Source organism: Actinomadura monticuli (genome assembly GCF_041463655.1).
In the GTDB taxonomy this organism is placed as follows: Bacteria; Actinomycetota; Actinomycetes; order Streptosporangiales; family Streptosporangiaceae; genus Spirillospora; species Spirillospora monticuli.
On sequence record NZ_JAXCEI010000007.1, the window covers coordinates 278,394 to 390,397 of the forward strand.

A 112,004-nucleotide genomic window follows, 5' to 3' on the forward strand; every position below is an offset into this window, starting at 1 on the left:
GGCCGTCCCGGCTGCCGCAAAGTGAGCGCGGGACGCCGCCGATCGGTGCCGGAGAAGAAATGCCGGACGGCCGTCCGCACATAGAGCGACGGGTCCGCGCGGATCCCCGCGGCGCGCCGACGCTCCACCTCCCGGACGACCTCGGCGTCCAGCCCGACGCCCGCGCAGAACGTGAAGTACCGCTCCGCGCCGTCCGGCAGGGACGCCGTCCCGAGGCCGACCGTCCGGTGCCGGCCCGCCCGCATCGCCTCCAGCACCGCCGTCGTCGCGCCGATCGGGTCGTCCGGCAGGCCGAGGGCGCGGGCGAAGACGTTCGCGCTCCCGCACGGCAGCACCGCCAGCGCCGGGACGTCGGGGGACGGGCCGTCCGCGAGCAGACCGTTGACGGCCTCGTTCACCGTGCCGTCGCCGCCGAGGGCGATCACGGCGTCGTAGCCGTCGCAGGCGGCCTGCCGGGCCAGTTCGGTCGCGTGGCCGCGGTGGCCGGTCTCGGCGAGCACGAGGTCGATGTCGCCGGTGAAGGCCCGCATGAGGATGTCGCGGGCCCGCCGGGAGGTGGAGGTCGCCTTGGGGTTGGCGATGAGCATGGCGCGCACGTGCGCCAGGGTATGGGACGGACGGGTAAAGAGGACGAGTAGGGTTCGAGGTGTGACCAAGCGTCCCACCACCGTGCAGGCCGCCGCTGCCCTGGAGGGCGTCGAGGGCCTCACCGCCGTCGCATTCGGCGTCTACACCGGAGTGGAGACGGCCGTCGGCGCCGCCGTCGACCCCGCCAGCGCGATCGGGGTCACCGTCCTCGCCCTCGGCGGCGGCATCGGCATGCTCGCCTGCGCCCGGGGCCTGCTGCGCGCCGACCAGTGGAGCCGCGCCCCCACGGTGCTCACCCAGCTGTTCGCGCTGCCGGTCGCCTGGTCGCTGTGGCAGAGCGACCAGCCGGCCCTCGCGGCCCCGCTGGGCGTGGTCGCCGTCCTCGCGCTGATCTTCGTGCTCAGCCCGCCGAGCACCGCCTGGCTGATCGAGGACCACGACGACGCCGGCGACGAGACCCGCGATGACCGCGGCGAAAAGCCGGGGAAGGCGCCGCGGCGGGACGCCGATCCCGTGTCGGCCGCGCCGCCAGAGCCGCGCTCCCTGGGGCGGCGCCTCATGGACCGCCTCAAGGAACAGCCCACGAAGAACTGACCCGCACCACCCCTCTGACCGGCACGACGGCCTGACCCACAGGACGGCCTGACCGGCACGAGACGGCCTGGCCCGCACATGGCGAGGGGCCCCGGGAAACGAATCCCGGGGCCCCTCGCCATATGCGCGATATGCGCGCGATCGCTATTCGTCGGCGGTCAGGCCCTCGCGGAGCTGCGCCAGCGTGCGGGCGAGCAGCCGGGACACGTGCATCTGGGAGATGCCGAGCTCGGCCGCGATCTGCGACTGCGTCATGTTCCCGAAGAACCGCAGCAGCAGGATCTTCTTCTCGCGCGCGGGGAGCTTCTCCAGCAGCGGCTTGAGGGACTCGCGGTACTCCACGCCCTCCAGCGACTCGTCCACCATGCCGAGCGAGTCGGCCACCGCGGGGGCGTCCTCGTCGCCGGAGTCGGGGGCGTCCAGGGACACGGTGGAGTAGGCGTTCGCCGACTCCAGGCCCTCCAGCACCTCCTCCTCGCTCATCTGCAGGTGCGCGGCCAGCTCGCTGACCGTGGGCGCGCGGCCCTCGCGCTGGGCGAGGTCGCTGATCGCCTTGGTCAGCGACAGCTTCAGCTCCTGCAGCCGGCGCGGCACGCGCACGGCCCAGCCCTTGTCGCGGAAGTGCCGCTTGATCTCGCCGACGATCGTGGGCGTGGCGTAGGTGGAGAACTCCACGCCGCGTTCCAGGTCGAACCGGTCGATCGACTTGATCAGGCCGATGGTGGCGACCTGGATCAGGTCGTCCAGCCACTCGCCGCGGTTGCGGAAACGGCGCGCGAGGTACTCGACCAGCGGCAGGTGCAGCTCCACGAGCTGGTCGCGGATGCGCTGGCGCTCCGGGTCGCCCTCGGGAAGCCCGGCGAGGCGCTCGAACAGCGCGCGCGCCCGCGCCCGGTCGGGCACGCCGGACTCCGACCGCTCGCTGGTCGCGGCGACCGTCGCGGTCTCCTCCGTCGTCGTCTTCTCCGTCACGGGGCCCCCGCCGCACCGCGCCGCTTCTGCAGCGTCACGGTGACCCGGTCGTCGGAGCCCACCTCGGCGTCGACCTCGCCCGCCAGGGACGACAGGACCGTCCAGGCGAAGGTGTCGCGGCTGGGCTCCTCGCCGTCCACGGTGAGAACCGACACGGAGATGCGCATGGCGTCCCCGGTCAGCTCGAACTCGCACGTCAGGTCGGTCCCGGGCAGGGCCTGGGCGAGCAGCATCGCGCACGCCTCGTCGACGGCGATGCGCAGGTCCTCTATTTCGTCCAGCGTGAAGTCCAGCCGGGCCGCGAGTCCCGCGGTGGCGGTCCGCAGCACGGACAGGTAGGCGCTCGCGGCCGGCAGCTTCACCGTCACCACGTCGCGGACGGACAACTTCGTACTGGCCGGCATTGCAGCGGTTTCCTCGGTCACGTCACTCCCTCGCAGGATGGTCCCGCTGCTTCGAAACTACCGCCTGCGAGCCCCTGCCGGAGACTTCGGCGCGCGTGGCTTTCTTACGAAGGCAGGGCCGACCTGAGCGGACGCGTTCGAAACCTCGCACGCGGGAGGCGTGAGTCACGGTGGACGCCCAGCCGCCCCACCGGCGCCGCTCGAATAACCTTCCATCTGTGATTCGTTACGCGACCCCCGACGACGTCCCGGCCGTCCTGCGGCTGATCCGCGAGCTGGCGCACTACGAGCGCGCCCTCCACGAGGTGAAGGCCACCGAGGAGCAGCTCCACGCCGGCCTCTTCGGCGACGACCCCAAGGTCTTCGCCCACGTCGCCGAGCACGACGGCGAGGTCGTCGGGTTCTCCCTGTGGTTCCTCACGTTCTCCACCTGGAACGGCACCCACGGGATCTACCTGGAGGACCTGTTCGTCGATCCGGGCGTCCGCGGCCACGGCTACGGGAAGGCCCTGCTCACCGAACTGGCCCGCATCGCCGACGAGCGGGGCTACGGCCGCGTCGAGTGGGCCGTCCTCAACTGGAACGAGCCCGCGATCGGCTTCTACGAATCCCTCGGCGCCCGCCCCCAGGACGAGTGGACGGTCTACCGCCTGACCGGCGACACCCTCACCAAGGCCGCCCGCTCCTGACGGTGAGCGCCGAAGCCCTTGCACGATGCTCCCCCGCGCATGCGGGGATGGTCCGATCGCCGAGAGCGACAGGATCTCGCGGGATGCGCTCCTCCCGCGCACGCGGGTTGATCCGGACATGGCAGAGGCCCGGCCAGCCGCAGGCCGGGCCTCGATGTCCGCCGGGTCAGCCCTGCTTGGTCTCCCAGAAGATCTTGTCGATCTCCGAGATCTTGCCCAGCAGGTCCTCGGCGGCCTTGACGTCCATGCTCCCCTTGGTGCCGGCGGCGCCGGCGAGCTTGGTGGCCTCGTTGAACAGCTGGTGCAGCTGCGGGTACTTCTCGAAGTGCGGCGGCTTGAAGTAGTCGGTCCACAGCACCCAGAGGTGCTCCTTGACCAGCTGCGAGCGCTGCTCCTTGATCAGGATCGCCCGGGCGCGGAACTCCGGGTCCTCGTTGGCGGCGTACTTCTCGCAGATCGCCTTGACCGACTCGGCTTCGATCCGGGCCTGCGCCGGGTCGTAGACGCCGCACGGCAGGTCGCAGTGCGCGGACACCGTGGTCTTCGGGCGCAGAAGCTTGAGCAACACCTGCGAATCCCTTCCCTCGTTGCGGATCATGCTCAGGTCACCGACATTACCCTTGTGTCCCCGGACGCGTCCGGCCAGGGCGCTCGGTATTTCGGCCTAAGACCCGGACCTCGCACGGCCCGGAACCCTTCCAGCGAGTTCATGACCGCCGCCCGCCGAAGTATGCGGACGCACGAGGAGGAGCATGCGGATCCGGACGGCGGCGCTCTACGGCCTCTGCGGCCTCGGGGGCGCGGCGGTGCTCGCGCTGGCGGGCGCCCGGCGGCTGCGGACGGTGGAGGTCACCGGCGACTCGATGCTCCCGGGCCTGCGCCCGGGGGACTGGCTCCTCGTCCGCGCCGGCGCCCGTCCCGCGCCAGGCGCCCTCGTCGTCGCCGAGCACCCGGAGCGCCCCGGCCTCCTCATCGTCAAGCGCGCCGCGCGCCGCGCCGGGGACGGCTGGTGGCTGGAGAGCGACAACCAGCGCGCCCCCGGCCGCCGCGACAGCTGGGACTTCGGCGCCGTGCCGGACGCCCTCCTGGTCGGACGCGTCCTGGCCCGCTACCGGCCCCTCCCGCCGCGGCGAACCGGCCGAAAGTACGACCGCCGCCGGCATTGATCGTGCTTTGGGCCGGTGCCCCGGGGCGCCGCCGTTCCCGACGATGCTGGCATGCCACATGAAGATCCGGTCCCGGTGCTGCACGCCGAGGGACTGACGAAGAGATACGGGCGCCGGGAGGCGCTGAGCGGAGTCGACTTGCGCGTCCCCGCCGGCCGCGTCGTGGGCCTGGTGGGGCCGAACGGCGCCGGCAAGTCGACGCTGCTGAACCTGGCCTGCGGGCTGCTGCAGCCGACCTCGGGCTCGCTGCGCGTCCTCGGCTCCAGGCCGGCGGCGAGCGCCGCGCACCTGGCCCGGGTCGGGTTCGTCGCGCAGAACACCCCGGTGTACCCGTCGTTCAGCGTCGCCGACCACCTGCGCCTGGGCGCGCGCCTCAACCCGTCCTGGGACCGGGGGATGGCCGAGCGGCGCATCGCGCAGGTCGGGCTGAACCCGGCCCAGAAGGCGGGACGGCTGTCCGGCGGCCAGCGCGCGCAGCTGGCGCTGACGATCGCCGCCGCCAAGCGTCCCGAACTGCTGATCTTCGACGAGCCGGCCGCCGCGCTGGACCCCCTGGCCCGCCAGGGGTTCCTGGCGAACCTGATGGAGTTCGTCGCGGAGCTCGGCGCCGCCGCCGTGCTGTCGTCGCACCTGCTCGGGGACATCGAGCAGGTCTGCGACCACCTCATCGTGCTGTGCGACGCGCGGGTCCAGGTCGCGGGCGACGTCCGGGAGCTGCTGGCCGTCCACCACCGCCTCACCGTCCCGCACGGCGATCTCGGCCGGCTGCCCGCGGGCATCGAGGTCGTCCGGGCCGAACGCGGCGGCGCGATCGTGCGGACCGGCCTCGCGGCCTCGCAGATCCCGTTCCGGGCCGAGCCCGTCACGCTCGAAGAGCTGGTGCTCGCGTACATGTCGCGGGCGAACGCGCCCGGCGCCCCGGTCGGCGCCGCGGCCGGGGAGGGCGCACGATGATCTGGCTGAACTGGCGGCAGTTCCGCGTCCAGGCGATCGCCGCCGCCGTCGGGCTCGCGCTGTTCGCCGGCTACCTGCTGTACCTGGGCATGGACATCCGGGACGCCCACGACGCCTACCGGTCCCGGTGCGCGGGCACCACCGGCTGCGCGCAGGCCGCGGCCGAGTTCCAGGGGACCTACCGGAACACGCTGCTGTTCCTGGCCGCCGGGCTCGGGCTGGTCCCCGTCGTCATCGGCGTGTTCTGGGGCGCGCCGCTGATCGCCCGGGAACTGGAGCTCGGCACCCACCGGCTGGTGTGGAACCAGAGCGTGACCCGCCGCCGCTGGCTGCTCGCCAGGACGGCGTTCGCCGGCCTGGCCGCGATGGTCGTGGCGGGCCTGGCCGCCCTGGCGCTCACCTGGGCGGCGTCCCCGTACGACCGGGTCGCGTCCGACCGGTTCGGCACCATCGAGTTCGGCGCCCGCAACATCGTCCCGATCGGCTACGCCTTCCTCGCCTTCACCCTCGGCACCGTCATCGGCCTGTTCCTGAGGCGGACGCTGCCCGCGATGGCCGTCACCGGCGCCGTCTTCCTCGTCGTCCAGTTCGCGGTGCCGAACCTGGTGCGGCCGCACCTCATGCCGTCCGAGAGGGCGACCCTGCCGATGACCGCGCAGGCCATCAACCAGGCCAGGAACCTGGGCAGCATCACCGGCGCCCCCGTCATCGGCGGCCTGCAAGTACCCGGCGCCCCCGACGCGTGGATCAGCGACACCAGCCCGCTGCGCACCGCCGACGGGCGGACGCTCGACGGGAAGGCGTTCAACGCGTGCCTGAACAGCCCGCCGAAGACCGGCGCCGACGGCACGTTCGGCGACACCGCGGTGTGCCTGTCCGCGCTCGACCTGCACGTCGACCTGGAGTACCAGCCCAGCGACCGCTACTGGCCGTTCCAGCTGGCGGAGACGGGGCTCTACCTGGCGGCCGGCGCGCTCCTCACCCTCATCGCCCTACGGCGCGTCAGGCGCGCCTGAACCAACCGCGAGGTCACTCATGCCGCTTGCGAACGATCAGGCGAACGATGCCGGCCGGTCCCCGGCGAGACCGGACGTGCTGGTCAACACAGGTCTGGGCGCGGTGTTCGCCCTGGGCGTCGCCCTCACCGCGTACCTGCTCGTCATCAGCTGGGGCGGCGCCTACTGGGCCTGCACCACCGCCGTCTCCGCGGTGACGTGCGGGCTGGCGCTGCTGCGCGGGCGGCGAAGGCCGTGGCCCGCGCTCGCCGGGCTGGCCACGGCGGCCGGCGCCGTCGGGGCGTCCCTGGCGGCGGACCTGCCGCAGGAGCCGTCGCCCATGACGGCGCTGGCCCTCGCCGTGCTCGTCGGTTCCTCGCTCAGGCGGCTGCCGGCGCCGTCGGCGGTGGCCGTCGCCGTGGGCGGCGTCGCGGTGACCGCGTTCGGCTGGGCCGCCGGGCGACCCGGCCCGATGGCCCTGGCCACGATGCTGATGGCCGGCGGGTACGTCGCGGGCGCGCTGCTCCGCGCGGCCGACCTCGCTCGGCGGTCCGGCCCCGCGGGACCGCCGCCGGCCGGCGGGGCGCGGTGGTGATGCGCGTCGGTAATGTGGCCGGCGTGACCGTTCCGGGGAGATGGGTCCGGGGCGTCTCGGCGGCCGGGCTCGCCGCCGTGCTCCTCGCCGCGATCATCGTGCAGGCCGCCGCGATCGCGCAGAGCTGGGGAAGCCGGCACTGGGTGCCGGGCAGCGTCTTCGCGGCGGCGGTGTGCGTCCCGGCGCTGCTCGGGCTGCGCCGCCCGCTCCGGCCGGCGGTCGCGGGGCTCGGCCTCGCGGCGGCGGCCGTCGCGGTCACCGGCCTGGCCGGCGCCGACCTCCCCGCCGAACCCAGCCCGGCCATGATGCTGGGGCTGGCGGTGCTGACCGGATCGGCGCTGCGGACCCTCGCACCGGTGCCGGCCGCCGCCGTCGCGTGCGCCGGGCCGGTGCTGATCGTCGCCGGCCAGCTCGCCGCGGGGCCGCCGGCCGCCGGCCTCGCGGCGGTGACGGCGCTGGACGGCCTGATCTGGCTCGCCGCCGCCGGCGCCGGATCGGCGCTGCGCGTGCTGGACGTCCAGGCGCGCACCGCCGCCGAGCGGGTCCGCCGGGCGGAGCGGCTGGAGCTGGCCCGGGAGCTGCACGACGTCGTGGCCCACCACATCACGGGCATGGTGCTCCAGGCGCAGGGCGCCCAACTGGTCGCGCGGCGGGACCCGGAACGGGTCGGCGAGTACCTCGGCGACCTGGAGGCCGCCGGTACCGAGGCCCTCGCCTCGATGCGGCGGGTCGTCGGGCTGCTCCGCGACGGCGACGGCGACGCCGACGCCCCGGCGCCGACGTCCCCCGGGCCGGAGCGGCTCGGCGCGCTGGTGGAGCGGTTCCGGCGGCAGGGCCCGGAGGTGCGCCTGACCATGCCGGACGGGAGCGGGGACGCCGACTGGCCGCCGGAGGTGACCACCACCGTGTACCGCGTCGCGCAGGAGGCGCTGACGAACGTGCTGCGGCACGCGCCCAGGGCCCGGACCGTCACGGTCACCGTCGAGAGGGGCGCGCGGAGCGTCACCGTCGAGGTCGCCGACGACGCCCCGGCGCCCCCGGCCAGGCATCCTCAGCGCGGCGGGTTCGGCCTGGTCGGCATGCGCGAACGCGTCGAGGCCCTCGGCGGCTCGCTGCGCGCCGGGCCGCGTCCCGGCGCCGGCTGGTCCGTGCGGGCGACCCTGCCCGTCCCCGCCGGGGAGCCCCGATGACCATCTCGGTGCTGCTCGCCGACGACCAGGCCATGGTGCGCCGCGGGCTGCGGCTGATCCTGGAGGACCAGCCCGACATCAGTGTCGTCGGGGAGGCCGCCGACGGGGCGGAGGCGGTCGCGCTGGCGCGCCGGCTGCGCCCGGACGTGTGCCTCGTGGACATCAGGATGCCCCGCCTGGACGGCATCGAGGTGACCCGCGCGCTGGCCGGACCGCGGGTGCCCGACCCGCTGCGGGTCGTCGTGGTCACCACCTTCGACCTGGACGAGTACGTGTACGGGGCGCTGCGGGCCGGCGCGGCGGGCTTCGTCCTCAAGGACGCCGGGCCCGCGCTGCTCGTCGAGGCGGTCCGCGCCGCCCGCAACGGGGAGGCGCTGGTCTCGCCCTCCGTCACCGTCCGGCTGCTGCGGCACCTGGCGGCGGCCTCGGCGCCGCCCCGCCCGACCCGGCCGCCGCCGCTCTCGGAGCGGGAACTCGACGTCGTCCGGGCCCTCGCGCGCGGCCGCACCAACCGGGAGATCGCCGCGGAGCTCTTCATCTCGCTCAGCACCGTCAAGAGCCACCTGTCCGGCATTCAGGCCAAGCTGGGGGTGCGCAACCGCGTCGGCATCGTCACCTGGGCGTGGGAGAACCGGGTCGTCGACACGTCCTAGGCACTACGCGTCGCCGTCGGGGGCGGGGACGGTGACGCGGGGGCTGCTCGGATGGCAGGCGGCGGTCACGCTCGGGCGCCCCGCGCAGCGGTCGGAGCAGTAGCGGCGGGAGCGGTTCGCGGTCGTGTCGAAGAACACGCGCTCGCAGCCGTCCGCGCGGCAGGTGCCGAGCCGGGCGAGGCCCTCGGCGGCGATCCACGCGGCGAGCCCCATCGCCGCCCGCGCCGCGTACCGGTCCGTGACCGAGCCGGCCTCGTTGAAGTGCAGATGCCACTCCTGGCCGTCGTGCCGGGCGATCTTCGGATGGACCGGATGATGGATGAGCATCGTGTTGAGGCGGTCGGCGGCGTCCTCGTCGTCGCCGCGCGCGGCGGCGGCGAAGACGGCGCGCAGCTGCGCGCGCAGTTCGCGCATGGCCTGCAGATCGCGGTGCGCGACCCGCCCCCCGAAATGCGGCCGGTGCACCAGCAGGGCCCGCAGCCCTTCGAGATCACGCAGGTCGTCCTCCCCGGGACGCCGCGTGTTCACGAGATCGATCGCCAAGTCCGCGTACGAGGCGAGATTCACTGTCGCTCCTGACGGGTTCGACCTGAACGGACGAAATTTGCCAGGATCTATTTCCCCCGTTACGAGAATTACACCGGTTCGGGGGAGAGGAAGCGCGCGGAAAACCCGGAATTCGGTCCGCCGTTGGACCGATCGGACGGCCCGCGCCCGATGGGCGGGCCGTCCGGGACGAGCGGTCAGATGCGGTTGACGCCCTCGCGGCGCGCCTGGTCGGCGACCGCGGCGGTGACGGCCGGGGCGACCCGGTCGTCGAACGGGTTCGGGATGATGTAGTCGGCGGTCAGGTCGCCGCCGACGATGTCGGCCAGCGCGTTCGCCGCCGCCAGCTTCATGCCCTCGGTGATCGAGTGCGCCCGGACGTCCAGCGCGCCGCGGAAGATGCCCGGGAACGCCAGCACGTTGTTGATCTGGTTCGGGTAGTCGCTGCGGCCGGTCGCGACGACCTTGGCGTGCCGCCGCGCGACGTCCGGGTGGACCTCGGGGGTCGGGTTGGACAGCGCGAACACGATCGCGTTCTCCGACATCGTGGCGACGCACGACTCGTGCACGGTGCTGCCGGACAGGCCGATGAACACGTCGGCGCCGCGCAGCGCCTCCTCGGTGGAGCCCTTCAGGTGCGACCGGTTGGTGATCGCGGCGATGCGCTCCTTGACCGGGTTCAGGCCGTCGCGGCCCTCGTGGATGAGGCCCTTGCTGTCCGACAGCGCGATGTCGCCGATGCCGCCCTCGATCAGCATCTTGGAGACGGCGATGCCGGACGCGCCGGCGCCCGCGACGACCGCGCGCAGCTCCGACAGCGGCTTGCCGACGAAGCGGGCCGCGTTCTTCAGCGCGGCGAGCGCGACGATCGCGGTGCCGTGCTGGTCGTCGTGGAAGACGGGGATGTCGAGCGCGGCGCGCAGCCGGTCCTCGATCTCGAAGCAGCGGGGGGCGCTGATGTCCTCCAGGTTGATGCCGCCGAAGCTCGGTGCGATCCGGATCACGGTGTCGACGATCTCGTCCACGCCCGTGCAGCTCAGCGCGATCGGCACGGAGTCGACGTCGGCGAACTCCTTGAAGAGGAGGGACTTGCCCTCCATGACCGGCATGGACGCGGCGGGACCGATGTCACCGAGGCCGAGCACGGCGGTGCCGTCGGTGACGACGGCGACGACCTTGGACGTCCAGGTGTAGTCGTAGGCGAGTTCGGGGTTGTCGGCGATCGCGGTGCACACGCGGGCGACGCCCGGCGTGTAGGCCAGCGAAAGATCGTCCTTGTTGCGGACCGGAATGGTCGACCGCATCTCCAGCTTTCCGCCGCGGTGCAGCGGAAACGCCGGATCGTCCTCCAGTGAGGGCGGTTCGGTGGGAATGGGCTCAGCAGCCACAGCGACCCCTGTCAGTGAAAGTTGGCTTTCTTGCGATGCCGCCGCGGTGGTGTCGGCGTGGTGGCCGGTCACCTGGTGGTCATCTCGCGACGTACGGGGGTCACCCGTTGTCCGATTGTGCCACACGGCCCCGGACCGCCCCGGGGGCCGGGGTGGGTGTTGACCGTCACGTGACGCCCGCCACAGACGGGGGCCCGGTAGCCGACCTGGGGCTACCTCGTTGCGTGATTGTTTCGCACCCTTTATCCAGATCAGGGAGGTTGTACGCCAAACTATGCACCTGACCTTCGGATCTCCACGATCCGACGCAACCATCTGGAGGGGGACCATGACCACCGGTTCTCTGCGCCGCCGCCTTGTCGCGGCGAGCGCTCTCGTGCTGACCGGCGCCCTCGCCCTGTCCGCATGCGGCGACAGCGACGACTCTGGCGACTCGGGCGGCGGCGCCTCGAACACGAGCGTGGACAGCAAGCTCGCGGCCATGGTCCCGGACGCGATCAAGAGCGACGGCAAGATCTCGATCGGCACGGACGCGTCCTATCCGCCCAACGAGACCGTCGACCCGGCCACGCAGAAGATCGTCGGCTGGGACGTCGACCTGTTCAACGCGGTCGCGGCCAAGCTCGGCCTGAAGACCGAGTACCACAACGCCGGCTTCGACACGATCATCCCGGGCGTCCAGTCCGGCAAGTACGAGGCCGGCGTCTCGTCCTTCACCGACACGAAGGAGCGCGAGCAGGCCGTCGACTTCGTCACCTACTACTCGGCGGGCACGGCCTGGGCCACGCTCAAGGGCAACCCCAAGGGCGTCAACCCCGACGACGCCTGCGGCAAGAGCATCGGCGTCCAGCAGGGGACCGTCCAGGTCGACGACCTCACGGCGCGCAGCAAGAAGTGCACCGACGCGGGCAAGCCGGCGATCAAGCAGGTCGTCCGCAAGCAGCAGACCGAGGTCAACAACGACCTGGTCGCCGGCAAGGTCGACGCGATGGCGGCCGACTCGCCGATCGTCGGCGGCGCGGCCAAGAAGACCGGCAAGCTGGAGATCATCGGGCAGGTCTACGACACCGCGCCCTACGGCTACACCTTCGGCAAGAACTCCGGCCAGTTCAAGGAGGCGGTGCTGGGCGCGCTGCAGGCGCTCATCGCCGACGGCACCTACAAGAAGATCCTCACCGAGAACGGTGTGGAGAGCGGGGCGATCTCCGACCCCGCGATCAACGCGGCGCAGAGCTGATCGAATGACGGTCGACACCGACGTCGAGAAGGGACGGCCCGAAGCGATCCGGGCCGTCCCGGTCCGTCATCCCGGCCGCTGGGCCGCCGCGGCGGTCGTGCTCGTGCTGATCGCCATGTTCGTCCACTTCCTGTTCACCAGCGACGCACTCGACTGGGCGGAGCAGCGGAAGTTCATCTTCTCGATCGCGGTGCTCAAGGGCGTCCGCAACACGATCCTGCTCACCCTCGCCGCGATGATCGGCGGGGTGCTGCTCGGCACCGTCCTCGCGCTGATGCGGCTGTCGCCCAACCCGCTGCTGCGCGGCTCGTCCTGGTTCTACCTGTGGTTCTTCCGCGGGACGCCGCTGTACACGCAGCTGCTCGTCTGGGGCGCGATCGGCTCGCTGTTCCCGACCGTCGGGATCGGCATCCCGTTCGGGCCGGAGTTCCACACCTGGCAGACGCAGTCGCTGGTCACCGCAATGATCGCCGCGGGGCTCGGGCTCATCCTCAACGAGGCCGCCTACATGGCGGAGATCATCCGGGCCGGGATCCTGTCGGTGGACGAGGGGCAGCAGGAGGCCGCGAGCGCGCTCGGCATGTCCCGGATGCAGACCATGGGCCGGATCGTGCTGCCGCAGGCGATGCGGGTCATCATCCCGCCGACCGGCAACGAGGCGCTCTCCATGATGAAGAACACCTCGCTGGTCGCGGCCATCCCGTTCTCCGAGCTGACGTTCACCGCGCAGACCATCTACGCCAACACCTACAAGATCATCCCCATGCTGGTGATGGCGTGCCTGTGGTACCTGCTGCTGTCCTCGCTGATGATGGTGGGCCAGCACTACCTGGAGCGCCACTTCAGCCGCGGGGTCGGCAGGGGGACCACCTCGCGCGAGCCCCGGATTCGCTTCCGGGGCGGGGGCGGTGGCCAGTGAGCGGAGGTGAGGACATCGTGAGCGACTCCCTCTCCAAGGAGCCCGCGCAGCCGCCCGCGCCCGAGAGCGGCGGCCTGATGGTCAAGGCCGAGAGCGTGCACAAGTCCTTCGGCCGCCTGGAGGTGCTGAAGGGCATCGACCTGGAGGTGCGGCAGGGCGAGGTGATGTGCGTCGTCGGGCCGTCCGGATCGGGCAAGTCGACGTTCCTGCGCTGCATCAACCACCTGGAGAAGATCAACGCGGGACGGCTGTGGGTGAACGGCCACCTGGTCGGCTACCGGCAGCAGGGCGGCAAGCTCTACGAGCTGCGCGACCGGGAGGTGGCCGCGCAGCGCCGCGAGATCGGCATGGTGTTCCAGCGGTTCAACCTCTTCCCCCACAAGACGGCGCTCGACAACGTCATGGGCGCGCCGATGTGGGTGAAGAAGCTCCCGAAGGAGCAGGTCAGGGAGCAGGCCCTCGAACTGCTCGACCGCGTCGGGCTGGCCGAGAAGGCGCAGAGCTACCCGGCTCAGCTGTCCGGCGGGCAGCAGCAGCGGGTGGCGATCGCGCGGGCGCTCGCCATGGAGCCGGCGCTGATGCTGTTCGACGAGCCGACGTCCGCGCTCGACCCGGAACTCGTCGGCGAGGTCCTGGAGACCATGAAGCGGCTCGCCCTCGACGGCATGACCATGGTCGTGGTCACCCACGAGATGGGCTTCGCCCGCGAGGTCGGCGACTCCCTGGTCTTCATGGACGGCGGAGTCGTCGTCGAGGAGGGCACCCCCCGCGAGGTCCTCGCGAACCCGCAGCACCAGCGCACCCGGGACTTCCTCTCCAAGGTCCTGTAGCGGTCGCGGCGAGGCTCGGCGGCCCGCGGAGAACGACACCGCTTCGCGGTCCGCCCGCCTCCCGTGAGGAGCAGCACTCGCATGCGCATGCGCGCAGTGCCGGGGAGCGGCCCGACCGGCCGGAAAGGGCGGGGCCCGCCGGTGGCGCCGGGGCCCGGCAGGGCTAGTGTCGGTCCATGTTCGCTGTCACGGCCACGCAGATCGACGCAGACAATCCGCTGAACGGGCTGACGCTGGGCGAGCGGCCCGATCCCGAGGCACCGGACGGCTGGACGACCGTCACGGTGAAGGCCGCCGCGCTCAACCACCACGACCTGTGGTCGCTGAAGGGCGTCGGCCTGTCCGCGGACAGACTCCCGATGATCCTCGGCTGCGACGCCGCCGGGGTCGACGAGGACGGCAACGAGGTCATCGTCCACTCCGTCATCGGCGACCCGGACCGGGGCGGCGGCGACGAGACGCTCGACCCGAAGCGGTCGCTGCTGTCGGAGGTCCACCAGGGGACGCTCGCGGAGAGGGTCGCGGTGCCGCGCCGCAACCTCGTCCCGAAGCCCGCCGAGCTGTCCTTCGAGGAGGCGGCCTGCCTGCCGACGGCATGGCTCACCGCCTACCGGATGCTGTTCGACAAGGCGGAGCTGCAGCCCGGGTCGTCGGTGCTGGTGCAGGGCGCAGGCGGCGGCGTCGCGACCGCGGCGATCGCGCTCGCGTCGGCCGCCGGGTACCGGGTCTACGCGACCAGCCGGAGCGAGGCCAAGCGCAAGCGGGCCGAGGAGCTCGGCGCGGACGCCGTGTTCGAGACGGGCGCACGGCTGCCCGAGCGGGTCGACGCCGTCATCGAGACCGTCGGGCAGGCGACCTGGTCGCACTCGCTGAAGTCGCTGCGGCCCGGCGGGCGGATCGTGGTGTCCGGCGCCACCAGCGGCCAGGTGCCGCCGGCGGAGCTGAACCGGGTGTTCTTCCTGCAGCTGTCGGTCGTCGGCAGCACCATGGGGACGCGGGCGCAGCTGGAGCGGCTCGCCCGGTTCCTGGTCAAGACGGACACGAAGCCGCTGATCGACCGGACGCTGCCGCTGGGCCGGGCCCGCGAGGGGTTCGCGGCGATGGACGGGGGCGACCTCTTCGGGAAGATCGTCTTCACGCCGTGAGGCGGGGGAGCCGTGACCGGGCCGGCCCGGTCACGGCTTCTTGCGGAAGACCTCGTTCTTCAGGCGTTCGCGGGTCTCGTCCAGGAGGGCCTGCGCGGCGGCGAGGTCGTCGTCGTCCAGGCGGGCCTTGTGGGCCGACTTGCGGACGTCCTCGACGAACTTGCGCAGCAGGCGCTCCAGCTTGAGGCGGGCGACGTCGTCGCGGGTGCCGATCGCCGTCTTCCAGGCGTCGTCCCAGTTCTGCCGCCACTCCTCCTTCCACGCCTGCTTCTGCTCGCGCCAGTACTCCTTCTGGCGCTTCCACTCGTCCTTCTGCCGCTCGGTGGTCTCCTTCCACGCGTCCTTGGACGTGGCCTTGCCCTGGTCGCGCATCGTCCGGGCGGCCTGCGTCAGCTCCTCGCGCAGCGACCGGACGGTCTGCCGGACGTCCTCCTGTACGCCGCGCGCGAACTCCTGCGCCGAGGCGGAGAGCTCCTCCTCAAGGTCGGCGAGCTCGTCCATGCGGCGCTCCAGCTCCTCGCGGCCCTTGTCGGTCAGCGAGTACACCTTCTTGCCCTTGATCACCTCATGCGTGACCAGGCCCTCGGACTCCAGCCGGGCGAGCCGCGGGTAGATCGTGCCGGGGGACGGCGAGTAGACCCCGAGGAACCGGTCCTGCAGCAGCCGGATCACCTCGTAGCCGTGCCGCGGGCTCTCCTCCAGCAGCTTCAGCAGGTACAGCCGCAGCCGCCCGTGACCGAAAACGGGGCTCACGTCTCACTTCTCCATTCGGGGGCCGGTGGTGATCTCCGAGGCGTCGTCGCGGCCGAGGAGGGTGATCGCGCCGGAGACGGTATTGACCGTCAGTCGGCCGCCGCCGTCGCCGAGCTTGCCGGTGACGCTCTGCGCGAGGGTGCGCTCCTGCCGGCCGAGCTCGGGGAACGACGTCTCGATGCGCCCGGCCGCCGAGGTCAGCGAGACCTGCGCGCCGGCGGACTCCGGGACGCGCAGCGCCACCTCGCCGGACACCGTGTTGACGTCGATCCCGCTGTCGGCGCCGAGGTCGAGGTCGGCGGCGATGCGGCCGCTGACCGAGCGTGCCCCCAGCCGGTCGATGGACGCGCCGGCGAGGGACAGGTCGCCGGACACGGACGTGAACGAGACCGTCCCGTCCAGGCCCTGCGCCTCGATCGCGCCGGAGACGGTGTTGGCGTCGATCGCGCCCGCCACCCCGTCCAGCGTCACATCGCCGGACGCGCTCTTGATGGACGTGCGGGTCGTCATGCCGGTCACCACCGCGTCCGCGGAGACGAGGTTCAGCGACACCGGGCAGTCGTGCGGGACGGTCACCGTGATCGCCGCGCGGACCTTGTGGGTGCGCAGCCAGCTCAGCACGCCCTCCCACAGCTTGTCGTGGGTCACGGTCAGCATGCCGGCCTCGTGCGTGACGACCAGCGGCGGGCCCTCGACGTCGCCGACCATGATGGACGGGCGCTCGTCGGAGGCGAGCACCGACACGCTGCCCGCGATGAGCGTGACCCGCAGTGCGACGACGCCGTCGAAGTCCAGGGTGGTCGGTTCCTCGATCGTCCAGCGTGACATCGCGATGCCCTTCGTCCGGCTCTTCCGACAGTAAACACGATATGTCGCGTCCTGCGAAAGTCAAGACATGTCGCGTCTGCGGCTCATGTCACCGCTCAGTCGTCCTCGTCGTCCAGCCGGGCGAGCCAGGTGGCGAGGCGGTCGACGGGCGTCTCGAACTCGGGGTTCAGGTCGACGAACTCGCGCAGCCGCTCGGCCAGCCACGTCAGGCTGACCTCCTCCGCGCCCCGCCGGTCCGTCAGCTCCTCGATGCCCCGGTCGGTGAAGTACATGAGCAGGTGTCTACTTTCTCGATCTCGCCGTCGGGACGCCGAGGGCCCCGGCGCGTCGCACCGGAGCCCTCGGGTCTCGTGGATCCTTCCGCCCGGCCTACTTCCGCTCGCCGAACAGTCTCGCGAGCAGGGCCTCCTGCTCCGCCTGGTGCAGCTTCGCCGAACCCACCGCGGGCGACGACGACGCCGGGCGCGACACCCGGGACAGCCTCAGGCCCTCGATGTGGTGCGGCAGCTTCAGCGCCATGAACGGCCAGGCGCCCATGTTGGCGGGCTCGTCCTGCACGAACACGACCTCGGCCCCGGCCGGGTACTTGGCCAGCTCGGCCTTGATCTCGTCCACCGGCGGCGGGTACAGCCGCTCGACCCGGACGATCGCGGTGTCGTTCGCGCCCGCCGCCTGCCGGGCCTTCAGCACGTCGTAGTAGATCTTGCCGGTGGTGAGCAGCACCCGCCGCACGCCCGCCGGGTCGACCGCCGGGTCGCTCTCCGGGATGACCGGCTGGAAGGCGCCGCCCGTGACCTCCTGGACCGGCGACGTGGCCGCCTTCAGCCGCAGCAGCGACTTCGGCGTGAACACGACCAGCGGCTTGTGCCGGCCCGACAGCACCTGCCAGCGCAGCAGGTGGAAGTAGTTCGCCGGGGTCGTCGGGTAGACGACGGTCATGTTGTCCTGCGCGCACAGCTGCAGGTACCGCTCGATCCGCGCGGACGAGTGGTCGGGCCCCTGGCCCTCGTAGCCGTGCGGCAGCAGCAGCACGACGCCCGAGTGCTGGCCCCACTTCTGCTCGCCGGACGAGATGTACTCGTCCACCACCGACTGGGCGCCGTTGGCGAAGTCGCCGAACTGGGCCTCCCAGCAGACCAGCGCGTCGGGCCGCGTCATCGAGTAGCCGTACTCGAAGCCCATCGCCGCGTACTCGCTGAGCAGCGAGTCGTGCACGTAGAACTTCGACACGCCCTGCCCGAACTGCTTCAGCGGCGTGTACTCCTCGCCCGTCCGGCGGTCGACGAGCACCGCGTGCCGCTGGCCGAACGTACCGCGCCGGGTGTCCTGGCCGACGAGCCGCACCGGGTGGCCGTCGATCAGCAGCGAGCCCATCGCCAGCAGCTCGCCGGTCGCCCAGTCGATCGCGTCGTCCTCGATCATCTGGGCGCGGCGCTGCAGGATCGGCTGGAGCCGCGGGTGCGGGGTGAACCCCTCCGGCAGGCTGACCTGGGTCTCGATGATCCGCTTGACGGTCTCCTGCGGGATCGCCGACCCGGCCTTGCCGTGGTCGATCGGGATGCGCTCCTCGACGTCCGGCTTCACGACCGAGCCCGGCTCCAGGGGCTTCTTCACGGCCTCGCGGGTCTCGGTGAAGGCCCGCTCCAGCTGCTCCTGGTAGTCGCGGAGCGCCTGCTCGGCCTCCTCGACCGTGATGTCGCCGCGGCCGATCAGCGCCTCGGTGTACAGCTTGCGCACCGACCGCTTGGCGTCGATCAGGTCGTACATCAGCGGCTGGGTGAACGACGGGTTCTCGCCCTCGTTGTGGCCCCGGCGCCGGTAGCAGACCATGTCGACGACGACGTCCTTCTTGAACGTCTGCCGGTACTCGAACGCCAGCCGCGCCACCCGGGCGCACGCCTCCGGGTCGTCGCCGTTCACGTGGAAGATCGGCGCCTGGATCATCCGGGCCACGTCGGTCGCGTACACGCTGGACCGCGAGTACTCGGGGGCCGTCGTGAAGCCGACCTGGTTGTTGATGATGACGTGCACGGTGCCGCCGGTGCGGTAGCCGCGCAGCTGCGACAGGTTCAGCGTCTCGGCGACCACGCCCTGCCCGGCGAACGCGGCGTCGCCGTGGATCAGGATCGGCAGCACGGTGAAGCCGGCCTCGCCGACGTCCAGGACGTCCTGCTTGGCGCGGACGACGCCCTCCAGCACCGGGTCGACCGTCTCCAGGTGGGACGGGTTCGCGACCAGCTCGGTGTGGATCTTGGAGCCGTCGCTCGCGACGAAGTCGCCGGAGGCGCCCAGGTGGTACTTCACGTCGCCGGAGCCCTGCGCGCTGCGCGGGTCGAGGTTGCCCTCGAACTCGCCGAAGATCTGCCCGTAGGACTTGCCGACGATGTTGGCGAGGACGTTCAGCCGGCCGCGGTGCGCCATGCCGATGACGACCTCGTCCAGGCTCTCCTTCGCCGCGGCCGAGATCACCGAGTCGAGCAGCGGGATGACGGACTCGCCGCCCTCCAGCGAGAACCGCTTCTGCCCGACGAACTTCGTCTGCAGGAACGTCTCGAACGCCTCGGCGCTGTTGAGGCGGCGCAGCACGTGCAGCTGCTCCTCGCGCGACGGCTTGTCGTGCGGGACCTCGACGCGCTCCTGGATCCAGGCGCGCTCCTCCGGGTCCTGGATGTGCATGTACTCGATGCCGACCGTGCGGCAGTACGCCATCCGGAGCACGCCGAGGATGTCGCGCAGCTTCATCGTCGGCTTGCCGCCGAACCCGCCGGTCGCGAACTCGCGCTCCAGGTCCCACAGGGTGAGGCCGTGCTTGAGGATGTCGAGGTCGGGGTGGCGGCGCTGCTTGTACTCGAGGGGGTCGGTGTCGGCCATCAGGTGGCCGCGGACCCGGTAGGCGTGGATCAGCTCGTGGACGCGGGCGACCTTGGCGACGTCGTCGTCGTGGGTGGCGGAGATGTCCTTGACCCAGCGCACCGGCTCGTACGGGATGCGCAGCGCCTCGAAGATCTCGTCGTAGAAGCCGTCCTCGCCGAGCAGCAGCTGGTGGATGCGGCGCAGGAAGTCGCCGGACTGCGCGCCCTGGATGATCCGGTGGTCGTAGGTGGAGGTCAGCGTCATGACCTTGCTGATCCCCATGCGCGACAGCGTGTCGCTGGACGCGCCCGCGAACTCCGCCGGGTACTCCATCGAGCCCACGCCGATGATCGTGCCCTGGCCGGGCATCAGCCGCGGCACCGAGTGGACCGTCCCGATCGTGCCCGGGTTGGTCAGGCTGATCGTGGTGCCCTGGAAGTCCTCCAGGGTGAGCTTGCCGCCGCGGGCCTTGCGGACGATCTCCTCGTAGGCGGCCCAGAACTGGCGGAAGTCCAGCGTCTCGGCGGCCTTGATGCTCGGCACGACGAGCTGCCGGGAGCCGTCGCTCTTCTGCAGGTCGATCGCCAGCCCGAAGTTCACGTGCTCGGGGCGGATCAGCACCGGCTTGCCGTCGACCTCGGTGAACGCGGCGTTCATCTCCGGCATCGCGGCGAGCGCCCGGACGATCGCGTACCCGATCAGGTGCGTGAACGAGACCTTGCCGCCGCGCCCGCGCTTCAGGTGGTTGTTGATGACGATGCGGTTGTCGACCAGCAGCTTCGCCGGGACGGCCCGCACGCTCGTCGCCGTCGGCACGGCGAGGCTGGCCTCCATGTTGGTGGCCGTCCGGGCGGCGACGCCGCGCAGCCGGACCTCCTCGGCGCCCGCCGGCACCGGCGGCGGAGCCGGCTTCTCCGCCGCCTTCGGGGCCTGCTTCGCCGCGGGCCGCGGGGGGGCCTGCGGCGGCGCCACCGGCCGCTGCGCTGTCGGCGGAGCGGCCGCGGTGCCGTTCGCGGCCGGGGCCGCGCTCTCGGTGGCCGCCTGGGGGGACGCGGGGGTCACGGCCGACGGCCGGCTGTCCGGCTGGTAGTCCGCGAAGAAGTTCCACCAGGCTTCGTCAACGGAGTTCGGGTCTTCGAGGTACTTCTGGTACAGCTCGTCGACCAGCCACTCGTTGGCGCCGAAATCTGTGATCTTTGGGTCGGCACTAGTTTGCGACGACTCTGTCGACACGGCGGAGATCGCCCTCTTCCGCAGCTCGCAGGTGAGTTCTGAGACGCACCCCAGGCTACTGTAGTGAAGGCGCGACCGCGTGCCTCAGTGCGTGTGAGGGGCGACCGTGGGGCCCTCGCTGGCCTGGATGAGGACGAAGCCCTGGCCCTGGTACGCCAGCTGCATCGCCTCGCCGCTGCCGCGGCCGATGAGGGCGGACGCCTTGAAGGTGCGGTTGACGCCGACCTGGAGGCTGGTGCTCCACGCCACGGCGGACTGGCCGTCCGCGAACGTGGGGGCGCGGCCGCAGTCGAGCATGACGGGCGTGCCGTGCGTGGTGAGCGCGACCCAGCCGGTGCCCTGGAGCGTGGTGTTGAACAGGCCGCCCGCGGCGATGCCCGCGCCCTGCACGCGCTGGATGTCGGACTGCAGGTGCGAGTCGTAGGCGAGGATGTTCTTGCCGTTGACGGTGATGCCCTCGTTCTCCAGGTAGAAGAGGTGGATGTCGTCGGCGTCGTTGGCGACGAACAGCAGCCCCTGGCCCTTGACGCGCATCAGCGGGACGCCCTCGCCGGTCAGGGCCTTCTTCATGAACTTGCCGAGGCCGCCCGCGCCCTCGTAGTCGAACTCCATCTGGCCCTGGAACGCGACCATGGAGCCCTGCCGGGCCAGGACGTCCCCGTTCAGATGGACCCGGAGCATCTTGGAGTTCTGGAGGGCGAAGTGGCCGGGAAGCTGCTGGCCCTGGTCGAGGTTGCCGAAGAACTGGCTGCGCATGGTCGGGTCATGCCTTTCGTGCGGAATGGTGGAGATCCGCCAGCATAACGAGGGGACGGGGGTCAGCGGTCGCGACCGTGCGGAGCGGTCCAGTCCATGAGGGGGCCCTTCGGGACGATGCCCGTCGGGTTGATGTGCGGGTGCGTCATGTAGTAGTGCCGCTTGATGTGGTCGAAGTTCGTCGTCTCGCCGAAGGCCGGGATCGAGTACAGGTCGCGGGCGTAGGCCCACAGGTTCTCGTAGTCGACCAGGCGCCGCAGGTTGCACTTGAAGTGCCCGTGGTAGGCCGCGTCGAAGCGGGCCAGGGTGGGGTACAGGCGGACGTCGGCCTCGGTGACGTCATCGCCGAGCAGGTAGCGGCGGGCGGCGAGGCGCTCCTCCAGCCGGTCGAGGGTGTCGAACAGGGCGTCGAACGCCTGCTCGTAGGCGTCCTGGGAGGTGGCGAACCCGCACTTGTAGACGCCGTTGTTGACGGTCCTGTAGACGAGGTCGTTCAGCTCGTCGATCTCGGGGCGGAGCGCCTCGGGGTACAGGTCGGGCGCGCCCGGCCGGTGGTGGGCGGTGAACTCCGTCTCGAACATCGTGGTGATGTTCGGGAAGTCGTTGGTGACCAGGCGTCCGGTCTCGGTGTCCCAGATGGAGGGGACGGTGTAGCGGCCCTGGAAGGACGGGTCGGTGGCGAGGTACAGCTCGGAGAGGAACTCGGCGCCGGTGACGGGGTCGCGCTCGGGGAACCGCCAGCCGCGCTCGTCGCGGATCGGGTCGACGACCGCGACGCCGATCGCGTCCTCCAGGCCGAGGAGGCGCCGGACGATCAGGGTGCGGTGCGCCCACGGGCACGCGTAGGAGACGAACAGCCGGTACCGGCCGGCCTCGGCGGGGTAGCCGGACGAGCCGTCCGCGGTGATCCGGTCGGTGAACCGGTTGGCCTGCCGCACGAACCGGCCGCCCTCGACCTCCTGAAGAATGCCCACCCGTGCCTCCCGACGCCGCCCGATGCCCTCGCCTCGTCCCGATCATCGTCCGAACGGCCGATCCGGGCAAGGGAGCCTCGCGGCTACCATAACCGTCGGTAGCAGGTGTCAAACGGCCGCGACGCGGTCCCGGCGGGTGCGAGCCGGCCGGTACGAGATGGCGGGGGTCCATGCTCGAGCACTTCAACGCCCTGGTGGACGGCCTGCCGCCCGCGATGATCTATCTGATCATCGCGGCGCTGGTGTTCGCCGAGGCCGCCCTGTTCGTCGGGTTCGTGTTCCCCGGCGAGACCGCCATCGTCGTCGGCGGCGTCCTGGCCAGCCAGGACGTCCTGTCACTGCCGCTGCTGCTCGTCATCGCGGTGGTCGCGGCGGTCGCGGGCGACTCCGTCGGCTACGAGATCGGCCGCAGGTACGGGCCGCGGCTGCTGGACGTCGGGGTGATGCGCAAACACCGGGCGAAGGTCGCCGGCGCGCAGGACCTGATCCGCCGCCGGGGCGCGTTCGCGGTGTTCATCGGGCGGTTCACCGCGCTGCTGCGGGCGCTCATGCCGGCGCTCGCGGGCAGCTCCCGGCTGCCGTATCCGAAGTTCCTGCTGTTCAACGTCATCGGCGGCGTGACCTGGGTGGTGACGTTCACGCTCGGCGGGTACTTCGCGGGCACGGCGTTCGAGCACGCGGCGAAGCTCGCGGGCCGGGGCCTCGCGATCGGGCTGGCGGTGGCGGCCGTCGCGGGGCTCGCGGTGTGGAGCGTCCGCAGGCGCCGCCAGGAGGCCCGGGAGGAGGCCGCCGCCGAGGCCGCCGAGGACGCCGCCGAGGGGACCGCCGTGGGGGAGGGCGTGCCGGCGCCCGCGCGGCCGCTGCCCTAGCTGTACCTGGCCCGCGGAGGCGCTCGAACCGTCAGATGTGCATGCGGCCGCTGATCATCGGCAGGTCGAGGTAGGTCCGGATGCCGGGCTCGGCGGCGCACACGGCCGGGACGGAGTTCAGCGCGTGCCCGGACGCCGCGGAGATCACGTCGGAGACCCAGTCCTGGTCGATCGTGAGCGTCAGCGACGGGCGGCCGTCCACCCGCAGCGAGTAGCCGGGGCGGCCCCACTCGTCCGGCATGCGGGCGGCGTCGGCCTTGTGCACCACCTCGACGGTGATGACGGGACGCCCGGCGGCGAGGCCGCTGAACGTCCAGCGGGCGGCGGCGACGGTGCCGCGCGGGATCGGCCCGGCCGCGGTGGCGAGGTCGGTGCCGGCGAGCCGGTAGTCGACGTCCACGTCGATCTCGTCGAGGTCGACGCCGAGGCCCGCCGCGACGAGGTGCAGGCTCTCGGCGAACATCGACCGCATCGCGGCCCGGTTCGGCCGCAGCGCGCCCTGGTAGGCCTCCTCGGTCTTGCCGAAGCCGAGCATGTCGTGGACCATCCGCCAGGACGGGTGCCGGGCGAAGTCGGAGCACTCGCGGGCGTAGACGTGGGTGATGCGCCGGGACAGCCGCGACAGCACGAGCGGCATGACGTCGGCCATGAAGCCGGCGCTGACGCCGCTGCCGTGCACGGACGTCCCGCCCCGCTTGCACGCCTGCTCCAGCTCGCCGACGAACTGCGGGCCGTGCGCCCGCGGGTAGACGAGCCCGCTGAGGGAGATCAGGTTCTTGCCGGACGCCAGCAGCGCGCAGATCGTGTCGAGCTCGCTGAACCGGTCGTGCGCGGGGCTCGGGGCGTAGACGACGCAGTCGGCGTCCAGGGCGAGGATGTCGCCGATGTCGCGGGTCGCGGCGATCCCGACGGGGGCCCGGCCGGCCAGGGCGCCGGCGTCGGCGCCCTCCTTGGCGGGGCTGTGCACCCAGACGCCGGCGAGCTCCATGTCGTCGCGGTCGAGCACGCCCCTGATCGCGCTGCGTCCGAGCGCGCCGGTCGCCCACTGCACGACGCGGTACGGGCGGCGGCCGGTGGACGGCGCGTCGGCGGGGATCATCGAATCGGGACCTCCGTGCTCGCGGCTTCGTCGGAGACTACGCGGCAGCTCCGGTGAATTGCGGCATTCCACGCAACTTCCCCCGGACCCATCGTACGCCGGGAGGACCCCGGTGGAGCGCGGCCGAGCGAGATTCGGTTTAGTGGTACCACTTGGTAACCCCCGGATGATTTCCTGGGGGCGGGCCCCACGATGTGAGGAGAAACGAATGTCGGAACTGCGCTACGACGACCGGGTCGCGGTCGTGACCGGGGCCGGCCACGGCCTCGGCCGCCAGCACGCCCTGGAGCTCGCCGCGCGCGGCGCCAAGGTCGTCGTCAACGACCTCGGCGGCGACCGGTCCGGTGTCGGCGCCTCCGCCGGCCCCGCCCAGGAGGTCGTGGACGAGATCAAGAAGAACGGCGGCGAGGCCGTCGCGAACCCCGACAACGTCGCGACGCCCGAGGGCGCGCAGGCGATCATCCAGACCGCGCTGGACGCGTTCGGCAAGGTCGACATCGTCGTCAACAACGCGGGCATCCTGCGCGACAAGTCGTTCAAGAACATGTCCGTGGAGGAGTTCGACGCGGTCATCGCCGTGCACCTGCGCGGCTCGTTCCTGGTCTCCAACGCCGCCTGGTCGCACCTGCGCGAGCAGGGCTACGGCCGGATCGTGAACACCTCGTCGCCGGCGGGCCTGTTCGGCAACTTCGGCCAGGCCAACTACTCCACCGCGAAGATGGGCCTGGTCGGGTTCACCAAGACCCTCGCGCAGGAGGGCGCCAAGTACAACATCAAGGCCAACGCGATCGCCCCGGTCGCGTGGACCCGGATGACCGAGGACCTGCTGCCCGCCGACTTCGCCGACAAGCTCGGCGTCGACCAGGTGACCCCGCTCGTCGCCTGGCTCGTGCACGAGTCCAACGAGGACTCCGGCGAGGTCTACACCGTCGGCGGCGGCCGCATCGCGAAGATCTTCGTGGCGGAGGGCCCCGGCTACGGGCAGAACAGCACGCTCTCGGTCGAGGACGTCCGCGACAACTGGGCCGCGATCAGTGCGAACGAGCCGCTGACCGTGTTCCGGAACGTGGGCGAGCAGATGGGCCCCCTCATCCAGCAGCTCACCTCCTGAGCCATTGGGCGGGATCAAGCTCGACCGGCGGGACGGGGTGCTCACCATCACCCTGTCCCGCCCGGAGCGACTCAACGCCGTCGACGGCGCCCTGACCGAGGAGATGCTCGACGTCCTGAACGAGCTGGCGCGCGACCCGGACACCCAGGTGGTCGTGCTCACCGGCGAGGGGCGCGGATTCTGCTCCGGCATGGACATCCAGGGCGGCGACCCGGGCGGCGAGTCCGCGGAGGGCCGCGTCCAGCGGCTCTACCGGGGCATCGCCCGCGGCGCCGAGGTCACCGCGCGGCTGCGGGAGATCCCGCAGCCGGTGATCGCGGCGCTGCGCGGCCCGGTCGCGGGCATGGGGGTGTCCTGGGCGCTGGCCTGCGACCTGCGGGTCGCCGACCCGACCACCCGGTTCGTGGTGCCGTTCACCAACCTCGGCCTGTCGGCCGGCGACTGCGGGCTCTCCTGGCTGCTGCCGCGCCTGGTCGGCCCGGCGAAGGCCGCGGAGCTGTCCTACCGGGCGCAGCGGCTGGACGTGACCCGCGCCGACGAGCTCGGCCTGATCACCGAGATCACCGCCGAGGGCGCCGACCTGGCGGGGGCGCAGGCCCTCGCCGACGAACTGCTCACCAAGTCCCCGTACGGCCTGCGCCGCACGAAGGAACTGCTCAACGCGTCCCTGGACGCCCCCGGCCTCCGCCGCCAGCTCATGGCGGAGACGGCCGTCCAGACGCTCGCCTTCTTCAGCGAGGACCTCGCCGAGGGAATGACGGCGACCCTGCAGAAGCGCAAACCAGATTTCAAGAACCGCTGACTAAGCCCGAACCCCGGCCACAGGAACACGGGTCGGGCGGCCGGAGGGCGCCCCGCGCCCGCAGGCCGCCCGACCCGCCGAGCCGGGCGACCACAGCGACACGACACCAACCCGCACGGTCACACCTCACCCGCACAGTGGCGTGAGGATCGGCCGGCTCGTGACGGGGGTTCCAGGGGGTCGCCCCCCTGGCCTAGTCGGCCAGGGCGGTGGAGAGGGCCTCCACGAAGCGGAGGGCCGCGAGCCTGGCGAGGGCCGGGTGGGCGCCCAGCGGCGCGGAGTGGGCGGCGCCCACGGACGCGGCGGCGCGCGCGGCCACCGCCGCCTCGGGCTCGGGGCCGATCAGGTGCGGGGCGAGGGCGATGGACGTGGCGCCGGCCATGCGCAGCTGGTCCGCGGCGGCCTTGACGGACGCCTCGTCGTTCAGCGAGGCGGTGAAGACCGGGGCGGCGAGCCGGGAGGCGAGGAGCACGCCGGTGACCTCGGCCTGCCGGACGGCGGTCGCGTCGCCCGGCGTCGCGACGATGACGCCGGACGCGGCCGTCACCATCGTCATCAGCCGGATCCGGTCGGCGCGGGCGAGGCCGGCGTCGGCGAGCCGGTCGTGCAGCGCCTCGGCGATGAGCGGGTGCGGGCCGAGCGGCTCGGCGGCGACGGCGCGCACCGGCGCGGCGGCCACGGCGGCGTGGACGGCCCGGTCGAGCGCCGGGTCGGGGCCGGTGGACAGCGGCACCACGATGGCCGCGAGCTCGTCCTGCTCCGGCCGGAGCGCGGCGAGGACGGCGGGCAGGCTCGCCTCGTCGCCGTCCAGGTGCCCGACGTAGGCGGGCTGGCCGGTGTGCTCGATCTCGACGAGCCGGGCGAGCTCGGCGCCGGCCTCGGTGCCGGGCTGCCGGGCGTGCCCGGGCACGGCCAGGACCAGCGTGGGGGATCCGGGGGGCAGCAGGAAGGACTCGTCGCCGCGGTGCCGGCCGCCGCGGGGGGTGCGGCGCCGTCGCGACGGCAGTGCCTCGGATGCCTGGCTTTCGGGACTCACGGCGGGAATCGTAACGCCCTCCGGCCCGGGAGCCGTCCTCCCGGCCCGGCCGGCCGCGTTCCGCGGCCCGGCGGGCGCGACCTCGTTCCGGCCTCCGTCGTTGCCTGTATGGATCGCGGGTCTCCTTCCCGTGCCGGCGCGACGCGAGCGGTGGTGAAGAAGCAGAGTATGGCGCAATCCTCCGGAGCAACAGGGGGAAATGAAGTAAATTGTCCGGATTTGCCGCTATCTACTTGTGTGAGATACGGCAAGATCACCCAGACCGCTGGCATCACCGCAGGTGACGCGGAATGGTGCCAATGAGAGCGAAAGGCGCCAAAGGGGTTGCGGTCCCGTCGAGGGCCGCCTTTATGATCCAGGGACCCTACGAGGAGTCCGCGCCGGAACGGTCGAGGTCACATGAAAACCCCCCGTACGCGTTCGATCCGCTCGAAGGTGACCGCGCTGCTGCTCGTGCCGCTGCTCTCGCTCGTGGCACTGTGGGGGTACGCCGCGAGCGTCACCGGGCGGGACGCGCTGGCCCAGCGCAGATACCACACGCTGGACCGGACGTTCGCGCCGAGCGGCCAGGGCGTCCTGGTGGAGCTCGGCAAGGAACGCCAGGCGTCCGCGATGTTCCTCAGCACCCCGCGCTCCACCCCCGGCGGGTCGCCCGCCGCCCTCGTCGGCCAGCGCGCCCGCGTCGACCGGGCCGTCGAGCACTTCCGCCGCGAGGCGACCTCGGACGCCGCGCGCGGCGCCACCACCGAGGAGATGAAGAGCCGCATCACCGACGTCCTGCGCGCGCTCGGCGGGCTCGGCGGGCTCCGCGCGGCGGTCGACGGCCGGCTCGTCGACCGGCTGACCGCGATCGACAACTACGGCACGATGGTCGACGACATGCACCGGCTGTACGACGGCCTGGTCGTCATCGACGACTCCGACCTCTACAACTGGACGCTGTCCACCCGGCACGCCGGCCGCGCGATGGAGCTGCTCCAGCGGGAGAACGCGCTGGTCTCCTCCGCCCTGGTCACCCAGGGCCGGATGACGCCCGCCGAGCACCGGAGGTTCGTCGAGATGGTCGGCGAGCAGCGCTGGCAGTGGATCAAGCAGCGCTCGCTGCTCGACCCCGCCGTCTACCGGACCGGGACCGCGCAGGTCTTCGCGTCCCCCGGCTACCAGAGCTTCAAGGGCATCGAGGACCGGATCGCCGACGCCGACCCGCGCGAGCCGCTGCCCGTCAGCGCCCAGGACTGGCGCCGCAGCGCCGAGCCGCTGGTGCTCGCGGTCAACCGGATGGTGCTGGGCAACTCCAAGCGCGCCGGCGAGCACGCCGACCGGCTCGGCCGCGACGCCTACGTCCGGCTCGGCGCCGTCGGGGGCCTCGGCCTGCTGGCGGTCGCCGCCTCGGTGCTGCTGTCGCTGCGGTTCGCGCGCGGGTTCGTCCGCGAGCTGGTCGGGCTGCGCGGCTCCGCCGAGGAGCTGGCCGACCGGCGGCTGCCCGGCGTCGTCGCGCGGCTGAGCCGCAACGAGACCGTGGACGTCGCCGCGGAGGCGCCGCCGCCGACCGCGGGCAGGACCACCGAGATCGCCCGGCTCGCCGGCTCGTTCGCCAAGGTGCAGCGGACCGCCGTCGACGCCGCCGTCGGCCAGGCCGAGCTGCGCGCCGGCGTCAGCCGCATCTTCCTCAACATCGCCCGCCGCAACCAGTCGCTCCTGCACCGCCAGCTCACCATGCTGGACGGGCTGGAGAGCCGCGCCGAGGCCGACGACCTCGAGGACCTCTTCCGCATCGACCACCTCACCACCCGCATGCGGCGGCACGCGGAGAGCCTGATCATCCTGTCCGGCGCCACCCCGGGCCGCGGCTGGCGGCAGCCGGTGCGGTTCGCCGACGTGCTGCGCGCCGCCGTCTCGGAGATCGAGGACTACACCCGCGTGACCGTCCTCACCGACTCCGAGGACGGCCTGGTCGGCGCGGCCGTCACCGACGTCATCCACCTGCTCGCCGAGCTGATCGAGAACGCCGCGACGTTCTCCCCGCCCAACACCGAGGTGCGGGTCAAGGCCGAGCGGGTCGGCACCGGCTTCGCCGTCGAGATCGAGGACCGCGGCCTCGGCGTCAAGCCGGAGCTGCTCGCCGAGGCCAACCGGCGGCTCGCCGAGCCGCCCGACTACGACCTCGTCGACACCGACCAGCTCGGCCTGTTCGTCGTCGCGCGGCTGGCCGCCCGGCACGACATCTCCGTGACGCTGCAGCGGTCCCCGTACGGCGGCGTGACCGCGATCGTGCTGGTGCCGCACGAGCTGGTCGTCACGCAGGAGCAGATGGCCGCGGGCATGCTGCCCCCCGCGGGCGAGCCGGGCGGGGGCGAGGCCCCCGGAGCGTCCGGGCCCGCCCCGCTCGACGCCGCCTCCCCGCTGGACACCGTCACCGACGTCGAGCGGGCCGAGGTGCTGGTGCCCGCGCCGCGCGCGGAGGCCGTCGTCCCGCTGCGCGGCGCTTTGGTCCGGGACACCGAGCCGCGGGACGCCGAGGCCGCGCCGATGGAGGCGCCGATGGAGGCGCCGATGGAGGTGCCGCCCGTGCTGCCCGAGCTGACGGGCCCGTGGGGCGCCCCCGGAGCCCCGGAGCCCGCCGCCCCGCCGCGTCCCGCCCCGAACCCGTGGTCGGACGACGCCGTCCCGCAGGTGGCGGCCCCGGCGGACGGCGCCGCCGGCGACGAGGAAGACGGCGGGGAGGACGGCGCCGCCCAGGACGGCGCCGCCGACGACGATGACTGGCAGCCCGCGGGAACGCACGCGGGACTGCCGCGCCGGGTCCGGCAGAAGAACCTGGCGCCGCAGCTGCGCAAGCGGCCCCCGCCCCAGGCGCGGGCCGGCGCGGGCGTCTCCGGGGGCGTGGCACGCTCTCCCGAGGAGGCGCGCTCGCTGATGGCATCGATACAGCAGGGATGGCGGCGCGGCCGCGCGACGGATGTGGGGGAAGAGGAGACCCGATGATGCACAACACCGTGACGGGTGAGCTGAACTGGCTGCTCAACGACTTCGCCGAGCGAGTGACGACGGTGCGGCAGGCGGTGATCCTCTCCCGGGACGGCCTGGCCGTGGCCGCCTCCAACGAGCTGGCCCGCGAGGACGCCGAGCACCTGTCCGCACTGGCCTCCGGCGTGCAGAGCCTCGCGCGCGGCGCCGGCCGGCACTTCGCCGGCGGCAACGTGCGGCAGACCATCATCGAGATGGACGCGCTGCTGCTGTTCGTGACGGCCGCGGGCGACGGCACCTGCCTCGCCGTCCTCGCGGAGGCCGAGGCCGACGCCGGCCTCGTCGCCTACGAGATGGCGGTGCTGGTCAAGCGGGTCGGCCAGCACCTGCAGGCGAGCCCGAGGTTCGGCGCGCAGGCGGCCGGACAGGAGTTCGGAGGCGCCGGGGGGACCGCGCCGCGGGGCTTTTGACCGATGTCCCCGTCGGCAGAGCGGTGGCTGGACCGGGACGCCGGTCCGGTCGTGCGCCCGTACGCGATGACGCGGGGCCGGACCCGTCCGGACGGCGCCGGCTTCGAGCTCATCGCGGTCGTCGCCGCCACCGGCGTCCCGGCCGGCGACCGGCTGCGCTACAGCCCCGACCACGCGCGGGTGCTGCGCCGCTGCGCCTCGCCCGTCCCGGTCGTCGACCTGGCGGCCGACCTCGGGCTGCCCATCGGCGTCGTCCGGGTACTGCTCGGCGACCTGCGGGACGAGGGGCTCGTGGCGGTGGTCGCCGAGGCGCGGCCCGCGCCCGGCCGCCGCCCGCCGAGCGGCGTGCTGAGGGAGGTGCTCAATGGCCTCCGCGCACTATGACGGGCCCTCTCACGGGCCCTATGACGGGCCGAACCACCACCTGGCCGGGACGGCGCTCCGCCCGCTGGTCACCACCAAGATCCTCATCGCCGGCGGGTTCGGCGCCGGGAAGACCACGATGGTCGGCTCGATCAGCGAGATCCGGCCGCTGCACACCGAGGAGCCGCTGACCGACCGCGGCGCCGGGGTGGACGACGTGAGCGGCGTGGGCGGCAAGACCACCACGACGGTCGCGATGGACTTCGGCCGCATCACGCTGTCGGACCAGCTGCTGCTCTACCTGTTCGGCACGCCCGGCCAGGAGCGGTTCTGGTTCATGTGGGACGAGCTCGCGGCCGGCGCGATCGGCGCCGTCGTGATCGCCGACACGCGGCGGCTGAAGGGCAGCTTCCCCGCCATCGACTACTTCGAGCGCCGCGGCGTCCCGTTCGTCGTCGCGGTGAACTGCTTCGACGGGGAGCGGACGCACCGTCCGGAGGACATCGCGATCGCGCTCGACCTCGACCCCGGCGTCCCGGTGCTGCTCTGCGACGTCCGCCGCCGGGAGTCGTCCAAGGAGGTGCTCGTCGCGCTGATGGAGCACGTCCTGACCTGGCCTGACGCGGAGGACGCGGCGGACGGTGATCGGATGCACGATCATCGTGAAGCCGCGACGTAGTAGGCTCCCGCACACCCCCGTACTCCACGCATCGGGAGGTTTCCCCGCATGTCCCACCCCCCAATGCCGTTCGACGCAGTGCAGGAGGACGAGCGAGTGAGGGTCCGCCAGCCGTGATGGCCCGCGGTTTCTCCTCCATCCGGGCGAGGATCACCCTGCTGGTCCTCGTGCCGCTGCTCGCGCTCGCCGCACTGTGGACGTTCCTGACCGGAATCACCTACGGCGACGCGCACCAGCTGCTGCAGAGCCGCGCGTTCCAGGAGAAGACGGTGCTGCCCACGCAGCGGCTCATCGACGCGCTGCAGAAGGAGCGGCGGCTGTCGATGGCGGAGCTCGGCGGCGCCCGCACCGATCCAGGCGTGATGCGGACCCAGCGGCAGGCGACCGACCAGGCGGCCGACGACGTCCGCGCGGGCGCCCGCGACGGCGGGCTGCGGGGCGCGATCCAGCCCGTGGTCGTCCGGCGGCTGGACGCGCTCGTGGGCAAGCTCGGCACGCTGAAGTCCCTCCGCCGCGGCGTGGACGAGCGGACCGGCGGCCGCGCCCACGTGCTGGGCGAGTACAGCGAGCTGATCGACGGCGGCTACGCCGTCTACTCCGCGACCACGCCGGCGGACGGGCCGCTCACCGCCCGGGCCCGCACGCTCACCTCCTTCGGCCTGGCCCGCGAGTACATGGCCCGCGAGGACGCGCTGCTGACCGGGGCGCTCGCCGCGGGCCGCATCACCGCCGCCGAGCGCTCGGAGTTCGCCAAGCTCGTCGGGGCGCACCACACGATGCACCAGGTCAACGCCCGCGACCTGTCCGCGGACGACCACGCCCGCTACGAGCGGCTCATGTCGTCCCCGGCCTTCATGCACATGATGAAGCTGGAGGACCAGGTCATCGCGGGCGCCGAGCCGCCGGCGCGCCGCACCCGCACGACCGGGGCCGCCACCCCCGCGACCGGCGCCCCGGCCACGGGCACGGGCGGGACGGCCGCGACGCCGTCGAACGGCCACGGCGTCCAGCCGGCCACCCCGCAGGCAGGGCAGCCGCAGACGCGCGCCGGGCGGAGCGCGCCCGTCATCGAGCCCACCGTGTGGCGGTCCGTGGCCGACACCGTGAACGGGCAGCTGTACGAGCTGGAGAACCGGATCCTCGACGGCGTCGTCGCCCGCGGCCAGCACATCGCGGTCCGCGCGTTCACCCGGCTCGGCCTCGCCGGCGGCCTCGGGCTCCTCGCGATCGTGCTGTCGTCCGTCATCGCGGTCCGGGTGTCGCGGCGGCTGGTGCGCGAGTGCCGCACGCTCGCCGGCGGCGTCGTCGACTTCACCGTGAAGCGGCTGCCGAAGCTCGCCGAGAACATCATCGCCGGGCGCCCCGCCGAACCCGAGCCGGCGCCGGGGCTGGACTACCGCATCACCGAGATCCGGCAGATCGCCGAGTCGTTCGACCGCGCCCGCGAGGCCGTGCTGGCCTCCGCCGAGGGCGAGGTCGCGGCGCGGCGCGGCATCAGCGAGGTGTTCGTCAACCTCGCGCGCCGCAACCAGGCGCTGCTGCACCGCCAGCTCAGCCTGCTCGACACCATGGAGCGCCGCACCGAGGACCCGTCCGAGCTGTCGGACCTGTTCCGCCTCGACCACCTCGCGACCCGCATGCGGCGGCACGCCGAGGGCCTGGTCATCCTGGCCGGCAAGACCGCCGGGCGCGGGTGGCGCCGTCCCGTCCCGCTGGTGGACGTGGTGCGCGGCGCCGTCGCCGAGGTGGAGGACTACCCGCGCGTCCGGGTGCAGCCGCTGCCGCGCATCGCGCTGCTCGGCTCCGCCGTCGCCGACGTCATCCACCTGCTCGCCGAGGTGGTGGAGAACGCCACCACGTTCTCGCCGCCGCAGTCGCCGGTGCGGGTCAGCGGGCAGCCGGTCGCCAGCGGGTTCGCGATCGAGGTCGAGGACCGCGGTCTCGGCATGACCGAGGAGGCGCTGCGCGCCGCCAACGAGCGGCTCGCGAACCCGCCCGAGTTCGACCCGTCCGACAGCGCCCAGCTCGGCCTGTTCGTCGTGGCGCGGCTGGCGCAGCGGCACGACATCACGGTCACGCTCCGCCCGTCCCCGTACGGCGGGACGACCGCGATCGCGCTGATCCCCGGCTCGCTCATCGTGGAGACCGCCGACCCGGACACGGCGGTGCGCCGTCCCACCGGGCCGATGCGGGCGCTGCCGGACCAGGCGGCGGCGCTGTCGGCGTCCGCGCGCCCGGCGGTCGAGTCCGGGGGCGTGGTGCGGCTGGTGGCCGAGCCCATGGCGCCGGAACCGCCGCGCCCGGCCGCTCCGCCGGCGCCGCAGCCGCCGCCTCCGCAGCCGGAGCCGGAGCCCGCGCCCGCCGAGGCGCCGCTGAAGGACGGCGAGCTGCCCAAGCGCAGGCGGCAGACACACCTGGCGCCCCAGCTCAAGGAGCGGGTGGACGCGCACCTGGCCGCCCAGGGCCAGGCGCCGCCCGCACCGCAGGCACGGCCCGCACCACCGGCGCCGCAGGGTCCGCCGCCCGCTCCGGAGCCGGCCGGCATGCCGCTGGCCGCGCCCGTCCCCATGGACGAGGCGCCGCCGCCCGGCGAGCCCGCCGGGACCGGTCCGGCGGACGCGCCGCCGGACGACGGCGAGGCCCGCTCGGCCGAGGCGATGCGATCGATGCTGTCGGCCATGCAGGCCGGCTGGCAGCGCGGCAGGAGGGACGCCGCCGACGCGGAGACACCAGGCTCGGCGCAGGCGGCGCGGAACCCAGGCGACCAGGAGGACGACACCCCATGACACATGCCCAGCACTCCGGCGCGGAGGTTCCGGGCGGAGCCGGCGGTGACCTGAACTGGCTGCTGGACAGCCTCGTCCAGCGGGTCGCCCCGGTGCGGAACGCGGTGGTCCTGTCCAGCGACGGGTTGAAGATCGCCGCGTCCGCCGGCCTCGCCCGGGAGGAGTCCGACCACCTGGCCGCGGTCGCCGCCAGCTTCCAGAGCCTCGCGCGCGGGGCGGGGGAGTCGTTCGGCGGCGGCCCCGTCCGGCAGACCATCGTCGAGATGGAGTCGTCGTTCCTGTTCGTCACGGCCGCCGGGCGGGGCGCGTGCCTGGCCGTGCTCGCCGCCGCCGACGCCGACCTCGGGATCATCGCCTACGAGATGGCGATGCTGGTCACCCGGGTCGGGCAGCACCTGTCCGCAGATCCGCGGGTCGCCGCGGCCGAACCCGGCGGGCGGTGAGATGGGCGGCACGGCCTGGTACGACGACGCCGCGGGGCCCGTGGTCCGCCCGTACGCGGTCACCGGGGGCCGCACGCACTACGCCGGGGACGATTTCGACCTCGTCGCGCTGATCGCCGCCGCGGACCCGCCGGAGGCGGCGGACGACGCGCTTCCGGTCGCGCCATGGGCTCCCGAGCCCGAACATGACATGATCCTGGAGCTTTGCCGCACCCCGTTGTCGGTCGCCGAGATAGCGTCGGATCTGGAACTCCCCCTCGGGGTGGTCCGTGTCCTGCTCGGTGATCTGCTCGACCACTCGCTGATTCAGGTCCGGCGTCCCGCGCCGGTGGCGCAGTTTCCCAGCGAGCGCGTACTCAAGGAAGTGATCGATGGAATCCGTGCGCTCTGACGCGGCAGCCCAGCCGGGCGAGTCCGCGCTGACGGTGAAGATCCTCGTGGCCGGCGGTTTCGGCGTCGGCAAGACCACCCTGGTGAGCGCGGTCAGCGAGATCCGTCCGCTGCGGACCGAGGAGGCACTGACCGAGAAAAGCATCGGGGTCGACGACACCAGCGCCGTCGTGAACAAGACGACGACGACCGTCGCGATGGACTTCGGCCGCATCACGCTGCCGAACGGCCTCGTCCTGTTCGTCTTCGGCACCCCCGGCCAGGACCGCTTCTGGTTCATGTGGGACGAGCTGGCCAAAGGCGCGCTCGGCGCGGTCGTCCTGGTCGACACCCGCCGCCTCGCCGACTGCTTCGCCTCGGTCGACTACTTCGAGCGGCGCGGCGTCCCGTTCATCATCGGCGTCAACCAGTTCGACGGCGCCGGGTACCACTCGCACGACCAGGTCCGCGACGCCCTCGACCTCCCCCCGGACGTGCCCGTCATCTCCTGTGACGTGCGCGACCGCGAGGACGCCAAGAGGGTGCTCATCACCCTGGTCGAGCACATCATGCGGACCATGAGCGGGCGCCAGGCCGTCAGCTACTAGCGCGACCGCAACGGCCCGTACCCGCCGCGCTCTTCCGCGCGGCGGGTACGGGCCGTTGCGCATCCGCAACTTTGTCCTCTGAGTGAGGAAAGTTTGAATGATCTAGGGAAAAGCTCTTCTCAAGGCGGCGAAAGCGGGTTACGGTCTCGGGCATGAGACCGGGGTCACACGGCCCCGGGACGATTCCGAGAGGCCCGAAAGACCCGAGAGGACGGCGTGATGCGCATGTCGGCTCGTCCGCAGAACGTGCATCAGGCACGCCTGCTGCGGCTGCTGCGTGACGAGGGGCCGCGCTCGCGCGCCGAGCTGGGCGACGTCGTCCGGCTGTCCCGGTCGAAGCTGGCGGTGGAGCTGGACCGGCTCGTGGAGCTCGGGCTCGTCGAGGGCGCGGGCCTGGCGGCGTCGCGCGGCGGCCGGCGGTCCGGGATCGTGCGGCTGTCGCCGAGCCTGCGGTTCGTCGCCTTCGACATCGGCGCCACCTCGATCGACGTCGCGGTGACCGACGGCGCGCTGGAGGTCCTCGGCCACGTCAGCGAGCGGTGCGACGTGCGGCAGGGCGCGACCGTCGTCCTGGACCGCGCGCTCGACCTGCTCGGGAAGCTGCGGGACGAGGGGCTCGTCCAGCAGGTGCACGGCACCGGCATCGGGGTCCCGGGGCCGGTCAGCTTCCGGGACGGCATGCCGGTCGTCCCGCCGATCATGCCCGGCTGGGACCGGTTCCCCGTGCGGGACGCGATCGGGCAGGAGCTGGGCTGCCCGGTGCTGGTCGACAACGACGTGAACCTGATGGCGCTCGGCGAACTGCACGCGGGCCTCGCCCGGTCGGTCGACGACTTCCTGCTCGTGAAGATCGGCACCGGCATCGGCTGCGGCATCGTGGTCGACGGCGCCATCTACCGGGGCGTGTCCGGCAGCGCGGGCGACATCGGGCACATCCGGGTCGACGACGACGGGCCGATCTGCGCCTGCGGCAACGCGGGCTGCCTGGAGGCGTACTTCGGCGGGGCGGCGCTCGCCCGGGACGCGGAGGCCGCGGCGCGGTCGGGCAAGTCCGCGCAGCTCGCGGCGCTGCTGGAGACCCACGGGGAGCTGTCGGCCGAGCACGTCGGCGAGGCGGCGGCCGCGGGCGACCCGGTGGCCGTGCAGATCATCCGGGAGGGCGGCCGGCACGTCGGGCAGGTCCTCGCCGGCCTCGTCAGCTTCTTCAACCCCGGCCTGGTGATCATCGCGGGCGGCGTCGCGGGGCTCGGGCACACGCTGCTCGCCGAGATCCGCGGCGTCGTCTACCGCCGGTCCGCGCCGCTCGCGACCGGCAACCTCCCGATCGTGCTGTCCGAGCTCGCCGGCGCCGCCGGCGTGGTCGGCGGCGCCCGGCTCATCAGCGACCACGTCTTCTCCGCGTCCTGAGGAGGCCCCGATGGAACCCCTGCTGCTGATGCGCGGCATCGTCAAGCAGTTCCCCGGCGTCCGCGCGCTGGACGGCGTCGACCTCGACGTCCGCCCCGGCGAGGTGCACTGCCTGCTCGGGCAGAACGGCGCCGGCAAGTCGACGCTCATCAAGGTGCTCGCCGGCGCGCACCAGCCGGACCGGGGCGAGATCATCGTCGCCGGGGAGCCGGTCCGGCTCGCCGGGCCGACCGCCGCGATGCGCGCCGGGATCGCGACCATCTACCAGGAGCTCGACCTGGTCGACGGCCTGTCGGTCGCCGAGAACATCTTCCTCGGCCACGAGCGGGCGCGGTTCGGCTTCACCCGCCGCGGCGACGCCGAGCGCGCGGCCCGCGAGCTGCTCGCCCGGCTCGGGCACGGCGAGATCCCGGCGCGCCGCGAGGTCGGGCGGCTGCCCGCGGCGGGCAAGCAGGTCGTCAGCATGGCCCGCGCCCTCTCGCACGACGCCCGGCTGATCGTGATGGACGAGCCGTCCGCCGCGCTCGCGCACGACGAGGTCGCCAACCTGTTCCGCATCATCCGCGAGCTCACCGCCGCCGGCGTCGCGGTCGTCTACATCTCGCACCGGCTGGAGGAGATCCGCGAGATCGGCGACCGCGTGACCGTCCTCAAGGACGGCCGGGCCGTCGCGGTCGGGCTCCCCGCGAAGACCACCTCCACCGACCGGATCGTGTCCCTGATGACCGGACGCGACGTGGAGTACGTGTTCCCCGAGCGGCCGGAGCCGGGCGGCGACCGGGCCGACGTGCTCAGCGTGGAGAGGCTCACGCTGCCCGGCGCGTTCGAGGACGTGTCGCTCACCGTCCGCGCCGGCGAGATCGTCGGGCTGGCCGGGCTCGTCGGGTCGGGCCGCTCGGAGATCCTGGAGACGATCTACGGGGCGCGGCGGCCGTCGCGGGGACGGGTCCTCGTCGACGGCCGCCCGGTCCGCCCCGGCGACACGGGCGCGGCGGTGCGGCGCGGCATGGGGATGGCGCCGGAGGAGCGCAAGAGCCAGGCGCTGCTGATGAACGAGACGGTCGCCGGGAACGTCAGCGTCGCCGGGCTGTCCCGGTACGCGTCGTTCGGCTGGCTGAACCGCCGCCGCGAGCTCGCGGACGTGCGCCGCCAGATCGAGGCGCTCGACATCAGGCCGCCCGACCCGAGGCGCCCCGTCGTCACGCTGTCGGGCGGCAATCAGCAAAAGGTCGTCCTCGCCCGGTGGCTGCTCGACTCCTCCGGCCTGCGGCTGCTGATCCTGGACGAGCCGACCCGCGGCGTGGACGTCGGCGCCCGCGCCGAGCTGTACGCGGTGATCCGCGAGCTGGCCGCCCGCGGCATCGGGGTCCTGCTGGTCTCCAGCGAGGTCCCCGAAGTGCTCGGGCTCGCCGACCGCGTCCTCGTCGTCCGGGAGGGGCGCGTCGTGCACACCGGCGACGCCCGCGACCTCGACGAGTCCGCCGTCCTCAACATGATCATGGAAGGGAGCGCACTGTGACCGACACGCGTCCCTCGGCGGGGGTGCCCGGCCCGCTCGCCAAGAAGGCGGGCGGGGGCGGGCCGTGGCGGCCGTTCGCGCGGGGCGGCGGCGCCGGGGCCCGGGAGGTCCACCATCTCGGGCTGGTCGCGGCGCTGGTGCTGCTCGCGGTCGTCGGCCTGGTGACGGAGCCGGACAACTTCGCGACGTCCGGGAACGTCGTCGGCATCCTGGCGCTGGCCGCCACCATCGGCGTGATCACGGTCGGCCAGACCTTCGTGATCATCGGCGGCGGGATCGACCTGTCCGTCGGGTCGGTGATGGCCCTCGCCTCGGTGTGGGCGACCACGGTCGCGACGCAGTCCTACGGGCCGGCGGTGATGGCGCTGTGCGCGATCCTCGTCGGGACGGGCTCGGGGGTCGTGACCGGGCTGCTGATCTCCTACGGGCGCATGGTCCCGTTCATCGCGACGCTCGCGATGCTCGTCGCCGCGCGTGGCCTCGCGCAGCGGATGTCGGACCGCAAGACCCAGCTCGTCCGGCCCGAGAACGACGCCATCGAGGCGCTGTCCACCACGAAGCTGCTCGGGCTGCCGCTCGTCGTCTACATCTTCGCGGCGGTCGCGGTCGCCGGGTGGCTGCTGCTCAACCGCACCGTGTTCGGCCGCCGGACGTTCGCGGTCGGCGGCAACCCGGAGGCGGCGCGGCTCGCCGGCATCGACATCCGGCGGCACACCCTGCTGCTGTACGCGCTGTCCGGGTTCTGCTGCGGCATCGCCGCGCTCATCATCATGGCCCGCACCACCACCGGCTCCAGCACCCACGGCGACCTGTACGAGCTCGACGCGATCGCCGCCGTGATCATCGGCGGGACGCTGCTCACCGGCGGTCGCGGCACCGTCGTCGGGTCGATCCTCGGCGTGCTGATCTTCACCGTCATCACCAACCTGTTCATCCTGAACGGCCTGCAGACCAGCGACCAGCTCATCGCCAAGGGCGCGATCATCGGGATCGCCGTGCTGCTGCAGCGGCGCGGGCTCCGCTCGCCCACCTGACCCCGCCTCACCCCACGTCCAGCGCCGCGCGCCCCCGGGGAGGCGCGCGGCGGGGGACGGCCCATCCCTTCATCAGGAGCACGTCATGCGTGATCAGAGCCCCCGTCAGGACACCCGTCACACCCCTCACACCCCTCCCACCCGCAGAGGCGTCCTGTTCGGCGGCGCCGTCGTCGCGGCGGGCACCCTCGCCGCCGCCTGCACCAGCAACAGCGAGGGCGACGACGCCGCGCCGGCCGCGCAGGCCGGGTCGCTCGCCGGCGACAACGACAAGCCGGGCAAGCAGGTCACCATCGGGTTCTCCGCGCCGGCCGCCGACCACGGCTGGATCGCGGCGATCGCCAAGAACGCCGAGGCGCAGGCGAAGAAGTACAAGGACGTCACGTTCAAGCCGGTCGAGCCGACCAACGACATCAACCAGCAGATCTCCGCCGTCGAGTCGCTGATCCGGGCGAAGGTGAACGTGCTGGTGATCCTGCCGAACGACGGCGAGCAGCTGAACCAGGTCGCCCGCAAGGCCATGGACGCCGGCATCCCGGTCGTCAACCTCGACCGCGTCTTCCCCGACAAGCTGTCGTACCGGACGTGGATCGGCGGCGACAACTACGGCATGGGGGTCTCCGCCGGCCACTACATCGGCAAGAAGCTGAAGGACAAGGGCGTCTCGAACCCGGTGATCGTGGAGATCCAGGGCATCGCGACGCTGCCGCTGACGCAGGACCGCAGCAAGGGCTTCGCGGACGCGCTGAAGTCCTACGGCTTCACCGTCACCGCGAAGCAGGACGCGAAGTTCACCGTCGAGTCCGGCAACCAGGTCGCCTCCAACCTGCTGCAGGCGCACAAGAAGATCGACGCGCTGTGGAACCACGACGACGACCAGGGCGTCGGCGTGCTCGCCGCGATCAAGCAGTCGGGCCGCAAGGAGTTCCTCATGGTCGGCGGCGCCGGGTCCGCCAACGCCATGCGGGAGATCAAGGCGGGCGGCGGCGTCCTGGAGGCGACCGTCACCTACCCGCCGACGATGGCCGCGTCCGCGATCAAGCTGGGCCGGCTCATCGCGCAGGGCAAGGGCATGACGGACCTGGTGGAGCTGCAGATCCCGCAGTCGATCACGCTGGCGTCCGAGACGGTCACCAAGGACAACGTCGACACCTACATGCCGCTCGGCTTCGAGTCCTGAGCGACGGGGGCGCCGGCGCGCCCGCCCCGGTGACGGGGACGGGTGCGCCGGCCCGGCACCGGGCGGGCGCCGCGGCGCGACGACCGGCCGGTGCCCGGCCCGGGGGGCCGGGGCACGGCCCCGGCAGATGACACAGAGAGGTGAGCTGAACATGACGACCGTCGGAGTCGGGATGGTCGGGCACGCGTTCATGGGGCGTGCCCACTCCCAGGCGTGGCGCAGCGTGGGGCCGTTCTTCGGGCCGCCGCTGACGCCCGTCATGACCGCCCTGGCCGGACGCTCCGCGGGCCGGGCCCGCGCCGCCGCCGAGTCGCTCGGCTGGGCGTCGGTGGAGACCGACTGGAAGGAGCTGCTCCGCCGCGACGACGTCCAGCTCGTCGACATCTGCACGCCGGGCGACAGCCACGCCGAGATCGCGGTCGCCGCGCTCGACGCGGGCAAGCACGTGCTGTGCGAGAAGCCGCTCGCCAACACCGTCGCGGAGGCGGAGGCGATGGCCGCCGCCGCCGAGCGGGCGCGCGAGCGCGGCGTCCGGTCGATGGTCGGGTTCAACTACCGGCGCGTCCCGGCGGTCACCCTCGCCCGGAAGCTGGTGGAGGAGGGCCGCATCGGGACCGTCCGGCACGTCCGGGCGCAGTACCTGCAGGACTGGCTCGCCGACCCGGAGGCCCCGTTCACCTGGCGGATGGACCGCGACCGGGCGGGTTCGGGGGCGCTCGGCGACATCGGCGCCCACATCATCGACACCGCGCAGTTCATCACCGGGCAGTCGCTCGTCGGGGTGTCGGCGCTGCTGGACACCTTCGTCCCGGAGCGCCCGGTGCCGGGCGGCGGAACGGCGCGGGTCACCGTGGACGACGCGGCCCTGTTCATCGGGCGGACCGACGCGGGCGCGCTCGCCACCTTCGAGGCCACCCGCTTCGCCACCGGCCGCAAGAACTCGCTGCGCATCGAGGTCAACGGCTCGTCCGGCGCTCTGGCGTTCGACCTCGAATCGCTCAACGAACTCTGGTTCTACGACGGGACGGAGGACGCGGCGACCGCCGGGTTCCGCCGCATCGTCGTCACCGAGCCCGTCCACCCGTACGCGGGCCACTGGTGGCCGCCCGGCCACATCCTCGGATACGAGCACACCTTCACCCACCAGATCGCCGACCTGCTCACCGCCATCGCGGACGGCGCCGACCCGCGCCCGTCGTTCGCCGACGGCCTGCAGGTGCAGCGTGTCCTCGCCGCGGTCGCCGACAGCGCGGCGGCCAGGTGCTGGATCGACGTCGAGGGGAGCAACTGACATGGCACGACCGATCACCCTGTTCACCGGCCAGTGGGCGGACCTGCCGTTCGAGGAGGTCTGCCGGCTCGCGTCCGGCTGGGGCTACGAGGGCCTGGAGATCGCCTGCTGGGGCGACCACTTCGAGGTCGACAAGGCCCTGGCCGACGACTCCTACGTCCCGCGCAGGCTGGAGACCCTCGCCGAGCACGACCTGAAGGTGTGGGCGATCTCCAACCACCTCGTCGGGCAGGCCGTCTGCGACATCCCCGACGAGCGCCACCAGGCGATCCTGCCCGAGCGGATCTGGGGCGACGGGGAGGCCGAGGGCGTCCGGCGGCGCGCCGCCGACGAGATCAAGGACACCGCCCGCGCCGCCGCGAGGCTCGGCGTCGACACCGTCGTCGGCTTCACCGGCTCCTCGATCTGGCACACGGTCGCGATGTTCCCGCCCACCCCCGAGGCGATGGTCGAGCGCGGCTACGCCGACTTCGCCGACCGGTGGAACCCGATCCTGGACGTGTTCGACGAGGTCGGGGTCCGGTTCGCGCACGAGGTGCACCCGAGCGAGATCGCCTACGACTACTGGACGACCGTCCGGACCCTGGAGGCCATCGGGCACCGTCCCGCGTTCGGGCTGAACTTCGATCCGTCCCACTTCGTGTGGCAGGAACTCGACCCGGTCGGCTTCCTGTTCGACTTCCGCGACCGGATCTACCACGTCGACTGCAAGGACACCAAGGTCCGGACGGGCGACGGCCGCCGCGGGCGCCTCTCGTCCCACCTGCCGTGGGCCGACATGCGGCGCGGCTGGGACTTCATCTCCACCGGCCGCGGCGACGTCCCCTGGGAGGACGTGTTCCGCGCCCTCAACTCGATCGGCTACGACGGCCCGATCTCGGTCGAGTGGGAGGACGCGGGCATGGACCGTCTCCAGGGCGCCCCGGAGGCGTTGGAGTTCGTCCGCGCCCTCAACGCCATGACCCCGCCGGAGGGCGCGTTCGACGCCGCGTTCTCCTCCGACTGACCCGGCGGTGCGCCGCCCGCCGTGAGGCCACGCACGGTGGGCGGCACACCGCTCCCCAACCTGCTCCGCCTCGACGCGCCGCAGCCCTCCGTGGTCATGAGGCGGGGCGGGCGCCCAGCTTGCCCGGGGCATGGTCCCTGACGAACTGCTCCAGGTCGGACGCAGGGACGCCCATCGGCGGGACGACGATGAGCCGGTCGACTCCCAGCTCCCCATAGACCCGGACGAACTCCGCGTCAGGGAGCTTCGGCGGGCTGACCGAGACGTGCAGCGGCGTGGCCCGCCCGGCCTCCTCCTCGGCGGTGCGCAGCCGGGTGAGAAGATCGGCGGCGGCGCGGCGCCCGAGCATCCACCCGTACCAGCCGTCCGCATACCGCGCCGCCCGGCGCAGCGCCGCCGGGCTGTGCCCACCGGTCACGACGGGGATCGGCCGCTGCACGGGACGCGGATGGGCGTCCACGTCCGCGAAGTCGACGTGGCGGCCGTGGAAGGCGGGCTCGTCGTCGCACCAGAGCGATCGCATGGCCGCGAGGTACTCGTCCGTCCGTGCCCCACGTCCCTCCGCCGGGACGCCGACGGCGCGCAGTTCCGGCTCCAGGTATCCGGCGGCTGTACCGAAGATGAGCCGCCCTTCACTGAGGACGTCGATACTGGCGAGTTGCTTGGCGAGGATCAGCGGGTTCCGCTGGGGCAGTACGACGACCCCGGTACCCAGCGCGATGCGCTCCGTGCGGGCGGCGAGATGGGCGAGGGCGACCAGTGGATCGAGGATCGGATCGCCGGGCTCCATCGGGGACGGTCCGACGCGCGGGCTGGGCAGGACGACATGGTCCCCGACCCACACCGAGTCGTACCCGAGCTCCTCGGCCAGCTCGGCGACGCTGGCGGCCGTGCGCGGCTCGGTGCAGGCGTACATGTTGAGGGCGAAGAGTCCTAAAGTCGGCAGCATTCCTCAATAGTCGAAGTTTTCTATGATCGAGTCAACCGGTGATCGAGCTGCTATAACATGCAGCCATGGCGGAGGGCTCCATGCGGGACGGACTGCCGGAAGGGCTCGCGTCCGTGACCGGCTTCCAGCTGTCCAAGTGCGGATGGTGGCTGGAGCAGCGGCTGGAAGAGGAGTTGAAGCCGCTAGGCATCCGCGTGCGGCACTTCCTCGTACTGGCGATGCTCAGCACGTCAGAGACTCTGTCGCAGCAGGAAATGGCCGGCTACCTGCTGCTCGACCCCACCCTGATGGTGGGCCTCATCGACGACCTGGAGACTCGCGGCCTCTGCGAACGCACCCGCGACCCCCGCGACCGCCGCCGCCACTCCGTCCGCATCACCGAAGACGGCCGAGACCTCCACGACCGCGCACGCGCACTGGCAGACGAAGTAGGCGCAGACGTCTTCGGTCCCCTGTCCTCTGACGAACTCCGCACAGTCGTCAAGGCGATGGGCCGAGTCATGGAACCATTCTGGGCCGAACAAATGATCCGCCCACGCCGCAAACGCTGACGCGGGACGAAATGAACCGGCTCCTGCGTCGTGTTCTCAGGGCCCGCCGGCGTTCCGCATGCCGCTCCGGGCCGCGCGGATGGTCCGGCCGCGCCGTGAACGCTAGGGGAGGGCGTGGAAGTCGGTGAAGTCGAAGCCGGGGGAGACGACGCAGCTGACCAGGACCTCTTCTTCCCCGGCGGGACGAGCCGCCTGCCAGACGCCGGGCGGGACGACGGCCTGGGGGACCTGCCCATCCGCCAGGTCGCTGCCGAGCATGACCGTCTCCGGGTTTCCGGACGGGCGTTCGCCGTCGCCGTCCAGGAGCAGCGCCAGCGGTCCGCCCTTGTGCCACAGCCACACCTCGGCGGAGCGGACGACGTGCCACATCGACTCCTCGCCCGGCGGCAGCAGGAAGTAGATGCCGGTCGCGCTGGCCCGTTCACCCGGATAGCCGTCCGGTGTGAAGGCCACGTCCGACCGCCACGTCTCCCGGTACCAGCCGCCCTCGGGATGCGGCAGCAGGTCGAGCGCCGCCGCCGTCGCGGGCCGGTCGAGGAGCGCGGCGTGCAGGCCGTCCGGCCCGCGCCGCAGGTAGCGGACGCGGGCCGCCGCCGTTCTGTCGATCACCCCGCGGGCCGGCACCGCGCCCGGCTCGGGATCCAGCGTGACCGCGATGACCTGCCCCTCTTCGAACACGTCGTCGGCGACGGCGAGCGCGCCCTCCTCGGGCGTCCAGGCGGCACCGGTCTCGGGCAGGACGAAACGCGGGCCGGGCTCGGCCTCCCAGGCGTCTAGCGTCGTGAGCAGCAGCACGCATCGAGCCTAGTGCGGCGACCACGAACGTCGACCGGGTCGCCGCGTCGTTCACCTGCGGCGTGTTGTTGTTATCCGGCGGCTCATAACAACAACACGCCGCAGGTCAACGCACCCCGCAGCGTCCCGGCGTCGGCGAGTGCGGCGATCTGGGTCATCGCGTGGTGGTCGGGCTCGACCAGCATGGTCTGCGTGACCTCGTCGCCGGGCTTGTGCAGCGTCACCCCGATCCCGACCTTCTCCACCACACCGGACACGTCCCACCCCAGGGTGAACGGCGGCTTCCCGAGGAACCCGCCGCCCGCCCGGTGCTTCCAGTCGGTCGGGTTGACCCCGGCCGCCCGCACCCGCACGAGCACCTCCGTGGGCCCCGGCTCCGGCCGCTCCACATCGACCACCTTGAGCACCTCGGGCCCCACCCAGCACGGTCTGCCGGACCGCCCGCATCATCCCGGCCATGCGCGATCTCCTCATCATGAAGGCCAACGTCGACCAGCCTTCCCCGGGCGCGCCGTCCGAACGAGTGGCGAGATCGCCAACATCCGCCAGAATCGCGCTATCCGGCAGCGGGCCGACCGAGGCCGCAGCCTTCGCCGGACGATGTGCGCTTCGCGTGAGAACGGTGCCAGCCGTGCGGCGATGTCCTCGGCCGTGCCGGTCAGATCATGGCAGGGCCTCAGCGGGTCTCCAGTGGAGGAGACGAACCAGGGCACGCCGCCCACCCCGGCCTTGACGTGGATGCTCTCGCCGATCTGTGGAAGGTCGGGGGAGAAGACGTGCAGCAGGACGGGGATGCGCTCGTACCGAGGCCGTGTCGACAACCCTGCCGCGTCGAGTTCGACGGCGAGGGCATCGAGGTACTGCTCGGCGTTCACCCTTCCCGCCAGACGACGGCGCCGGTCCCCTCGTCCCGCCACGCTTCGGCGACCGTTCTGAGGTGGATGTAGCGGACGCGGCCGAGCGGGTCGAGCGCGACCCGGCGAACCGACCCCCACCCCTCGGGTCCGCAGTCGCGGAGCACCCGGTGGACATGCCGCATCGCGGCGTCCCGGTCGCCCGTCACCCCTGACCAGCCGGCGTCGCCGCCTCGGACGTCCCAGACGAAGATCGTGCGCGGTCCCCGCGTGGGCGGCTCGCTCACCGCGCCACCTGCGACATGGTCACCCTGATCTGAGAAGCGGCCGCGTCCAGATCGTTCGCGGGACGGATCAGTGCGCCGGTTCGGACGTCGTAGAACCATCACTGCCCGTCGCGGTAGCGGCATCCGATCGTGGCCGCGCGACCGGGAACCTTGTGCGGAATGACGTTGAGGACGGGGTAGCCGTCGATAGAGGTGAAGGCCGTCAGCAGCCCCGCGACCCGGACGAACCTCTCGTTGAGCCGGACCAGGAACGTGATCCGCTCCCGTTGCGGCATCGGCGCCCCAGGCCGCCGCGCGGCCTTCGGCTCAGAAGGAGGCGACGGAAGAGCCCGTCCTCCGGGCTGCCGCTCGTGCGCACCCATCCGGTCACGCTCCAGGCATGCCGTTGAGGTTGATGGTGTGAATGCTCATGACGGACCACATCCTTCGAGTCGACGCTGTGAACTGAGACACAGACTGATGAGTCGACTGGTAGGTTGCACGTATTCAGAGGTGATCTGAATACAGCTGAATATGGAGGCCATTACGCATGGCGACCGAGGTGTCACCCAACCCTCAGAACAGCATGTGGGACTTCATAGCGGTTATGGTGCGAGTTTAGAGGCGGCGAGCGGGTAACGGCAGCCCGCCGGTGACCGACATTCTCAAGATCAGCCAGTCCACACTTTCACGCATCGAGTCAGGCAGGCGACGGCTGCAAGGTGACGAGGCGAGGAAGCTAGACAAGGTATGGAATACCGGGCGAATGTTCGAACTATTGGTGTGGTATGCCTCGATGGGGCACGATCCGCAGTGGTTCGCCCAGTACATCGAGAAGGAATGCCGGGCCGGCATTATCCGGATCTTCGAGTCACAGCTCGCCCACGGCTTGCTTCAGACCGAGGATTATGCTCGTGCGCTGATCATGGCGGGCAGCTCTACCGAACCGGAGAAGATCCTTCGTGAACGAGTCATGCGCCAACAGATGTTCGAGCGCCTGCCGCCACCGCAGGTGACGTGCCTCATCTCTCAGAACGCGATCGAGTGGCCCGTCGGGAGTCCGGAGATCATGCGCGGGCAACTCCAGCACCTCTTGGATCTGTCGGAGTTGCCGCACGTCATCGTTCGCGTGGTGCCCCGGACGTACGAGGTAGGGGCATATCCTGGGCTGAATGGGAGCTTTCAGCTCATGGCGGGCGAAGACTTCGGCGAGGTCTGCTACACCGAGTCTTCAGGTGGAGGCCGTCTCGTCTCCACGCCCTCTGAAGTTCTGGGCTTTGCCGCAAGGTTCGACCAGATCAGCGCCAAGGCTCTGATGGAGGGACCGTCGAGGGACCTCATTCGATCACTGATGGAGGCAGTACAGTGACCAGCCCCGTGTGGCGGAAGTCCAGCCGCAGCGGAACCGAACAGAACGCGTGTGTGGAGGTCGCGCACCTGGAGACCCGGGTGGGTGTGCGGGACAGCAAGAACCCCGAAGGCGGCCACATCGCCATGGGGCAGGCCGCGTTCGGGGACCTGCTCGCCCGGGTGAAGTCAGGAGACCTGGACCTCTGATGGAGGCGCCGTCCCCGGCCGGTCGTCCGGCTGGGGACGCGGGTCGGTGCCCGGCGTTGCGCGCGAGAGGGTGGTCACCTCATGCTGGACCGTGCCGCGGTTTCTGCCCTGCTCGCTCGGGTGAAGGCGGGCGACCTCGATCTTTGAGCGTTGCCCGCCGGCATCGCACCGGTCGGTGACGTGCTTCGGCGGCTTGGGCGCGGTTGTCCGGGGTTGGCGGGGTCTGGGGTCAGTCCATTTCGGAGAGGCGGGCTGGGTCGAAGGTGATGGGGTACGGGCGGTCCAGGGTGAGGGTTTCGCCGGAGCGGGCCTTGCCGGTCACCTCGTAGTGGTCGTCCTTCAACTCCAGCAGGGTGATGGTGGGGCGGGGCTCCAGGTCGACGAGCCAGTAGTGCGGGATGCCGGTCGCGGCGTACTCGTCGACCTTGCGGACGCGGTCGATCTGCTCGTTGACGGTGCGGGGCGTGACGACCTCGGCGACCAGGATCAGGTCGGGGCCGTAGTAGGTGCGGGTCTGGCGCTCCAGCGCCGCGCGGGCGACGTCGCGGGCCACGGCGAAGACGTCGGGCTTGCGGATGCCGGACGGGGTCGTCACGTCCTGCGGCGCGCCGGCGATGTGGACGTCGGCGTCGGCCTGCCGGGCGGCCTCCTTGAGGATCGTCTTGAGCTGCTCGGCCGCGTGGTCGTGCCACAGGTCGCCCGGCAGCTCGTTCAGCCAGCCGTCGGCGAGCTCGTAGCGGCGGCCCTCCTCGGGAAGCGCGTCCAGGTCGTACAGCGTGTACGGGCCATGCGCGCGGCCGAGCGTCCCGCCCATGGATCGTCCCCCCTCACCTCGATCTACGGGCAGCTCCGAATTTAGCGGACGGACGTCCGGATCGGCGGCAACCATGATCGCGCGTCGGGATCCGGCCGAATGTCTCGAAAGCCGAGCGGCGGCAGGTTACGATGTATCGCGTTTGACCCTCCATGGACTGGAGGGAGCAGGCTGGGGAGGCCCGCCCGCCGAAGGAGAGATGCGATGAGCGTCGAGCAGCACCCAGCGCCCGCACTGCGCGCCTCGGACCGCGACCGCGACGAGATGCTCGTCCGGCTGCACACCGCCTTCGCCGAGGGGCGGCTGGACGAGCCCGAGCTGGACGAGCGCATCGACCTCGTCCTCGCCGCGCGCACCCATGACGAGCTGGGCGCCGTCGCCGCCGACCTGCCGTCCGGCCGGGCCGTCCCGGCGGCTCCCCGGGGCGGGCCGGTGGGGCGCTTCCAGATCGCCTACAAGAGCTCGGTGACGCGCGCCGGGCGCTGGCGGCTGCCCGAGCGCTTCACGGCCGTCGTCTACAAGGGCTCCGGGACGCTCGACCTCCGCTCCGCCGAGCTGGACGGCCCGGTCACGACCCTCCGGGTGTTCGCCTACAAGTCCACGGTGGAGATCATCGTGCCGCCCGGCGTCCGCGTCGAGGCGGACGGTCTGGGGGTGTCCGCGGAGGTGCACGGCGACCCGCCGGCCGGGGCGCCGGTCGTCCATGTTCGGGGTTATGCGTACAAGGGGGCTATCCGGGTGAAAGGTCTGATAAGCCGCCCCTGAAGTGATAGAACGCTCCAGCGGCCCCATTGGCCGCCGTTCATGTGGATGTCGGTACAGGACGTCCCATGGCGCGATTTGATGGTGGTCCGACAGGGACCGTGAAGGAGCGCGTGTGACGGCGAGGACCCCGGAGCGGGACGAGGCCCCGCGGACGGCCGAGGACGAGCCGGCGGGCTCCCGCCAGGTCCGGCGGCGGCTGACGTTCGGCGTCGCGGGCGGTATCGCCGACATGCCCGCGGCCCTGTCGCCTTGGCAGCGCGCCTACGAGGCGTGGCGGGCGGCGGGGCTGGGCTGGGGGCACGGAGCCCCGCCCCGGGAGCGCGCCGAGCGGCCGGCGAGCCTGAACGCGATCCGGGTCGAGAGCCCGCCGGAGCGGGCGGCGGAGTCACCGCAACAGGACCCCGCGCCCGAGAAGCCAGCTTCCAAGAAGCCCGCGCCGAAGAAGCGTGAGGACAAGAAGCCCGCATCTGAGGAGCCCGCGGCCGGGAAGGCCGCGTCCGGGAAGGCGAAGGCGGGCAAGGCGGGCGAGGCGGGGCGTGCCGAGCCCGAGCCGGGGGACGTGCTGGTCGCCGGGCGGCCGGAGCCGGAGCCGGGGCCGAAGCCGGCGGGCAAGCCCGCGTTCGCGCGGCGGCTGCGCGCGCGTGCCGCCGTCGGGGCCGGGCTCGCGCTCGTCGCCGCCGGGACCGTCTTCGCCGTGGCGCAGCGCGCGGACGCGCCGGACGAGCCGGACGTCCGCGGCCCGATCGCGGCGGACGAGCTGTTCGCCCTCGACCCGGCCGCCGCGACCGACGGCCTCGTCCAGGACCTCACCGCGGTCGCCTCCGCCGGCGGGACGATCGTCGCGGCCGGTGGCGAGGGCGACGGCGCCCCCGCGCGGCAGCGGGCCCGCTTCCTCGTGTCCACGGACGCGGGGCGCACCTGGGGAGCCGCGCGGATCCGCACGCAGGACGGCACGGCGCCCCCGCCCGGCGAGACCCCGCATCTCGTCTCCGGCCGGTCCGGGCACTGGACGGCCCTCGGCGGGACGCCCGCCGGCGGCGCGGTCGCGTGGACGAGCGAGGACGCCAGGGTCTGGACGCGCCGTCCCCTCGGCACCGCCTTCACGCCGTCCGACCGGGTGAACGGCCTGGCCCGCACCGATCGGGGCCTCGTCGCCGTGGGCGCGTCCAAGGGGCGGGCCGTGACGTGGAGCTCGGCGGACGGCCGGGCCTGGCAGCGCATCGACGGCGCCGAGGGCATCATCAGCCTCGACCGCGTGGCGGCGTCCGGCAACGTGGTCCTGGCGCACGGCGCCTACTCCAGGAAGGTGACCGCGAAGAAGGGCCGCAAGAAGGTCACGCGGACCGTGCCCGGCGAGGGGCTCTGGCGGTCCGAGGACGGCGGCCGGACGTGGACGAGCGTGAAGGTGCCGCAGGCGCAGGGCTCCTACGGGCCCCTGAAGGGCCTGGCGACCGGGCCCGCCGGCCAGTTCGCGGCCGTCCGCGAGGGCGAGCGGACGACCGGGCGGAAGAAGAAGCGCAGGACCCAGCGGTTCGGGGTCCTGTTCACCTCGCAGGACGGCCGGAGCTGGCGGGCGGCGAGCCGGTTCGGCGGGTCCGGCATCGAGCTCTTCGGCGGCACCGCGTCCGGCCTCGCCGTCGTCGTGTGGGGGGCGCAGGGCGCCCACGCCGTCCTGCGCAGCGCCGACGGGCGCACCTGGCAGCCGGGCGGCAGCATCCCGGCGCCCGTGCGGAGCAGCGGGCTGACGCTCGCCGGCGCGGGCGGGCTCGCCATCACCGGGCGGCAGGGCGACGACGCCTACCTGCACGGCGTCGACCTGCGCGCCGTGCCGGGCGCCGTGCACGCGGAACGCTCGGTCCGGTCCCTGGCCGCCGCGTCCGGCCTGTCGGTCGCGGTGGGCAGCACCAACGGCGGCGCCGCGATATGGACCGCGCCCGACGGCCTGCGGTGGACGCGCGCCCAGGTCCCCGCCGCCCGCGGATGGCTGTCGGACGCCGTGCGGGGGAGCAGCGGCTGGCTCGCGGTGGGCCGCGCGTCCGGCGCGTCGCCCGCCCCGCTGGCGTTGACGTCGCAGGACGGGCTGGCCTGGCAGAGGGCCGCGTTCCCCGCCGGGACGCCGCCGGTGGCGGCCGCCGCCGGGCCGTCCGGGTACGTCGTGGTCGGGCCCCGCGCCGCCTGGCGCTCCGCCGACCTGCGGACCTGGAAGAGCGCGGGGCTGGACGGCGCCCCGTCCGACGTCGTCGCCGCGCCCGGCGGGTACGTCGCGGTCGGCGCCCGCGGGAAGGCGCCCGCCGTCTGGACGTCCCCCGACGGCGCGAAGTGGACGGCCGCCCAGCCGCCGGCCGGCTTCACCGCGCCGCTGACCGGGGTCGCCGCGCGCGGCGGCACCCTGGTGGCGCTGTCCGCGACCGCGACCGTCCTCGTCTCCACCGACGCCGGGGCGACGTGGTCGCAGCGCAACCTCGGCCCAGGACTGACCGCCTCGGCCGTCACGTCCACGCCGCAGGGCTTCGTCGTGGCGGCGGGCTCGGGCGGCGGTGACGCCGCCGTCCTGGTGTCCGCGGACGGGACGACCTGGCGGCGCCTGGACGTCGGCGGGCTCGGCGGCCCCGCGGATCAGCGGCTCACGACGCTGACCACGATGGGCGCCAACGTCCTGGCCACGGGAACCGAGGACGGAGACCCGATCCTCTGGCGCGCCCCCGTCCCGCGGTAGGGCGATCGGGGGCGGGCTCTTCCGCCTGCCGCGTCCGCCGGCCGGACGGCGTCAGCCGTTGCAGCCGCAGGAGCAGCCCTTCGGGCACGAGCATCCGCCGCCATGTCCGCAACTGCAGTCTTTTTTGGTCATGAGCGGAACGTAACGTCTGCCGCACTCTGCGGTCTATGACCGGGACGCGATGTGCATCTGTCGGCGAGGACACGGGCCGCCCCGAGGCGGGGGCGCGGGACGGCCCGTGCCCGGTCCCGGGGCTCAGAAGTCGATGTGGAAGTCGACGCCGAGCAGGACGAGGACCCAGAGGAAGACGGCCAGCAGCGCGCTGACGATGCGCTGGACGAGGCCCTCGTCGATGTAGCCGCGGTCCCAGGCGATGAACACGCCGATGATCAGGTATATGAGGGTCAGCAGGCTGATGTGCGGTCTATATCGGGTCGCCATGGCAGGCGTCTCCTCCGGGTGGGGGGCATGACGATCCGTCGCTGCCCCGCCCCGCGCGGAGAAAACACCGGCGGTGTTCGGGGACGTGCCATGACGATCTTTTTGGTATCTCCCAAATCCGGGAGCCCGCCCACGTCCCGGACGTCCGCCTACGTCCCGGACATGTCGATGCGGACGACGGTCGGGTCGCGGTCGCCGGCCCGGTCCGCGAACTCCGCGTTGCGGTGCACGATGTCGAACTCGTGCCTGCGCCCGCGCAGCGCGGCGCTCAGCAGGATGTGGTCGAGGTCCTCGGCGTTGCCGCCGGTCACCGCCGTGTAGCGGTCGGCGGGGCGCAGCTCGGCGGGGAGGTCGGTGAGCCCGGCGGACGCGGCGAGCGTCCGCACGGGCACGGACGTCCCGGTGCCGTTGAGGTCGCCCGCGACGATGACGCGCGCGTTCCCGTCCACCTTGCGGACGGAGTTCACGAAGCCCGCCACCACGCGGGCCTGCGCGTCGCGGCGCCATTCGGTGGGCCGGGACGGCGGCTGGTTCCGGCCGAACAGCGGCTGGTCGTCGCCGGTGCTCGGGTACCAGCGGTTCGCGATGACGATGATGCGGCTGCCCCGCCAGGTCAGCTCCCCGGCGAGGGGCTTCTGCGTGCCGGCCCAGGCGGCGCCGCGCGGCGCGATCCGGCCGGGGCTCAGCGTGAGGGCGGCGGCGCCGCCGCGCCGGACGGCCCGCACGGCGGTGACGGCCGGGTCGGGCCGGCCGGGCGGCCCCGCCGGAGCCGGCTCGCCCGCCGCGGGACGGTCGACGAACGCGAGCCCCCGGTCGGTGCGGAAGAGGAACCCGGACCGGTCGTTGACGCCGTCCGTGCCGCCGTCGGCGTTGTCGCGCGGGTCGACCGAGCGCCAGTCGTAGGCGGGCCCGCCCGCCGCGCTGATGGCGGTGATGAGCTGGGCGACGGTCTGGTCGGTCGCGACGGTGCCGTCGTCGTCCGGGCCGCTGTTGTCGCCGACCCCGGTGACCGCGATGAGGTCGGGGGAGCTGAGGCCGCGGACGATGTCGTCGGCGAGCGCGGTGAAGCGGCCGGGTGGCGCGTCGGGGTTCAGCCCGTCCAGCGCGGTGGTGGCGACGGCCATCTCCCCGGGCCGCTGCGGCCGGGTCGACTCGCGGGCCAGCCCGCCGGCGGCGCGCCGCGGGGTCGCGGTGACCAGGAGCTTGTAGTCGCCGTAGGCGTAGTCGAGGACGCCGGTGTTCGCGCCGGGCAGCCTGTCGCCGACGTCCATGCCGGGCAGCGGGGCGAGCGCGTCGTCGAGGATGACGCGCTCGGGGTTGGCGTCGCCGTCGCGGAGCAGGATGCCGCCGCGCGCGGTCCGCGCCCCGGCGCCGGAGCCGTTCGCGGGCAGCACGGGCAGCTCGCCGTAGCGGGACGGCCCGACGGCGACGGCGTCGCGGATCTCGACGCGCATGCCTTCGAGCGCCTCGTAGAAGTCGAGGCCGTCGTGGCGGGGGTCGAAGGCGCCGCCGCGCTCCACGTTCCCGTGCCCGCGGTCGATCACGCGCGTGGGCGCCCTGAGCCCGTGCCGGCCGCCGAGGACGGCGGCGGGCGGCAGGGCCGTCCCGTGCGCGACGACGGCGACCTCGGCGGCGTCGATCTCGGTGCGGCTCAGCCCGCCGGACGAGGCGCCGTCCGGCCGGAACTCGCGGACCGTGCCGCCGACCCGGACCGCGTCGCCGGCCGCCGCGCCCGGCCGGCCGCGGGTGAAGACGAAGACGGCCTCGGACGTCGCGGGATTCCGGTCGGGGCGGGGGTCCTGCATCCAGAAACCGTTCACTGTCGTCGCCGTGACGACGCCGCCGACGCGGGCGACCCTGGCGCCGTTGAGGGGCGAGACGTGCGCGGCGCCCTGCACGTCGTGGATGCGGGCGGCCCGGGGCGCCGCCCGGGCCGGCCCGGCGGCCGACACGGCGAGCAGGGGCGCGGCGAGCGCCGCCGCGGCCAGGACCGTCCCCAGACCGTGGATCACCCAAGGATGATACGGGCGGGAAGGTCCCGTCCGTGCCATCCCGGCGGACCCCGGCGCCCGGGCGGAAGGGCTACTCCTCCAGCGTCAGCGCGGCCTTCGGGCACGACCGCACCGCGTGCCGGACGCGATCCTGCTCCGCGGCCGGGACGTCCGGCTGCAGGATCAGCAGCTCGTCGTCGTCGTTGAGGTCGAAGACCTCGGGTGCGAGCCCGACGCACACGGCGTTCGCCTCGCACACCAGCGGGTCGACTCGTACTCTCATCGCTTCTCCGTTCAGGGATGCACCGTGGCCGCCAACCTACCGAACCAGGTTCGGCGCGGGTCGCCCGCCCCTCGAAAGTAGAACACGTTCCAATCTTCCCGAGCAAGACTCGCGTCTCACCGCGCGCGGCACGGATAGTAGGGTGCCCCGACGGAGGAGAACGATGACCCACACCAAGGCGTCCACCGAGCCGGGAACGACCGCGCACACCGCCCCCGCGATGCCCGCGGATCTGCTGCGCACCGCGCGCACGGCCAAGGGCTTCATGCCGGACGGCGAAGGCCGCGTCCTGTACGAGACGGCCCTCGACTACGGAGCCCGCCTGGCGTCGACCGGCCCCATGCTGGAGGTCGGCACCTACTGCGGCAAGTCCGCCGTCTACCTGGGGGCCGCGGCGAGGACGGCGGGGACGGTCCTGGTCACCGTCGACCACCACCACGGCTCCGAGGAGAACCAGGCGGGCTGGGAGCACCACGACCCGTCCCTGGTCGACCCGAGCACCGGCCGGATGGACACGCTGCCCACGTTCCGGAAGACGATCGCCGCCGCCGGTCTCGACGACGAGGTCGTCGCCATCGTCGGCCAGTCCCGCACCGTCTCGGCCTTCTGGCGGACGCCGCTGGCACTGCTGTTCGTCGACGGCGGCCACGCCGAGGAGCACGCGCAAGGCGACTACGAGGGCTGGACTCCGCACGTCGCCGTCGGCGGGGCCCTCGTCATCCACGACGTCTTCCCCGACCCCGAGGACGGCGGGCAGGCGCCCTACCACGTCTACCTGCGGGCCCTGGAGAGCGGTGCCTTCGAGGAGCGGCGGGTGGAGGGGTCGCTGCGCGTCCTGGAACGCGTCAACGGCAACGACCCTCTGACCCCCGCCTGAACTCCTAGGGCGCCCGCCTCGGCCCCTCCCGGCTCCCCGGCCGAGCCTCCGCCCGCGGCCTCCGGGCGCCCTTCGCGGCGCCTGGGGGCCGCCTAGCCGCGGTTGGCCGCCGGGACGAGGGCGCACCCGCACGCGAGCGGGTCGGACGCCTCAGAGGGCCCCAGGGGCCGTCCCGCGATCTCCTTGAAGAGCCGGGAGGCGGGGGAGGCGTCCGACAGCGCGTCCGCCGCCAGGACCACCGCGGCCGCCGTGTAGGTGGACCGGTCCCCGGGGAAGTGCCGCTCGTTCTCGAACTGCCAGCCCGTCCAGTACGAGCCGTCCTCGTGCCGGAGATGCTGGATGGTCGTGAACAGCTCCAGCGCGCGGTCCCGGTCGCCGGCGGCGTCCAGCGCCAGCACCAGCTCGCAGCTCTCGGCCGCCGTCACCCACGGCTGGTCCGACACGCAGCGGCAGCCGAGCCCCGGCACGACGAACGTGTCCCACTGCCCGGCGAACCGGCGCGCCGCGTCCGCGCCGCGGACCGGGCCGCCGAGCACCGGGTAGTACCAGTCCATCGACCAGCGGCTCTTGTCGGCGAACGCCTCCGGGTGCGCGGCCACCACGTGGCCGAGCTGGTCGGCGGCCAGCTCCCAGTCGGGCTGGTGCTCGCCGAGGTGCTCGGCCAGCGCGACCGCGCAGCGCAGCGACTGGTAGATCGACGAGCAGCCGGTCAGCAGCGCGTGGTCGGACGCCTCGCCGTTCTCGTGCCGGATCCAGATGATCTCCCCGCGCCGGGTCTGCAGCCCGAGCGTGAAGTCGATCGCCCGCCGCACCGCCGGCCACATGTGCCGGGCGAAGCCCGCGTCGCCGGTCATCAGCAGCTCGTGCCAGACGCCGACCGCGAGGTAGGCGGCGTGGTTGGACTCGCCGCCCGGCTCGGTGACCTCGCCGAGCACCCACTTCGCGGGCCACGACCCGTCCGGGCGCTGGACGCTCCGCAGCCACTCGTAGGCGCGCCGCGCCTCCGCGCCGAACCCGGCGACGGTCAGCGCCATCGCCGCCTCGACGTGGTTCCAGGCGTCCACGTGGCCGGGCACGCCGCCCACCGGCGAGAACCACGGGATCGCGCCGGACGGCTCCTGCTGCGCCACGATGCTCCGCGCGGTGGCGACGACGTCGTCCGCCGTCAGGACTCCGGGTACCGAAGGCGGGACGGTCTCAGACCGCATCCGCCGTCTCCTTGGCCGGGGCCGCGGGCGTGCCCGGCGTCGCGGGCTTGGCGAAGTACACGACGACGCTCTTGCCGATCAGCGGGTTCATCACGCGCTCGGCCACCCGGGTCGCCAGCGGCCGCTTCATGATGTCCCAGACGAGGACCTGGTGGTAGGCCCTGGCGAGCGGGTGCCCGTCGTTGCTCACCCCCACCGCGCACTTGATCCACCAGTAGGGGGCGTGCAGGCCGTGCGCGTGGTGGTGGCCGCCGACCCGGAAGCCGACCGACTTCAGCTTGGCCTCCAGCTCGGCGCGCGTGTAGATCCGCACGTGACCGCCGGGGGCGGTGTGGTAGTCCTCCGACAGCGCCCAGCACACCCGCTCGGGCAGCCAGCTCGGCACCGTCACCGCCAGCCTGCCGCCCGGCTTGAGGACGCGCAGCAGCTCGCGCATCGCCCGCATGTCGTCGGGGATGTGCTCCAGCACCTCGGACGCGACGATCGCGTCGAAGTGGTCGTCGGGGAACGGCAGGTCGAGCGCGTCACCCTGCACGGTCTCGGCGGTCGCGTCCGCGGGCACCTCGCCCTCGGCGCGCATGGCCCCGAACATCGTGTCGACGCCGGCGAGCTCCTCGGCGTCCTGGTCGAAGGCCACGACGTGCGCACCCCGGCGGTACAGCTCGAAGGCGTGCCGTCCGGCGCCGCATCCCATGTCGAGGACGCGGTCTCCTGGGGTGACGGGGAACCGCTGGAAATCCACGGTCAGCAGGGTCGTGCTCCTTCCGTACCGGGGGCGCCAGAGCGGCGCTCCCTCACTTGCCCGGTGCCTGATCGGCGCGGGCGGCCAGCCGCAGGTAGCGCTGCTGGGCGATCGCCGCGCGGTAGTGCTCGACGGTGGCCTGCGCCACGGCCGGCCAGGCGAAGCGCTCCTGGACGCGCGCGAGACCCGCGGCGCCCGTCCTTGCCCGCTCCTCGGCGGAGTCGTGCAGGCGGTGCAGGGTGGCGGCGAGCTCCTCGACGTCCCCCGGCTGGACGAGGATACCCGCGTCGCCGACGACCTCGGGCAGCGCCCCGGCGCGGCTCGCGACCAGCGGCGTCCCGGACGCCATGTGCTCCACGGCGGGCAGCGAGAACCCCTCGTAGCGGGACGGGACGACGGCGGTCTCCGCGGACGCGAGCAGGTCGCCCAGCTCGTCGTCGCTGATGCCGCTGACGAACCGCACGCGCTCGCCGAGCGCCAGCTCCCGGACGAGCTTGTCGGTCGGGCCGTCCTTCTGCGGCTTGCTGACCACGATCACGTGGACGTCGCGCTCGGTGGCAACCTTGGCGACCGCGCGCAGCAGCACGTCCACGCCCTTGATCGGCGCGTCCGCGCTGGCCATCGCGACGATCCGGCCGGGGACGCGCTCGCCGCGCGGGTGGAAGACGCGGGTGTCGACGCCGAGCGGCAGGATCTCGATGTCGCGCGGGTCGACCTTGAAGTCCTTGACGATGTCGACCTTGGACGACTCCGACACGGTCAGCACGGGGCCGATCCGCCGGGACACCTGCGCCTGCATCCCGACGAACCCGTACCAGCGGAGCTTGCCGAGCTTCTGCTTGATGCCGCGCGCGGCCTCGATCTCGATCCGGCGGTCGACGCTGATCGGGTGGTGGATGCTCGTCACCAGCGGCAGCCCGAGCCGGGAGATGCCGAGGTTGCCGAGGCCGAGGACCTGGTTGTCGTGCACGACGTCGAAGTCGCCGAGGCGCCGCCTCAGCAGGCGCAGGGCGCGCAGCGAGAACGTCAGCGGCTCGGGGAAGCCGCCCGTCTTCATGTGCGCGAACTCCAGGACGTCCACCCAGTCGCGGAACTCGCCGAGGGACGGCGTCCGGAACGGGTCCTCGTCCCGGTACAGGTCCAGGCTCGGGAGCTTGGTGAGGGTGATCTCCTCGCGGTCCAGCTCGGGGTACGGCTGGCCGGAGATCACCTCGACCGTGTGCCCGAGATCGACCAGCTCTCGGCTCAGATGCCGGAGGTAGACGCCCTGACCGCCGCAGTGCGGCTTGCTCCGGTACGAGAGCAGTGCCACCCGCAACGGGCCGCCCGCCTCGCCTGCCTCACCGCCTGCCTCACCCACGCCAGCCCCTGCCCACGCACCACTCCCGTCAGTCGAGGGACGCCGGACGCACGCGCACCGGCATCTCCTTTATGCCGTTGATGAAACTAGACCTTAGCCTGCGAACGTTACCGCCGAGTTCAATATTGGGCACGGCGTCCAAAAGTGTTTCGAAAAGCACACTCAGCTCGAGTCGGGCGAGATGCGACCCCAGGCAGAAGTGCGGACCGCCGCCGCCGAAGCCCAGGTGGGGGTTGGGGTCCCGGCCGACGTCGAAGGTCCGGGGGTCGGCGAACACCGCCTCGTCGCGGTTGGCGGAGGAGTAGAAGACCACCACCTTGTCGCCCTCCCTGATCCTCTTGCCGCGGAGCTCGACGTCCCGGACGGCGGTCCGCCGGAACAGGTTGACCGGGGTGACCCAGCGGACGATCTCGTCCACGGCGGTCGGGACGAGCGACCGGTCGGCGCGCAGCCGCTCCCACTGCTCCGGGTGCTCCAGCAGCGCGAGCATCCCGCCGGTCGCCGCGTTCCGGGTCGTCTCGTTCCCGGCGACCGACAGCAGCATCACGAACAGCTCGAACTCGTCGCCGCTCAGGACCTCGCCGTCGGCGTCCGGCTGGAGCAGCCTCGTGACGATGTCCTCGCGCGGGTTCTCCCGCCGGTCGGCGGCCAGGACGTTGGCGTACGCGTACAGCTCCGCCGCCGCCTGCTGGCCCTCCTCCGGCGTCCGCTGGAACTCCGGGTCGTCCCCGCCGATCAGCGTGTTGGACCAGGTGAAGATCTTCTCCCGGTCCTCCGGCGGGGCGCCCAGCAGCTCGCAGATCACGTACAGCGGCAGCGGCGCCGCCAGCTCCCGGACGAAGTCGAAGGTCACCGGTGAGCGCGGCGAAGCGAGCGGCTCCGGTGACCTTCCCCCGGAGGTCTTCGGGCCGCCCCCCAGATGAGCGCCGTCCACCGTCTCCGCCACGAGCTTCCGGCAGATGTCGCGGATGTGCTCGGCCAGGGCCCCGATCGCGCGGGGCGTGAAGCCCCGGTTGACGATCCCCCGCTTGCGCGTGTGCTCGGGCGGGTCCTGGTTGAGCATCATCATCCGCTGCAGGACGAGATGCTCCTCCGGCGGCTCGTCGAACAGCGCGAGCCGCTGCCACGACGAGAACACCTCCGGATGGCGCGACACGTGCACGACGTCCTCGTGCCTGGTGACGGCCCAGAACGGCGGGTAGTCCCGTTCGGGGTCGCCGTGGTGCCAGTGGACGGGATCGTGCTCGCGCAGCCACGCCAGCTGCCCGTGCGGGATGCCGTCGCGCTCGTACGCGCCGGGGTCGACCAGCTCGATGCCGGGGCCGTCGGTGCCGGGGGTGGTGGTCTGGGGGGTGGTCATCGCCTCGAACCTCCTCGTCCGGAGTGATGGGCGCCGTCAACCTCCCAAGGGGGCCGACGGTGTGAAGCTCACCGGGATCTCCTTGTAACCGTTGACGAAGTTGGAGCGCAACCGGCGCGGCTCGCCGGCCAGCCGGATGTCGGGCATCCGCTCCAGGATCGTCTCGAAGATGATCCGCAGGTTCATCCGCGCGAGGTGGGTGCCGAGGCAGTAGTGCGGGCCGCCGCCGCCGAAGCCGATGTGCGGGTTCGGGTCACGGCCGACGTCGAAGCTGTAAGGGTTCTCGAACACGCGCTCGTCGCGGTTCGCGGACCCGTAGAACAGCACGACCTTGTCCCCGGCCTTGATCTCCTTGCCGCCCAGCTCGGTGTCGACGAGGGCCGTCCGGCGAAACTGGTTGATCGGGCTCACCCAGCGGACGATCTCCTCGACGGCCTTCGGCAGCAGGCTCCGGTCGGCGCGCAGCCGCTCCCACTGGTCGGGCCGCTCGAAGAAGGCCAGCATGCCGCCCGCGGTCGCCGTCCGGGTGGTCTCGTTCCCGGCGATCGACAGCATGATCACGAACAGCTGGAACTCCTCCAGGCTGATCCTGCTGCCGTCCGGGTCCGGCGTGAGCAGCTTGGTCACGATGTCGTCGCGCGGCGTGGACTCGCGCGCCGCGGCCAGCTGCCCGCCCCACTCGGCGAACTCGGCGGCGCACAGGGTCGACTCCTCGCGGCCCTCGATGAACTCGGGGTCGTTGAAGGCGACCAGCTTGTTCGACCAGTGGAAGATCTTCTCCCGGTCCTCCAGCGGGGCGCCCAGCAGCTCGCAGATCGTGTACAGCGGCAGCGGCGCGGCGAACCGCTCCACGAAGTCGCACTCGCCGAGCGGCGCCGCCTCGTCGATCAGCTCGTTGCAGATCGCGCGGACGTGGTCCTCCAGCCGGCCGATCATCCGCGGGGTGAAGCCCTTGTTGACCATGGACCGGAGCCGCGTGTGGTCCGGCGGGTCCTGGAACAGCATCATCTGGCCGTAGAGGGCGAGGTCCTCGTCGGAGAACTCCTCGAACATGGCCGACCGCTCGTGCGAGGAGTACGGGTCGGCGCGGCGCGACACCGCGACCACGTCCTCGTGCCGGGTCACGGCCCAGAACCCCGGGACGCCCTCGTTCGGATCCTGGTGCCAGTGCACCGGATCGTTGTCGCGCAGCCACTGGAACTGCCGGTGCGGGATGCCCCCGCGCTCGTACACGCCCGGATCGATGATGTCGATCTCGGGTGCGCGGAAGGCCCGGGAAGCGGAGGCGATGGACGTCGCAAGTGCCATGGAAGACCCTTCGTGCCGGGACGGAGTCAGACGCTCGACTGAGCGCTTGCTTGGCCGCAGACTTAGAACACGTTCTAACATGAGACTGGAGTCTCATCAAGGGTCCGGCGGCAGTGACCCGCCTCGCATTCGGATACGGCGGCCTTCCCCGGGGGACGTGCGCGCATCCGTCCGCGGGCATGCCGAAAGGCGCGTGCTCGCCCGGGCGCCGAGCGGCACGCGCCGCGCTGGTTCGGCCGGCGGAGGGCGGTTCGGCTAGCGGAGTATGTAGCGCAGGGGGTCGTCCGTGCCCTCGCGGCGGGCGGTGCCCCGCGTCTCCAGGGTGCGGAGGTGGGCCGCGGCCTCGGCGGCGGCCATGCGCCGGGCCTGCTGCGGCATGTCGGCCCACGCGTGCCGCCAGGTCAGGCCCGCCGTGAGGTCCCACAGGGTGACGGCGGTGGAGGACAGGAGGGCCGTCACCTCGGCGAGGCGCTCCTCGTGGTGGGCGATGATCTCCCGGGCGCGGCCGGACAGGCCGTTGAAGCGGTACTGGTGGGCGGGGAGGACCTCGTCCACCGTCATGGCCGACACCTTGTCGAGCGAGCCGAGGAAGTCGCTCAGCGGGTCGACGTCCGGGGTGTCGTACGGGTAGAGGCCGATGTGCGGGGTGATGCGCGGCAGGACGTGGTCGCCGGTGAAGATGCGGTCGCCGTCCTCCAGGTGCAGGCAGATGTGGCCGGGGGAGTGGCCGGGCGTCCAGACGGTGCGCAGCCGCCGGCCCGGGACGTCGAGGAGGTCCCCGTCGGACAGCTCCCGGTCCGGGATCGCCGGCGGACGCACCTGGGTCTGCTGGGACGGCCCGGAGAGGTCGGACTCGGCGGCGCCGGCGCGGCGCAGGGCGGTCAGCTCGAACTCGCGCCGGCCGCCCTGGCCGACGGCGTGGAAGCGGCGGACGATGTCGGCGTCCGCGTGGTGCATGGCGATCCAGGCGCCGGACTCCTCGCGGACGCGCCCCGCGAGCCCCGAGTGGTCGGGGTGGAAGTGCGTGACGACCACGCCGTGGACGTCCGACACGTCGATCCCGAACGTGCCGAGGCCGTCGCGCAGGGACGTCCAGGCGTCGTCGTGCTGCCAGCCCGCGTCGATCAGCACCGGGCCCTTCGGGCTCTCCACGGCGTACACGAGCGTGTACGCGAGCGGGTTGTCCGGAATCGGGACGGGAACGCTCCACAACCCGCCGCCGAGGTCCTCAGGTTCCGGCTGCACCGAGACCGCCTTTCGCGCCTGTCGAAGCATGGGTACGCCCCGGCCACGGTAGCCGGGGCGGTCGGACGGGTCAGATCCGCTCGAGGATGGAGGCCGTGGACAGGGCGCCGCCCGCGCACATCGTGATGAGGGCCCGCCCCGCGTCGCGGCGCTCCAGCTCGTGCAGCGCGGTCGTGATCAGGCGCGCGCCGGTGGCGCCGACCGGGTGGCCGATGGCGATGGCGCCGCCGTTGACGTTGACCGTGTCCATGTCCGGCTTGTGGACCGACGCCCAGGACAGCACGACCGACGCGAACGCCTCGTTGATCTCGGTGATGTCGATGTCGCCCATCGTCAGCCCGGACCGCTGGAGGACACGCTCGGTCGCCTGGACCGGGCCGTCCAGGTGGTAGTACGGCTCGCCGCCGACGAGCGCCTGCGCCCGGAGCCGGGCGCGCGGGCGCAGCCCGAGGGCCGTGGCCTTCTCCTCCGACATCAGCAGCACGGCCGCGGCGCCGTCGGAGATCTGGGACGAGGTGCCGGCGGTGTGCAGCGCGTCCGGCATGACCGGCCTGAGGTTGGCCAGGCCGTCGGCCGTCGTCTCGCGCAGACCCTGGTCGCGGGTGACCTCGCGGGTCTCGCCGGTCGGGTTGCCCTCGGCGTCCAGGACGGGCGCGGTGACGGGCGCGACCTCGCGGTCGAAGCGGCCGTCCGCCCACGCCTTCGCGGCGAGCTGCTGCGAGCGGGCGCCGAAGGCGTCCAGGTCGGCGCGGGTGATGCCGCGGCGGGCGGCGATCCGCTCGGCGGCCTCGAACTGGTTCGGCATGTCGATCGACCAGTCGTCCGGGCGCGGGTTCGCCGGCAGGACGTTGGAGCCGAGCGGGGCGCGGCTCATCACCTCGACGCCGCAGCCGATCGCGACGTCCACCACGCCGGCGGCGATCTGCGACGCGGCGAGGTGGACGCCCTGCTGCGAGGAACCGCACTGCGCGTCGATCGTGGTGACGCCGGTCTGCCACGGCAGCCCCGCGTACAGCCAGGCGTAGCGGCCGATGTGGCTGCCCTGCTCGCCCGCCTGCGTGACGCAGCCCGCGAAGACCTGCTCCACCTCGGCGGCGTCGATGCCGGACCGCTCGACCAGCGCGTTCAGCGCGTGCGCGAGGACGGCCATCGGCTTCATTCCCGCAAGCCATCCGTTGCGCTTACCGAGCGGCGTGCGCACCGCCTCGACGATCACCGGGGTACCCATGCGGTCTCCTTCTAGAACACGATTCACCTTTGAATGTAACGTGTTCTAACTTTGCCGGACCAGACCGGGTCCCGGTGAGAGGGATCGGCGCGGCGCGTTCAGTACCGGACGCGCAGCTCCTTGATGCCGTTCAGCCACGCGGAGCGGAGCCGGCGAGGCTCGCCCACCCGGGTGATGTGCGGCATCTGGTCGGCGATCGCGTCGAACATGAGCCCGATCTCCAGCCGGGCCAGGTTCGCGCCGATGCAGTAGTGCGCGCCGGTGCCGCCGAACCCGAGGTGCGGGTTGGGCGAGCGGGTGATGTCGAACGCCATCGGGTCGGCGAAGACGTCCTCGTCGAAGTTGGCGGAGCTGTAGTACATCGCCACCCGGTCGCCGGCCTTGATCTCGACGCCGCCCAGCTCGGCGTCCCGGACGGCCGTCCGCTGGAACGCGGTGACCGGCGTGGACCAGCGGACCACCTCGTCCGCCATGGTCTCGGGGCGCTCGGCCTTGAACAGTTCCCACTGGGCGGGGCTGTCCATGAACGCCATCATCCCGTGCGTGATCGCGTTGCGGGTGGTCTCGTTGCCGGCGACGGCGAGCAGGATCATGAAGTAGCCGAACTCGTCGTCGGACAGGGACTGCCCGTCCACGTCGGCCTGGACGAGCTTGGTGACGATGTCGTGCGCGGGGCAGCCGCGGCGCTGCTCGGCGAGGCCCATCGAGTAGCCGATGATCTCGGCGGCGGCGCAGGCCGGGTCGTCGTTGTACTCGGGGTCGTCGTAGCCGAGCATCTTGTTGGACCAGTCGAACACCCGGCGCCGGTCCTCCTGCGGGATGCCGATCAGCTCCGCGATCGCCTGCAGCGGCAGTTCGGCCGCGACCTCGGTGACGAAGTCGCCCTCGCCGCCGCGGCGGCGCGCCTCCGCGACGATGCGCTCGGCGCGGTCCCGCAGCGCTTCGTGCAGGCCGTTGATCACGCGCGGGGTGAACCCGCGCGACACGATCTTGCGCAGCTTGGCGTGCTGCGGCGGGTCCATGTGCAGCAGCAGGTTCTCCCGCTGGACGTCCAGCTCCTCGGCGCCGAACGTCTCGTTGAACCGGATCACGGCGCCGTTGGCGTTGGACGACCACTGCTCGTGGTCGCGGGAGATCTCCTTGATGTGCGCGTGCTTGCTGATCACCCAGAAGCCGTCGTCGTCGAACCCGGTGCGGCCGCGCGGCTGCTCGTTCCACCAGGGCGCGCCGGTGCGGCGCAGCAGGGCGAACTCGGCGAGGGGGACGCGCTCGGCCAGCAGGTCCGGGCTGGCGAAGTCGAAGCCGGCGGGGACGGCGGCGGTCTCCAGAGACGTGGCGGTCATGTGCGGTTCCTCCCGATATGACGGCACTTGCCACCCACCGTAGAACCCGTTTCAGAGCAACTTCAAGGGCAAATGAGACTCAAGTCTAATCTGTCGTCTCAAGCAAGCGATTGATGGATGACTTGGCGGTCATGCCCGTGTCCATCGGGGGTGACGCATGCCGGGCCCGCTCTTGGCACAAGCTTTGATCGACATCAACGGTCCGGCCGGTGAGTTTCCTCACTCGCCGCCGAGGGTTTAGGTAGAACGCGTTCTAGAAATGGCCGAGCGGGGCTGCCGGGGAGGTCGACTAGCCTGGGGACTCGACCTCCCCCGTGCCGGAGACCCCCCATGGCCGCAGATTTCGACGAACCCGTCTTCGACGAAGAATTCGTCCGCAGCGCCGCGTTCCGCGAGCCGTCCGCACGCGAACGCGCCCGGCCGCCGAGCCGCCGCGAGCGGCGCCGCACCCGCCGGGCCGCGCGGCGCACCGGCGGGCGCCGGCGCCGCCGAGGCCGCGAGCCGAGCCACCGGAGGGCCGTGTTCCAGCTCATCGGCGCCGTGCTGGTGCTGTTCGCGATCTCGTTCGCGCTCTGGTGGTGGAACTCCGCGCCCCGCGACGCCGAGCCGGTGCGCCCGGTCGGGCCCACGGTCACGCACTCGCCGGAGCCCGCCCCGACCCCGACCTCCCCCGCGACGGACGCGCCGCCGTCCGAGATCCCCGAGGTCTAGGCGAGCCGCACCGCCAGCTCCGCGTACGCCGGGACGAGGACGCCGCGGGCCGCCCGCCGCGACACCACCCGGTACGGGCGGCCGTCCGACAGCAGCGTCGCCAGCATCCGCGCCACCTGAGTGCGCGCGACGGCCGCGCCCAGGCACAGGTGGCGGCCCCCGCCGAACCACAGCTGCCGCGTCTCCGGCACGTACTCGCGGTCCAGGTCGAACGGCCCGGCGCCGTTCGTCGCCCGGTACGTCAGCAGCAGGACCCGCTCGCCCGCGCGCAGCCGCCGCCCGCCGACGGTGGCGTCCCGGTTCACGTGCCGCCCGATCAGCGGGGCCGGGGTGGCGACGCGCAGGCCCTCGCGGACCGCGCCCTCCAGCAGGGACGGGTCGTCCAGCAGCGCCCGCTGCCGCCCGGTGTCGTGCAGCAGCGCCACCGTCCGGACGGTCCCGGACGCGCCCGTCTCCGTCCCGGCGATGACCAGCAGGGTCGCGAGGCCGCGGGCGAGCGGCAGGCCGAGGTCCAGCTCGCGGCAGCGGCCGAGGAGGGTGCCGGGTCCGGCCGTCCGGTAGGCGTGCGGGACGCCCGCGGTGATGTCGGCCACGACGCTCCGGGCCCGCGCGACGACCGCCGGGTCGAGGCCGGTGGACGCGGTGGTGCCGAGCGCCAGCCGGGCGAGCCGCTCCCCGGCCGCGAACAGCTCCCGGAAGGCGCCGTCGGGCCCGTCCGCGGGCAGCCCGAGGAGGTCGGCGACCATCCGCCCGGCGAGGACGCGGGCGGCGCCCGCGACGTCCGCGGTCCCGCCCGCGGCGAGCCGCCCGGCCAGCGTGGCGTGCGACGGGCCCTGGGAACGCTCCACCAGGGCGCGCGGCGTCCTCGGTGAACAGGTCGCGGGCCCGGGTGCGGATCTCCGCGTGCCGCGCGCCGCCGAAGAACTGCGCCATCTCGTCCCCGAACAGCTGCGTCCACAGGTGGCCGACGCCGCCCTCGCCGTTCATCCCGAAGGCGGCGTGGTCGTTGAGGACGTGCCGGGCCAGCACGGGATCGGTGATCACCCATCCGAGCCGGGGGACGCGCGCGATCGGCCCGGTGTGCCGCGCGGCCTCCAGGAGCGCGAACAGGCCGGGGTTGGCGGCCCACAGCAGCCGCGCCTCGTGCCGCGCCGCTCCGCGCGCCGCGGACGCGCGGGCCCGCCCGGTCGTCTTTGTGCTGGTCATCCGGTGATTCTGCCGGGTTGAGAAAACGGACGGAAAGGCGGTACTACTCAATCCGGGTGAGTGGCGGTACTCACGGCGAACCGGGTACATCGCCCGGTGGTTGTTCCGTAGGGTCTCCCTCACCGCAGGCGCCCGGGGTCGGCGAGCCTGGCCGGACACCGAGCACGAGGAACCGGGGGAGCCCCAGCCCATGAGAGCCCGCATCGCCGCCGTCGCGGCGCACCTGCCCGAGCGGACGGTCACCAGCGCCGAGGTCGAGGCCCGCGTCGCGGCCGAGAGCGCGGGGTACCGGCCGCATCCCACGATCGTCGAGCGGATGACCGGCATCCGCGCCCGGCACGTCATGCGCGACGACGAGCAGGCGTCCGACCTGGCCGTCGCCGCCGCCCGCCGCGTCCTCGCCGAGCGCGCCGCCGAGCCGGCGGGCCTCGACCTGCTGATCTTCGGCTCGGCGTCGCAGGACCTCATCGAGCCCGCCACCGCGCACATCGTGGCCGCCAAGCTCGGTGCGACCTGCCCGGTCTTCGACGTGAAGAACGCCTGCAACAGCTTCCTCAACGGCCTGCAGACGGCGGACGCGCTGATCCGCACCGGGCAGCACGAGCGCGTGCTCGTCTGCACCGGCGAGAGCCCGTCCCGCGCGATCCGCTGGAACGTCCGCGACCGCGCCCAGTTCGTGGACGCGTTCGCCGGCTACACCCTCTCCGACGGCGGCGCCGCGATGCTCGTCGAGGCCGCCCCGGACGGCGGGATCTTCTACCGCGACTTCGCCGCCGTCTCCAGCGCCTGGCGGGTCGGGACGCTGCCCGCCGGCGGCTCGATGCACCCCCGCGACCCCGACTTCACCTACTTCAGCGGGGACGGGCGGCGGCTCAAGGACGCCTTCGTCGCGAGCGGCCCGGAGATCTTCACGACGGCCCTGGAGAAGACCGGGCTGACCTGGGACGACTTCGCGGTCGTCGCCGTCCACCAGGTGACGCTGCCGTATCTGGAGGTGCTGCGCTCGATCCTCGGCATCCCGGCGGACCGGCTCGTCGTGACGCTGCCCGAGCACGGCAACGTGGCGTCCGCGGGCCTGCCGCTGCAGATCGCGACCGCCCGCGCCGCCGGGCGCTGCGGCCCCGGCGACCGGATCGCGCTGATCGGCCTCGCCGGCGGCGTCAGCCTCGGCGTCATGTTCGCGGAGCTCTGACATGCCGGGCCGAGCCGGGATGCGGCTGTGGGTCGTCGTCCCCGCCTTCGACGAGGAGCGCTCGATCGGCGCGACGCTGCGCCGCCTCGCCGAGCAGACCGACACCGGGTTCTCGCTGGTCGTCGTCGACAACGGCAGCACGGACGGGACGGCGCAGGTCGTCAAGGAGTTCGCCGCCGGGCGCCCGGCGTTCGACGTCCGGATCGTCCACGAACCGGAGAAGGGGACGGGCGCCGCCGCCGACACCGGCGTCCGGCACGCGATCGGGGCCGGCGCCACGCACGTCGCCCGCACCGACGCCGACTGCCTCCCGCACCGCGGCTGGGTCGCGGCGGTGAAGCGCGCGTTCGGCGACGGGCTGGAGATGGTGTCCGGGCCGCTGCTGCCCCGCACCGACGAGTTCCCGCTGAAGTTCTGGGAGCGGCGGCTGCTGCCCGCCGTCATCGACGTCGCCGCGCTCTTCGGGCGCTTCCGCCCCGGCAACCAGGACCCGTTCTACCTCGGCCCCTACGTGATGATGCCGGGCTGCAACGTCGCCATCACCGCGGACCTGTACGAGCGGTCGGGCGGCTTCCCGCGCACCCGCATCGAGGACGTCCACGAGGACCGCGCGCTCGTCAACCGCGTCCGCCGCCTCACCGACGCCTACGGCCTTCGCAAGGACGTGACCGTGTACGGGTCGGTGCGCAGGCTGCGCGCGTTCGGCCTGGTCAGGACGCTCGGCTGGTACGCCGACCACCGCTACCGCCCCGACGTCGTGGACATCCGGTGACCTGGGAGGAGCGGCTCTACCTGGCCGCGCACCCGTTCGCGTACCCGCTGCTGCGCGCGGCGGCGCGGCGCGGCCCGGTCGTCCGCGTCCCCGGCGTCGGCGTCGTCGTGAACGACGCCGCGCGGGCGCGCGAGGTCCTGATGGACGGCGACACGTTCCGCAAGGACGGCCCCGGTTCGCCCGGCGAGCTGTGGACGCCCGTGCTGGGCCCGTCCGTCCTGCTCAACATGGAGGGCGAGGCGCACCGGGCACTCCGCCGCCGCCTCACCGACCTGTTCGTCCCGTCCTACACCGAGGCGCTGTGCGCGCGCGTCCTGGCCGAACCCCTGGAACGGCTCGGCGACCGCCTCGGGCGCGGCGCGACCCTCGACGTGGTGGACGCCGCCCGCGTCATGGCCGGCACGGTGATCGGCGAGGTCATCGGCCTGGAGGGCGGCACCGAGGCCGCCTACCGGGACCTGTTCGAGCAGGGCGAGCGGATCGTCGCGATGGTGTCGCTGCGGACCCGCCGGCTGTCCCCGGCCCAGGTGCGGCGCGCCCGCGCCGTGCTCGACCCCCTCGGCGACACCGCCGCGAAGGCGTACCTGGCCGGGGACGAGTCGACGGTCATGGGGCGCATGCGGGCCCTCGGCCTGTCCGAGGACGAGGCGCGCGGCGCGGCCGGGGCGTTCTTCCTCACCGGCACCGAGACCGTCGCGACGCTGCTGCCGCGGCTCATCGCCGTGCTCGCCGACCACGGGCAGGCGGCGCGCGTCGCGGACGATCCCGCGCTGCTCGACCGGGCCGTCGAGGAGGCGATGCGGGTGACGACGCCGACGCCGGTGATGCTGCGCAGCGTGCACCGCCCCGCGCGGGTCGGGGGCGTCGCGATCCGGCCCGGCGACCGGGTCCTCATCGCCACGCACAACTGCTGCCGCGCCTACGGGCCGTTCGACCTCGACCGCCCGCACCCGCCCGAGCTGCGCCGCCTGTGGTTCGGCGCCGGACCGCACTTCTGCATCGGATACCCCCTCGCCATGGCCCAGATCCGCCTGGTGGCCCGGACGCTGCTGGCCGCCGCCCCCCTCGTGATCACCCGCCGGGCGGCCGCCCGGAACGTGCTGATCCCGACCTACCGCCACCTGGCCGTCCGATCGGAGGCGGCGGCGTGACGCTGGTTCGCAGGCTGCTCGACCAGGCGGCCCGGACGCCGGGCGCGGTCGCCCTGGTCGCGGGGGACGGCGCGGAACTGACCTACGGCGAGCTGCGGAGGCAGGTCCTCGCCGTCCGGCACGGGCTGCTGTCGGAGGGGCTCGCGCCGGGCGACGGGGTGCTGTTCTCGGTGCGGCCGTCGCCGGAGTCGCTCGTCCTCGCGCTGGGCGTGGTCGCGGCCGGGGGAGTGGTCGTGTTCGCCGACCCGGGGGCCGGGCCCGAGATGTTCACCGCGCGGCTGCGGCTGGCGCGCCCGCGCTGGTCGGCGGCCGAATCGGTGCTGTACGCGGGCAGCCGGCTGCGGCCCGTCCGGGCCTACGCGCGGCGCCGCGGGCTGCTGCTGCCGAACCTCGCGGGCCTCCAGATCCCGGGCGAGGGCCCGATGCGGCACGTCCACGTCGGGCGGCGGCTGCCGGGCGTGCCGCGCGGCGCGCTGCCGTTCGCGCGCCTGGTCCGCGGGGACGCCCCCGAGCCCGAGCGGGACACCGGCCCCGACGCGCCCGCCGCCGTGATCTTCACCTCGGGCACGACCGCGAACCCGCGCGCGGTCGTGCACACGCAGGGCTCCCTCGCCGCCGCGCTCGAGCTGTTCCGGTCCCGGCTGCCGCTCGGCCCCGGCGACGTCGTGCACACCGACCAGCTCATGCTCGGCCTGCCGACGCTGATCGCGGGCGCCCGCTGGTCGATGCCGCCGCTGTTCTGCGCGCCCGCCGACTTCGCCCGGCTGATGCGCGGGCGCGGCGCCACGCACACGTTCTGCGTCCCCGTCCACCTGGCCGAGATCCTGGACGCCGCCCCGGAACTGCCGCCTGCCGTCCGGTACGTCCTGCTCGGCGCCGCGCCCGCGCCCGCGCCGATCCTGCGGAGGGCGGTCGCGGCGGCGCCGTCCGCCGAGGTCCTGTCCGTGTACGCGATGACGGAGATCCTGCCGGTGGCGATCGCCTCGGCCGAGGAGAAGCTCGCCCACGCGGGCTCGGGATCGGGGGACCTGCTGGGCGCGCCGCTGCCCGGTGTGGGGACGCGCCTGGCGGAAGACGGCGAACTCCTGCTGTCCGGCCCGAACCTGTGCCGCGGTTACCTGGGCGCCGACCCCGTCTCCGAACTCCCGACAGGCGATCTCGCCCGCATGGACGACGGACGCATCGTCCTCATGGGGCGCAAGAAGGACATGCTGATCCGAGGCAAGTTCAACCTCTATCCCGGCCTGTACGAACCGTCGATCGCGGCGCTCCCCGACGTGGCGGAGGCCGCCATCGTGGGCGTCCCGGACCCGAGGACGGGTGACGAGGAGGTCGTCCTGGCCGTCGTGGGCCCGCCCCACCTGGAGGCCGGGCTCCGGCGAACGCTTCCGGACGTCATCGACCACGACGCCCTGCCGGACCGCATCGTCGTCCTGGACGAGCTGCCGCGCTCCGGCCGGACCCGCAAACTGGACCGCGACCGGCTCCGCGCCCTAGTGGTGCAAGGAGGGGTGACGCGATGAGGATCGCGGTGACCGGGGCGTCCGGATTCGTCGGCGGCGCGGTGTGCCGGGCGCTGGCGGCCGAGGGCGTCACGACGCACGCGTTCGGGCGCCGGCCGTCCGTCCCCGCGTCCCACGTGGGCGGCGCGCCCTACCGCTCCTGGGACCTCGCCCGCGGCCGGCTCGCGGACCCGCCGCCCGTGGACGCGGTCGTGCACTGCGCGGGCAGCGTCACCGACTGGGGACCCGCCCCGGCCCTCTTCGCGGCCAACCTCACCGGCACCCGCAACGCGCTCGCGTCCTTCCCCGGCGCGCGGTTCGTGCACGTCAGCACGGCCAGCGTGTACGACCCGTTCGGCCCCAGCGTCATGGTGCGCGAGGAGGAGGCGCCGGTGGCCCGCTACATGAACGCCTACGGCGCCTCGAAGGCCGCGGCCGAACGCCTCGCGCGGGAGCGCGGCGCGGTCGTCCTGCGCCCCCACGCGGTCTACGGCCCCGGCGACACGACGCTGCTGCCGCGCGTCCTGTCGGCGGTGCGCGGCCCGCTCCTGCCCGCCGTGGGCACCGGGCGCCAGCGCGTCAGCCTGACGTCGATCGGCAACCTGGTCCGGGCCTGCGTGCTGGCCGCGACGGGCCCGGTGGCCTCGGGCGTGTTCAACGTCGCCGACGCGGCGCCGGTCACGATCGACGAGGCGTTCCGCGAGATCCTCCGGGAACGCGGCGTCAGGGCGCGGCCGGTCTACGTCCCCGCCGGCGTCGCCCGTCCGCTGGCGACCGTCGCCGAGGGCGCGTTCCTCCTCGCCCGCCGCCCGGAGCCGCCGCGCGTCACCCGCTACGCGATCAGCCATCTGGCCCTGGAGCGCACCCTCGACATCACCGCCGCCAGGGAGGTCCTCGGCTACGACCCGCGCCCCACGTGCTTCGCCGGCGCCGCCGGCTGGTGATCGTCAACCGAAGGTTGACGCTGGGGGGATCGTCAACCTATGGTTGACGCATGACCGATTCAACGCATCCCACGCAACCCGCACAACCCGCACAACCCACGCAGTCCAACGTCCAGGTCCGGCTGGACGACCTGATCAGCGCGATCAAGAAGGTCCACCCCGACGCGCTCGAACAGCTCACCAGCGCCGTCCTCGCCGCCGAGCACCTCGGCGAGGTCGCCGACCACCTCATCGGCCACTTCGTCGACCAGGCCCGCCGCTCCGGCGCGTCCTGGACCGACATCGGCAGGAGCATGGGCGTCAGCAAGCAGGCCGCGCAGAAGCGCTTCGTCGCCAAGGGCGCGTCCCCCGACCTCGACCTGTCCGAGGGCTTCTCCCGGTACACCGTCCGCGCCCGCAACGTCGTCATCGCGTCGCAGAACGAGGCCCGCGCCGCCGGCAGCCCCGAGATCACCACCGCTCACCTCGTCCTCGGCCTGCTCTCCGAACCCGAGGCGCTCGCCGCCAAGGCCATCACGGCGCAGGACGTCCTGCTGGACACCGTCCGCCAGGCCGCCACCGCCGCGCTGCCGCCGGAGGCCGACGAGATCCCGGCGCTCATCCCCTTCGACCAGGACGCCAAGAAGTCCCTCGAACTGACCTTCCGCGAGGCCCTCCGGCTCGGCCACAACTACATCGGCACCGAGCACATCCTGCTCGCCCTCCTCGAACACGAGAACGGCGCCGGGCTCCTCTCGGACCTGGGCATCGGCAAGCCCGCCGTCGAGGCGCAGATCACCGAGGCGCTGAAGGGCATCGCCCCGGAGCGGTCCGCGTAGATCCGGCCGGGCGGGGCGATGAGTTCCGGGGCCCGCGCGGGTCTGCACGGGCATGGAGAAGCTCATCAGCGTCAACGGCGTCGAACTCTGCACGGAGACCTTCGGCGGCGCGGACGACGCCCCGGTGCTGCTGATCGGCAACACGATGCTCACCTGGCCCGACGCCCTGTGCGAGCGGCTGGCGGCGCTGCGGCGCTTCGTCGTCCGCTACGACCTGCGCGACACCGGGCGGTCGACGGCCGCCGACCCCGAGTCGCCCGCCTACACCCTCCGGGACCTGGTCGCGGACGCCGCGGGCCTGCTCGACGCGCTCGGCCTGGAACGGGCGCACGTCGCCGGCGCCGGCCCCGGAGGGTGGATCGCGCAGCTCCTGGCGCTGGACCATCCGGAACGCGTCCTCACCCTCACGCTGGTCGGCACCCGTCCCACCGCGCCCGGCCCGGCGGACCCGGACCTGCCCGACCACGCGCCCGAGCTCATGGAGCATTACATGAGCCTGCCGCAGGTCGACTGGACCGACCGCGCGTCCATCGTCGCGTTCCAGGTCGAGAACGCCCGGCGCACGGGCGGCCGCGACTTCGACGAGGACGAGGCGCGCGCGGGCATCGAGCGCGTCCACGACCGGACGCGGCCGGACGGCGGGACCGGCGCGGCCCACCGCGCCGACCAGATGGGCACCGTGTTCGCCGCCCTGGACTGCGGCGCCCGCTGGCGCGAGCGCCTCCCGGAGATCACCGCGCCGACCCTCGTCGTCCACGGCGAGGACGATCCCTTCTTCCCGCCCGGCAACGGCCGCGCGCTGGCCGCCGAGATCCCGGGCGCCGAGCTGCTGGTCCTGCCCCGCACCGGCAGCGGGCTTCCCCGCCGGACCTGGGACGCGTTCGTCCCGGCCCTGCTCCGCCACACGTCCTGACCAGGCGGTCCTGATCGGGCGCGCCTCGATCAGGAGGAGGCCAGGCGGAGGGCCAGGAAGAAGTCGACCCGGTCCTCCAGCCGGGAGAGGTCGCGGCCGGTCAGGTCCTCGATGCGCTGGATCCGGTAGCGGACGGAGTTCACGTGCAGGTGGAGCTGCTCCGCGCAGCGCGTCCAGGAGCCCGAGTGCCGGAGGAAGGTCTCCAGGGTGCGGACGAGGTCGGCGCCGTGCGTCCGGTCGTAGTCGCGCAGCGGGTCCAGGAGGCGCTCCCGGAACATCCGGCGGACGTCGTCCGGCACGGCGGCCAGCAGCAGGACGTGTGTGGCCAGCTCGTCGTGCCGGACGACGCAGGCCGGTGCGGGGCGGGCGGCGGCGAGCCGGCACGCGTGCCGGGCCTCCTCGACGGCGGCGCGCAGGCCGGACGGCGGGGCGGCGCCGCTGACGCCGGCCGCGATGCCCGCGCCGGCGAGGCCGGGGGCCAGGAAGTCGAGCGCGTCCTGGAGCAGTGCGGCGACGTCCCGGTCCGGCTCGGGGACGAGCGCGACGGTTTCGCCGTCCAGCACCCCGACCGCCGGGTGCGCCTCGCCGCGGGCCTCGCCGAGGACCTCGGCGAGGACGGCGCGCAGCTCGGCCGGGCGCAGCCCGCCCCGGCCGGACGCGGCGACCGCCACATGCCGGACGCCGGGAAGCCGGGAGACGTCCCCGGCCGCGACGGCGGCGACCAGCTCCCCGTCGGCGGGCGTGTCCGACCGGGCCCGTTCGAGGGCGACGATCGCGGCGAGTTCGGCGGTGAGGGCGCGGCGCTCGGCCGGCCAGTCGGCGGCGTCGCCCTCGAAGGCGATGAACCAGTCCGCGACGCGGGGCGTGCCGCCGCCGGCGACCGCGAACAGGGTCGCGCCGAGCGCGGGGACGTGGTGCGGCAGCCGCGGCGCGGTGAGGAAGGCGCGGGCGAGGCCCGCCGGGTCGGGCGGGACCGGGCCCGCGACGACGCGGCCGGTCGGGGTGAGGACGTGGCAGCGGCCGACCAGATCGACGACGGCGCCGAGCCCGGTGCCCTCGACGAGGCGGCGGTGCCGGTCCAGGACGGCGGCGAGGTCGGCGGCGCGGGCCCCGGACAGGTTCCGGACGACCTCCTCGGTGACGGTCGCGAACGCCACGTCCTCGGGGACCTTGAACAGCGGGAGCCGGTGCCGCCGGCAGGCGTCGACCAGGTCGTCCGGGATGGCGCCGAGCGCGAGGTCCCACGCGGCGAGCCCCGACACGCCCGCCTCGGTGAGGGCCCGCACGAACGTCTCGGAGTCGGCGGGGCCCGTCCGCCAGACGAGCCCGGTGAGGACGAGCTCCCGCCCGCGCAGGTAGCGGCCGGGGTCCAGGAGGTCGGTGGTGACCACCCACCGGATGACGCGGTCCAGCTCGTCCGCCCCGGTGACGACCTCCAGCCGCAGCTCCGGCATGGCGAGCAGGGAACGCAACCTCATAGGAGAAACCTACAAAAGGACGTGCGGGACGCGGCGTGCGGTTCGGACGTCCTGTGCCTCGACCCGCCCGCCGGCGGCTGTGTGTACTGGCAGCGTGGAGCTGAGCGAGGCGGACCTGAGGGCGTGCTGCGCGTCCCGCCGGTGGGTCGCGGCGGTCGCCGGGCACCGGGACCTCGACGCGCTGCGCGCGGCCTCGCGGCGGGCGCTGGACGAGCTGGAGTGGGCCGACGTCGAGGAGGCGCTCGCGGCGCATCCCCGCATCGGGGACCGGGTGGGCGGCGGGGCGCGGGAGGCCGGCTGGTCGCGGGGCGAGCAGTCCGGGATGGACGGCGCCGCGACGGGGCTGCGGGACGCGCTCGTCGAGGGGAACCGGGCTTACGAGGAGCGTTTCGGGCATGTGTTCCTGATCCGCGCGTCGGGCAGGTCGGCACTGGAGATGCTCGCGGATCTCCGGCGGCGGCTGGGGAACGACGCCGAGACCGAACGGCAGGTCGTCCGGAGGGAACTGGCCGAGATCGTCGACCTGCGGCTGGCCAAGCTGGCGGAGGAGGGCGCATGAGCCTGTCGACGCACGTGCTGGACGCGGCGAAGGGGCTGCCGGCGGCGGGAGTGGCCGTCCGGCTCGACCGGCTCGACCGGCGGGACGGGAACGGCTGGACGACGCTGGCCGAGGCCGTCACCGACGCCGACGGCCGGATCAGGGAGTGGGGCGCGGGCCCCGGGCGGGGCGTCCACCGGCTCACGTTCGACACCGAGGGCCTCTCCGACTTCTACCCCGAGGTCACGGTGGCGTTCATGATCGACGATCCCGGACGGCACTACCACGTCCCGCTGCTGATCAGCCCGTTCGCGTACTCGACCTACAGGGGGAGCTAGCGGCGATGGCCATCGTGCTCGGACCCAACCGCTACGGGAAGGCGGAGACCCGCGTCGTCCGCGTCACCCGCGACGGCGCCACGCACCGGCTCAAGGACGTCAACGTCAGCGTCTCCCTGTCCGGCGCGATGGAGGACGTCCATCTGACCGGCGACAACGCGGCCGTCCTGCCGACCGACAGCCAGAAGAACACCGTGTTCGCGTTCGCCAAGAGGCACGGCATCGGCGCGATCGAGGACTTCGGCCTGCTGCTCGCGCGCCACTTCGTGGAGTCGCGGCCTGCGGTCGGCCACGCCCGGGTGGAAATCCACGAGTACGGCTGGAACCGGATCGCGGGCGGGCACTCGTTCGTCCGGGACGGCGGGGAGGTCAGGACCGCGCTGGTGCACAGCGGCGGCGGCGCCGAGACGGTGGTGTCGGGCCTCACCGACCTCGTCGTCCTCAACTCGACCGGCAGCGAGTTCCACGGGTTCGCGCGGGACGAGTACACGACGCTGGAGCCGACCGACGACCGCGTCCTCGCGACGGCCGTGACCGCGCGGTGGCGCCACCGGGGCACGGACGCGGCGTGGGACGCCTCGTACCGCGCCGCCCGCGACGCCCTGCTCGCGGCGTTCGCCGGGACGCACAGCCTGTCGCTCCAGCAGACGCTCTACCAGATGGGCCGCCGCGTCCTGGCGGAGCAGGACGGGATCTGCGAGGTGAGGCTGTCGATGCCCAACAAGCACCACTTCCTGGTCGATCTGGAGCCGTTCGGCATGAAGAACGACAACGAGGTCTACTTCGCGGCGGACCGGCCGTACGGGCTGATCGAGGGCACGGTCCTCGACGACGGTGCGCCCGCCGCCCCGTCCGCCTGGAACTGAGGGTCCGCCGCACGTGGAGGAATACTGAGATATGGACTTCCTGCGACCGGTGACCTGGGAGGACGCGCTCGCCGCCAAGGCCGGGCGGCCGGGCGCGCGGCCCGTGCACGGCGGCACCGACGTCATGGTCGAGATCAACTTCGACGCGGACCGGCCCGAGGCGCTGCTCGACCTGACCCGGGTCCAGGCCCTGGCGGAATGGGACACGGCGGACGGGCGGCTCCGCGTCGGCGCCGGCGTCCCCTACGCGCGGCTGATCACGGAGCTGGGCGGGCGCCTGCCCGGCCTCGCGCAGGCGTCGCGGACGGTCGGGTCGCCGCAGATCCGCAACCGGGGCACCGTCGGCGGCAACCTCGGCGCCGCGTCGCCCGCCGGGGACGCGCACCCGCCGCTGCTGGCCGGGGGCGCGGTCGTCGAGGCCGAGTCGGCGGCGCGCGGCGTCCGGATGATCCCGGCCGACCGCTTCTTCACCGGGGTGAAGCGGAACGCGCTGGAGCCGGACGAGTTGATCCGCGCGTTCTGGACGGCACCCGCTTCCGGCCCCCAGTACTTCTCCAAGATCGGCACGAGGAACGCGATGGTGATCGCCGTCTGCTCGTTCGCGCTGGCCCTCCACCCGGAGGAGCGCCGCGCCGGCACGGGCCTCGGCTCCGCCGCGCCGACGCCGCGGCGCGCCGCCGAGGCCGAGGCGTTCATCTCCCGCGAGCTCGACTGGGAGGGCCGAGGCCCGCTCGCCGACTCCGCGAAGCGGCGGTTCGGGGAGCTGGTGCGGGCCGCCGCGTCCCCGATCGACGACGTCCGGGGGACGGGCGACTACCGCCGGCACGCGCTCGCGGTGATGGCGCGCCGCACGCTCACCTGGGCATGGGACGACTACAGGGCCGCGAAACCGGGAAGGGAGGCGTCCTGATGCGCGTGAACGTCACCGTCAACGGGGCCGCGGAGGCCGTGGACGACGTGTGGGAAGGCGAGAGCCTCCTCTACATGCTGCGCGAGCGGATGGGCCTCCCCGGCTCGAAGAACGCCTGCGAGCAGGGCGAATGCGGCTCCTGCACCGTCTACCTGGACGGCCTGCCGGTGTGCGCGTGCCTGGTCGCGGCGGGCCAGGCCGAGGGCCGGGACGTCGTCACCGTCGAGGGCCTGGCGGAGGGATCCCCGGGCGGCGAGCGGCTCGACCCCGTCCAGGAGGCGTTCGTGGAGACGGGCGCCGTCCAGTGCGGGTTCTGCACGCCCGGCCTGGTCGTCCAGGCGCACGACCTGATCGCGCGCAACCCGGCGCCGACCGACGCGGAGATCCGCGAGGCGCTCGCCGGGAACCTGTGCCGCTGCACCGGCTACGAGAAGATCCTGGACGCGGTGCGGCTCGCCGCCCGCCGGAAGGCCGCCGAATGATCATCGAGAACGCGCACGTCGTCACGGTCTCCGGGGACGAGTACCCAGGCGGCCACATCGTGGTCGACGGCGACCGCATCACGGCCGTCGGCCCCGGCCGGGCTCCGGGCGGCGACGCGGAGCGCGTCGACGCCGGCGGCTGCCTGGCCACCCCCGGCCTGGTCAACACCCACCACCACCTCTACCAGTGGGCGAGCCAGGGCATGGTCACCGACGGGACGCTCTTCGAGTGGCTGTCCACCCTCTACAAGCCCTGGTCGACGATGGACGCCGAGATCGTCGCGGGCGCGGCGACGGCCGGGCTGGCGTGGCTCGCCAAGTCGGGCTGCACGACGTCCACCGACCACCACTACCTGTTCCCGGCCGGGCGCGGCGACCTGTTCGCGGCCGAGATCGAGGCGGCGCGGGAGGTCGGCGTCCGCTTCCACCCGTGCCGCGGCTCGATGGACCGCGGCGAGTCGCAGGGCGGGCTGCCCCCGGACGAGGTCGTCGAGGACCTCGACACGATCCTCGCCGAGACGGAGGCGGCCATCGACCGGTACCACGACCCGTCGCCCGGCTCCATGCTCCGCGTCGCCGTCGCGCCCTGCTCGCCGTTCTCCGTCACCCGCGAGCTGCTGGCCGAGTCGGCGCGGCTGGCGCGCGACAAGGGCGTCCGGCTGCACACCCACCTCGCCGAGACCCTGGACGAGGAGGAGCACACGCGGGAGCAGTTCGGCATGACCCCGGCCGAGTACATGGACTCGATCGGCTGGCTCGGCCCCGACGTGTGGCTCGCCCACTGCGTCCACCTGCACGACACCGACGTGAAGCGGCTGGCCGAGACCCGCACCGGCACGGCGCACTGCCCGAGCTCGAACGCCCGGCTCGGCGCCGGCATCGCCCGCGTGTCGCACCTGCTGGAGGCGGGCGCGGCGGTCGGGCTCGGCGTGGACGGCCCGGCGTCGGCGGAGCTCGTCCCGCTCGCCGGGGAGCTGCGGCAGGCCCTCTACATGCAGCGCGCCCGCTACGGCCCGGCGGCGCTGACCGCCCGGCAGGCCCTGGAGATGGCGACGCTCGGCGGCGCCCGCTGCCTCGGCCGCGAGGACGAGATCGGCTCCCTCGAACCCGGCAAGCTCGCCGACATCGCGCTCTGGGAGGTGGACGGGTTCCGGGCCGCGATCGACGACCCGGTCGTCGCGTTCGCGTTCGGCCCGGTGCCGCCGCTGCGCCGCCTCCTCGTCGGCGGGCGCACCGTCGTGGACGCCGACACCCTCGTGACCGTCCCGCAGGACGAGGCCGGGCGGCGCGGCGCCGGCGCCCACCGCCGCCTCATGCGGCTCGCGGAGGAGGTGCTCTAGATGCGGTCACCGACCGGCCGGTCGAACGCGGCGTCCCCGGGTACCGCCGGGCCGCGGAACACGGCGTCCCCCGTGAGGAGTCCCGGTCATGTGGCCGCCCCGGGGATCGGCGGGGTCGGGGAGAGCCCGCTCCGCCCGGACGGCACGCTGAAGGTCGCGGGCGAGTTCGCCTACGCGTCCGACCTGTGGATGGAAGGGATGCTGTGGGGCGCGACGCTGCGCAGCCCGCACCCCCGGGCGCTGATCGCGTCGATCGACGCCGGGCCCGCGCTCGCGCTGCCCGGCGTCCGGGCCGTCCTCACCCACGAGGACGTGCCGGGCCGCCGGACGTTCGGCATCGACCACACCGACGACCAGCCGGTCCTCGCGATCGACCAGGTCCGGCACCAGGGCGAGCCGGTCGCGCTGGTCGCCGCCGACCATCCGGAGACGGCGCGGCGGGCCATGGAGGCGATCGCCGTCGAGTACGAGGTGCTGGAGCCGATCACCGATCCGCGCGCCGTGATCGCCGACCCGGAGCGCCTGAAGGTCCAGGACCGCGGCGGCATCACCCGCCACCAGCCCGTCCGGGTCGGCGACGTGGACGCCGCGAAGGAGGCCGCCGACGTGGTCGTGTCGGGCGAGTACGAGGTCGGCATCCAGGACCAGGCGTTCCTCGGCCCCGAATCCGGCCTGGCGATCCCGTCCGAGGACGGCGGCGTCGACCTCTACGTCTCGACGCAGTGGATCCACAACGACGTCAAGCAGATCGCGCCCTGCCTGGGCCTCGCCGAAGACCAGGTGCACATGACGCTCGCGGGCGTCGGCGGCGCGTTCGGCGGGCGCGAGGACCTGTCGATGCAGATCCACGCCGGCATGCTCGCCCTGCACACCGGCAGGCCGGTGAAGATGTCCTACAACCGGTACGAGTCGTTCTTCGGGCACGTCCACCGGCATCCCGCCCAGATGCGCTACGAGTACGGCGCCACGGCCGACGGCCGCCTCCTCTACGCGGACGTCGAGATCGTCCTGGACGGCGGCGCGTACACGTCGTCCACCATGAACGTGGTCGGCAACGCCGCCTCGCTCGGTGTCGGGCCCTACGAGATCCCCAACATCAGGATCGACGGATACGGCGTCTACACGAACAACCCGCCCTGCGGGGCGATGCGCGGCTTCGGCGCCGTCCAGGCGTGCTTCGCCTACGAGTCGATGATGGACAGGCTCGGCGCCGCCTGCGGCCTCGGCCCGGTCGAGATCCGGCGCCGCAACGCGGTGTCGCAGGGGTCGAGGCTCGCGACCGGCCAGGTCATCGAGTCGCCGGCGCCGCTCGCCGAGATGCTGGCGCGGCTGGAGGCGATGCCCCTGCCCCCGGCCGCGGACGGGGCCGACCTCCGCGACCTGCCCGGCGGGGTGTCGCAGACGACGCACGGCGAGGGCGTCGCGCGCGGGGTCGGCTACGGCGTCGGGATCAAGAACATCTGCTTCTCCGAGGGCTTCGGCGACCTGTCCACGGCCCGCGTCCGGCTGGAGGTCATCGGCGGCGAGGCGACCGCGCTCGTGCACACGGCGGCGGCCGAGGTGGGGCAGGGCCTCGTCACGATTCAGGCGCAGATCGCGCGGACGGAGCTGGGCGTCCAGAAGGTCACGATCGCCCCGGCGGACAACGGGGTCGGCGACGCGGGCTCGTCCAGCGCGTCCCGCCAGTCCTACATGACGGGCGGCGCGGTCAAGGCGGCCTGCGAGGCGGTGCGGGCCGAGCTGCTCGCGCTCGCGGGGCGCCGGCTCGGCCGCGGCGACCTGGACGTCGCCGGCGGCAAGATCGTCTCGCGGGCGGACGGCGTGCTCGGCGCCATCGAGGACGTCCTCGGCTCCGAGGTGATCGAGGCGACCCGCGAGTACCACCACCGGCCCACCGCCCGGATGGACCCGCTCACCGGGCAGGGCCGCAGCCACACCCAGCTCGCCCTGTGCGTCCACCGCGCGGTCGTCGACGTGGACGTGGACCTCGGCCTCGTCAAGGTCGTCGAGCTCGCCGCCGTCCAGGACGTCGGTAAGATCATCAACCGGCTGTCGCTGGAGGGCCAGATCCACGGCGGCTCCGCGCAGGGACTCGGCCTCGCCCTGATGGAGGAGATCGTCGTGTCGGACGGACTCGTCCGGAACCCCTCGTTCACCGACTACCTGATCCCCACCATCCTCGACATGCCGCCCATGCGGCTGGACATCCTGGAGTATCCCGACCCGGAGGCCCCGTACGGGCTGCGCGGCGCGGGCGAGCCGCCGACCCTCTCGTCCACGCCCGCCATCGTCGCCGCCGTCCGCGACGCGACGGGCCGGGCCCTCACCCGCGTTCCCGTCCGTCCCGAGCACATCGTCCTGTGACGGTCATGGCGCGGCGGTTCGTGGTGAACTGCTCGATCGTTTTCACGGAGCTGCCGGTGCTGGAGCGTCCGGCGGCGGCGCGCGCGGCAGGGTTCGAGGAGGTCGAGTTCTGGTGGCCGTGGAACGGTGAGCCGGTGCCCTCCGAAGCCGGCGTGGACGCGTTCTGCGCGGCGATCGAGGACGCCGGGGTGCGGCTCGTCGCGCTCAACCTCTACGCGGGCGACATGGCGGCGGGGGAGCGGGGAGTGCTGTCCGACCCGTCCCGCGGCGAGGAGTTCCGCGCCGGCCTCGACGTGCTGCTGCGCATCGCCGAGCGGACCGGTGCGCGGTCGTTCAACGCCCTCTACGGGCAGCGGCTGGACGGCGTCGACCCCGCCGAGCAGGACCGGGTGGCGACCGAGCGGCTCGTCCACGCCGCCCGGCGCGTAGCGGAGATCGGCGGGACGGTGCTGGTCGAGCCGCTGGCGCGCGGGCTCAACGGCGCCTACCCGCTGGAGACGGCCGCCGACGTCGCCGCGGTGCTGGGACGCGTCCGGGCGGAGGGCGCGCGGAACGTCCGGTTCCTGTACGACACGTTCCACCTGGCGACGAACGGCGACGACCTGGAGGCGGCGGCCCGCGCGCACGCCGCCGACATCGGGCACGTCCAGATCGCGGACGCGCCCGGCCGGGGCAGGCCCGGCACGGGCGCCATCGACTTCGGCCGCGTCTTCGCCGTCCTGGACGACATCGGATACGGCGGCCGGATCTCGCTGGAGTACGTGCCGCAGGGCCCGTCGGCGGAGGAGTTCGCGTGGACGACCTCCTGATCAGGTCGCGCCGGGCCGTCCTGCCGGACGGCGAGCGCCCCGCCGCCGTCTCCGTCCGGGACGGCCGGATCACCGCCGTCTCGGACTACGCGGAGGGCGCGCCGGCCGCCGCGTCCGTCGACCTCGGCGACGTCGCGCTGCTGCCCGGTCTCGTCGACACGCACGTCCACGTCAACGAGCCCGGCCGTACGGAATGGGAAGGGTTCGCCACCGCGACCCGCGCCGCCGCGGCCGGCGGTGTCACCACGCTCGTCGACATGCCGCTCAACTCGCTCCCGCCGACCGTCGACCCGGCCGCGCTCAAGGCCAAGCGCGAGGCCGCGCGGGGGGCGTGCGCCGTGGACGTCGGGTTCTGGGGCGGGGCGGTCCCCGGCAACCTGGCGGAGCTGCGCCCGCTCCACGACCTCGGCGTCCTCGGGTTCAAGTGCTTCGCGTCCGACTCGGGCGTCCCGGAGTTCCCGCCGCTGTCACACGAGGAGATGCGGGCGGCGTTCCGGGAGATCGCCTCGTTCGGCGGGCTGGTCATCGTGCACGCCGAGGACCCGGCGGCGCTCAGCCCGCCGTCCGGCGGCGGGTACCCGGAGTTCCTGGCGTCGCGGCCCGCGTCCGCCGAGGTCCGGGCCGTCCAGCGGGTCGTCCGGCTGGCGGAGGAGACGGGGGTCCGCGCCCACATCCTGCATCTGTCCGCCGCCGGCTGCCTGGACGTCCTCGCCGAGGCCCGAGGCGCCGGCCTGCCCGTCACCGCCGAGACCTGCCCCCACTACCTCACGCTCACCGCCGGCGAGGCGGTGGGCACCGCCTTCAAGTGCTGTCCGCCCATCCGCGGCGCCGCCAACCGCGAACTGCTCTGGCAGGGCCTCGCGGACGGCCTGATCTCGTGCGTCGTCACCGACCACTCGCCCTGCACCCCCGAGCTGAAGCGCGGCGACTTCGCGACCGCGTGGGGCGGCGTCTCGTCCCTCCAGCTCGGGCTGCCCGTGGTGTGGACGGCGGCGCGCGAGCGCGGGCACCGCCTGGACGAGGTCGTCCGCTGGATGTCCGAAGCGCCCGCCGCCCTCGCGGCCGTCCCGCGCAAGGGCGGGATCGTCGTCGGCAACGACGCCGACCTCGTCGCCTTCGCCCCCGACGAGACTCTCACCGTTGACCCGGCAGCCCTCCACCACCGGCATCCCGTCACCCCGTACGAGGGCCGGACGCTGACCGGCGCCGTCCAGACCACCTGGCTCCGGGGAGGCCCCGCGGGCGGAGGAGGACGGCTGCTCCGCCGGGAGGGACCATGACCGACTTCGCGTCCCTGCCCGACCTGGCCGTCCGCACCCTCGGCGGGTCGGTGGTCGCGGCGAGCGACGAGTCCTTCGCCGAGAAGGAGAACCTGATCAACCCGTGGGCGCCGGCGTTCACCCCGGAGACCTTCGGGCCGAAGGGGCAGCTGTACGACGGCTGGGAGACCGCGCGCCGCCGCGCCGGCGGGCACGACTGGGCGCTGGTCCGGCTGGGGCTGCCCGGCGTCGTCCGCGGCGTCGTGATCGACACCGCCTGGTTCCGCGGCAACTACCCGCCGCGCGCGTCCGTCGAGGGGTGCGCCGTGAACGGCTACCCGGCCGACCTGTCCGGCGCGGACTGGGTGGAGATCGTCCCGGAGAGCCCCCTGAAGGGCGACACGGCGCACCCCTTCCCGGTGCGGACGGAGCGGCTGTTCACGCACGTCCGGCTGAACATGTTCCCGGACGGCGGCATCGCCCGCCTCCGCGTGCACGGCGACGTGGTCCCCGACCCCCGGCTGCTGAGCGGGCTGACCGTCGACCTCGCGGCGCTGGAGAACGGCGCCCGCGTCATCGAGTGCTCCGACATGTTCTACTCCTCGCCCGACCACATGCTGTTCCCCGGCCTCGCCCGCAACCAGGCCGAGGGCTGGGAGACGGCGCGCCGCCGCGACGGCGGCCACGACTGGGCGGTGATCCGGCTCGCGGGGCCCGGCGTGATCAGGCTCGCCGAGATCGACACCGCGAACCTGAAGTTCAACGCTCCCGGCGCCGCCGCGGTGCAGGGCCTCGACGCCCGCACCGCCGCGCTGGACGCCTGGCGCCCGCTGCTGCCGCGGACCGACCTGCTGCCCGACACCAGGCACCGGTTCCGCCTGGTGTCGCCCGAGGTCACGCACGTCCGGCTGGACATCCACCCGGACGGCGGCGTGGCGCGCCTCCGCCTGCTCGGCGACCTGACCTCGGACGGGGTCCGGGAGCTCACCGCTCGCTGGGACGCGCTCACCCGGTAGCGGGCAGGTTCTGATGTTAGGCAAAGTCTTGACGGCCGCCAGAGATCTGCCTACGTTCTGAGCACTCCGGCTCAGGAGGAACCCCCATGAAACGACTCCGGACAGGCGCCCTCGCCGCCGTGCTTGCGGTGCCCGCGGCCCTCACCCCCGCCCTCGCACCGGCCGCCGCCCACGCGTCCGCCGGCCCCGCGCACTACACCGGGACGCTCCCCGACGGCGCCACCTGGATCGCCGACGTCCCGGCCGACTGGAACGGCACGCTCGTCCTGTTCAGCCACGGATTCGGGTCGCTCAGCCCGGCCGACCGCCCGAGCGAGGCGGCCGGGAAGGCACTTCTCGACCGCGGCTACGCGCTCGCCTGCTCGTCCTACGACCCGGGCGGCTCCCTGTGGGCGCTCGGCAGCGCCGTCCGCGACCAGATCGACACCCGCGGCGCCGTCGCGAAGATCATCGGACGACCGCGGCTCACTCTCGCGCTTCCTCGGCTACCGGCCGGACCGGCTCGTGGTGCAGCCCGCCCGCCCGTGACGGCGCGCGGGCACGGCGTCCCCGGCGGCCCGCCGGGGACGCCTCCGCGTCAGGACGCCTCGGTCGGGTCCTCTTCCAGCAGGTCGTCGAACTCGCCGTCCTTGACGCCCGCGATGAACGCGTCCCACTCGGCCTCGGTGAAGTAGAGGATCGGGCCCTCGGGGTTCTTGGCGTCCCGCATCACGACGGCCCGCTCACCGAAGTCCTTGTGCTGGACGGGGACGTCCTTGCCATCGACGAACTCGATGATGACCCCGTCGCTGAGGATCGGTTCCTGCTCGGTCACTGGCACACCTTCTTCTTCCCGGCTCCTGTCCGGGCCAAGGCTAGTGCGCGAGGGGGTCGCGGCACACCGTAACCGGACCACCGCTCAGGGGTCGATGAGCAGGCGCGCGGCGGTGATCTCCAGCCGGGACTGGATCTCGTCGGCGGTGGCGTTGCCGCGCAGCATCTCGATCATCTCCATGGTCCAGATGCCGGACAGCGCGCGCGCCACGAGGCGGCGCGGGTCCTCGGCGGAGATGTCCTCCGGCGGGCCGGACGCGGCGCGCAGCAGCAGCTCGCTCATCCGCTCGCCGAAGTCGGTCTTGACGTCGGACAGCAGCAGGGAGCGGATCAGCGCCTCGGCCAGCTCCGGCTCGCGCATCAGCCCGCGGGTGGCGCGCATCAGCACCTCGACCGCGCGCGCGGGAGCGTCGCTGGCGCGGGGCGGGCGGCGCTCGATGCTGCCCTCCAGGAGCAGGATCTCCTCGCTGACGACGGCGACGACCAGATCCATCTTGGACGGGAAGTAGCGGTACAGCGTGCCGAGCGCGACCCCGGCCCGCTCGGAGACGGTGCGCATCTGCATCGCCTCGATGCCGCCGCGCGACGCGAGCGCCGCGGCGGCCTGCACGATACGCTTGCGCCGCTGGTGCTGGCTGCGGGAGCGCACGCCCTGCCCGGCCGCGGGGCCGGCCGCCTGTCCCGCCGGCTGACCCCGGGTCTCGTCCCCGGTCACTGTCGGCTCTGCGGTCACGGTCGTCATCCCTTCTGTGCGGGCTCGGTCGCCCGGCGCGTCCCCCCAAGCGTACCGCCCTCGCGAGAACGTGTTATCTGATCGTCCGATGACAGTGTCGTCCGGTGAACCTCTACCCCGCGCGTGACCCTGACAAGCCAGCGTATTCGGGTCGGTCACGGGGACCGTCCGGCCTCTGGACACAGACTAGAATCTGTTCTACTTTTTCGCCGTGGGCGCGTCCGGGAGGTGGGCATGACGAGCGTCGCGGCACTGCTGGAGGCGCGGGCGGGCGACGACCGGCCGGGGCTGCGCTCCGCCGACGACGGCCGCGCCTGGACCTGGCGCGAGGCCGTCGCCGAATGCGCCGTCCGCGCCGCCTGGATGGCGGGCCGGCGGGGCGCGGAACGTCCCCTCCACGTGGGCGTGCTGCTCGACAACCTCCCCGAGCTGGTGTTCCTCCTCGGCGGCGCCGCGCTGTCGGGGTCGGTGATCGTCGCGCTCAACACGACCCGCGGTGCGGCGGAACTGGCCGGCGACGCCGAGCGCGCCGACTGCGACCTGGTCGTCACCCAGCCCCGGTACGCCGGGCCGGCGGCGGCGCTCGGCCTGCCCGTCCTGGACGCGGACGCCCTGCGCGCCGAGCTGGCCCCCTTCGAGGGCGCCCCGCTCCCGGACACCGCGGCGATCGGCCCCGCCACCCTGCTCATGCTGATCTTCACGTCCGGGACGTCGGGACGGCCGCGCGCCGTCCGCGTCACCCACCGCAAGATGGCCGTGCCGGGCGAGATGCTCGCCCAGCGCATGCTGTCCCCGGAGTCGGTCGTCTACTGCCCGATGCCGCTGTTCCACTCCGGCGCGGTCATGGCCGCGTGCGCGCCCGCGCTCGCCGCCGGCGCCGAGCTGGTGCTGCGCGCCCGGTTCTCGGCGTCCGGCGTCCTGCCCGACGTGCGCGCCCACGGCTGCACCTACCTGCACTACGTCGGCAAGGCGCTGTCCTACGTGCTGGCCACGCCGCCCGCCGGCGACGACGCCGAGAACCCGCTCCAGTTCGCGTTCGGGAACGAGGCCGCGCCGCTGGAGCAGAAGACGTTCGGGGAGCGGTTCGGCTGCTTCGTCATCGACGGCTACGGCTCGACCGAGACGGCGATCTCGCTGGTCCCCGATCCGCTCGGCCCGTACGGCGCCCTCGGGAGGCTCGCCGACGGCATCGCGATCCTCGACCCGGCGACCGGCGCGCCCTGCCCGCCCGCCGAGTACGACGCCGCCGGACGGGTGGTGAACGGCGAGGAGGCCATCGGCGAGCTGGTCAACACGGGCGACCTCGGCCTGTTCGACGGCTACTACAAGGAGGAGGCGCCCGACCGGCTCCGCGACGGCATGTTCTGGAGCGGCGACCTCGCCTACGCCGACGCGGGCGGCTACGTCTTCTTCGCCGGGCGCAGCGCCGACCGGCTCCGCGTTGACGGCGAGAACTTCGGCGCCGCCCAGGTCGAGCGCGCGCTGGCGGAGCTGCCCGGCGTCCGGCAGCTCGCCGTGTACGGGGTCCCGGACGCGGCGTCCGGCGACCAGGTGATGCTGGCGATCGCCGCCGACGGCTTCGACCCGGACGCGTTCGCCGGCTACCTGCGCGGCCGCGCCGACCTGAGCCCGAAGTGGCCGCCCCGGTACGTCCGGGTGGCGCGGGAGCTGCCCGCGACCGCCTCCAACAAGATCCTCAAGCGCCGGCTCGTGCGGGACGGCTGGCGCACCGAAGACCCGGTGTGGTGGCGGCCCGGACGCGACCTCGCCTACCGCCGGATGACCGCGGCCGACGCGGCCGAACTGCGGGCCGAGTTCGAGCGACGCGGCCGGCTGCACCTCCTGGAAGGGAGCGGATGAGTGGACTTCAACCTCGACGAGACCCAGCAAGAGATCAAGGGTCTCGCCGCCGGAGTGCTCGGGCGCGAGGCCGCGCAGGAGCGGCTGGAGGCGTTCGAGAAGAGCGGCGCCCCCTACGACGAGGCGGCCTGGAAGGCGCTCGCGCAGGCGGGGCTGCTCGGCGTCGTGCTGCCCGAGGACGCCGGCGGCGCCGGGCTCGGCCCGGTCGAGCTGGCGGTGATCCTGCGCGAGGTCGGCCTCCACGTCGCGCCCGTGCCGGTGTACGCCTCGCTCGCGCTCGCGGCCGTCCCGATCGGCGCGCACGGCACCGCGGAGCAGCGCGCCCTGCTGGCCCCGCTGACCGAGGGCGCGACGATCCTGACCGGCGCGTACCGCGAGGTCGGCCCGGCCGGTGCGATCGCCGCGACGGCCCGGCGCGACGGCGACGGCTACGTCCTCGACGGCGTGAAGACGTTCGTCCCGTACGCGCGGGAGGCGTCCCGCATCCTCGTGCCCGTGCGGGTCGAGGGCGCGGGCGTCGGCGTCTTCCTGGTCGAGCCCGCCGCCGCGACGATCACCGCGCAGCCGTCCGCGACGAGCGAGCCGCTGTCGCGCGTCGCGCTGGACGGCGTGCGGGTCGGCGCGGGCGCCCTGCTGGGCGGGGCGGCGGACGGCGCCGCCTGGGACACCTTCCGCCGCTCCGCCGTCGCCGGCGCGGTCGCGATCTCGTCCGGCGTCATCGAGGGCGCGCTGGAGCTGACCAAGGAGTACACCAGGACCCGCGAGCAGTTCGACCGCGCGCTCGCGCAGTTCCAGGCCGTCACGATGCAGATCAGCGACGTCTACATCGCCAAGCGGGCGCTGGACGTGGCCGTCTGGTCGGGCGTCTGGCGGCTGGCCCAGGGCGCGGGCGACGCCGAGGAGCTGCTGACGATCGCCGCCTACAACGCGTGCGACCCGGTCGTGAAGGCCCTCTACACCTGCCAGCACCTGCACGGCGGCATCGGCCTGGACGTCACCTACCCGCTGCACCGCTACTTCGCCTGGGGCAAGCACTGCGGGCACCTGCTCGGCGGCGCGGAAGACCGGCTCGACGCGCTCGGCGCGCTCATCGCCCAGGAGGCCTGAATGTTCATCGACCTGACCGGCGAGCAGAAGAAGCTCCGCGCCGAGCTGCGCGAGTACTTCGAGAACTGCCTGACCGCCGAGCAGCGCGCCGCGATCGCGGCCGACCCGTTCGGCCCCGCCTACATGGAGCACTGCAGGCGGCTCGGCCGCGACGGGATGCTCGGCGTCGCGCTGCCCACGGAGTACGGCGGCCGCGGCTTCGGCCCCGTCGAGCAGACGATCTTCGCCAACGAGATCGCCCGCGCCGAGGTCACCTACCCGCTGATCACGCTGAACTCGGTCGCGCCGACGATCCTGCAGTACGGGTCGGACGCGCACAAGGAGTTCTTCATCCCGCGCATCCTCGCCGGGGAGTGCCACTTCGCGATCGGCTACAGCGAGCCGGGCGCCGGCACCGACCTCGCCGCCCTGCGCACCACCGCGGTCAGGGACGGCGACCACTACCTCGTCAACGGCCAGAAGATCTTCACCTCGGGCGCGCACCACGCCGACTACGTGTGGCTCGCGGCGCGCACCGACCCGTCCGCGAAGAAGCACAAGGGCATCTCGATGCTCATCGTCGACTGCAAGGACCCGGGCTTCTCCTGGACGCCGATCATCACGATGGACGGCGCGCACCACACCAACTCGACCTACTTCCAGGACATCCGCGTCCCGGCGGACATGCTGATCGGCGAGGAGAACAAGGGCTGGGACCTCATCGTCAACCAGCTCAACCATGAGCGGGTCACGCTCGGCCCGGCCGGCAACATCGGGCACACCCGCATCCGGTTCGAGCGCTGGGCCCGCGCCACGGCGGGGCCGGACGGCCGCCCGCTCATCGAGGAGCCCGCCGTCCGCCGCGCGCTCGCCCTCGTGCACGCCTACCTGCGCGTCAACGAGACCCTGAACTGGCAGGTCGCCGCGAACCAGGACCTCGGCTGGCTCGGCGCGGCCGACGCGTCCGCCACGAAGATCTACTCCTCGGAGCGGATGCAGGACGTCGGCCGGATCGTCGGCGACGTCCTCGCCCGCTACGGCGACCCCGGCGACGCGGAGACGGCGGCCTTCACGGCGTCCCTCGACCGGCTGGCGAAGGGCGCGCTCGTGCTGACCTTCGGCGGCGGTGTCAACGAGATCCAGCGCGAGCTGATCGCCATGATCGGCCTCGGCCTGCCGCGCGCCCCCCGCTGACCTCCGATCGGAAAGCGTTCCCGATGTCGCTTATCGGCGGCGTATTTCCTGGTGGCGTCGCCTGGTGGCGGGTCAGCCGCGGCCGGGGGTCTTCGTGGTCCTCGTGGTCTTCGTGGTCTTCGCCTCGGCGCCGTGCGAGAAGCCGGCGGCGTCCTCCGGGGTGCGCTGCGGTGCCTCCTGGGCGGACAGCCGCCGCAGGGCGCGGCGCAGGTCGTCCAGGAACAGGTCGGCGAGGTCGTGCCCGAAGCCGTTGCGCACCACCACGCGCAGGACGGCGAGGTCGGTGCGATTCTCCGGGAAGGTGTAGGCGGGCACGAGCCACCCCGACTCGCGCATCGCCGCCGACACGTCGAACACCGTGAAGTTGCGGACGCCGTCGCGCACGCGGAACGCGAACACCGGGATGTCGCCGCCGTCGGTGAGCGTCTCGAACGGGCCGAGCCGCCCGATGTCGGCCGCCAGCCGCGTCGCGACGTCCCGGCACGTCTGCTGGACGCGGCGATACCCGTCGAAGCCGAGCCGCAGGAAGTTGTAGTACTGGGCGACGACCTGCGCGCCGGGGCGGGAGAAGTTCAGCGCGAACGTCGGCATGTCCCCGCCGAGGTAGTTGACGTGGAAGACGAGGTCGTCCGGGAGGGCGCCCTCGTCCCGCCACAGCGCCCAGCCCACGCCCGGCATGACCAGGCCGTACTTGTGGCCGGACGTGTTGATGGACGCGACGCGCGGCAGCCGGAAGTCCCAGTGCAGGCCCGGGTCGAGGAACGGCGCCACCATCGCGCCGGACGCGCCGTCCACGTGGACGGGCACGTCCAGCCCGGTGCGCTCCTCCAGGTCGTCGAGCGCGGACGCGATCTCCGCGACCGGCTCGTAGCTCCCGTCGAACGTGGACCCGAGGACGGCGACGACGCCGATCGTGTTCTCGTCGCACAGCTCGACGGCCTCCCGCGCGCCGAGGTGGTAGCGGTCGCCCTCCATCGGCACGTACCGGGGCTCGACCTCGAAGTAGTTCGCGAACTTCTCCCAGCAGATCTGCACGTTGACGCCCATGACGAGGTTCGGCCGGTCGGCCGGCAGCCCGGCGGCCCGCCGCCGCGCCCGCCAGCGGCGCTTGAGCGCGAGGCCGCCGAGCATCGCCGCCTCGCTGGACCCGGTCGTCGAGCAGCCCACCGTGCGCGGCGGGTCCGGGGCGTGCCACAGCCGCGCGAGCATGTGCACGCAGCGCAGCTCCAGCTCGGCGGTGCGCGGGTACTCGTCCTTGTCGACCATGTTCTTGTCGGCGCACTCGGTCATCAGCCGCACCGCCTCCGGCTCCGCCCACGTCGACACGAACGTCGCGAGGTTGAGCCGCGCGTTGCCGTCCAGCATCAGCTCGTCGTGGACGACCTGGTAGGCGGTGCCCGGGTCGAGCTCGCCGGGCGGCAGCGCGTAGCGGGGGATCGTCAGCGGCTCGCGGCTGAAGATCGGGTTGATCTCCATGTCGCGGGCGCCGTTCCCGTCGGCGTGCGGATGCTTGTGGGCCATGCCGCCGCCGTACCCCGGCCGCACGGCTCCACACCGGGCGGCTCCGGACCGGGCGCGCTACCCGTCTGCGGGGACGGGCTCGTTGAGACCGCCCTCCAGGATGGCGAACGCCTGGTCGACCGTCTCCGACAGCGAGGTGAACGTCCCGCCGGGGCGGCGGGTGGCGTCGGCGGCGGCCTGGAAGGCGCAGAGCGTGGCGGCCGCGGCGACGTGCGGGCGCAGGTCGGCGGCCGGGTCCAGGCCCATCCGGCGGGCGATGACCTCGGTGAGCAGCGCCTGCTTCTTCTGCGCGTGCTCCAGGCTGCCCGCCAGCAGGGTGGGGCTGTCGCGCATCATCGTCAGCATGCACTCGAAGCGCCCCGGCTCGAACCCGAGCTCGCCCGCCTCGCAGGCGCGGGCCATCCCCACCACGGTGTGCCGGAGCGCGGTCATGATCGGCTCGTCGGCGGGACGCTCGTCCAGCGCCGCCATCACGGCGCGGTTCTGCTCTTCCTGGAAGGTGAGCGCGACGTCCTCCTTCGAGGCGAAGTAGCGGAAGAACGTGCGGGACGAGACGTCCACGGCGTCGGCGATCTCCTCGACGGTGGTGGCGTCGAACCCCTTCTCGGCGAAGAGGCCGAACGCGGCGTCGATGAGCGCCTCGCGGGTGCGCTGCTTCTTGCGTTCGCGCCTGCCCGGGGGCTGGGGTCCGGGACCGGACGGGCCGGTCTCGGGGGCGGTCGCGGTCATGCGCGAAGTGTAACGAGCCGGTGGGCGCGCGCCAAGCGGCAGCGGGTGAATTCTGTCGTGAGCTGAATCATGTCTAGGCATGACTGTAGGCAGTTGACGACAACTGTCATCTCATGACACTTTGAAGCCTTGCCAAGCCGGAGGTCGAAGATGACTCATGCACAGGGCGCCGGAACACTCGAACCCGGCGCCGTCAACGTCCCGCCCCGCGAACGGGCCCGCGATCGGCCGGGAAGGCGCGGGCACGGGCACCCGTGGCTCACGCTGGTCGCCGTCGCGCTCGGCGTGATGATGGTGGGCCTCGACGCGACCGTCGTCTCCATCGCCAACCCCGCGATCGCCCGGGACCTCGGCGCGAGCCTGTCCGGGCTGCAGTGGGTGACCAACGCCTACCTGCTGGCGCTCGCCGTCACGCTGATCCCCGCCGGGAAGATCGCCGACCGCTTCGGGCGCAAGCGCACATTCCTCGCCGGCGTGGTCGGCTTCGCCGTGTCCTCGGTGCTCATCGGGCTGTCCGGCGGGCTCGGCATGGTGATCTTCTGGCGCGTCGTGCAGGGCTTCGCCGGGGCGCTGCTGCAGCCCGCCAGCCTCGCCATCCTGCGCAACACCTTCCCCGCCGAGCGGCTCAACGCCGCGATCGGCATCTGGGGCTCGACCGTCGGCATCTCCATCGCGGGCGGCCCGATCGTCGCCGGGCTGCTGGTCGAGAACGTCAACTGGGAGTCGGTGTTCTTCCTCAACGCCCCGCTCGGGCTGATCGCGCTGCTGGTCGGCGTGTGGGTGATCCGCGAGTCGCGGGACGAGGAGGCCGCCGGATCGTTCGACCTGCCCGGCGTCGCGCTCCTCACTGGCGCGCTGTTCGCCCTGGTCTGGGGCCTCATCAAGGCCGGCGAGCACGGGTTCGGGGACGCCGTCCCGCTCGTGTCGTTCGCCGCGTCCGTCGTGCTGTTCGCCGCGTTCGTCTGGAACGAGCTGCGGGTGGAGCGCCCGCTGCTGCCGCTCGGCCTGTTCCGCTCGGTGTCGCTGTCGGCCGCGACGGGCCTCATCGTCCTCGGCTTCTTCGCGATGTTCGGGACGATCTTCTTCATCACCCTCTACCTGCAGCAGGTGCACGGGATGAGCCCGGTCGACGCCGGCGTCCGGATGCTGCCGATGACCGGCGTGTTCATCGTCGCCTCCCCGGTGGCCGGCGCGCTGACCAGCCGGTTCGGGCCGCGGGTGCCGCTCGTCCTCGGGATGGTGTTCACCGCGGTCGCGATGTTCGGCCTCTCGCGCATCGGCGTCGACGCCCCCTACGTCCAGCTCTGGCCCCGGTTCGTCCTGGTCGGCCTGGCGTTCGGGATGGTGATCGTCGCCGGCACGGAGGCCATCGTGGGCAACGCGCCCGCCCACCTCGCGGGCGTCGCGGGCGGCCTGCAGCAGACCGCCGCGCAGGTCGGCGGCGTCCTCGGCACCTCGGTGCTGGGCGTGCTGCTGTCCACCAAGGTCGGGGACGTGCTGTTCGGGCGGCTGACCGACGCGGGCGTCCCGGGGCCGGCCGCGCATCGGCTCGAAGGCGCGGGCGGCCTGGTCTCGCAGGGCGTCGCGCCCGTCCCGCCCGGCACGACCGGCCGGACCGCGGACGCCATCACCAGCGGAAGCCACCTCGCGTTCATGGACGGGTTCCAGACGTCCCTGAGCGTCGCCGCGGCGGTCGCGCTCGCCGCCGTCCTCGCGGCCCTGCTCGTCCGGCGCGGCGGCACACCGGTGGACGGCGCCGCCGCCGTCTGAGCGGACGGGGTTAGGCTGCCGGTGTGATCGCCGCATTCGCGAAGCGGTACGCGATGCCGCTGACGTTCCTCGGGTTGTTCGCGGCCGTGTGGATGGTGCAGGCGCTCGTCCTGCCGCCGTCCGCGCGGCACGCGGTGGTCGCCTGGGCCAGCACCAACCTGTCGAACCTCGCGGTGAACCCGGTCGGGACGATGGTCGCGTCGGCGTTCGTCGCCGAGGGGGCGCAGGGCGTGCTGCTGGTCGCCGCCGCGATCGGGCTGTTCCCGCTCACCCGCCGGTTCGGCAACCTGCGGGCCGTGGTGCTCGTCGCCGCCTCGCACGTCCTCGGCACCCTCGTCAGCCAGGGCATCGCGCTCGTGCGGCTGGAGGCCGGCCTCCTGTCGGACTCCATCCGCACGATCCCCGACGTCGGGCCGTCCTACGTGCTGTGCGCGGCGCTCGTCGCGGCGTTCCTGTACGGGGACGGGCGGGTGCGGCGGCTGCCGGCGCTCGCCGGCTGGTGCGCGCTGGCGCCCGTCCTGCTGGCGGGCCTGCCCGCGCTGGAGGTCGCCGCCGTCGGGCACCTGGTGGCGATGGTCGCCGGCGGGCTGATCGGCGGGCTGCTCCTGCTGCTGGAACGCCGCCGCGCCGCCGTGCCCGAGATGCCCGCTCCCGCGATGCCGGCGGCCGATCCGCTGGCCGGGGCCTAGCCCTGCCCCGGCTCCGGAGCGGGGTTGGCGGTGGGGCTCGGGCTCGGCGTCTCGGAGCCGTCCGACGGGTCGGTCGGCGTGTCCGCCGGCGGGGTGGCCGGGGGCGTCGAACCGTCGTCCGGCGGGGTCGCCGGGTCGCCCGGCGTGGTCTCCGGGGGAGTGGTCGGCGACTCGTCCGGCGGGGTGGACGGCTTCTCCGGCCTCGACGGGGTGTCCGTCTCCGGCTTCTTCTCCGGGGACGGCGTGCGGGACGGGGTGGAGGCGGGCGGCGCGGGCGCCGCCGGAGCCCCGCCCGCCTGCCGCGGCGGGTCGTCGAAGGCTCCGGTGACCGGGTTCTCGGACGCGGCCGGCCCGCCGCCCTTCGCCCGCTCCGGGCCGGTGAGGCCGGGCAGTGGGTTCTGCGGGACGCCGCTGGTCTTCGCCGACGCGGGGTTCGTCTGCCCCTTGCTCGCCGACGGGACCATCGAGGCGGCGTCACCGCCGCCCTTGGCGGTCGGCCAGGAGACCAGGAGGCCGATGACGGCGGCGGCCGACGCGGCGACGCCCGCGGCGGCGCCGAGGCCACGGGAGATGCCGCCGGACATCCCGCGCTTGGGACGGTCCTTGCGCTCCGCCCCGATCACGACGAGGGGAGCCGGGGCGGCGACGCTCGGCAGCGGCCGGGCCGCCTCCTGCGCGCAGGCGGCGAGGACACGGTCGCGCAGCCAGCCGGGCGCCTGGTCGGGGGCGCGGCGGGCCAGCAACTGCGGCAGCCGGCCCTTCTCGAACGCGGTGATCAGCTCGGGCTGCGGCCCGGCCGTCCCGCGCATCAGGATGTCGAGGACGGTCCGCTCCAGCCGGGTCCGCGCGGCGGCGAGCAGCTGCCCGACCGTGTCGGGCGCGATGCCGAGGACGCGGGCGATGTCGTGCGGTTCGAGCCATTCGCCCGCCCACAGCAGCAGGACCTCGCGGTGGTCGGAGCGCAGGCCGCCGGCGGCCCGCAGCAGCGGGTCGGGGCCGGCGAACGGCATCCCGCCCTGGGCGGCGAGCTCCCCGGTGAAGGCGCCGCGCTCGGCGCAGGCCGTCCGGGAGAGCGAGTACAGCCACAGCACGCTGTCGCCGCGCGGCGGCTGGTGCACGGCCGCGTTGAACGTGTCGCCGACGGCCGCCGCCGCGAGCCGGTCGCCGACGAGCGACCAGCAGTACGCGTACAGGCGGTCGGCGTGCGCGTCGTAGAGCGAGCCCAGGTCCCCGCGCATGCGCCCTCCCCTTCCCGCCGGCTCGTCCAACTGTCCGACAAATAGCACATAGCTGATCAACGGGACTCTAGCGCCTCGTGTCCACGCCTGAGAAGTCCGAGATCGGACGGCACGTCGAATAGCACCGAAGGTAGTCGGGTCGCCTGCGGACGGTGATGTTCACAGAGATTTAAGGAACATCTCGGAAATCAGCTGATACCTGATGCGGTTCAGCAGGGAAGGATTCGAACTCGCTATCGATTTACGTGAGGAGTCAACGGTGACCCGCCTGACGGTTGATGGTGTCTACCAGCACATTCGCGGTGTCTGCTTCAAGACCGGCCCGCCCGGGACGGTCGGCGCGGAGACCGAGTGGTTCGTCGTCGACACCGCCGAGCCCGCCGCCCACGTCCCCGCCGGACGGGTGCGCGCGCTCGTCGCGGACGCCGGGCCGCCGGCCGGCGGAAGCACGATCACGTACGAGCCGGGCGGGCAGCTCGAACTCAGCTCCGCGCCGTTCCGCGGGCTCGGCGCGCTGCACGCCGCGCTCGGCGGGGACATCGCGCGGATCCGGGACGCCCTCGCCCGGGACGGGCTGGCGCTCGCCGGCCACGGCGTCGACCCTGTCCGGCGCCCCCGGTTCCAGGCCGACCACCCCCGCTACGCGTGCATGCGCGACTACTTCCGCTCGGGCGGCTTCCACGCGGCGGGGCTGGCGATGATGTGCTCGACCGCGTCCGTCCAGGTCAACCTGGACATCGGCGCCGACGATCCGGACGCGTCCCGCCGCTGGCGGCTCGCGCACGCGCTCGGTCCGGTGCTCGTCGCGGCGTTCGCCAACTCGCCGCTGCGGGCCGGCCGCCGCACCGGGATGCACTCGTCCCGGCAGGGCATCTGGACCGAGCTGGACCCCTGCCGCACCCTGCCCGTCCTGCGGGACGGCGCGGACGGCGACCCGGCCGAGGCGTGGACGCGGTACGCGCTCGACGCCCGGGTCATGCTCGTCCACACCGCGGAGGGCGAGTGGGTGTCCGACCCCGGCATGTCCTTCCTGGAATGGCTCGACAAGGGCGAGCCCCGCGAGGACGACCTGGCCTACCACCTGTCCACCCTGTTCCCGCCGGTCCGGCCGCGCGGCTGGCTGGAGCTGCGCATGATCGACGCGCCGCCCGGCCGGTACTGGGCCGTGCCCGTCGCCGTCGCGACCGCGCTGCTGGACGACCCGGCCGCGTCCCGGGCCGCCGAGGCCGCCGCCGAGCCGGTCGCCGACCGGTGGGCGCAGGCGGCCCGCCGCGGACTGTCGGACGCGCCGCTCGCCGCCGCCGCGCGGGCCTGCTTCACGGCGGCCCTCGACGCGCTCCCGCGGCTCGGCGCGTCCGGGCTCGTCCCGCTGGTCGAGGAGTACATCCGGCGGTACGTCGACCGGGGACGCTGCCCGGCCGACGATCCGCCATCGCCCCAATCGCCCCCAACGACCCCGTCGACCCCGTCCACCGTTCAGTCCGAGGAGGACGCGACATGGCCCCGATGAACTCCCCGGGCCCGCTCGACGCGCTCGACGAGGGAGCGCTCAAAGAACTGATCGCCGGCGAGCTGGGCGCGGTCCGGGACCGCAGCTTCGGCCTCACCACCGAGGTCCTCGCCGGGGACGACCTCACCGCGCAGGTGTCGCCGCTGATGTCGCCGCTCGTGTGGGACCTCGCCCACGTCGGCAACTACGAGGAGCTGTGGCTGCTGCGCGAGGCGGCCGGCCAGGAGGCGATGCGTCCCGAGATCGACGACCTGTACGACGCGTTCGAGCACCCGCGCGCGGAACGGCCGACGCTGCCGCTCCTGTCGCCGGCCGAGGCCCGCTCCTACATCGGGACGGTCCGCGCCAAGGTGCTCGACTCGCTGTCGTCGGCACGGTTCGACACGCCGGATCCGCTCACGTCGGGCGGGTTCGTGTACGGCATGGTCGTGCAGCACGAGCACATGCACGACGAGACCATGCTCGCCACGCACCAGTTGCGGAAGGGCGCTCCCGCGCTGCTCGACCCGGCGGCCGAGCCGTTGCAGAAGCCCGCCGAAGGCTCCGCGGCAGGCGAAGTGCTCATCGAGGCGGGCCCGTTCCAGATGGGCACCTCGGACGACCCGTGGGCGTACGACAACGAACGCCCCGTCCATCTCGTCGACCTGCCCGCCTACTACATCGACGTGGAGCCGGTCACCAACGCCGCCTACATCGCCTTCATGGAGGCCGGAGGCTACGACGACCCGCGCTGGTGGGACCCGGCCGGATGGGAGTGGCGCAACACCAGTGGCAAGCGCGCCCCCGCCTTCTGGGACGGGGAAGGCAGGCAGTGGCTCCGGCGCCGGTTCGGACGGACCGAACCCGTCCCGCCCGGCGAACCCGTCCAGCACGTGTGCTGGTACGAGGCCGACGCCTACGCGCGGTGGGCCGGCAAGCGGCTGCCGACCGAGGCCGAGTGGGAGAAGGCCGCCCGCTGGGACCCGGCCGCGCAGCGCTCAAGGCGCTACCCGTGGGGCGAGGTGTACGAGGAGGGCCGCGCCAACCTCGGGCAGCGCACGCTGCGTCCGTCCGAGACCGGCTCCTACGCGGCCGGCGCCTCGGCCTACGGGGTCAGGCGCCTCCTGGGGGACGTGTGGGAGTGGACGTCGTCCGACTTCCACGGCTACCCCGGCTTCCGGTCCTTCCCCTACAAGGAGTACTCGGAGGTCTTCTTCGGGCCCGAGTACAAGGTGCTGAGGGGCGGCTCCTGGGCGACGCACCCGCTCGCCGTCCGCGGATCGTTCCGCAACTGGGACTACCCGGTCCGCAGGCAGATCTTCTCCGGGTTCCGCTGCGCGCGGTCGGCGGGGGAGGGACGCTGAATGTGCCGCCACCTCGGCTACCTGGGGCCCGAACGCACCCTGCACTCGCTCGTCTACGACGGCGAGCACTCCCTGGAGACCCAGGCGTACGCGCCCCGCATGACGCAGGGCAACCTGCTGAACGCCGACGGGTTCGGCATCGGCTGGTACCCGGACGGAACCGGCACGGAGGCGCCCGTCCGGTTCCGCCGCGCCCAGCCCCTCTGGACCGACGCGTCCTTCCGCGAGGTCGCCGGGGCCGTGCGCGCGTCCTGCGCCGTCGCGGCGATCCGGTCCGCGACGGCCGGGTTCCCCGTGGACGAGTCGTGCGCCCAGCCGTTCCGCGCCGGCCGCCGCCTGTTCAGCCACAACGGCAAGATCGAGGACTACGGCGGCGTCGAGGCCAAGCTCCGCGAGCTGGCCGGCGACATCGCCGACATCCCCGACGCCCGCGCCCCGGTCGACTCCGCGCCGCTGTTCGCGCTCGCCGTCCGGCACTGGCGGGACGGCCTGCCGCTCGGCGACGGCCTCGCCGCCGCCGTCGCCGCGATCACCGCGCTCGCCCCCGGCCGCTACAACCTGCTCGCCTCCGACGGGACGTCCCTCGCCGCCACGACCTGGGGCGACTCGCTGTTCGTCCGGGAGGACGCGGACGCGGTCAGCATCGCGTCCGAGCCGCTCGACGACGCTCCCGGCTGGCGGCCGGTGCCGGACCGCTCGCTCGTCACCGCCGGACCCGGCACCGGCGTCCGCGTCGATTCCCTCTGACCACCCTGTGAAGGAGAACCGCATGGACCGGTTCCTGACCGCCGACGACCTCGCCAAGACGCTCCGCCGGGACGTCCGGGACGGGCTCACCGGCACGCCCAAGACCCTGCCGCCCAAGTGGTTCTACGACGAGCGCGGCAGCGCGCTCTTCGAGGAGATCACCGAACTGGAGGAGTACTACCCGACGCGGCGCGAGCGGGAGATCCTGGTCGCGCGGGCGCCCGGCATCGCCGCCGCCACCCGCGCCCGGACGCTCCTGGAGCTCGGCGCCGGATCGGGGGAGAAGACCCGGGTGCTGCTCGACGCGCTGTCCGGCACGCTCGGCTCCTACGTGCCCGTCGACGTGAGCGGCGACTTCCTCGAAGAGGCCGCCGCCGGGATCGCCGCCGACCATCCCGGCCTGACCGTCCGGCCCGTCGTCGCCGACTACGAGCAGCACCTGCCGCTCCTGCCCGGCGGCGAGCGGCGGCTCATCGCCTTCCTCGGCGGGACGATCGGCAACATGCCGCCCGCCGAGCGGATCGGGTTCCTCGGCGGCGTCCGCGCCACCATGTCCGACGGCGACTTCCTGCTGCTCGGCGCCGACCTCGTCAAGGACGCCGGGCGCCTCGTCCGCGCCTACGACGACGCCGCCGGGGTCACCGCCGAGTTCAACCGCAACGTCCTGCACGTCATCAACCGGGACCTGGACGCCGACTTCGACCCGGACGCGTTCGAACACGTCGCCGCCTGGAACGCGGCGGAGGAGTGGATCGAGATGCGGCTGCGGTCCGTCCGCGACCAGGACGTCCGCGTCGGCGGCCTCGACCTGGAGGTGTCGTTCGCGGCCGGGGAGGAGATGCGCACCGAGATCTCCGCCAAGTTCCGGCGGGACCGCCTCGACGCCGAGCTGGGCGCCGCCGGCATGGAGATCGCCGAATTCTGGACGGACCGGGACGGCGACTTCTCCCTGACGCTCGCGCGCCCGTCCGCCTGACGGTCAGCCCTTCCGGACCGGGTGGCCGAGGCCAAGCCGCTTGACGTCCTCGGCCAGGCGGGTCGCCACGTACCGGTGGCCCGCCGGGTTCGGGTGGGTGCGGTCCTTCTTGATGAGCAGCGCCGCGTTGCCGGTGCCCGTCAGCAGGTCACCCGTGATCCACTTCTCGCCGATCGGGTCGACGAACGGGACGCCGAGCTGCCCGGCGAGGTTCTTCAGCGCGTCCCGGACGGCGACCGCCCCCGGCAGCGGGGCGCCCGTCCCCCACAGCGGCCCCACCAGCACGATGTGGGTGCCGGGCCAGCGCTGCCGGACGCGTTCCAGCAGCACGTGCGCCGCCGCCGCGACCTGCGGCGGCGGGTACCGCCAGTCGTTGTGGCCGCCGGACACGATGAGCAGGTCCGGCGCGGGACGCCAGCCGAGCTGGCTCTCGAACAGGCCGAGGAACGGCTCCCCGCCCCGGCCCGCCCGGACGAACCCGGTTCCGGCGCGCCCGCCGACGATGACCTGCCAGCCGAGCAGCCGCGCCGTGGCCGCCGCGTACGTGCTCTCCGGCCGGACGCCCCGGTCGCCGACCGTGTAGCTGTCGCCGAGGAACATCACCACGGACGGCGCCTTGCGCGGCTCGCCCTTCGGCGGCCCGTCCGCGGCGGCCGGCTCGTGCACCGAGCCCGCGAGCACGGAGCAGCCGGCGGCCGCCAGGACCGCCACCAGGCTCAGGCACAGCAGTAGAGTCGCCGCGCCGCGTCGGGCGCGGCGAGATGTCATGGAGGACCACCCATACGTTCCAAGGGATGCCCCCGCATCTTACTGATCCGAGGCCCGTGCCGGGTGCGCCTCGCGGTTAACCGCGCGCGCGTCGCGGGTGGGGATCGCGGCGGGTTCGTCCCGGCCGACATCGTGCGTTCATCGCGGGCTCACCTCCTGGACCGGAGGGGGCCATCGCGGGACGGGACGGTTCCGCGGTGACCGGACGGGAACGGCTGAGCGAGCTCGACCTGCTGCGCTTCGCGGCGGCGCTGGCGGTGGTGCTGTACCACTTCACGGGCTTCGGCGGCGCCGGGCCCTGGCCGGAGCCCGCGCGGGACGTGTTCCCCGAGGTCGCGGCGGTCACCCGGTTCGGCTACCTCGGCGTCGACCTGTTCTTCATGATCAGCGGGTTCGTGATCCTGATGAGCGCGTGGGGCCGGGGGCCGGGCCGGTTCGGCGTGTCGCGGCTGGTCAGGCTGATGCCGGCGTACTGGGTGAGCGTGCTGCTGGGCGCGGTCGTGTACGCGCTGTTCCGGCAGGGGCACGGCGTCCCCGGGCTGGTCCTGCCGAACCTCACGATGCTGCAGGGCGGGCTCGGCCTGAAGAACGTGGACGCCGTCTACTGGACGCTCTGGGTCGAGCTCCACTTCTACGTGCTCGTCGCCGTCCTCGCCGGCATCGGGATCACCTACCGCTCCTGCCTGGTGTTCATGACGGCGTGGCTGTTCGCGGGCGTGTACGCCGACGAGGCGGGCAACGACCTGCTCCAGGTGATGCTGGTACCGACCTGGAGTTGCTACTTCATCGCCGGGATGGCGCTCTACCTAATCCACCGGTTCGGGCCGACGCTGCTGCTCTGGGGATACGTGGCCGTGTCGTACCTGATCGCGCTGCGCTGGGGCGCGTGGCGCGCGGAGCACGTCTTCCGGGGCGCGGACGAGATCGCGGCCGGCGCCGTCATCACCGCGATCTTCGCCGTGATGATCCTGGTCGCGACCGGCCGGCTGCGGTCGCTGCGGTGGTCGCGGCTGACCGTCCTCGGGGCGCTCACGTATCCGCTGTACCTCCTCCACTCGCAACTGGCGCTGCCGTTGCTGGACGCGCTGTACCCCGGGCTCGACAGGTGGGCGGCGCTGGCCGTGGTGCTCGCCGCTTCGCTGGTGGGCGCCTACGCCGTCCACCGGCTGGTCGAACGTCCCGGGGCGGCCTGGATGCGGGCCCGCCTGCACGCGTCGCTGGAGCCCCTGCGCCCTCCAGCGGAAACGTCTAGGTTTGTCGGTCGTGGTGAATGGAGCGGTCCTGGTCTCGACGCTGCTGAGCCTCGTGGCCGCAGCCCGGTCGACGCGGCGCGCAACTGAGCCGGGGGCGCGCCGCTGGGCGCGTCCGGAGGCGTTCCTGGCCCTGGTGGTCGCGCTCGTCTACCTCAACCAGGTGCTCTTCACCGTCTACGTCCTGCGCGTCCATGGCGGGGACGCGACGTTCATCGCGAGGTACCTGCCGGAGGGGTACTTCGCGCTTGAGGACGGTCCGGCCATGCGCGGCCTTGCGGAGCACTTTCCGAAGCCCGAGCTGCTCGCGCCGTCCCTGCTGCGGGTCCAGGCATTCCTTGAGCTGCCGTTCGGCCTGCTCATCTACCTGACGGTCCTCCGCTGGCTGGATCGCGGCCTGTACCGGCGTCTGGCGACTTCGTGGCTGGTGTGGGCGGCGTCGCTCTCCTACACGTTCGTGTTCTGCGCGGTCGAGTGGGACCTGCGCAACCCCTACACGGTGGACGACATCGTGATCCGGGCCTGCTCCGCCGTGCTCACGCCCTTCTTCCTCCGCTGGCTGGCCAGGCAGGAGGGGGACGGCCCCGGGCGCGCTTCGTTCGCGCGGATGCTCCTCTTCGCCGCCTCCGCCTGGGCCTTCGGGTACCTCGTCCTGACCGTGTACGACACCGCCCTGCTCTACAACCTCGGCCACTTGGGCGGACGCCTGCCCGGAGCCGTCCTGGCGCTCTGCATCCTGGTGGGAGCGCGCGTTGCCTCGTCCCGCCTGCCGGACGGCGAAGCCGGCATCGCGCTGTCGTCCGTCGCCGGCGGCCTGCGGTGGGCGCTGCTGCTCTTCTTCGTCCCGGCCCTGGCCGTCCGCTACGGCGTGAACTTCGGCAGCCCGCCGCTGGCCGCGGCCGCCGGCCTGGCCATCTGCCTGGCCGCCGGGGCGTGCGCGCTGCGCGAGTGCCTGTCGGGCGCCGGGACCGCCCGCATCGCCCTCTGGGCCGCGCAGGGGACGACCGCGCTGGCCCTCGGCGGCGCGGTCGGCTACGCGGCCGTCCGGCTGGTCACCGACGAGTACTACGAGGCGGGCCTCCTGAGGGGCGCGGCGGCCTTCCTCGCCGTGGTCGTCGCCGTCTGCGCCGTGAGCGACCGCCGGCTCGCCCGCTGGACGGTGTGACACTTCCGGCAGGGGGTGCGCTGAACAGATGGTGAGTGTCTGGTCGATGTGAGCGGGCATCGACCGGACGCGCCTTCTCCGGCGGGCCCGCTTCCCCCGGTCGGGCTCGCCGGAGACACTTCCTGGAACGCTCCGTCAGGCCGGGTCGTCCGGCGGACGCAGTTCGTCGGTGTAGCTGACCGACAGGCGGCGCATCACTCCCGACTCGTCCACGGAGTACTGGCCCAGGCGCCACAGCGGTGGCGAGTAGGCGTGGATGGAGACGCTCGCGTCCCGCACGCCGGTGAGCCGGTGGATGTGGTCGGGGCCGAAGCAGAACGACTCGCCCTCGCCGACGACCGTCCGGACCGGGTCGCCGCCGATGCGCGGGTTGTTCTCCTCGATGGCGCCGGCGACGACGCGGACGGCCCCGGACGAGATGTCGTGGTCGTGCCACCCGGTGTCGTTCTCGGGGGTCCAGCACAGGAGCCAGACGTCGACGTGCTCGTCCCGGTGGAGGGACGCGTAGTGGCGGCGCCCCTCGGGGAAGGCGACGTGCTGCCGCCAGAGGGCGGGCCGGTCCGCCAGGTCGTCGACCAGCTCCCGCAGTTCGCGCGCGTCGAGGGGACGGCCGGGCAGGCTCTCGAATCCGGCGGCGCGGGGCAGGACCTCGGAGGACACGGGTTCGCTCCTTTCCTTCTGTGACCGGGTGCGGTCGCGAGGGGCGCGGCGAAGCCGCTGGGCAGTGCTGCTGAACCGCATCACTGAACCGCATCAGTTAACCGGTTCAGTGAACCGCTTCAGAGGTCATGCCGTCAAGCACGGGTCCGCTGCCGCGTCGGTGCCGGGCTCTAGGGTTGGGGGGATGTCGGAGAAGCCCAAGCGCGCGACCATCCGCGAAGTGGCGCAGGCGACCGGTCTGTCGCCCGCGGCGGTGTCGTACGCGCTGCGCGGCATCCAGACGTCGGAGGAGACCCAGGAGCGGGTCCGCGCGGCGGCCGAGGAGCTCGGCTACGAGGCCCATCCGATCGCGCGCGCCCTGGCCAGCGGCCGCACCGGCCAGGTCGGGCTGCTGTGCGGCTCCCTGGAGGACTACTGGCAGCAGTCCCTCGCGGTCGGCATCGGGCGGGCGCTGCTCGCCCGCGACCGCTACGCCCTCATCGTCGACGCGGGCGGCGACCCCGAGCGCGAGCTGGCCCTCGCCCGCCGGCTCCGCGACCAGCGGGTCGACGGGCTGATCGTCCAGCCGCTCGACCCGTCCGCCGCGCTGTGGGCCGAGCTGGCGGGCACGGTCCCGGTCGTGTCCATCGGCGACGCGCTGCACGGCGGGCAGGCGCAGGGCGAGGTCGTGTTCGACAACCGGCGCGGCGTCACGCTCGCGCTGGAGCACCTGCGCGACCTCGGGCACCAGCGCGTCACCGTGTTCACCCCGACCCGCGCGAGCACCCCCGACCGCCCCGCCGACGTGCACGTCAACGCCGAGGCCGAGCGGCTGGGCCTGCGGGTGGACGTCGTGGTCGTGCCGCAGTCGCTCGCCGAGGCCACCGAGGTCGCGACGCGGGTGCTCGGCGGCCCCGGCCGCCCGTCCGCGGTGTTCTGCTTCGCCGACTCGATCGCCTACGGCGTGTACGCCGCCACCCGCGAGCTGGGGCTGGCCGTCCCCGGCGACGTGGCGGTCTGCGGCTACGACAACCATCCGATGTCGGCGCTGCTCACCCCGCCGCTCACCACCGTCGACTGGGACATCGACGGCATCGTCCACTCCGCCGTCCGGCTCGTCGTGGACGTCATCGACGGCAAGCCGCGCAAGCGCCGGGTGGTGCGCGAGCCGGCGCTGCGCGTCCGCGCGTCCACCGGTGGCGCGCCGGAGTAGGGGGCGTCAGGGATGCAGCCGCGCCAGCCTGGGGAGGAGGTCGGCCGCCGCGGCGATGTCGGTGTCCAGCGGCCGGTCCTCGACGCGCGGGTCGAGGACGGCGCCGGCCATGTCGGTCGCCGCCCGGAGCGGCCCGCCGGACGGCGCGCGCCCCTGCATCCGCAGCGCCCGGACGGCCGCGACCAGCTCGCAGCCGAGCCCGAGCCGGTAGGCGGCGACGGCGTCGGTCGTCGCGCGCGCCGACTGGGTGGAGAAGCCCGCGTGCTCCTCGACGCCGCGCGACAGCACCGCGCTGCCGAGCGCCGCAGGGGTCGCCAGCCGCCGGACGTCGGCGAGGCACGAGTGCGCCACGTACTCCAGGATCATGATCCCGGACGACGCCTCCGTGGCGCCCTGGAAGGGGTACAGGCCGGTGAACGACGGTTCGGCGAGGGTCCCGAGGCGGGCGGCCGCGAGCGCCATCGTCTGGAACAGCGCGGCGCGCGCCGAGTCCAGGGCGAGGCCGACGTAGGCGGTGTGGAAGTTGCCGTTGTGCCAGACCGTCCGGGCGGGCGCGTCGACCAGCGGGTTCTCGGCGGCGGCGTTGATCTCGCGGGTGACGACCTGCTCGGCGTACCCGGCCGCCTCCAGCGCCGGCCCGTGCACCTGCGGGAACGCCCGGTACCCGTAGGGGTCCTGGATGCGCATCGGCGCCGGCTGGTCGAACGCGAGCAGCGCCCGCATCGCCGCCGCGGCGTCCCGCTGGCCGGGGTGCGGGCACGCGTCCTGCACCGCCTGCGCGTAGGGCTCGATCGAGCCCCGCACGGCGAAGTGCGACAGCGCCGCCACCACCGTGGACGCGCGCAGCGTCTCGCGCAGGTCCGCGGTGGCGAGCGCCGCCTCGCCGAGCGTGGCGGCGTTGGAGCTGATGAACGCGAGCGCGTCGGCGGAGCGGAGCCGGTAGCCGGGGCCGCGCTCCTGGCCGCCGTCCGGCCCGGCCAGCCAGGGCCGCTCGCCGAGCAGGCACAGCGCGGTCGAGGCGAGCGCGGTCAGGTCGCCCGTGCCGATCGCCCCGTACACCGGCACCGGAGGGAGGAGGCCCAGGTTGAGGACGTCCGCGAGGGCCTGCAGCGCGCCCGGTTCCACGCCCGACCCGCCCGCCGCGATCTGGTTCAGCCGGACCGTCAGCATCGCCCGGACGATCTCCGGCGCGACCAGCGGGCCGGCCCCGGCCGCGTGGCTGCGCAGCAGGCGCAGGCCGTGCGCGTCGGCGTCCTCCCACTCGACGTCGACGACGCGGTTGGCGCCGACGCCGGTGGTCCGCCCGTACACCGGCTGCGATCCGGCGACCTCGCGGGCGACCCGCCAGGCGGCGCGGGCCCGCTCGACCCCGTCCGCCGCTATGGCGACCGTCACATCCTCGCGGGCCGCGCGGACCACCTGGGCACAGGTGAGCGCGGTCCCGTCGATAACGATTCGGCCGTTCTCCACTGGGCAACGCTACTTTCCCATGTTTACCGGTAGATATGCTCAGAAACCGACGTTCCGGACATGCCGGGACACCGACGTGACCGTACCTGTTGGTTACGGTTGGGTAGTAGGCCGAATCGATCATCGGCGTCGCGGGCGCCCAACGAGGACGTGAATCGTTGATCACCTTTGAGGGCGTCACCAAGCGCTACCCGGGCGGCACCGTCGCCCTGGACGATGTCAGCCTCGAATGCCCCACGGGCCGCATCACCGTGTTCGTCGGCACGTCCGGCGGCGGCAAGACCACCGCACTGCGCACCATCAACCGGATGGTCGACCCGACGTCCGGCCGGGTCCTCATCGACGGGCAGGACGTCCGCGAGCGCAAGCCGGCCGAGCTGCGGCGCGGCATCGGGTACGTCATCCAGCACGCGGGGCTGTTCCCGCACCGCACCGTGCAGGACAACATCGCCACCGTCCCGTACCTGGTCGGCTGGAACAAGAAGAAGGCGCGGGAGCGGGCGCTGGAACTGCTGGAGCGCGTCGGGCTCGAACCGGCGATGGCCAAGCGGTATCCGTTCCAGCTGTCCGGCGGCCAGCAGCAGCGCGTCGGCGTCGCGCGCGCCCTCGCCGCCGACCCGCCGATCATGCTGATGGACGAGCCGTTCAGCGCCGTCGACCCCGTCGTCCGCGCCGAGCTGCAGGACGAGTTCCTCCGCCTCCAGGACGAGCTCCACAAGACGATCGTGTTCGTCACCCACGACATCGACGAGGCCATCAAGCTCGGCGACCGGATCGCGGTGTTCCAGACGGGCGGCAGGCTCGTCCAGCTCGACAGCCCCGAGAACCTGCTGGCCCGTCCCGCGAACGACTTCGTCGCCGGGTTCATCGGGCACGACCGCGGCATCCGGCGGCTGTCGTTCGTCCCGTCCTCCGCCGTGCCGCTGAACGAGCGCGGCGTGCTGCCCGCCGGCACGCCGGTGTCGCAGGCGCCGCCGGACGGCTGGGTTCTGGTCGTGGACGGCGACCGGCGCCCGCTCGGATGGGCCTCCGCGGACGGGCTGCCGTCGTCGGGCGTCCTGGGGGACGCGCGGCTCGCCCCGATCGGGCACACGTTCGACGTCGAGACCGACTCCGTCCGGGCCGCGCTCGACGCCGCGATCCTGTCCCCGTCCGGCCGCGCCGTGAGCGTCGACGCCGGCGGGCGGCTCGTGGGCGTCGCCGACCAGCACGACCTGAGCGCCGCCATCGCCCGCTCCGCCGCGGGCGTCGAACCCGAGCCGCCCTCGCCGCGCCCGGACGGCGACGCGCCGGCGGCGCGCCCGGACGGCGACGCGCCCTCCCTGTCCAAGGAGGGCGGCTGATGGACATCGACTGGGGCTGGATCGGCGAGCACACCGACTCGCTGGGCGAGCACGCCGTCCTGCACCTGCGGCTCGCGCTGCTGCCGGTGCTGTTCGGGCTGGTCGTCTCGCTGCCGCTCGGCGTGGCGTGCCGCCGCTGGAGCTGGCTCTACCCGCCGGCGCTGACGCTGGCGAACGTGCTGTACGCCATCCCGTCGCTCGCGCTGTTCATGCTGTTCATCGACTACACCGGGCTCAACCCCGCCACGGTGATGATCCCGCTGACCCTCTACAGCCTGTCGGTGCTCGTCCCGAACGTGGTGGACGGGCTGGCGTCGGTGTCCGAACCCGTCCGGCAGGCGGCGACCGCGATGGGCTTCGGGCCGCTGCGCCGGCTGCTGCAGGTCGAGCTGCCGATCGCGGTGCCCATCGTCATCGCCGGGACGCGGGTCGCGGCCGTCTCGTCCATCAGCCTCGTCGCGGTAGGTCAGCTGATCGGCCAGGGCGGGCTCGGCGAGGACATCATCCGCGGCTACCAGCTCCAGTTCCAGACGCAGATCATCGCGGCGACCGTGCTGATCATCCTGCTGGCCCTGGTCACGGACGCGCTCCTCGTCACGGTCCAACGCCTGCTCACCCCGTGGGCCCGAGCCCGGGGAGCGACCTCGTGAACGACGTGTGGAACCAGATCGACCTGTTCTGGACGTGGCTGACCGCGTCGTCGCAGTGGCACGGCGCCGACGGCATCCCGCACCGCCTCGTCCAGCACCTCTACTACAGCGGCGTCTCGCTGCTGGCCGCCGCCGTGATCGGGCTGGCGCTCGGCCTCCTCATCGGCCACACCGGCCGGGGCGGCTTCCTGGCGATCACGCTGGCGAACTTCGCCCGCGCCATCCCCACCTTCGGGCTCATCCTGTTCATCGTCGTGATCGAGTACAGCATCACGCCGGTGCTGGTCGCCCTGGTGGCGCTGGCCGTCCCGCCGATCCTGGTGAACACCTTCGAGGGCGTCCGCGGCGTCGACGCCGACGCGAAGGACGCCGCCCGCGGCATGGGCATGACCGGGTGGGGCGTGCTGTGGCACGTGGAGCTGCCGATGGCGCTGCCGCTGATCCTGCTCGGGCTCCGCACGTCCGCGATCCAGGTCGTCGCCACCGCCACCATCGCCGCCTACCCCGGCTTCGGCGGTCTCGGCCGGTACATCATCGACGGCCTGGCCCGCAACGACTACCAGCTCGTCGTCGGCGGCACGGTGCTCGTCGTGCTGCTGGCCCTGATCGTCCAGTTCGTCTTCGCGGCGCTGCGCCGCGTCGTGATCTCGCCGGGCCTGCTCGGCTCCGCCCGTTCCTCCTGACCGAAGGACAACGACAATGAAGAAGCTCATCCGTGGTGCGGCCGTCGGCCT

At 73.2% G+C, this 112,004-nt stretch carries 112 protein-coding genes and 1 pseudogene (2 of these 113 cut by a window edge); 71 read left to right on the forward strand and 42 right to left on the reverse strand.

The window, feature by feature from the left end; all coding sequences use genetic code 11:
* On the reverse strand, window positions 1-596 hold the 5' portion of the coding sequence (locus tag SM611_RS18285) for a diacylglycerol/lipid kinase family protein (protein ID WP_371950835.1). The gene continues 346 nt to the left of window position 1, outside the view; 596 of the gene's 942 nt are visible here — the first part of the coding sequence; the start codon lies at window positions 594-596; the stop codon falls past the left edge of the window.
* 52 nt (window positions 597-648) lie between these two features.
* Here SM611_RS18285 and SM611_RS18290 point away from each other — a divergent pair, with 52 nt between their 5' ends.
* Complete coding sequence (locus tag SM611_RS18290; RefSeq protein ID WP_371950836.1) at window positions 649-1,182, forward strand: hypothetical protein; 534 nt, start codon at window positions 649-651, stop codon at window positions 1,180-1,182.
* 144 nt (window positions 1,183-1,326) lie between these two features.
* Here the strand turns inward: SM611_RS18290 and SM611_RS18295 are convergent, their stop codons facing one another.
* Together SM611_RS18295 and SM611_RS18300 are read right to left on the reverse strand one after the other, a co-directional pair.
* Window positions 1,327-2,085 (reverse strand): RNA polymerase sigma factor SigF, encoded by a 759-nt coding sequence (locus SM611_RS18295; RefSeq protein WP_371951039.1) that lies wholly within the window; start codon window positions 2,083-2,085, stop codon window positions 1,327-1,329.
* Between the two features lie 65 nt (window positions 2,086-2,150).
* A complete protein-coding gene (locus SM611_RS18300; RefSeq protein ID WP_371938890.1) occupies window positions 2,151-2,579 on the reverse strand; it encodes an ATP-binding protein in 429 nt (142 codons plus the stop codon).
* 197 nt (window positions 2,580-2,776) lie between these two features.
* Here SM611_RS18300 and SM611_RS18305 point away from each other — a divergent pair, with 197 nt between their 5' ends.
* On the forward strand, window positions 2,777-3,247 hold the full coding sequence (locus SM611_RS18305; protein WP_371950837.1) for a GNAT family N-acetyltransferase: 471 nt from the start codon (window positions 2,777-2,779) through the stop codon (window positions 3,245-3,247).
* A gap of 166 nt (window positions 3,248-3,413) precedes the next feature.
* On the opposite strand, the gene sodN is transcribed toward SM611_RS18305, so the two are convergent.
* Window positions 3,414-3,815 (reverse strand): superoxide dismutase, Ni, encoded by a 402-nt coding sequence (gene sodN / locus SM611_RS18310; protein WP_371950838.1) that lies wholly within the window; start codon window positions 3,813-3,815, stop codon window positions 3,414-3,416.
* 184 nt (window positions 3,816-3,999) lie between these two features.
* On the opposite strand from sodN, the gene sodX reads away from it, so the two are divergent.
* From sodX to SM611_RS18340, 6 genes are all read left to right on the forward strand, one after another.
* The gene (gene sodX, locus SM611_RS18315) at window positions 4,000-4,413 is read left to right on the forward strand and encodes a nickel-type superoxide dismutase maturation protease (protein WP_371950839.1); all 414 of its coding nucleotides are present in this window, start codon (window positions 4,000-4,002) and stop codon (window positions 4,411-4,413) included.
* Between the two features lie 51 nt (window positions 4,414-4,464).
* Window positions 4,465-5,367, forward strand: a complete 903-nt coding sequence (locus tag SM611_RS18320) for an ABC transporter ATP-binding protein (protein WP_371950840.1) — start codon at window positions 4,465-4,467, stop codon at window positions 5,365-5,367.
* On the forward strand, window positions 5,364-6,383 hold the full coding sequence (locus SM611_RS18325) for an ABC-2 membrane transporter-related protein (protein WP_371950841.1): 1,020 nt from the start codon (window positions 5,364-5,366) through the stop codon (window positions 6,381-6,383). The genes SM611_RS18320 and SM611_RS18325 overlap by 4 nt, the downstream gene beginning before the upstream one ends.
* A gap of 76 nt (window positions 6,384-6,459) precedes the next feature.
* A complete protein-coding gene (locus tag SM611_RS18330) occupies window positions 6,460-6,957 on the forward strand; it encodes a hypothetical protein (RefSeq protein ID WP_371950842.1) in 498 nt (165 codons plus the stop codon).
* Between the two features lie 23 nt (window positions 6,958-6,980).
* Window positions 6,981-8,147 (forward strand): sensor histidine kinase, encoded by a 1,167-nt coding sequence (locus tag SM611_RS18335; RefSeq protein WP_371950843.1) that lies wholly within the window; start codon window positions 6,981-6,983, stop codon window positions 8,145-8,147.
* Window positions 8,144-8,800: a response regulator gene (locus SM611_RS18340; RefSeq protein ID WP_371950845.1), complete on the forward strand. Its 657-nt coding sequence runs from the start codon at window positions 8,144-8,146 to the stop codon at window positions 8,798-8,800. The genes SM611_RS18335 and SM611_RS18340 overlap by 4 nt, the downstream gene beginning before the upstream one ends.
* A gap of 3 nt (window positions 8,801-8,803) precedes the next feature.
* Here SM611_RS18340 and SM611_RS18345 read toward each other — a convergent pair whose 3' ends face one another.
* Together SM611_RS18345 and SM611_RS18350 are read right to left on the reverse strand one after the other, a co-directional pair.
* Window positions 8,804-9,367 carry a CGNR zinc finger domain-containing protein gene (locus tag SM611_RS18345; RefSeq protein ID WP_371950847.1) on the reverse strand — a complete coding sequence of 188 codons (564 nt, stop codon included), beginning with the start codon at window positions 9,365-9,367 and terminating at the stop codon, window positions 8,804-8,806.
* Between the two features lie 176 nt (window positions 9,368-9,543).
* Window positions 9,544-10,734, reverse strand: a complete 1,191-nt coding sequence (locus SM611_RS18350) for an NAD(P)-dependent malic enzyme (RefSeq protein ID WP_371950849.1) — start codon at window positions 10,732-10,734, stop codon at window positions 9,544-9,546.
* A 328-nt stretch (window positions 10,735-11,062) separates the two neighbouring features.
* Here SM611_RS18350 and SM611_RS18355 point away from each other — a divergent pair, with 328 nt between their 5' ends.
* From SM611_RS18355 to SM611_RS18370, 4 genes are all read left to right on the forward strand, one after another.
* Window positions 11,063-11,971, forward strand: a complete 909-nt coding sequence (locus tag SM611_RS18355) for an ABC transporter substrate-binding protein (RefSeq protein WP_371950851.1) — start codon at window positions 11,063-11,065, stop codon at window positions 11,969-11,971.
* A 4-nt stretch (window positions 11,972-11,975) separates the two neighbouring features.
* The gene (locus SM611_RS18360) at window positions 11,976-12,890 is read left to right on the forward strand and encodes an amino acid ABC transporter permease (protein WP_371950852.1); all 915 of its coding nucleotides are present in this window, start codon (window positions 11,976-11,978) and stop codon (window positions 12,888-12,890) included.
* A 77-nt stretch (window positions 12,891-12,967) separates the two neighbouring features.
* A complete protein-coding gene (locus tag SM611_RS18365) occupies window positions 12,968-13,720 on the forward strand; it encodes an amino acid ABC transporter ATP-binding protein (protein ID WP_371951041.1) in 753 nt (250 codons plus the stop codon).
* A 176-nt stretch (window positions 13,721-13,896) separates the two neighbouring features.
* Window positions 13,897-14,865 carry a zinc-binding dehydrogenase gene (locus SM611_RS18370; RefSeq protein WP_371950853.1) on the forward strand — a complete coding sequence of 323 codons (969 nt, stop codon included), beginning with the start codon at window positions 13,897-13,899 and terminating at the stop codon, window positions 14,863-14,865.
* A 30-nt stretch (window positions 14,866-14,895) separates the two neighbouring features.
* Here SM611_RS18370 and SM611_RS18375 read toward each other — a convergent pair whose 3' ends face one another.
* The 6 genes from SM611_RS18375 to SM611_RS18400 all read right to left on the reverse strand — a co-directional run bounded on the left by SM611_RS18375 (window position 14,896) and on the right by SM611_RS18400 (window position 22,262).
* Window positions 14,896-15,618 (reverse strand): PadR family transcriptional regulator, encoded by a 723-nt coding sequence (locus SM611_RS18375; protein ID WP_371950854.1) that lies wholly within the window; start codon window positions 15,616-15,618, stop codon window positions 14,896-14,898.
* A 3-nt stretch (window positions 15,619-15,621) separates the two neighbouring features.
* Window positions 15,622-16,446: a DUF4097 family beta strand repeat-containing protein gene (locus tag SM611_RS18380; RefSeq protein WP_371950856.1), complete on the reverse strand. Its 825-nt coding sequence runs from the start codon at window positions 16,444-16,446 to the stop codon at window positions 15,622-15,624.
* A 95-nt stretch (window positions 16,447-16,541) separates the two neighbouring features.
* Window positions 16,542-16,718 (reverse strand): DUF6104 family protein, encoded by a 177-nt coding sequence (locus SM611_RS18385; protein WP_371950857.1) that lies wholly within the window; start codon window positions 16,716-16,718, stop codon window positions 16,542-16,544.
* A 97-nt stretch (window positions 16,719-16,815) separates the two neighbouring features.
* Window positions 16,816-20,532 carry a multifunctional oxoglutarate decarboxylase/oxoglutarate dehydrogenase thiamine pyrophosphate-binding subunit/dihydrolipoyllysine-residue succinyltransferase subunit gene (locus SM611_RS18390; protein ID WP_371950859.1) on the reverse strand — a complete coding sequence of 1,239 codons (3,717 nt, stop codon included), beginning with the start codon at window positions 20,530-20,532 and terminating at the stop codon, window positions 16,816-16,818.
* An 84-nt stretch (window positions 20,533-20,616) separates the two neighbouring features.
* The gene (locus tag SM611_RS18395) at window positions 20,617-21,288 is read right to left on the reverse strand and encodes an AIM24 family protein (protein ID WP_371950860.1); all 672 of its coding nucleotides are present in this window, start codon (window positions 21,286-21,288) and stop codon (window positions 20,617-20,619) included.
* A gap of 62 nt (window positions 21,289-21,350) precedes the next feature.
* Complete coding sequence (locus SM611_RS18400) at window positions 21,351-22,262, reverse strand: glutathione S-transferase family protein (protein ID WP_371950861.1); 912 nt, start codon at window positions 22,260-22,262, stop codon at window positions 21,351-21,353.
* A gap of 170 nt (window positions 22,263-22,432) precedes the next feature.
* Here SM611_RS18400 and SM611_RS18405 point away from each other — a divergent pair, with 170 nt between their 5' ends.
* A complete protein-coding gene (locus SM611_RS18405) occupies window positions 22,433-23,131 on the forward strand; it encodes a DedA family protein (RefSeq protein WP_371950863.1) in 699 nt (232 codons plus the stop codon).
* A 31-nt stretch (window positions 23,132-23,162) separates the two neighbouring features.
* Here SM611_RS18405 and SM611_RS18410 read toward each other — a convergent pair whose 3' ends face one another.
* Entirely contained in the window at window positions 23,163-24,230 is a 1,068-nt protein-coding gene (locus SM611_RS18410) for an NAD(P)H-dependent amine dehydrogenase family protein (RefSeq protein WP_371950864.1), read from the reverse strand.
* A gap of 208 nt (window positions 24,231-24,438) precedes the next feature.
* On the opposite strand from SM611_RS18410, the gene SM611_RS18415 reads away from it, so the two are divergent.
* Together SM611_RS18415 and SM611_RS18420 are read left to right on the forward strand one after the other, a co-directional pair.
* The gene (locus SM611_RS18415; RefSeq protein ID WP_371950865.1) at window positions 24,439-25,341 is read left to right on the forward strand and encodes an SDR family oxidoreductase; all 903 of its coding nucleotides are present in this window, start codon (window positions 24,439-24,441) and stop codon (window positions 25,339-25,341) included.
* Window positions 25,342-25,345: 4 nt separating this feature from the next.
* On the forward strand, window positions 25,346-26,143 hold the full coding sequence (locus SM611_RS18420; protein WP_371950866.1) for an enoyl-CoA hydratase/isomerase family protein: 798 nt from the start codon (window positions 25,346-25,348) through the stop codon (window positions 26,141-26,143).
* A gap of 193 nt (window positions 26,144-26,336) precedes the next feature.
* On the opposite strand, the gene SM611_RS18425 is transcribed toward SM611_RS18420, so the two are convergent.
* On the reverse strand, window positions 26,337-27,179 hold the full coding sequence (locus SM611_RS18425; protein WP_371950867.1) for a sirohydrochlorin chelatase: 843 nt from the start codon (window positions 27,177-27,179) through the stop codon (window positions 26,337-26,339).
* A 399-nt stretch (window positions 27,180-27,578) separates the two neighbouring features.
* Between SM611_RS18425 and SM611_RS18430 the strand changes: the two genes are divergently transcribed.
* From SM611_RS18430 to SM611_RS18495, 14 genes are all read left to right on the forward strand, one after another.
* Entirely contained in the window at window positions 27,579-30,164 is a 2,586-nt protein-coding gene (locus SM611_RS18430) for a sensor histidine kinase (protein WP_371950868.1), read from the forward strand.
* Complete coding sequence (locus SM611_RS18435) at window positions 30,161-30,616, forward strand: roadblock/LC7 domain-containing protein (protein ID WP_371950870.1); 456 nt, start codon at window positions 30,161-30,163, stop codon at window positions 30,614-30,616. Before SM611_RS18430 ends, SM611_RS18435 begins: the two co-directional genes overlap by 4 nt.
* A gap of 3 nt (window positions 30,617-30,619) precedes the next feature.
* Window positions 30,620-31,000 (forward strand): DUF742 domain-containing protein, encoded by a 381-nt coding sequence (locus tag SM611_RS18440; RefSeq protein ID WP_371950872.1) that lies wholly within the window; start codon window positions 30,620-30,622, stop codon window positions 30,998-31,000.
* A complete protein-coding gene (locus tag SM611_RS18445; protein ID WP_371950874.1) occupies window positions 30,981-31,658 on the forward strand; it encodes a GTP-binding protein in 678 nt (225 codons plus the stop codon). The genes SM611_RS18440 and SM611_RS18445 overlap by 20 nt, the downstream gene beginning before the upstream one ends.
* Window positions 31,659-31,774: 116 nt before the next feature.
* A complete protein-coding gene (locus SM611_RS18450) occupies window positions 31,775-34,444 on the forward strand; it encodes a nitrate- and nitrite sensing domain-containing protein (RefSeq protein ID WP_371951042.1) in 2,670 nt (889 codons plus the stop codon).
* Window positions 34,441-34,887 carry a roadblock/LC7 domain-containing protein gene (locus tag SM611_RS18455; RefSeq protein WP_371950876.1) on the forward strand — a complete coding sequence of 149 codons (447 nt, stop codon included), beginning with the start codon at window positions 34,441-34,443 and terminating at the stop codon, window positions 34,885-34,887. Before SM611_RS18450 ends, SM611_RS18455 begins: the two co-directional genes overlap by 4 nt.
* Before the next feature lies 1 nt (window position 34,888).
* The gene (locus SM611_RS18460) at window positions 34,889-35,278 is read left to right on the forward strand and encodes a DUF742 domain-containing protein (RefSeq protein WP_371950878.1); all 390 of its coding nucleotides are present in this window, start codon (window positions 34,889-34,891) and stop codon (window positions 35,276-35,278) included.
* Window positions 35,259-35,864 (forward strand): GTP-binding protein, encoded by a 606-nt coding sequence (locus SM611_RS18465; RefSeq protein WP_371950880.1) that lies wholly within the window; start codon window positions 35,259-35,261, stop codon window positions 35,862-35,864. The genes SM611_RS18460 and SM611_RS18465 overlap by 20 nt, the downstream gene beginning before the upstream one ends.
* A gap of 219 nt (window positions 35,865-36,083) precedes the next feature.
* Window positions 36,084-37,271, forward strand: coding sequence for an ROK family transcriptional regulator (locus tag SM611_RS18470; protein WP_371950882.1), 1,188 nt, complete (start codon window positions 36,084-36,086; stop codon window positions 37,269-37,271).
* A gap of 10 nt (window positions 37,272-37,281) precedes the next feature.
* On the forward strand, window positions 37,282-38,790 hold the full coding sequence (locus tag SM611_RS18475) for a sugar ABC transporter ATP-binding protein (protein ID WP_371950884.1): 1,509 nt from the start codon (window positions 37,282-37,284) through the stop codon (window positions 38,788-38,790).
* Complete coding sequence (locus tag SM611_RS18480; protein ID WP_371950886.1) at window positions 38,787-39,824, forward strand: ABC transporter permease; 1,038 nt, start codon at window positions 38,787-38,789, stop codon at window positions 39,822-39,824. Before SM611_RS18475 ends, SM611_RS18480 begins: the two co-directional genes overlap by 4 nt.
* Window positions 39,825-39,909: 85 nt before the next feature.
* Complete coding sequence (locus tag SM611_RS18485; protein WP_371950888.1) at window positions 39,910-41,004, forward strand: ABC transporter substrate-binding protein; 1,095 nt, start codon at window positions 39,910-39,912, stop codon at window positions 41,002-41,004.
* Window positions 41,005-41,155: 151 nt separating this feature from the next.
* Window positions 41,156-42,295, forward strand: a complete 1,140-nt coding sequence (locus SM611_RS18490) for a Gfo/Idh/MocA family protein (protein ID WP_371950890.1) — start codon at window positions 41,156-41,158, stop codon at window positions 42,293-42,295.
* A gap of 1 nt (window position 42,296) precedes the next feature.
* The gene (locus SM611_RS18495; RefSeq protein WP_371950892.1) at window positions 42,297-43,301 is read left to right on the forward strand and encodes a sugar phosphate isomerase/epimerase family protein; all 1,005 of its coding nucleotides are present in this window, start codon (window positions 42,297-42,299) and stop codon (window positions 43,299-43,301) included.
* Between the two features lie 94 nt (window positions 43,302-43,395).
* On the opposite strand, the gene SM611_RS18500 is transcribed toward SM611_RS18495, so the two are convergent.
* Window positions 43,396-44,250 carry an LLM class F420-dependent oxidoreductase gene (locus tag SM611_RS18500; protein WP_371950893.1) on the reverse strand — a complete coding sequence of 285 codons (855 nt, stop codon included), beginning with the start codon at window positions 44,248-44,250 and terminating at the stop codon, window positions 43,396-43,398.
* A gap of 65 nt (window positions 44,251-44,315) precedes the next feature.
* On the opposite strand from SM611_RS18500, the gene SM611_RS18505 reads away from it, so the two are divergent.
* Window positions 44,316-44,801 (forward strand): MarR family winged helix-turn-helix transcriptional regulator, encoded by a 486-nt coding sequence (locus SM611_RS18505; RefSeq protein WP_371950894.1) that lies wholly within the window; start codon window positions 44,316-44,318, stop codon window positions 44,799-44,801.
* A 102-nt stretch (window positions 44,802-44,903) separates the two neighbouring features.
* Here the strand turns inward: SM611_RS18505 and SM611_RS18510 are convergent, their stop codons facing one another.
* The 5 genes and pseudogenes from SM611_RS18510 to SM611_RS18530 form a co-directional block, all read right to left on the reverse strand.
* On the reverse strand, window positions 44,904-45,596 hold the full coding sequence (locus SM611_RS18510; protein ID WP_371950895.1) for a cupin domain-containing protein: 693 nt from the start codon (window positions 45,594-45,596) through the stop codon (window positions 44,904-44,906).
* A 194-nt stretch (window positions 45,597-45,790) separates the two neighbouring features.
* Window positions 45,791-46,043, reverse strand: a pseudogene (locus SM611_RS18515) (alcohol dehydrogenase catalytic domain-containing protein); the annotation flags it as partial.
* A 26-nt stretch (window positions 46,044-46,069) separates the two neighbouring features.
* Window positions 46,070-46,471: a hypothetical protein gene (locus SM611_RS18520; protein ID WP_371950896.1), complete on the reverse strand. Its 402-nt coding sequence runs from the start codon at window positions 46,469-46,471 to the stop codon at window positions 46,070-46,072.
* Window positions 46,468-46,737, reverse strand: coding sequence for a hypothetical protein (locus SM611_RS18525; RefSeq protein ID WP_371950898.1), 270 nt, complete (start codon window positions 46,735-46,737; stop codon window positions 46,468-46,470). Before SM611_RS18525 ends, SM611_RS18520 begins: the two co-directional genes overlap by 4 nt.
* A gap of 98 nt (window positions 46,738-46,835) precedes the next feature.
* Window positions 46,836-47,012, reverse strand: a complete 177-nt coding sequence (locus SM611_RS18530; RefSeq protein ID WP_371950900.1) for a hypothetical protein — start codon at window positions 47,010-47,012, stop codon at window positions 46,836-46,838.
* Between the two features lie 356 nt (window positions 47,013-47,368).
* Here SM611_RS18530 and SM611_RS18535 point away from each other — a divergent pair, with 356 nt between their 5' ends.
* Together SM611_RS18535 and SM611_RS18540 are read left to right on the forward strand one after the other, a co-directional pair.
* Window positions 47,369-48,085 (forward strand): helix-turn-helix domain-containing protein, encoded by a 717-nt coding sequence (locus SM611_RS18535; protein ID WP_371950902.1) that lies wholly within the window; start codon window positions 47,369-47,371, stop codon window positions 48,083-48,085.
* Window positions 48,082-48,273: a DUF397 domain-containing protein gene (locus tag SM611_RS18540; RefSeq protein ID WP_371950903.1), complete on the forward strand. Its 192-nt coding sequence runs from the start codon at window positions 48,082-48,084 to the stop codon at window positions 48,271-48,273. The genes SM611_RS18535 and SM611_RS18540 overlap by 4 nt, the downstream gene beginning before the upstream one ends.
* Window positions 48,274-48,502: 229 nt before the next feature.
* On the opposite strand, the gene SM611_RS18545 is transcribed toward SM611_RS18540, so the two are convergent.
* The gene (locus tag SM611_RS18545; protein ID WP_371950905.1) at window positions 48,503-49,087 is read right to left on the reverse strand and encodes a Uma2 family endonuclease; all 585 of its coding nucleotides are present in this window, start codon (window positions 49,085-49,087) and stop codon (window positions 48,503-48,505) included.
* Window positions 49,088-49,291: 204 nt separating this feature from the next.
* On the opposite strand from SM611_RS18545, the gene SM611_RS18550 reads away from it, so the two are divergent.
* On the forward strand, window positions 49,292-49,852 hold the full coding sequence (locus SM611_RS18550; RefSeq protein ID WP_371950907.1) for a DUF1707 SHOCT-like domain-containing protein: 561 nt from the start codon (window positions 49,292-49,294) through the stop codon (window positions 49,850-49,852).
* Window positions 49,853-49,964: 112 nt separating this feature from the next.
* Window positions 49,965-52,568 carry a hypothetical protein gene (locus SM611_RS18555; protein WP_371950908.1) on the forward strand — a complete coding sequence of 868 codons (2,604 nt, stop codon included), beginning with the start codon at window positions 49,965-49,967 and terminating at the stop codon, window positions 52,566-52,568.
* 255 nt (window positions 52,569-52,823) lie between these two features.
* On the opposite strand, the gene SM611_RS18560 is transcribed toward SM611_RS18555, so the two are convergent.
* From SM611_RS18560 to SM611_RS18570, 3 genes are all read right to left on the reverse strand, one after another.
* Window positions 52,824-53,009: a hypothetical protein gene (locus SM611_RS18560; protein ID WP_371950910.1), complete on the reverse strand. Its 186-nt coding sequence runs from the start codon at window positions 53,007-53,009 to the stop codon at window positions 52,824-52,826.
* A 149-nt stretch (window positions 53,010-53,158) separates the two neighbouring features.
* Window positions 53,159-55,021 (reverse strand): DUF8508 domain-containing protein, encoded by a 1,863-nt coding sequence (locus tag SM611_RS18565; protein ID WP_371950912.1) that lies wholly within the window; start codon window positions 55,019-55,021, stop codon window positions 53,159-53,161.
* A gap of 70 nt (window positions 55,022-55,091) precedes the next feature.
* Complete coding sequence (locus tag SM611_RS18570) at window positions 55,092-55,283, reverse strand: ferredoxin (protein ID WP_371950914.1); 192 nt, start codon at window positions 55,281-55,283, stop codon at window positions 55,092-55,094.
* Between the two features lie 163 nt (window positions 55,284-55,446).
* On the opposite strand from SM611_RS18570, the gene SM611_RS18575 reads away from it, so the two are divergent.
* The gene (locus SM611_RS18575; protein ID WP_371950916.1) at window positions 55,447-56,160 is read left to right on the forward strand and encodes a class I SAM-dependent methyltransferase; all 714 of its coding nucleotides are present in this window, start codon (window positions 55,447-55,449) and stop codon (window positions 56,158-56,160) included.
* 92 nt (window positions 56,161-56,252) lie between these two features.
* On the opposite strand, the gene SM611_RS18580 is transcribed toward SM611_RS18575, so the two are convergent.
* The 8 genes from SM611_RS18580 to SM611_RS18615 form a co-directional block, all read right to left on the reverse strand.
* Entirely contained in the window at window positions 56,253-57,368 is a 1,116-nt protein-coding gene (locus SM611_RS18580) for a prenyltransferase/squalene oxidase repeat-containing protein (RefSeq protein WP_371950918.1), read from the reverse strand.
* Window positions 57,358-58,119: a class I SAM-dependent methyltransferase gene (locus tag SM611_RS18585; RefSeq protein ID WP_371951044.1), complete on the reverse strand. Its 762-nt coding sequence runs from the start codon at window positions 58,117-58,119 to the stop codon at window positions 57,358-57,360. Before SM611_RS18585 ends, SM611_RS18580 begins: the two co-directional genes overlap by 11 nt.
* A 43-nt stretch (window positions 58,120-58,162) precedes the next feature.
* Window positions 58,163-59,470, reverse strand: a complete 1,308-nt coding sequence (locus SM611_RS18590) for a glycosyltransferase family 4 protein (RefSeq protein ID WP_371950919.1) — start codon at window positions 59,468-59,470, stop codon at window positions 58,163-58,165.
* A gap of 28 nt (window positions 59,471-59,498) precedes the next feature.
* Window positions 59,499-60,830: a cytochrome P450 gene (locus tag SM611_RS18595; protein WP_371950920.1), complete on the reverse strand. Its 1,332-nt coding sequence runs from the start codon at window positions 60,828-60,830 to the stop codon at window positions 59,499-59,501.
* Between the two features lie 36 nt (window positions 60,831-60,866).
* Complete coding sequence (locus tag SM611_RS18600) at window positions 60,867-62,138, reverse strand: cytochrome P450 (protein ID WP_371950922.1); 1,272 nt, start codon at window positions 62,136-62,138, stop codon at window positions 60,867-60,869.
* Between the two features lie 255 nt (window positions 62,139-62,393).
* The gene (locus tag SM611_RS18605; protein WP_371950923.1) at window positions 62,394-63,413 is read right to left on the reverse strand and encodes an MBL fold metallo-hydrolase; all 1,020 of its coding nucleotides are present in this window, start codon (window positions 63,411-63,413) and stop codon (window positions 62,394-62,396) included.
* Window positions 63,414-63,453: 40 nt separating this feature from the next.
* Window positions 63,454-64,611: a steroid 3-ketoacyl-CoA thiolase gene (locus SM611_RS18610; RefSeq protein ID WP_371950924.1), complete on the reverse strand. Its 1,158-nt coding sequence runs from the start codon at window positions 64,609-64,611 to the stop codon at window positions 63,454-63,456.
* Window positions 64,612-64,709: 98 nt separating this feature from the next.
* Window positions 64,710-65,954, reverse strand: a complete 1,245-nt coding sequence (locus SM611_RS18615) for a cytochrome P450 (protein WP_371950925.1) — start codon at window positions 65,952-65,954, stop codon at window positions 64,710-64,712.
* Between the two features lie 330 nt (window positions 65,955-66,284).
* Here SM611_RS18615 and SM611_RS18620 point away from each other — a divergent pair, with 330 nt between their 5' ends.
* Complete coding sequence (locus tag SM611_RS18620) at window positions 66,285-66,665, forward strand: SCO2583/SCO2584 N-terminal domain-containing protein (protein ID WP_371950926.1); 381 nt, start codon at window positions 66,285-66,287, stop codon at window positions 66,663-66,665.
* Here SM611_RS18620 and SM611_RS18625 read toward each other — a convergent pair.
* Window positions 66,662-67,513 carry a cytochrome P450 gene (locus tag SM611_RS18625; RefSeq protein WP_371950928.1) on the reverse strand — a complete coding sequence of 284 codons (852 nt, stop codon included), beginning with the start codon at window positions 67,511-67,513 and terminating at the stop codon, window positions 66,662-66,664. The two genes, SM611_RS18620 and SM611_RS18625, sit on opposite strands and share 4 nt — an antisense overlap.
* Window positions 67,514-67,568: 55 nt before the next feature.
* Between SM611_RS18625 and SM611_RS18630 the strand changes: the two genes are divergently transcribed.
* The 8 genes from SM611_RS18630 (at window position 67,569) to SM611_RS18665 (ending at window position 75,163) form a co-directional block, all read left to right on the forward strand.
* Window positions 67,569-67,892, forward strand: a complete 324-nt coding sequence (locus SM611_RS18630; protein WP_371950929.1) for a hypothetical protein — start codon at window positions 67,569-67,571, stop codon at window positions 67,890-67,892.
* Between the two features lie 169 nt (window positions 67,893-68,061).
* On the forward strand, window positions 68,062-69,063 hold the full coding sequence (locus SM611_RS18635; protein ID WP_371950930.1) for a 3-oxoacyl-ACP synthase III family protein: 1,002 nt from the start codon (window positions 68,062-68,064) through the stop codon (window positions 69,061-69,063).
* 1 nt (window position 69,064) lies between these two features.
* The gene (locus tag SM611_RS18640) at window positions 69,065-69,835 is read left to right on the forward strand and encodes a glycosyltransferase family 2 protein (RefSeq protein ID WP_371950932.1); all 771 of its coding nucleotides are present in this window, start codon (window positions 69,065-69,067) and stop codon (window positions 69,833-69,835) included.
* Window positions 69,832-70,986, forward strand: a complete 1,155-nt coding sequence (locus SM611_RS18645; protein WP_371950933.1) for a cytochrome P450 — start codon at window positions 69,832-69,834, stop codon at window positions 70,984-70,986. Before SM611_RS18640 ends, SM611_RS18645 begins: the two co-directional genes overlap by 4 nt.
* Window positions 70,983-72,509 carry a class I adenylate-forming enzyme family protein gene (locus SM611_RS18650; RefSeq protein WP_371950934.1) on the forward strand — a complete coding sequence of 509 codons (1,527 nt, stop codon included), beginning with the start codon at window positions 70,983-70,985 and terminating at the stop codon, window positions 72,507-72,509. The genes SM611_RS18645 and SM611_RS18650 overlap by 4 nt, the downstream gene beginning before the upstream one ends.
* Window positions 72,506-73,432, forward strand: coding sequence for an NAD-dependent epimerase/dehydratase family protein (locus tag SM611_RS18655; RefSeq protein WP_371950936.1), 927 nt, complete (start codon window positions 72,506-72,508; stop codon window positions 73,430-73,432). The genes SM611_RS18650 and SM611_RS18655 overlap by 4 nt, the downstream gene beginning before the upstream one ends.
* A gap of 50 nt (window positions 73,433-73,482) precedes the next feature.
* Window positions 73,483-74,250 carry a Clp protease N-terminal domain-containing protein gene (locus SM611_RS18660; RefSeq protein WP_371950937.1) on the forward strand — a complete coding sequence of 256 codons (768 nt, stop codon included), beginning with the start codon at window positions 73,483-73,485 and terminating at the stop codon, window positions 74,248-74,250.
* A gap of 52 nt (window positions 74,251-74,302) precedes the next feature.
* Window positions 74,303-75,163 (forward strand): alpha/beta fold hydrolase, encoded by an 861-nt coding sequence (locus SM611_RS18665; RefSeq protein ID WP_371950938.1) that lies wholly within the window; start codon window positions 74,303-74,305, stop codon window positions 75,161-75,163.
* Between the two features lie 29 nt (window positions 75,164-75,192).
* Here SM611_RS18665 and SM611_RS18670 read toward each other — a convergent pair whose 3' ends face one another.
* Complete coding sequence (locus SM611_RS18670) at window positions 75,193-76,641, reverse strand: PucR family transcriptional regulator (RefSeq protein ID WP_371950939.1); 1,449 nt, start codon at window positions 76,639-76,641, stop codon at window positions 75,193-75,195.
* Between the two features lie 94 nt (window positions 76,642-76,735).
* On the opposite strand from SM611_RS18670, the gene uraD reads away from it, so the two are divergent.
* From uraD to SM611_RS18725, 11 genes are all read left to right on the forward strand, one after another.
* Window positions 76,736-77,200 (forward strand): 2-oxo-4-hydroxy-4-carboxy-5-ureidoimidazoline decarboxylase, encoded by a 465-nt coding sequence (gene uraD, locus SM611_RS18675; RefSeq protein ID WP_371950941.1) that lies wholly within the window; start codon window positions 76,736-76,738, stop codon window positions 77,198-77,200.
* Window positions 77,197-77,517: a hydroxyisourate hydrolase gene (uraH, locus tag SM611_RS18680; RefSeq protein ID WP_371950942.1), complete on the forward strand. Its 321-nt coding sequence runs from the start codon at window positions 77,197-77,199 to the stop codon at window positions 77,515-77,517. Before uraD ends, uraH begins: the two co-directional genes overlap by 4 nt.
* Before the next feature lie 5 nt (window positions 77,518-77,522).
* Window positions 77,523-78,383, forward strand: coding sequence for a factor-independent urate hydroxylase (gene pucL, locus SM611_RS18685; protein WP_371950943.1), 861 nt, complete (start codon window positions 77,523-77,525; stop codon window positions 78,381-78,383).
* Window positions 78,384-78,414: 31 nt separating this feature from the next.
* A complete protein-coding gene (locus tag SM611_RS18690) occupies window positions 78,415-79,293 on the forward strand; it encodes an FAD binding domain-containing protein (protein WP_371950944.1) in 879 nt (292 codons plus the stop codon).
* Window positions 79,293-79,775, forward strand: a complete 483-nt coding sequence (locus tag SM611_RS18695; RefSeq protein WP_371950946.1) for a (2Fe-2S)-binding protein — start codon at window positions 79,293-79,295, stop codon at window positions 79,773-79,775. Before SM611_RS18690 ends, SM611_RS18695 begins: the two co-directional genes overlap by 1 nt.
* Entirely contained in the window at window positions 79,772-81,115 is a 1,344-nt protein-coding gene (locus tag SM611_RS18700) for an 8-oxoguanine deaminase (RefSeq protein ID WP_371950947.1), read from the forward strand. The genes SM611_RS18695 and SM611_RS18700 overlap by 4 nt, the downstream gene beginning before the upstream one ends.
* Window positions 81,116-83,479: a xanthine dehydrogenase subunit D gene (gene pucD / locus SM611_RS18705; protein ID WP_371950948.1), complete on the forward strand. Its 2,364-nt coding sequence runs from the start codon at window positions 81,116-81,118 to the stop codon at window positions 83,477-83,479.
* A 5-nt stretch (window positions 83,480-83,484) separates the two neighbouring features.
* Window positions 83,485-84,288 (forward strand): hydroxypyruvate isomerase family protein, encoded by an 804-nt coding sequence (locus tag SM611_RS18710; RefSeq protein ID WP_371950950.1) that lies wholly within the window; start codon window positions 83,485-83,487, stop codon window positions 84,286-84,288.
* Entirely contained in the window at window positions 84,273-85,568 is a 1,296-nt protein-coding gene (allB, locus tag SM611_RS18715) for an allantoinase AllB (protein WP_371950952.1), read from the forward strand. Before SM611_RS18710 ends, allB begins: the two co-directional genes overlap by 16 nt.
* Window positions 85,565-86,563 (forward strand): allantoicase, encoded by a 999-nt coding sequence (gene alc / locus SM611_RS18720; RefSeq protein WP_371950954.1) that lies wholly within the window; start codon window positions 85,565-85,567, stop codon window positions 86,561-86,563. The genes allB and alc overlap by 4 nt, the downstream gene beginning before the upstream one ends.
* An 86-nt stretch (window positions 86,564-86,649) precedes the next feature.
* The gene (locus SM611_RS18725) at window positions 86,650-87,237 is read left to right on the forward strand and encodes a hypothetical protein (protein ID WP_371950956.1); all 588 of its coding nucleotides are present in this window, start codon (window positions 86,650-86,652) and stop codon (window positions 87,235-87,237) included.
* On the opposite strand, the gene SM611_RS18730 is transcribed toward SM611_RS18725, so the two are convergent.
* Window positions 87,141-87,377, reverse strand: a complete 237-nt coding sequence (locus tag SM611_RS18730) for a DUF397 domain-containing protein (protein ID WP_371950958.1) — start codon at window positions 87,375-87,377, stop codon at window positions 87,141-87,143. The genes SM611_RS18725 and SM611_RS18730 overlap by 97 nt on opposite strands.
* Window positions 87,378-87,461: 84 nt before the next feature.
* A complete protein-coding gene (locus SM611_RS18735; protein ID WP_371950959.1) occupies window positions 87,462-88,118 on the reverse strand; it encodes a TetR family transcriptional regulator in 657 nt (218 codons plus the stop codon).
* 225 nt (window positions 88,119-88,343) lie between these two features.
* Here SM611_RS18735 and SM611_RS18740 point away from each other — a divergent pair, with 225 nt between their 5' ends.
* The 3 genes from SM611_RS18740 to SM611_RS18750 are packed head-to-tail and all read left to right on the forward strand — an operon-like array spanning window position 88,344 to window position 92,249.
* Window positions 88,344-89,969 carry an AMP-binding protein gene (locus SM611_RS18740; RefSeq protein WP_371950961.1) on the forward strand — a complete coding sequence of 542 codons (1,626 nt, stop codon included), beginning with the start codon at window positions 88,344-88,346 and terminating at the stop codon, window positions 89,967-89,969.
* Entirely contained in the window at window positions 89,970-91,076 is a 1,107-nt protein-coding gene (locus SM611_RS18745) for an acyl-CoA dehydrogenase family protein (protein ID WP_371950962.1), read from the forward strand.
* Window positions 91,077-92,249 carry an acyl-CoA dehydrogenase family protein gene (locus SM611_RS18750; RefSeq protein ID WP_371950963.1) on the forward strand — a complete coding sequence of 391 codons (1,173 nt, stop codon included), beginning with the start codon at window positions 91,077-91,079 and terminating at the stop codon, window positions 92,247-92,249.
* Between the two features lie 72 nt (window positions 92,250-92,321).
* Here SM611_RS18750 and gad read toward each other — a convergent pair whose 3' ends face one another.
* Both gad and SM611_RS18760 read right to left on the reverse strand, forming a co-directional pair.
* Window positions 92,322-93,770, reverse strand: coding sequence for a glutamate decarboxylase (gad, locus tag SM611_RS18755; protein WP_371950964.1), 1,449 nt, complete (start codon window positions 93,768-93,770; stop codon window positions 92,322-92,324).
* A 57-nt stretch (window positions 93,771-93,827) separates the two neighbouring features.
* The gene (locus SM611_RS18760) at window positions 93,828-94,499 is read right to left on the reverse strand and encodes a TetR family transcriptional regulator (protein WP_371950965.1); all 672 of its coding nucleotides are present in this window, start codon (window positions 94,497-94,499) and stop codon (window positions 93,828-93,830) included.
* Window positions 94,500-94,649: 150 nt separating this feature from the next.
* Between SM611_RS18760 and SM611_RS18765 the strand changes: the two genes are divergently transcribed.
* Window positions 94,650-96,269: an MFS transporter gene (locus SM611_RS18765; protein ID WP_371950966.1), complete on the forward strand. Its 1,620-nt coding sequence runs from the start codon at window positions 94,650-94,652 to the stop codon at window positions 96,267-96,269.
* A gap of 23 nt (window positions 96,270-96,292) precedes the next feature.
* Window positions 96,293-96,958, forward strand: coding sequence for a rhomboid-like protein (locus SM611_RS18770; protein WP_371950967.1), 666 nt, complete (start codon window positions 96,293-96,295; stop codon window positions 96,956-96,958).
* Here SM611_RS18770 and SM611_RS18775 read toward each other — a convergent pair.
* On the reverse strand, window positions 96,955-98,196 hold the full coding sequence (locus SM611_RS18775; protein WP_371950968.1) for an RNA polymerase sigma factor: 1,242 nt from the start codon (window positions 98,194-98,196) through the stop codon (window positions 96,955-96,957). The genes SM611_RS18770 and SM611_RS18775 overlap by 4 nt on opposite strands.
* 259 nt (window positions 98,197-98,455) lie before the next feature.
* Between SM611_RS18775 and egtA the strand changes: the two genes are divergently transcribed.
* Genes egtA through egtD form a run of 4 tightly spaced genes read left to right on the forward strand, consistent with a single transcriptional unit; the run spans window position 98,456 to window position 102,772 of the window.
* A complete protein-coding gene (gene egtA, locus SM611_RS18780) occupies window positions 98,456-99,706 on the forward strand; it encodes an ergothioneine biosynthesis glutamate--cysteine ligase EgtA (RefSeq protein ID WP_371950969.1) in 1,251 nt (416 codons plus the stop codon).
* On the forward strand, window positions 99,694-101,049 hold the full coding sequence (egtB, locus tag SM611_RS18785; protein ID WP_371950971.1) for an ergothioneine biosynthesis protein EgtB: 1,356 nt from the start codon (window positions 99,694-99,696) through the stop codon (window positions 101,047-101,049). The genes egtA and egtB overlap by 13 nt, the downstream gene beginning before the upstream one ends.
* Window positions 101,050-101,796, forward strand: coding sequence for an ergothioneine biosynthesis protein EgtC (egtC, locus tag SM611_RS18790; protein WP_371950972.1), 747 nt, complete (start codon window positions 101,050-101,052; stop codon window positions 101,794-101,796).
* A 22-nt stretch (window positions 101,797-101,818) separates the two neighbouring features.
* Window positions 101,819-102,772, forward strand: a complete 954-nt coding sequence (gene egtD, locus SM611_RS18795; RefSeq protein ID WP_371950973.1) for an L-histidine N(alpha)-methyltransferase — start codon at window positions 101,819-101,821, stop codon at window positions 102,770-102,772.
* 3 nt (window positions 102,773-102,775) lie between these two features.
* Here the strand turns inward: egtD and SM611_RS18800 are convergent, their stop codons facing one another.
* Window positions 102,776-103,540, reverse strand: coding sequence for an SGNH/GDSL hydrolase family protein (locus SM611_RS18800; protein WP_371950974.1), 765 nt, complete (start codon window positions 103,538-103,540; stop codon window positions 102,776-102,778).
* A gap of 197 nt (window positions 103,541-103,737) precedes the next feature.
* Here SM611_RS18800 and SM611_RS18805 point away from each other — a divergent pair, with 197 nt between their 5' ends.
* Window positions 103,738-104,880 carry an acyltransferase family protein gene (locus SM611_RS18805; RefSeq protein ID WP_371950975.1) on the forward strand — a complete coding sequence of 381 codons (1,143 nt, stop codon included), beginning with the start codon at window positions 103,738-103,740 and terminating at the stop codon, window positions 104,878-104,880.
* On the forward strand, window positions 104,804-105,955 hold the full coding sequence (locus SM611_RS18810; RefSeq protein ID WP_371950977.1) for a hypothetical protein: 1,152 nt from the start codon (window positions 104,804-104,806) through the stop codon (window positions 105,953-105,955). Before SM611_RS18805 ends, SM611_RS18810 begins: the two co-directional genes overlap by 77 nt.
* Before the next feature lie 135 nt (window positions 105,956-106,090).
* Here the strand turns inward: SM611_RS18810 and SM611_RS18815 are convergent, their stop codons facing one another.
* The gene (locus SM611_RS18815) at window positions 106,091-106,615 is read right to left on the reverse strand and encodes a cysteine dioxygenase (RefSeq protein ID WP_371950978.1); all 525 of its coding nucleotides are present in this window, start codon (window positions 106,613-106,615) and stop codon (window positions 106,091-106,093) included.
* 184 nt (window positions 106,616-106,799) lie between these two features.
* On the opposite strand from SM611_RS18815, the gene SM611_RS18820 reads away from it, so the two are divergent.
* Window positions 106,800-107,807, forward strand: coding sequence for a LacI family DNA-binding transcriptional regulator (locus SM611_RS18820; protein WP_371950980.1), 1,008 nt, complete (start codon window positions 106,800-106,802; stop codon window positions 107,805-107,807).
* Window positions 107,808-107,813: 6 nt separating this feature from the next.
* On the opposite strand, the gene SM611_RS18825 is transcribed toward SM611_RS18820, so the two are convergent.
* On the reverse strand, window positions 107,814-109,277 hold the full coding sequence (locus SM611_RS18825; RefSeq protein ID WP_371950981.1) for an aromatic amino acid ammonia-lyase: 1,464 nt from the start codon (window positions 109,275-109,277) through the stop codon (window positions 107,814-107,816).
* A 158-nt stretch (window positions 109,278-109,435) separates the two neighbouring features.
* On the opposite strand from SM611_RS18825, the gene SM611_RS18830 reads away from it, so the two are divergent.
* The 4 genes in view from SM611_RS18830 to SM611_RS18845 are tightly spaced (at most 16 nt apart) and all read left to right on the forward strand, a layout consistent with a single transcriptional unit that may run on beyond the window.
* Window positions 109,436-110,620, forward strand: coding sequence for an ABC transporter ATP-binding protein (locus tag SM611_RS18830; protein ID WP_371950982.1), 1,185 nt, complete (start codon window positions 109,436-109,438; stop codon window positions 110,618-110,620).
* On the forward strand, window positions 110,620-111,270 hold the full coding sequence (locus SM611_RS18835; protein ID WP_371950984.1) for an ABC transporter permease: 651 nt from the start codon (window positions 110,620-110,622) through the stop codon (window positions 111,268-111,270). The genes SM611_RS18830 and SM611_RS18835 overlap by 1 nt, the downstream gene beginning before the upstream one ends.
* Complete coding sequence (locus SM611_RS18840; RefSeq protein WP_371950985.1) at window positions 111,267-111,953, forward strand: ABC transporter permease; 687 nt, start codon at window positions 111,267-111,269, stop codon at window positions 111,951-111,953. The genes SM611_RS18835 and SM611_RS18840 overlap by 4 nt, the downstream gene beginning before the upstream one ends.
* A gap of 16 nt (window positions 111,954-111,969) precedes the next feature.
* Window positions 111,970-112,004: the 5' end (the start) of an ABC transporter substrate-binding protein gene (locus tag SM611_RS18845; protein ID WP_371950987.1), read on the forward strand. 889 nt of this gene lie beyond the right edge of the window; 35 of the gene's 924 nt are visible here — the first part of the coding sequence; the start codon lies at window positions 111,970-111,972; its stop codon lies beyond the right edge, outside the window.

Excerpts from the sequence above, each read along its gene's own strand:
- sodX (WP_371950839.1), top strand. The coding sequence starts at position 4,000 with ATGCGGATCCGGACGGCGGCGCTCTACGGCCTCTGCGGCCTCGGGGGC.
- SM611_RS18320 (WP_371950840.1), top strand. The coding sequence starts at position 4,465 with ATGCCACATGAAGATCCGGTCCCGGTGCTGCACGCCGAGGGACTGACG.
- SM611_RS18325 (WP_371950841.1), top strand. The coding sequence starts at position 5,364 with ATGATCTGGCTGAACTGGCGGCAGTTCCGCGTCCAGGCGATCGCCGCC.
- SM611_RS18340 (WP_371950845.1), top strand. The coding sequence starts at position 8,144 with ATGACCATCTCGGTGCTGCTCGCCGACGACCAGGCCATGGTGCGCCGC.
- SM611_RS18355 (WP_371950851.1), top strand. The coding sequence starts at position 11,063 with ATGACCACCGGTTCTCTGCGCCGCCGCCTTGTCGCGGCGAGCGCTCTC.
- SM611_RS18360 (WP_371950852.1), top strand. The coding sequence starts at position 11,976 with ATGACGGTCGACACCGACGTCGAGAAGGGACGGCCCGAAGCGATCCGG.
- SM611_RS18365 (WP_371951041.1), top strand. The coding sequence starts at position 12,968 with ATGGTCAAGGCCGAGAGCGTGCACAAGTCCTTCGGCCGCCTGGAGGTG.
- SM611_RS18370 (WP_371950853.1), top strand. The coding sequence starts at position 13,897 with ATGTTCGCTGTCACGGCCACGCAGATCGACGCAGACAATCCGCTGAAC.
- SM611_RS18380 (WP_371950856.1), bottom strand. The coding sequence starts at position 16,446 with ATGTCACGCTGGACGATCGAGGAACCGACCACCCTGGACTTCGACGGC.
- SM611_RS18385 (WP_371950857.1), bottom strand. The coding sequence starts at position 16,718 with ATGTACTTCACCGACCGGGGCATCGAGGAGCTGACGGACCGGCGGGGC.
- SM611_RS18395 (WP_371950860.1), bottom strand. The coding sequence starts at position 21,288 with ATGCGCAGCCAGTTCTTCGGCAACCTCGACCAGGGCCAGCAGCTTCCC.
- SM611_RS18405 (WP_371950863.1), top strand. The coding sequence starts at position 22,433 with ATGCTCGAGCACTTCAACGCCCTGGTGGACGGCCTGCCGCCCGCGATG.
- SM611_RS18410 (WP_371950864.1), bottom strand. The coding sequence starts at position 24,230 with ATGATCCCCGCCGACGCGCCGTCCACCGGCCGCCGCCCGTACCGCGTC.
- SM611_RS18415 (WP_371950865.1), top strand. The coding sequence starts at position 24,439 with ATGTCGGAACTGCGCTACGACGACCGGGTCGCGGTCGTGACCGGGGCC.
- SM611_RS18430 (WP_371950868.1), top strand. The coding sequence starts at position 27,579 with ATGAAAACCCCCCGTACGCGTTCGATCCGCTCGAAGGTGACCGCGCTG.
- SM611_RS18435 (WP_371950870.1), top strand. The coding sequence starts at position 30,161 with ATGATGCACAACACCGTGACGGGTGAGCTGAACTGGCTGCTCAACGAC.
- SM611_RS18440 (WP_371950872.1), top strand. The coding sequence starts at position 30,620 with ATGTCCCCGTCGGCAGAGCGGTGGCTGGACCGGGACGCCGGTCCGGTC.
- SM611_RS18445 (WP_371950874.1), top strand. The coding sequence starts at position 30,981 with ATGGCCTCCGCGCACTATGACGGGCCCTCTCACGGGCCCTATGACGGG.
- SM611_RS18450 (WP_371951042.1), top strand. The coding sequence starts at position 31,775 with ATGGCCCGCGGTTTCTCCTCCATCCGGGCGAGGATCACCCTGCTGGTC.
- SM611_RS18455 (WP_371950876.1), top strand. The coding sequence starts at position 34,441 with ATGACACATGCCCAGCACTCCGGCGCGGAGGTTCCGGGCGGAGCCGGC.
- SM611_RS18460 (WP_371950878.1), top strand. The coding sequence starts at position 34,889 with ATGGGCGGCACGGCCTGGTACGACGACGCCGCGGGGCCCGTGGTCCGC.
- SM611_RS18465 (WP_371950880.1), top strand. The coding sequence starts at position 35,259 with ATGGAATCCGTGCGCTCTGACGCGGCAGCCCAGCCGGGCGAGTCCGCG.
- SM611_RS18470 (WP_371950882.1), top strand. The coding sequence starts at position 36,084 with ATGCGCATGTCGGCTCGTCCGCAGAACGTGCATCAGGCACGCCTGCTG.
- SM611_RS18475 (WP_371950884.1), top strand. The coding sequence starts at position 37,282 with ATGGAACCCCTGCTGCTGATGCGCGGCATCGTCAAGCAGTTCCCCGGC.
- SM611_RS18485 (WP_371950888.1), top strand. The coding sequence starts at position 39,910 with ATGCGTGATCAGAGCCCCCGTCAGGACACCCGTCACACCCCTCACACC.
- SM611_RS18490 (WP_371950890.1), top strand. The coding sequence starts at position 41,156 with ATGACGACCGTCGGAGTCGGGATGGTCGGGCACGCGTTCATGGGGCGT.
- SM611_RS18495 (WP_371950892.1), top strand. The coding sequence starts at position 42,297 with ATGGCACGACCGATCACCCTGTTCACCGGCCAGTGGGCGGACCTGCCG.
- SM611_RS18500 (WP_371950893.1), bottom strand. The coding sequence starts at position 44,250 with ATGCTGCCGACTTTAGGACTCTTCGCCCTCAACATGTACGCCTGCACC.
- SM611_RS18505 (WP_371950894.1), top strand. The coding sequence starts at position 44,316 with ATGGCGGAGGGCTCCATGCGGGACGGACTGCCGGAAGGGCTCGCGTCC.
- SM611_RS18530 (WP_371950900.1), bottom strand. The coding sequence starts at position 47,012 with ATGCCGCAACGGGAGCGGATCACGTTCCTGGTCCGGCTCAACGAGAGG.
- SM611_RS18545 (WP_371950905.1), bottom strand. The coding sequence starts at position 49,087 with ATGGGCGGGACGCTCGGCCGCGCGCATGGCCCGTACACGCTGTACGAC.
- SM611_RS18550 (WP_371950907.1), top strand. The coding sequence starts at position 49,292 with ATGAGCGTCGAGCAGCACCCAGCGCCCGCACTGCGCGCCTCGGACCGC.
- SM611_RS18560 (WP_371950910.1), bottom strand. The coding sequence starts at position 53,009 with ATGGCGACCCGATATAGACCGCACATCAGCCTGCTGACCCTCATATAC.
- SM611_RS18570 (WP_371950914.1), bottom strand. The coding sequence starts at position 55,283 with ATGAGAGTACGAGTCGACCCGCTGGTGTGCGAGGCGAACGCCGTGTGC.
- SM611_RS18575 (WP_371950916.1), top strand. The coding sequence starts at position 55,447 with ATGACCCACACCAAGGCGTCCACCGAGCCGGGAACGACCGCGCACACC.
- SM611_RS18580 (WP_371950918.1), bottom strand. The coding sequence starts at position 57,368 with ATGCGGTCTGAGACCGTCCCGCCTTCGGTACCCGGAGTCCTGACGGCG.
- SM611_RS18595 (WP_371950920.1), bottom strand. The coding sequence starts at position 60,830 with ATGACCACCCCCCAGACCACCACCCCCGGCACCGACGGCCCCGGCATC.
- SM611_RS18600 (WP_371950922.1), bottom strand. The coding sequence starts at position 62,138 with ATGGCACTTGCGACGTCCATCGCCTCCGCTTCCCGGGCCTTCCGCGCA.
- SM611_RS18605 (WP_371950923.1), bottom strand. The coding sequence starts at position 63,413 with ATGCTTCGACAGGCGCGAAAGGCGGTCTCGGTGCAGCCGGAACCTGAG.
- SM611_RS18610 (WP_371950924.1), bottom strand. The coding sequence starts at position 64,611 with ATGGGTACCCCGGTGATCGTCGAGGCGGTGCGCACGCCGCTCGGTAAG.
- SM611_RS18615 (WP_371950925.1), bottom strand. The coding sequence starts at position 65,954 with ATGACCGCCACGTCTCTGGAGACCGCCGCCGTCCCCGCCGGCTTCGAC.
- SM611_RS18620 (WP_371950926.1), top strand. The coding sequence starts at position 66,285 with ATGGCCGCAGATTTCGACGAACCCGTCTTCGACGAAGAATTCGTCCGC.
- SM611_RS18635 (WP_371950930.1), top strand. The coding sequence starts at position 68,062 with ATGAGAGCCCGCATCGCCGCCGTCGCGGCGCACCTGCCCGAGCGGACG.
- SM611_RS18640 (WP_371950932.1), top strand. The coding sequence starts at position 69,065 with ATGCCGGGCCGAGCCGGGATGCGGCTGTGGGTCGTCGTCCCCGCCTTC.
- SM611_RS18655 (WP_371950936.1), top strand. The coding sequence starts at position 72,506 with ATGAGGATCGCGGTGACCGGGGCGTCCGGATTCGTCGGCGGCGCGGTG.
- SM611_RS18660 (WP_371950937.1), top strand. The coding sequence starts at position 73,483 with ATGACCGATTCAACGCATCCCACGCAACCCGCACAACCCGCACAACCC.
- SM611_RS18665 (WP_371950938.1), top strand. The coding sequence starts at position 74,303 with ATGGAGAAGCTCATCAGCGTCAACGGCGTCGAACTCTGCACGGAGACC.
- SM611_RS18670 (WP_371950939.1), bottom strand. The coding sequence starts at position 76,641 with ATGAGGTTGCGTTCCCTGCTCGCCATGCCGGAGCTGCGGCTGGAGGTC.
- uraH (WP_371950942.1), top strand. The coding sequence starts at position 77,197 with ATGAGCCTGTCGACGCACGTGCTGGACGCGGCGAAGGGGCTGCCGGCG.
- pucL (WP_371950943.1), top strand. The coding sequence starts at position 77,523 with ATGGCCATCGTGCTCGGACCCAACCGCTACGGGAAGGCGGAGACCCGC.
- SM611_RS18690 (WP_371950944.1), top strand. The coding sequence starts at position 78,415 with ATGGACTTCCTGCGACCGGTGACCTGGGAGGACGCGCTCGCCGCCAAG.
- SM611_RS18695 (WP_371950946.1), top strand. The coding sequence starts at position 79,293 with ATGCGCGTGAACGTCACCGTCAACGGGGCCGCGGAGGCCGTGGACGAC.
- SM611_RS18700 (WP_371950947.1), top strand. The coding sequence starts at position 79,772 with ATGATCATCGAGAACGCGCACGTCGTCACGGTCTCCGGGGACGAGTAC.
- pucD (WP_371950948.1), top strand. The coding sequence starts at position 81,116 with ATGCGGTCACCGACCGGCCGGTCGAACGCGGCGTCCCCGGGTACCGCC.
- SM611_RS18710 (WP_371950950.1), top strand. The coding sequence starts at position 83,485 with ATGGCGCGGCGGTTCGTGGTGAACTGCTCGATCGTTTTCACGGAGCTG.
- alc (WP_371950954.1), top strand. The coding sequence starts at position 85,565 with ATGACCGACTTCGCGTCCCTGCCCGACCTGGCCGTCCGCACCCTCGGC.
- SM611_RS18725 (WP_371950956.1), top strand. The coding sequence starts at position 86,650 with ATGAAACGACTCCGGACAGGCGCCCTCGCCGCCGTGCTTGCGGTGCCC.
- SM611_RS18735 (WP_371950959.1), bottom strand. The coding sequence starts at position 88,118 with ATGACGACCGTGACCGCAGAGCCGACAGTGACCGGGGACGAGACCCGG.
- SM611_RS18740 (WP_371950961.1), top strand. The coding sequence starts at position 88,344 with ATGACGAGCGTCGCGGCACTGCTGGAGGCGCGGGCGGGCGACGACCGG.
- SM611_RS18750 (WP_371950963.1), top strand. The coding sequence starts at position 91,077 with ATGTTCATCGACCTGACCGGCGAGCAGAAGAAGCTCCGCGCCGAGCTG.
- gad (WP_371950964.1), bottom strand. The coding sequence starts at position 93,770 with ATGGCCCACAAGCATCCGCACGCCGACGGGAACGGCGCCCGCGACATG.
- SM611_RS18760 (WP_371950965.1), bottom strand. The coding sequence starts at position 94,499 with ATGACCGCGACCGCCCCCGAGACCGGCCCGTCCGGTCCCGGACCCCAG.
- SM611_RS18765 (WP_371950966.1), top strand. The coding sequence starts at position 94,650 with ATGACTCATGCACAGGGCGCCGGAACACTCGAACCCGGCGCCGTCAAC.
- SM611_RS18775 (WP_371950968.1), bottom strand. The coding sequence starts at position 98,196 with ATGCGCGGGGACCTGGGCTCGCTCTACGACGCGCACGCCGACCGCCTG.
- egtB (WP_371950971.1), top strand. The coding sequence starts at position 99,694 with ATGGCCCCGATGAACTCCCCGGGCCCGCTCGACGCGCTCGACGAGGGA.
- egtC (WP_371950972.1), top strand. The coding sequence starts at position 101,050 with ATGTGCCGCCACCTCGGCTACCTGGGGCCCGAACGCACCCTGCACTCG.
- egtD (WP_371950973.1), top strand. The coding sequence starts at position 101,819 with ATGGACCGGTTCCTGACCGCCGACGACCTCGCCAAGACGCTCCGCCGG.
- SM611_RS18800 (WP_371950974.1), bottom strand. The coding sequence starts at position 103,540 with ATGACATCTCGCCGCGCCCGACGCGGCGCGGCGACTCTACTGCTGTGC.
- SM611_RS18820 (WP_371950980.1), top strand. The coding sequence starts at position 106,800 with ATGTCGGAGAAGCCCAAGCGCGCGACCATCCGCGAAGTGGCGCAGGCG.
- SM611_RS18835 (WP_371950984.1), top strand. The coding sequence starts at position 110,620 with ATGGACATCGACTGGGGCTGGATCGGCGAGCACACCGACTCGCTGGGC.